The 115,343-nt window shown below is 33.4% G+C and carries 91 protein-coding genes; 36 read left to right on the top strand and 55 right to left on the bottom strand.

The features are described from left to right. Positions 1-141: 141 nt before the first annotated feature. Positions 142-636: a hypothetical protein gene (locus tag ABEB18_RS14650; protein ID WP_348800062.1), complete on the bottom strand. Its 495-nt coding sequence runs from the start codon at positions 634-636 to the stop codon at positions 142-144. A gap of 275 nt (positions 637-911) precedes the next feature. Between ABEB18_RS14650 and ABEB18_RS14645 the strand changes: the two genes are divergently transcribed. Beyond that, complete coding sequence (locus tag ABEB18_RS14645; RefSeq protein WP_348800061.1) at positions 912-1,268, top strand: hypothetical protein; 357 nt, start codon at positions 912-914, stop codon at positions 1,266-1,268. 522 nt (positions 1,269-1,790) lie between these two features. Here the strand turns inward: ABEB18_RS14645 and ABEB18_RS14640 are convergent. From ABEB18_RS14640 to ABEB18_RS14625, 4 genes are read right to left on the bottom strand one after another with little or no spacing between them, the layout of a single operon-like run. After that, the gene (locus ABEB18_RS14640; RefSeq protein WP_348800060.1) at positions 1,791-2,444 is read right to left on the bottom strand and encodes an SEC-C domain-containing protein; all 654 of its coding nucleotides are present in this window, start codon (positions 2,442-2,444) and stop codon (positions 1,791-1,793) included. Then, the gene (locus ABEB18_RS14635; RefSeq protein ID WP_348800059.1) at positions 2,437-3,372 is read right to left on the bottom strand and encodes a cyclic GMP-AMP synthase DncV-like nucleotidyltransferase; all 936 of its coding nucleotides are present in this window, start codon (positions 3,370-3,372) and stop codon (positions 2,437-2,439) included. The genes ABEB18_RS14640 and ABEB18_RS14635 overlap by 8 nt, the downstream gene beginning before the upstream one ends. 4 nt (positions 3,373-3,376) lie before the next feature. Continuing rightward, positions 3,377-4,393: a CBASS cGAMP-activated phospholipase gene (locus tag ABEB18_RS14630; protein WP_348800058.1), complete on the bottom strand. Its 1,017-nt coding sequence runs from the start codon at positions 4,391-4,393 to the stop codon at positions 3,377-3,379. 7 nt (positions 4,394-4,400) lie between these two features. Continuing rightward, positions 4,401-4,673: a hypothetical protein gene (locus ABEB18_RS14625; RefSeq protein ID WP_348800057.1), complete on the bottom strand. Its 273-nt coding sequence runs from the start codon at positions 4,671-4,673 to the stop codon at positions 4,401-4,403. Positions 4,674-4,980: 307 nt separating this feature from the next. Between ABEB18_RS14625 and ABEB18_RS14620 the strand changes: the two genes are divergently transcribed. Then, positions 4,981-6,435: a sigma 54-interacting transcriptional regulator gene (locus ABEB18_RS14620; RefSeq protein WP_348800056.1), complete on the top strand. Its 1,455-nt coding sequence runs from the start codon at positions 4,981-4,983 to the stop codon at positions 6,433-6,435. A 117-nt stretch (positions 6,436-6,552) separates the two neighbouring features. On the opposite strand, the gene brxL is transcribed toward ABEB18_RS14620, so the two are convergent. From brxL to ABEB18_RS14545, 15 genes are all read right to left on the bottom strand, one after another. Next, the gene (gene brxL, locus ABEB18_RS14615) at positions 6,553-8,565 is read right to left on the bottom strand and encodes a BREX system Lon protease-like protein BrxL (RefSeq protein ID WP_348800055.1); all 2,013 of its coding nucleotides are present in this window, start codon (positions 8,563-8,565) and stop codon (positions 6,553-6,555) included. A gap of 11 nt (positions 8,566-8,576) precedes the next feature. After that, positions 8,577-11,129, bottom strand: a complete 2,553-nt coding sequence (pglZ, locus tag ABEB18_RS14610) for a BREX-1 system phosphatase PglZ type A (RefSeq protein ID WP_348800054.1) — start codon at positions 11,127-11,129, stop codon at positions 8,577-8,579. 9 nt (positions 11,130-11,138) lie between these two features. Then, positions 11,139-12,431 (bottom strand): type II toxin-antitoxin system HipA family toxin, encoded by a 1,293-nt coding sequence (locus tag ABEB18_RS14605; protein ID WP_348800053.1) that lies wholly within the window; start codon positions 12,429-12,431, stop codon positions 11,139-11,141. Next, positions 12,431-12,778 (bottom strand): helix-turn-helix domain-containing protein, encoded by a 348-nt coding sequence (locus tag ABEB18_RS14600; RefSeq protein WP_348800052.1) that lies wholly within the window; start codon positions 12,776-12,778, stop codon positions 12,431-12,433. Before ABEB18_RS14600 ends, ABEB18_RS14605 begins: the two co-directional genes overlap by 1 nt. A gap of 84 nt (positions 12,779-12,862) precedes the next feature. Beyond that, a complete protein-coding gene (locus ABEB18_RS14595) occupies positions 12,863-15,886 on the bottom strand; it encodes a cold-shock protein (RefSeq protein ID WP_348800051.1) in 3,024 nt (1,007 codons plus the stop codon). Between the two features lie 20 nt (positions 15,887-15,906). Then, the gene (locus tag ABEB18_RS14590; protein WP_348800050.1) at positions 15,907-16,371 is read right to left on the bottom strand and encodes a hypothetical protein; all 465 of its coding nucleotides are present in this window, start codon (positions 16,369-16,371) and stop codon (positions 15,907-15,909) included. Positions 16,372-16,389: 18 nt separating this feature from the next. Beyond that, a complete protein-coding gene (locus ABEB18_RS14585) occupies positions 16,390-18,285 on the bottom strand; it encodes a DUF262 domain-containing protein (protein WP_348800049.1) in 1,896 nt (631 codons plus the stop codon). 15 nt (positions 18,286-18,300) lie between these two features. After that, positions 18,301-21,870 carry a BREX-1 system adenine-specific DNA-methyltransferase PglX gene (gene pglX / locus ABEB18_RS14580; RefSeq protein WP_348800048.1) on the bottom strand — a complete coding sequence of 1,190 codons (3,570 nt, stop codon included), beginning with the start codon at positions 21,868-21,870 and terminating at the stop codon, positions 18,301-18,303. Between the two features lie 67 nt (positions 21,871-21,937). Then, positions 21,938-25,450 (bottom strand): BREX system P-loop protein BrxC, encoded by a 3,513-nt coding sequence (gene brxC / locus ABEB18_RS14575; RefSeq protein ID WP_348800046.1) that lies wholly within the window; start codon positions 25,448-25,450, stop codon positions 21,938-21,940. Between the two features lie 4 nt (positions 25,451-25,454). Then, positions 25,455-26,030 carry a BREX protein BrxB domain-containing protein gene (locus ABEB18_RS14570; protein WP_348800045.1) on the bottom strand — a complete coding sequence of 192 codons (576 nt, stop codon included), beginning with the start codon at positions 26,028-26,030 and terminating at the stop codon, positions 25,455-25,457. A gap of 32 nt (positions 26,031-26,062) precedes the next feature. Continuing rightward, on the bottom strand, positions 26,063-26,677 hold the full coding sequence (locus tag ABEB18_RS14565; RefSeq protein WP_348800044.1) for a BrxA family protein: 615 nt from the start codon (positions 26,675-26,677) through the stop codon (positions 26,063-26,065). Then, positions 26,678-26,881 (bottom strand): helix-turn-helix transcriptional regulator, encoded by a 204-nt coding sequence (locus ABEB18_RS14560; protein WP_348800043.1) that lies wholly within the window; start codon positions 26,879-26,881, stop codon positions 26,678-26,680. A gap of 77 nt (positions 26,882-26,958) precedes the next feature. Further along, positions 26,959-27,138: a hypothetical protein gene (locus ABEB18_RS14555; protein ID WP_438861450.1), complete on the bottom strand. Its 180-nt coding sequence runs from the start codon at positions 27,136-27,138 to the stop codon at positions 26,959-26,961. A 150-nt stretch (positions 27,139-27,288) separates the two neighbouring features. Next, on the bottom strand, positions 27,289-27,546 hold the full coding sequence (locus ABEB18_RS14550; RefSeq protein WP_348800042.1) for a hypothetical protein: 258 nt from the start codon (positions 27,544-27,546) through the stop codon (positions 27,289-27,291). Between the two features lie 105 nt (positions 27,547-27,651). After that, positions 27,652-28,041 (bottom strand): helix-turn-helix domain-containing protein, encoded by a 390-nt coding sequence (locus ABEB18_RS14545; protein ID WP_086455540.1) that lies wholly within the window; start codon positions 28,039-28,041, stop codon positions 27,652-27,654. Between the two features lie 171 nt (positions 28,042-28,212). Here ABEB18_RS14545 and ABEB18_RS14540 point away from each other — a divergent pair, with 171 nt between their 5' ends. The 4 genes from ABEB18_RS14540 (at position 28,213) to ABEB18_RS14525 (ending at position 30,730) form a co-directional block, all read left to right on the top strand. Next, on the top strand, positions 28,213-29,088 hold the full coding sequence (locus ABEB18_RS14540) for a hypothetical protein (RefSeq protein WP_348800041.1): 876 nt from the start codon (positions 28,213-28,215) through the stop codon (positions 29,086-29,088). A 3-nt stretch (positions 29,089-29,091) separates the two neighbouring features. Next, positions 29,092-29,637, top strand: a complete 546-nt coding sequence (locus tag ABEB18_RS14535; RefSeq protein ID WP_348800040.1) for a hypothetical protein — start codon at positions 29,092-29,094, stop codon at positions 29,635-29,637. Between the two features lie 69 nt (positions 29,638-29,706). Then, positions 29,707-30,333 (top strand): hypothetical protein, encoded by a 627-nt coding sequence (locus ABEB18_RS14530; protein WP_348800039.1) that lies wholly within the window; start codon positions 29,707-29,709, stop codon positions 30,331-30,333. A gap of 55 nt (positions 30,334-30,388) precedes the next feature. Next, complete coding sequence (locus tag ABEB18_RS14525; RefSeq protein ID WP_348800038.1) at positions 30,389-30,730, top strand: hypothetical protein; 342 nt, start codon at positions 30,389-30,391, stop codon at positions 30,728-30,730. A gap of 788 nt (positions 30,731-31,518) precedes the next feature. On the opposite strand, the gene ABEB18_RS14520 is transcribed toward ABEB18_RS14525, so the two are convergent. Next, the gene (locus ABEB18_RS14520) at positions 31,519-31,836 is read right to left on the bottom strand and encodes a DUF6922 domain-containing protein (RefSeq protein WP_348800037.1); all 318 of its coding nucleotides are present in this window, start codon (positions 31,834-31,836) and stop codon (positions 31,519-31,521) included. 798 nt (positions 31,837-32,634) lie between these two features. Here ABEB18_RS14520 and ABEB18_RS14515 point away from each other — a divergent pair. Beyond that, positions 32,635-34,995 carry a type I restriction endonuclease gene (locus ABEB18_RS14515; protein WP_348800036.1) on the top strand — a complete coding sequence of 787 codons (2,361 nt, stop codon included), beginning with the start codon at positions 32,635-32,637 and terminating at the stop codon, positions 34,993-34,995. 149 nt (positions 34,996-35,144) lie between these two features. On the opposite strand, the gene ABEB18_RS14510 is transcribed toward ABEB18_RS14515, so the two are convergent. From ABEB18_RS14510 to ABEB18_RS14500, 3 genes are read right to left on the bottom strand one after another with little or no spacing between them, the layout of a single operon-like run. Beyond that, positions 35,145-36,554, bottom strand: a complete 1,410-nt coding sequence (locus ABEB18_RS14510; RefSeq protein WP_348800035.1) for an ion channel — start codon at positions 36,552-36,554, stop codon at positions 35,145-35,147. 9 nt (positions 36,555-36,563) lie between these two features. Beyond that, positions 36,564-37,175: a hypothetical protein gene (locus ABEB18_RS14505; protein ID WP_348800034.1), complete on the bottom strand. Its 612-nt coding sequence runs from the start codon at positions 37,173-37,175 to the stop codon at positions 36,564-36,566. 49 nt (positions 37,176-37,224) lie between these two features. After that, the gene (locus ABEB18_RS14500) at positions 37,225-37,491 is read right to left on the bottom strand and encodes a nucleotidyl transferase AbiEii/AbiGii toxin family protein (RefSeq protein ID WP_348800033.1); all 267 of its coding nucleotides are present in this window, start codon (positions 37,489-37,491) and stop codon (positions 37,225-37,227) included. Positions 37,492-37,708: 217 nt separating this feature from the next. On the opposite strand from ABEB18_RS14500, the gene mobA reads away from it, so the two are divergent. The 17 genes from mobA (at position 37,709) to ABEB18_RS14415 (ending at position 61,567) form a co-directional block, all read left to right on the top strand. Continuing rightward, a complete protein-coding gene (gene mobA, locus ABEB18_RS14495; RefSeq protein ID WP_348800032.1) occupies positions 37,709-38,140 on the top strand; it encodes a conjugal transfer protein MobA in 432 nt (143 codons plus the stop codon). Continuing rightward, the gene (gene mobB / locus ABEB18_RS14490; protein ID WP_348800031.1) at positions 38,137-39,426 is read left to right on the top strand and encodes a conjugal transfer protein MobB; all 1,290 of its coding nucleotides are present in this window, start codon (positions 38,137-38,139) and stop codon (positions 39,424-39,426) included. Before mobA ends, mobB begins: the two co-directional genes overlap by 4 nt. A gap of 859 nt (positions 39,427-40,285) precedes the next feature. Next, on the top strand, positions 40,286-41,533 hold the full coding sequence (locus ABEB18_RS14485; protein ID WP_348800030.1) for a site-specific integrase: 1,248 nt from the start codon (positions 40,286-40,288) through the stop codon (positions 41,531-41,533). 439 nt (positions 41,534-41,972) lie between these two features. Beyond that, positions 41,973-44,711: a substrate-binding domain-containing protein gene (locus ABEB18_RS14480; protein WP_348800029.1), complete on the top strand. Its 2,739-nt coding sequence runs from the start codon at positions 41,973-41,975 to the stop codon at positions 44,709-44,711. A gap of 230 nt (positions 44,712-44,941) precedes the next feature. Beyond that, positions 44,942-46,300 carry a sugar porter family MFS transporter gene (locus ABEB18_RS14475; protein ID WP_348800028.1) on the top strand — a complete coding sequence of 453 codons (1,359 nt, stop codon included), beginning with the start codon at positions 44,942-44,944 and terminating at the stop codon, positions 46,298-46,300. Next, positions 46,263-47,870, top strand: a complete 1,608-nt coding sequence (locus tag ABEB18_RS14470) for a glycoside hydrolase family 32 protein (RefSeq protein ID WP_348800027.1) — start codon at positions 46,263-46,265, stop codon at positions 47,868-47,870. Before ABEB18_RS14475 ends, ABEB18_RS14470 begins: the two co-directional genes overlap by 38 nt. A gap of 17 nt (positions 47,871-47,887) precedes the next feature. Next, positions 47,888-50,992, top strand: coding sequence for a SusC/RagA family TonB-linked outer membrane protein (locus ABEB18_RS14465; protein ID WP_348800026.1), 3,105 nt, complete (start codon positions 47,888-47,890; stop codon positions 50,990-50,992). Positions 50,993-51,005: 13 nt separating this feature from the next. Continuing rightward, on the top strand, positions 51,006-52,697 hold the full coding sequence (locus ABEB18_RS14460; RefSeq protein ID WP_348800025.1) for a RagB/SusD family nutrient uptake outer membrane protein: 1,692 nt from the start codon (positions 51,006-51,008) through the stop codon (positions 52,695-52,697). Between the two features lie 20 nt (positions 52,698-52,717). Continuing rightward, complete coding sequence (locus ABEB18_RS14455) at positions 52,718-54,115, top strand: DUF4960 domain-containing protein (protein ID WP_348800024.1); 1,398 nt, start codon at positions 52,718-52,720, stop codon at positions 54,113-54,115. Positions 54,116-54,136: 21 nt separating this feature from the next. After that, positions 54,137-55,693, top strand: coding sequence for a family 43 glycosylhydrolase (locus ABEB18_RS14450; RefSeq protein WP_348800023.1), 1,557 nt, complete (start codon positions 54,137-54,139; stop codon positions 55,691-55,693). 115 nt (positions 55,694-55,808) lie between these two features. Beyond that, the gene (locus tag ABEB18_RS14445) at positions 55,809-56,720 is read left to right on the top strand and encodes a carbohydrate kinase family protein (RefSeq protein ID WP_348800022.1); all 912 of its coding nucleotides are present in this window, start codon (positions 55,809-55,811) and stop codon (positions 56,718-56,720) included. Positions 56,721-57,183: 463 nt separating this feature from the next. Next, positions 57,184-58,020 (top strand): RteC domain-containing protein, encoded by an 837-nt coding sequence (locus ABEB18_RS14440; RefSeq protein ID WP_348800021.1) that lies wholly within the window; start codon positions 57,184-57,186, stop codon positions 58,018-58,020. Positions 58,021-58,282: 262 nt separating this feature from the next. After that, positions 58,283-58,585, top strand: coding sequence for a helix-turn-helix domain-containing protein (locus ABEB18_RS14435; protein WP_348800020.1), 303 nt, complete (start codon positions 58,283-58,285; stop codon positions 58,583-58,585). A gap of 45 nt (positions 58,586-58,630) precedes the next feature. After that, the gene (locus ABEB18_RS14430; protein ID WP_348800019.1) at positions 58,631-59,428 is read left to right on the top strand and encodes a transcriptional regulator; all 798 of its coding nucleotides are present in this window, start codon (positions 58,631-58,633) and stop codon (positions 59,426-59,428) included. 106 nt (positions 59,429-59,534) lie between these two features. After that, the gene (locus ABEB18_RS14425; RefSeq protein WP_348800018.1) at positions 59,535-59,669 is read left to right on the top strand and encodes a hypothetical protein; all 135 of its coding nucleotides are present in this window, start codon (positions 59,535-59,537) and stop codon (positions 59,667-59,669) included. Next, positions 59,653-60,309 (top strand): ATPase, encoded by a 657-nt coding sequence (locus ABEB18_RS14420; RefSeq protein WP_348800017.1) that lies wholly within the window; start codon positions 59,653-59,655, stop codon positions 60,307-60,309. Before ABEB18_RS14425 ends, ABEB18_RS14420 begins: the two co-directional genes overlap by 17 nt. Positions 60,310-60,469: 160 nt before the next feature. Next, positions 60,470-61,567 (top strand): Fic family protein, encoded by a 1,098-nt coding sequence (locus ABEB18_RS14415; RefSeq protein WP_348800016.1) that lies wholly within the window; start codon positions 60,470-60,472, stop codon positions 61,565-61,567. 52 nt (positions 61,568-61,619) lie between these two features. On the opposite strand, the gene ABEB18_RS14410 is transcribed toward ABEB18_RS14415, so the two are convergent. From ABEB18_RS14410 to susR, 8 genes are all read right to left on the bottom strand, one after another. Then, positions 61,620-63,056, bottom strand: coding sequence for an MFS transporter (locus ABEB18_RS14410; protein ID WP_348800015.1), 1,437 nt, complete (start codon positions 63,054-63,056; stop codon positions 61,620-61,622). Positions 63,057-63,146: 90 nt separating this feature from the next. Next, positions 63,147-65,672 (bottom strand): glycoside hydrolase family 31 protein, encoded by a 2,526-nt coding sequence (locus ABEB18_RS14405; RefSeq protein WP_348800014.1) that lies wholly within the window; start codon positions 65,670-65,672, stop codon positions 63,147-63,149. A gap of 24 nt (positions 65,673-65,696) precedes the next feature. Continuing rightward, the gene (locus tag ABEB18_RS14400) at positions 65,697-67,808 is read right to left on the bottom strand and encodes a glycoside hydrolase family 97 protein (protein WP_348800013.1); all 2,112 of its coding nucleotides are present in this window, start codon (positions 67,806-67,808) and stop codon (positions 65,697-65,699) included. 56 nt (positions 67,809-67,864) lie between these two features. After that, positions 67,865-69,619, bottom strand: a complete 1,755-nt coding sequence (locus ABEB18_RS14395) for an endo-dextranase (RefSeq protein WP_348800012.1) — start codon at positions 69,617-69,619, stop codon at positions 67,865-67,867. Positions 69,620-69,789: 170 nt separating this feature from the next. After that, positions 69,790-71,244 carry a SusE domain-containing protein gene (locus ABEB18_RS14390; RefSeq protein ID WP_348800011.1) on the bottom strand — a complete coding sequence of 485 codons (1,455 nt, stop codon included), beginning with the start codon at positions 71,242-71,244 and terminating at the stop codon, positions 69,790-69,792. 11 nt (positions 71,245-71,255) lie between these two features. Continuing rightward, a complete protein-coding gene (locus ABEB18_RS14385; RefSeq protein ID WP_348800010.1) occupies positions 71,256-72,737 on the bottom strand; it encodes a RagB/SusD family nutrient uptake outer membrane protein in 1,482 nt (493 codons plus the stop codon). Positions 72,738-72,749: 12 nt separating this feature from the next. Next, on the bottom strand, positions 72,750-75,773 hold the full coding sequence (locus tag ABEB18_RS14380; protein ID WP_348800009.1) for a SusC/RagA family TonB-linked outer membrane protein: 3,024 nt from the start codon (positions 75,771-75,773) through the stop codon (positions 72,750-72,752). Between the two features lie 219 nt (positions 75,774-75,992). Next, positions 75,993-77,675 carry a SusR family glycan utilization regulator gene (gene susR / locus ABEB18_RS14375; protein WP_348800008.1) on the bottom strand — a complete coding sequence of 561 codons (1,683 nt, stop codon included), beginning with the start codon at positions 77,673-77,675 and terminating at the stop codon, positions 75,993-75,995. Between the two features lie 487 nt (positions 77,676-78,162). Between susR and ABEB18_RS14370 the strand changes: the two genes are divergently transcribed. Further along, positions 78,163-78,870 carry a porin family protein gene (locus tag ABEB18_RS14370; protein ID WP_348800007.1) on the top strand — a complete coding sequence of 236 codons (708 nt, stop codon included), beginning with the start codon at positions 78,163-78,165 and terminating at the stop codon, positions 78,868-78,870. Here the strand turns inward: ABEB18_RS14370 and ABEB18_RS14365 are convergent. From ABEB18_RS14365 to ABEB18_RS14350, 4 genes are all read right to left on the bottom strand, one after another. Next, positions 78,865-79,470, bottom strand: coding sequence for a hypothetical protein (locus ABEB18_RS14365; protein ID WP_348800006.1), 606 nt, complete (start codon positions 79,468-79,470; stop codon positions 78,865-78,867). The two genes, ABEB18_RS14370 and ABEB18_RS14365, sit on opposite strands and share 6 nt — an antisense overlap. 44 nt (positions 79,471-79,514) lie before the next feature. Then, positions 79,515-80,978 (bottom strand): RNA polymerase factor sigma-54, encoded by a 1,464-nt coding sequence (gene rpoN, locus ABEB18_RS14360; RefSeq protein WP_348800005.1) that lies wholly within the window; start codon positions 80,976-80,978, stop codon positions 79,515-79,517. An 86-nt stretch (positions 80,979-81,064) separates the two neighbouring features. Continuing rightward, positions 81,065-82,498, bottom strand: coding sequence for an asparagine--tRNA ligase (asnS, locus tag ABEB18_RS14355; RefSeq protein WP_348800004.1), 1,434 nt, complete (start codon positions 82,496-82,498; stop codon positions 81,065-81,067). Positions 82,499-82,850: 352 nt separating this feature from the next. Beyond that, positions 82,851-85,250, bottom strand: a complete 2,400-nt coding sequence (locus ABEB18_RS14350; RefSeq protein WP_348800003.1) for an efflux RND transporter permease subunit — start codon at positions 85,248-85,250, stop codon at positions 82,851-82,853. Between the two features lie 197 nt (positions 85,251-85,447). Between ABEB18_RS14350 and ABEB18_RS14345 the strand changes: the two genes are divergently transcribed. Next, complete coding sequence (locus tag ABEB18_RS14345) at positions 85,448-87,718, top strand: cation:proton antiporter domain-containing protein (protein WP_348800002.1); 2,271 nt, start codon at positions 85,448-85,450, stop codon at positions 87,716-87,718. Positions 87,719-87,750: 32 nt separating this feature from the next. Here ABEB18_RS14345 and ABEB18_RS14340 read toward each other — a convergent pair whose 3' ends face one another. From ABEB18_RS14340 to pyrH, 3 genes are all read right to left on the bottom strand, one after another. After that, positions 87,751-89,007, bottom strand: a complete 1,257-nt coding sequence (locus ABEB18_RS14340) for a BamA/TamA family outer membrane protein (RefSeq protein WP_348800001.1) — start codon at positions 89,005-89,007, stop codon at positions 87,751-87,753. Between the two features lie 107 nt (positions 89,008-89,114). After that, positions 89,115-89,678, bottom strand: a complete 564-nt coding sequence (gene frr / locus ABEB18_RS14335; RefSeq protein WP_348800000.1) for a ribosome recycling factor — start codon at positions 89,676-89,678, stop codon at positions 89,115-89,117. Positions 89,679-89,735: 57 nt separating this feature from the next. Beyond that, positions 89,736-90,443: a UMP kinase gene (gene pyrH / locus ABEB18_RS14330; protein ID WP_348799999.1), complete on the bottom strand. Its 708-nt coding sequence runs from the start codon at positions 90,441-90,443 to the stop codon at positions 89,736-89,738. 458 nt (positions 90,444-90,901) lie between these two features. Between pyrH and ABEB18_RS14325 the strand changes: the two genes are divergently transcribed. Next, positions 90,902-91,534: a thioredoxin family protein gene (locus ABEB18_RS14325; RefSeq protein WP_348799998.1), complete on the top strand. Its 633-nt coding sequence runs from the start codon at positions 90,902-90,904 to the stop codon at positions 91,532-91,534. 311 nt (positions 91,535-91,845) lie between these two features. On the opposite strand, the gene truB is transcribed toward ABEB18_RS14325, so the two are convergent. The 4 genes from truB to ABEB18_RS14305 form a co-directional block, all read right to left on the bottom strand. Then, positions 91,846-92,547, bottom strand: coding sequence for a tRNA pseudouridine(55) synthase TruB (truB, locus tag ABEB18_RS14320; RefSeq protein ID WP_348799997.1), 702 nt, complete (start codon positions 92,545-92,547; stop codon positions 91,846-91,848). A gap of 2 nt (positions 92,548-92,549) precedes the next feature. After that, positions 92,550-93,359, bottom strand: a complete 810-nt coding sequence (locus tag ABEB18_RS14315; RefSeq protein WP_348799996.1) for an undecaprenyl-diphosphate phosphatase — start codon at positions 93,357-93,359, stop codon at positions 92,550-92,552. 71 nt (positions 93,360-93,430) lie between these two features. Further along, a complete protein-coding gene (locus ABEB18_RS14310) occupies positions 93,431-93,673 on the bottom strand; it encodes a DUF3098 domain-containing protein (protein WP_348799995.1) in 243 nt (80 codons plus the stop codon). Positions 93,674-93,729: 56 nt separating this feature from the next. Then, a complete protein-coding gene (locus tag ABEB18_RS14305) occupies positions 93,730-94,605 on the bottom strand; it encodes a cell division protein FtsX (RefSeq protein WP_348799994.1) in 876 nt (291 codons plus the stop codon). A gap of 386 nt (positions 94,606-94,991) precedes the next feature. Here ABEB18_RS14305 and ABEB18_RS14300 point away from each other — a divergent pair, with 386 nt between their 5' ends. Beyond that, entirely contained in the window at positions 94,992-95,390 is a 399-nt protein-coding gene (locus tag ABEB18_RS14300; protein WP_348799993.1) for a cupin domain-containing protein, read from the top strand. A gap of 346 nt (positions 95,391-95,736) precedes the next feature. Here the strand turns inward: ABEB18_RS14300 and ABEB18_RS14295 are convergent, their stop codons facing one another. From ABEB18_RS14295 to ABEB18_RS14260, 8 genes are all read right to left on the bottom strand, one after another. Next, positions 95,737-96,612: an ABC transporter ATP-binding protein gene (locus ABEB18_RS14295; protein ID WP_348799992.1), complete on the bottom strand. Its 876-nt coding sequence runs from the start codon at positions 96,610-96,612 to the stop codon at positions 95,737-95,739. Beyond that, positions 96,609-97,286 (bottom strand): molybdate ABC transporter permease subunit, encoded by a 678-nt coding sequence (modB, locus tag ABEB18_RS14290; protein WP_348799991.1) that lies wholly within the window; start codon positions 97,284-97,286, stop codon positions 96,609-96,611. Before modB ends, ABEB18_RS14295 begins: the two co-directional genes overlap by 4 nt. Next, entirely contained in the window at positions 97,279-97,680 is a 402-nt protein-coding gene (locus ABEB18_RS14285; protein ID WP_348799990.1) for a TOBE domain-containing protein, read from the bottom strand. The genes modB and ABEB18_RS14285 overlap by 8 nt, the downstream gene beginning before the upstream one ends. Before the next feature lie 145 nt (positions 97,681-97,825). Next, on the bottom strand, positions 97,826-98,584 hold the full coding sequence (gene modA, locus ABEB18_RS14280; RefSeq protein ID WP_348799989.1) for a molybdate ABC transporter substrate-binding protein: 759 nt from the start codon (positions 98,582-98,584) through the stop codon (positions 97,826-97,828). 9 nt (positions 98,585-98,593) lie between these two features. Further along, entirely contained in the window at positions 98,594-99,970 is a 1,377-nt protein-coding gene (locus ABEB18_RS14275; protein WP_348799988.1) for an alginate export family protein, read from the bottom strand. A 113-nt stretch (positions 99,971-100,083) separates the two neighbouring features. Continuing rightward, positions 100,084-100,677, bottom strand: coding sequence for a molybdopterin-dependent oxidoreductase (locus tag ABEB18_RS14270; protein ID WP_348799987.1), 594 nt, complete (start codon positions 100,675-100,677; stop codon positions 100,084-100,086). A 14-nt stretch (positions 100,678-100,691) separates the two neighbouring features. Next, positions 100,692-102,689 carry a TonB-dependent receptor plug domain-containing protein gene (locus ABEB18_RS14265; protein WP_348799986.1) on the bottom strand — a complete coding sequence of 666 codons (1,998 nt, stop codon included), beginning with the start codon at positions 102,687-102,689 and terminating at the stop codon, positions 100,692-100,694. Between the two features lie 125 nt (positions 102,690-102,814). Then, the gene (locus tag ABEB18_RS14260) at positions 102,815-103,162 is read right to left on the bottom strand and encodes a winged helix-turn-helix domain-containing protein (RefSeq protein WP_348799985.1); all 348 of its coding nucleotides are present in this window, start codon (positions 103,160-103,162) and stop codon (positions 102,815-102,817) included. A gap of 198 nt (positions 103,163-103,360) precedes the next feature. On the opposite strand from ABEB18_RS14260, the gene ABEB18_RS14255 reads away from it, so the two are divergent. The 5 genes from ABEB18_RS14255 (at position 103,361) to ABEB18_RS14235 (ending at position 109,300) form a co-directional block, all read left to right on the top strand. After that, entirely contained in the window at positions 103,361-103,687 is a 327-nt protein-coding gene (locus ABEB18_RS14255; protein ID WP_348799984.1) for an ArsR/SmtB family transcription factor, read from the top strand. Between the two features lie 57 nt (positions 103,688-103,744). Next, on the top strand, positions 103,745-104,215 hold the full coding sequence (locus ABEB18_RS14250) for a DUF6428 family protein (RefSeq protein WP_348799983.1): 471 nt from the start codon (positions 103,745-103,747) through the stop codon (positions 104,213-104,215). A 132-nt stretch (positions 104,216-104,347) separates the two neighbouring features. Then, entirely contained in the window at positions 104,348-104,764 is a 417-nt protein-coding gene (locus tag ABEB18_RS14245; RefSeq protein WP_348799982.1) for an arsenate reductase ArsC, read from the top strand. 441 nt (positions 104,765-105,205) lie between these two features. After that, entirely contained in the window at positions 105,206-108,280 is a 3,075-nt protein-coding gene (locus ABEB18_RS14240) for a leucine--tRNA ligase (RefSeq protein WP_348799981.1), read from the top strand. A gap of 339 nt (positions 108,281-108,619) precedes the next feature. After that, entirely contained in the window at positions 108,620-109,300 is a 681-nt protein-coding gene (locus ABEB18_RS14235; RefSeq protein WP_348799980.1) for a zinc metallopeptidase, read from the top strand. Positions 109,301-109,403: 103 nt separating this feature from the next. Here the strand turns inward: ABEB18_RS14235 and ABEB18_RS14230 are convergent, their stop codons facing one another. The 3 genes from ABEB18_RS14230 to ABEB18_RS14220 all read right to left on the bottom strand — a co-directional run bounded on the left by ABEB18_RS14230 (position 109,404) and on the right by ABEB18_RS14220 (position 111,340). Next, complete coding sequence (locus ABEB18_RS14230) at positions 109,404-109,760, bottom strand: hypothetical protein (RefSeq protein ID WP_348799979.1); 357 nt, start codon at positions 109,758-109,760, stop codon at positions 109,404-109,406. Positions 109,761-109,906: 146 nt separating this feature from the next. Continuing rightward, positions 109,907-110,656: a uroporphyrinogen-III synthase gene (locus ABEB18_RS14225; protein ID WP_348799978.1), complete on the bottom strand. Its 750-nt coding sequence runs from the start codon at positions 110,654-110,656 to the stop codon at positions 109,907-109,909. 12 nt (positions 110,657-110,668) lie between these two features. Beyond that, on the bottom strand, positions 110,669-111,340 hold the full coding sequence (locus ABEB18_RS14220; protein WP_348799977.1) for a DUF4271 domain-containing protein: 672 nt from the start codon (positions 111,338-111,340) through the stop codon (positions 110,669-110,671). A 102-nt stretch (positions 111,341-111,442) separates the two neighbouring features. Between ABEB18_RS14220 and ABEB18_RS14215 the strand changes: the two genes are divergently transcribed. Genes ABEB18_RS14215 through ABEB18_RS14205 form a run of 3 tightly spaced genes read left to right on the top strand, consistent with a single transcriptional unit; the run spans position 111,443 to position 114,091 of the window. Further along, positions 111,443-112,168, top strand: a complete 726-nt coding sequence (locus tag ABEB18_RS14215) for a polyprenol monophosphomannose synthase (RefSeq protein WP_348800064.1) — start codon at positions 111,443-111,445, stop codon at positions 112,166-112,168. A gap of 11 nt (positions 112,169-112,179) precedes the next feature. Further along, positions 112,180-113,520: a dihydroorotase gene (locus ABEB18_RS14210; RefSeq protein WP_348799976.1), complete on the top strand. Its 1,341-nt coding sequence runs from the start codon at positions 112,180-112,182 to the stop codon at positions 113,518-113,520. Positions 113,521-113,530: 10 nt separating this feature from the next. Continuing rightward, positions 113,531-114,091 carry a DUF4296 domain-containing protein gene (locus tag ABEB18_RS14205; RefSeq protein WP_348799975.1) on the top strand — a complete coding sequence of 187 codons (561 nt, stop codon included), beginning with the start codon at positions 113,531-113,533 and terminating at the stop codon, positions 114,089-114,091. Here ABEB18_RS14205 and ABEB18_RS14200 read toward each other — a convergent pair. Next, on the bottom strand, positions 114,086-115,075 hold the full coding sequence (locus ABEB18_RS14200; protein ID WP_348799974.1) for an NAD-dependent epimerase/dehydratase family protein: 990 nt from the start codon (positions 115,073-115,075) through the stop codon (positions 114,086-114,088). The two genes, ABEB18_RS14205 and ABEB18_RS14200, sit on opposite strands and share 6 nt — an antisense overlap. Between the last annotated feature and the right edge of the window lie 268 nt (positions 115,076-115,343).

The following is a 115,343-nucleotide window of genomic DNA, read 5'->3' as shown; positions in this document are numbered from 1 at the left end:
AAAACTTATAACCGCAATTTCAAATGAAAAACTGAACAATTAAGTTATGAACGAGATAATATCTTACAATTGTTTCATATATAGATTGTTAATGCGATTATTCTAACTGTGCTTAAGTCTATTTTCAACTTGTCGTTTTAGTTAGTTTAAATTTTTTGCTGTCTCTCTGAATAATCGAGCATCTTTTTTTAATTGCTTGAACCAGTAGTCAACTGAAGCATTTAAATGCTGGTCGTGTGATAGAAGTATTTCATTATACAGAGTAGCAATACAATGACTGGAATCTAACACAATACCACCAGAAGGAATTTTATCGGCAGTGAATCCTTTTTCAAGGTCTTTAATGATTATGTAGTTGCTCACACGTGTAAAAGTTGTTTGAGTATAAAATCTGTCTATTAAAGATTTTAAAATAGATTTACAATCAGATATTGTTTGATTTTTTTGTGCAAACCTTTCTGCAAGTTCCTTGTCTAATGGTTTAATAGATAAACTTTTGTCAAGTTCTAAATAACTTTTATTTGACCATTCTTTGACTATTTTTGGAAAGTCAATTATAATTGCTGCCAAATCTTCCCAGTAAACAAATACTTGGTCGACTGCGAAAGAAAGTTCTTCAAGGGAAATATCCTTCAATAAGCATTTCTTTGTTTTTTTGAAGTGTAGCTATAGCATTTTGGGGAACTTTATAGCTCTTTTATTCATATTCTATTTGTTGTTTTTTTAATTCCTCAGTAGGTAATTCTGTTAAACCCTCAAAATAATCAATGTGAGTATATTTTTTGGTTTTAATTGCATCTATTCTTTTTTTCAATTTCTTCCTTTAGATTTTCCAATATTTGAGAATGAATTATTTGAGTTGCAAGTTTAGGTGCAATCACACCGATAAACCTTTACTGCAATCATAGTCTTTGAGTGCAGCCAATTGTCCTAGTAAAGCGATGTATATTCTTGAAGAATTTGCTTTTAGAAAATTCAACCTTTCCGTTTCAATTGTTGCATTCAAAGTAGCTAGTTCCAAATCCAATATCACTTGGATGTATCAAGTCGTGCAAAAAGAAACAGGATTATTAACATCACATTCAACTACAAAGGTATTGGAGCCATATTATATAGGCCCTCAAATTTTATTAATAGTTGAAAAAGGGGCTGTTGAAATAAAAATATTTGGAGAAGATTCCTCACTCCAATTCCTCACTTTTTTATTTTGGTCTATTTTTTTTACTAAAATCACATCAATAAAAAAAACTCAAACAATTGATATTTAAGGGTTTGTTTTTTTGTAGCCTCGCCCGAACAAATGTCGATTTTTTTGCTGAGGATTTAGAAAGGTTATTGAACATTCCTATCAATAGAAATGCATCGTGAGCCTTATTTCTTAGGGGCAGTTACGCTTCACTTGAACAGTAAGTGAAGGCAAACAGGGAAAAAACGACAGACAAGAAACGTGAATTGGAGGAAATGCGACAACTATTAAATGAGGTATTAGAAAAGGTTTAAAGATGAAATAAATAAAGATACCTACAACAGGTGGTATTCTATCTATATCGATCATATACTGATCCTTAAAGTAACGATAGAAAGATTCAGTACCAATTAAGGAAGAGCTTTTGAGATTTTGGACAGCAAGCTGGGTTTGACGAGTGACATCAGGCATGTATATAATCGGATACTCAATTTGAAATTTCTATTGTGTAATCTGGGATTAAATAATTAAGTGAAATAGAGTAGATATAGAGATTGTCAATATTGGAGTTAATTTTTTGTCTAGTGTGAATCGTAGTGGTCTGTTAGATGCTGTGAAGTTTTTTTAAGTATGAGATAATTCCTAACAACCTCTCTTGACCAATGCTTTTTAGAACTTCATATGCTTCTTTATGACAATGCCTGTACTTTTTATCACTTCCACAAAAACATTTTGAGGTACGTGATGGCTTACTGTTTTTATAAATATACACAAGTATAGAATAGACTTTCATTAAATCATTAACATGTAAAATATCATATAGAGATTCTAAGATTCCCATCGAGCCATGGGATCTTTCATTGAGAAAATAACCCTCTTTCTCTCTAAAACTCTGATTATGCAAATAAGGAAGAACTTGATTTTGGATGAAACTGGTAAGCGTAATTCCTTTTGCACAGTAAACGTACTCTTCAATGGGTGTACAGATACAAAAATGACCATCCCCATAAATATGCCAATCAATATTGTGCGGTAATCGTTGGTTTGTTTCATATACTAAAGGAAAACTATTTGAGTAGTCGTTCGGGCATTCTATTCTTATAGAATATTCATCATACATCACATCATTCTCATCTAAAAGAATGAGATTACCAGCGAGGTATGGAAGAGAATCCTCCCGAATACGTAATCGTAAATCGGGAAAATTACTGATAGCTTCAAGTGCTTCTTTAGCGAATTTATCGTATGACTTATTCATAACAAAATGGATATGAAGTTGCTGCACCCGCTGCTGCTGCACTATAAGAGAGATTTTCTTCTTTATCCTCACCGATAGGGAATCTATCACCTAAATTTTTACGCCATAGTTTGCTGGCTTCTTTTTGATTAGTATTACGAATTGCAGAGTCTGCATCCGCTATGAATTTATCCAGTGCCTCTAAAAACTTTTCTTTGTTTGCATAGTTTTCCAGTAAATTATCATTCGGTACAGCAGGGACTATACATTTAAAATCTTTACTCAGCTCTTTTTTGATTTCCTTAAGAATATCACGTGTTGTAATATCATCACGCTCATTTAAAACAATTAATTCTTTAGCATTAGTAGCTAAGATAGTCAGAGCTAAACCACTAGGCATTTTAAAACTTTGATTGTCAGCCCATCCTTTAAGATATTTGACGTTTCGTAATAATCGGCCATCTTTATCCTTTTTGGAAACAAACCAAGTTACTACTGCCTTAGGATCGCTATCTTCAAAACCTATCCCATTGACTGCTATCTGGTATTCTTTGCCATCCTCTTTACAATAGACTGGATGGTCTATTTCATAATCATTTGAAAAAATAGTGCGGATGCATTTTTTGCGATTCTCGGCAGCAACATTAGTATAACCATCTACAGCTTGTCTAACCCAATCTTTAAGGGTTGATGCAGTTACATCTGGCGCACGAAAGAAATATATACCATCATCTAAATCACAGATATCTTCCGTTGTGCGGATGCCGTTTTTCATCTTATAAGATCCTTGTATATAGAAATATGGTACATACTCGGGATGATTTGCTTTAAACCATTCCCTAATTCTTTTTCGAAGACCTTCTTTCGAATTTTTCATTTTCTCGTTCTTTTTCGAACCTATGGATATATTACCATGATAATCCTGAAATAAATTGTGACAGTTTGCCATTTTGTTATTGTTTTAAAAAAGTTAAAATTTCTGTTAATCTATTTTTTGCTAATTCCTCCCCAATAGACTTCATTCTATCTATCTGTTTCTTTTTGGAGGAGTTTAATTCTATGTTGTCACCTTTCATATCATACTGGATACGTAAATGACTGAATGTATTCCCTATTTTGCTCAGAGCGCGTTGCAAGAAGAGAAGATATTGTTCAGTGATCTGCGCTTGTGTGTCTAATACCAAATCGACTAACTTGGGGCTCGGAAATAACCAATCAAATACGTTCTTTGGACGCCACGAGCGTTTTATTATTTGTTTTCCTTGGCCTGTACCTAGTGATAAGATCGCTATGTCTCCGATAGAGATATCAAGTTTATCAGTCGCTTCGAAGACGCCAATCAATGCAGGATTATTAGCGAATATCCCGCCGTCGATCATATTGATATTAGTTCCTTCTCCAAACTCGTTCTTAAATGAAAAGGTGTGGGGCGGAAAATACACCGGCGCAGACGCACTCGACATCGCTACATGATATGCCGGGAGTTTATAGTCTCTTCTGTATTCTGGATGATGTTTGGTTTTGAAAACATTAATAGCACCATCATTTCCATTAAATGCAGGTATGCATACCTTATTTTTAAGATCGTTCATCAGAGGATCTCTGCCACCGTTTGCTTCTGCATATACCTCTCTTAGCTTTTTCAGTAATTGCTTATTACTATAGATTGCATTAAAGAATGCTCTACTTTTGCGAGGTAGAAAACGAAAGATAAATCTCGGAAAGATAATTTTTGCATTATCTTCATAGAAATTGGCTAACTCCTTAGCAGGAATACCCAATGCAAGACCTATTGCAAGGATTGCTCCTGTAGATGTCCCACAAATAAGATCGAAATGTTCATGTAGTGGTTTGTCTGGTTCTTCCTTTTGTAATTCTTCCTCTAACTCGGCCAGGACTTTGGCAGGGATAAGACCTCTTATCCCTCCTCCGTCAATAGAGAGTATTTTGAATTTTTTATTTTTCTCCATATAACTGTTATTTTAATGGTGTTCCATAAATAGCTGCCCAATCTGGGCCAAATTGACTCGATATGCATCTTTCAAGCGAGATGCTTAAGATTGAGCATATCCTTTTGGCATCATCTCTTGCTTCTGCCGCCGTCTTTGTCTGATGTAAAAGAGTTGTGTTTGGTAAGTGTACGTCAAATCCTTTTTGATCTTTGAAAACCTGTTTGTAACCCAATTCAAACATCTTTTCTTTGAATTCCCGATGTTTGGAAGGAATGTCGTAAGTGATTATTATTGCCATATTCTAAAAAATTTACTGTTTAAAAATGGAATTATCTTTCTAGAAAACTCCGAGAATTTATTTGGACTTTTTTACTGTTTCCTTTACAGTTGTTTTTGGATGCTTATCCGCGTAACTTTTTGTCACGAACTTCCCTGTCCCTGCATCTCTATATGTTGCCATTTTCTTTGTCATTTTTTATACACCTCCTTTCTAATTTAATTACTCCCCATAGAGCTAATTTCATGCCATGTGAAATTTTAGCGATTTTAGCTTGTTTTTGTTAATAATTATTTCAATATTTGATTTATAATTATCAAAAAATGATATGAAAACATTAATTTCATGGATTGCCACCATGCATGATTTTACCAGAAACCCGTCGAAAAACCAGATTAATGGAATCAATGAAAATGGCCCTACTTTTAATTTTCACAAAGATTTCTTTGACCATGACAGACATATTATTTTGTCGTCGGAGAAAGGAGATAATCCTGATCTATATGTGGAAAAACTAAGGACTGTTTTAAGCGTAAAATATCCTGGTCGAACTATTGAGACTCGATATTTGGACGTTACAGATGTAATTGATATCCCTCAAATAAAAACCAAAGTAGAAAGCTTATTACTTAGGGAATGCAAAGACGATGACATAAATATATTTTATTCTCCTGGCACCTCTGCAATGCAAATTTCATGGTACTTGATTCATGCGTCAGGTTTGTTAAACACTAGATTATTTCAAGTTCGTCCCCAAAATCATTCTAAAACTGGGAAAGCTGAATTGTTACAAATGCAGATTTTAAAATCCACTATTCCTAGTGGAAGTGTGATAAAAGAAGAGAGTGTCGTAAAACATAAGGAAGAATATTTAATTACAGATACATTAAAAACAATTTACGACAGAGCTGAAATGATTGCTAAAGCTGATCAAGTAACAACTTTAATTTATGGAGAAAGCGGCACGGGGAAAGAACATTTAGCGAATTTTATACATCAAAATTCAGTAAGAAACGACAAGTCGTTTATCGCCATAAATTGTTCTGCATTTACCGATGAGTTACTTGAATCAAGATTATTTGGTCACATGAAAGGGTCTTTTACAGGTGCAGTTGCAGACCATAGAGGGTTACTCGAAGAAGCTCAAGGCGGAACTATCTTCTTAGATGAGATAGGTGATATTTCCCCTTATATGCAACAATTACTATTGCGTGTTATCCAAGAAAAAAAAATTCTTAAAATAGGAGACACGAAGGAAAAAAAAATTAATGTTAGAATAATTGCCGCTACAAATAAGGATCTCCCTATTCTCTGTGGGCAAGGAACATTTCGCTGGGATTTATTTTATCGTCTTGCTGTGACAGAGCTAACTTTACCACCTTTACGGGATAGAGGTATGAATGAAAAAAAATTATTAGTTGATTTTTTCATAGAGTCTAAAAGGAAGTTATTTAAAAGATCAAAAAAATTACGTTTGGAAAAAGATGTAAAACAATTTATATTAAACTATCCATTTCCAGGGAATGTTCGTGAAATGGAAAACTTAATTGAAAATCTTTATGTTTTTAATAATGATATTGTTTTACACGATTCCTTACCAGCAAGACTGCTAAATCCTACCGATGAATTTAAGTTAGATTTAAAAACGGCAGAAAAATTACATATCATAAAGGTTCTTAAAATAGCAAAAAACAAGCAGCAAGCATCAAAGTTATTAGGCTGTGTAATAAATACGTTAGAGAAGAAAATAAAGGATTATGAAATAAAAATTGATGATTTTTGAGTTTAGGAAGTATCCCATAAAGTGTGTAAGAAAAAAAGTATTAGAGTATGCGTAGACCTTAATACTTTTTTAATGTTTTTACATATTTTACTAGATTTAATTTAAAAAGTTTATTAATTAAAGTTTTAAATACGTCATCTCACACGATTTACATTTTCTTTTGGTTTGATCTAGGTCAGCAACGTTAAAGCGACCTTCGATTTTTTCAAATATGTCTAATCCTCTGCCTAATGTTATTTTCCAACCATTGTTTGCAGCTATAAAGCGATCATGGTGATTTTCCATTCTGTAGGTTAAATTTATACCAAGATCAGTTACACTTTCTTGGAGTTCCTCGAAATAGCTTATGGAATCACTTAAATGGGTTTCATCATTCCATGAAACAATTTCAAGATTGACTTCATCTTCTAATGCTTTATTGTTTCCTAACATCATGCAGAATTCTAATAAATTTTTAAACTGATAAGGCATCCTTATATAAGGATCTTGAATAGTAATATTTTGTGCCCCTTTTAAATAATCTCCAAATAATTTTTTATAAGAAATTCCAGTTTGATTGTCTTTCAAAATCGTTTGATGTGGTTTTAAATCTAATGTCGATTTGGTAGTTGAACTAATATCTGTTTCCTCTGAATCAGAATCCTCTTTGACTTGAACAGCAGCTTTATAATTTAAATTCTCTAAAGTTTCAGGATATACATCTTTTCCTGATTTTTTAATAGTGTATTTGAATTCGACTGGTTCTGATTTAAATGTTTCATCAATAATGTACAATTGATCTTTAACTCTCTTTCTTCCTTCGACACAAAAGTCTAGTAGCTCAAGTAATTCTTCGTCAGCCACCACTTGGTTTGGATATAGTAATTTAACCATTCCGGAAACTGATTTTCTAATAGCTGTTTTATCTCTGGTTGTTAAAGAACCGTCTAAAGTGATTTTATCATCGAGTACAGAAGAGAAATCAAACTTTCTTAATTCTCGTAATAATTCTGCCAAATAATCCACAATAAAACCATATTCTTTAGAAAATACAGATGATTTTAAAATACGAACTTCCCAACCAGGAATATACATATGCATCCTATCCAAGAATGCTCCTTTAATATATCCGTCAGGGATGGATTCAAATAGATGGGAGTTCTTTAGCATGTATGGTACATTGTGTTTTGTATTACCAACAAAAGCCATCGATGCTGTAGCTTGATAAGTTTCTTTTCCTCTATTAAAACTTTGATTTGCCATGTAGTTTTGCATGATCTTGACTAAATCACCATCAGTACGTTTACCTCCCTTTTCTTGCTCAAATTCATCCAAAGCCACAACATCCCAATATCCAACTAACCCAATTTTGTCACCATTGTTACTTACAAAGAGTCTAGCTTTAGAAACATCACCACCAGAAACTAAAACACCATGTGGGGATAGTTCAGAAAATATATGCGATTTACCAGTTCCTTTGGGGCCTAGTTCTATAAAATTATAGTTGTTTTCTACATGTGGAATTAAGCGAGATAATTGAATAAATTTATCTCGTTTGTTAAACGATTCCGGATTTAAACCGATGCTATGCATCAATAAATCTAGCCATTCCTCTGAAGTAAATTCCTTACGTAAATCGATATATTCGTTTAAATTTACATTTGAGACCTGAATAGGTTTTAGATCAGCAATTATCCATCTCATGTTAATGTCATCTTCATGAGAATAAGCTAGAGTTACGATAGACCAAACACCACCACCACTTAATAATTTTGGATTATCAATTACCATTTTATCTGATATAGGCACTTTACGTAATCCCAAATTAGCAAAGTCAGCTTCATATATATTAGCTGATTTATCATTTAAAGTAACATTGATTTTATCAATTATCTTATAACTACCTGAATTTCGAATTTTTGCTTTTACAATTTCTGCATCAGAACGGTGGACGTAATTATCCCGAATGACATTTCTAACTTTTTCGATTCCAGATTGAATAATCTCTTCATCATCAATGGCACAATTTTGGCCTAATAAATATTCCAACACATATACAGGTACTGGATTGTTACCTTTTACCAATGCTGTTAGGTCTTTACGGACTACTTTCCCTTCGAAATGTTTTATTATTTTTTCTTTTAATTCCATAGTTATTCTAATTAGAAATCCATTCCCATTAAGGTGCTAATTGTAATCAAGTCGTTTAATACTATTGGATTGAGTTTGTTTTTGTCTTTAGTGTCGAACGCTTTTAAATAACAAAATGCTGCTTTAGAACCGATTGTGTTCAATGTTAAAATGATTTCAAACACCCTTTCTTTTGGGTTGTTTGAGGTAGCATTACAGCTTAATTCAATTTCATTGGAAAGCAATTCCCCTTTATCATTGTATAGACCTATGGTGACCTCAAGACTTTTTAATTCATTAGACACCGGTTCGTTTTGAAGTACCGAAATTCTAATATTTCCTGTGATAATTTTATTGACGTTATCTATTCTTCTGAAAGAAACTGTTTCCGTAGTTTCCTTTTTTTGTTTGTAATATTTTATTACCGGTGTTATTAATTCTTGAATACTGGCACCACCATGCACAAACTGAACTCCAATATTTCCTTGTCTACGATATCTGTTAATAGCTCTTGGAATAGCAATTTTCAAATCGGTATCAATGTTTGTTGTGTTTTTCATATCCAACACATATCCATCAGGTTTGCCTTCAAAACTATCACTAATTACAAAACGAGAATTGTCTTTGATGTATCCATTTGCTTTTGGCAACTTTTCTCTGTCATTTTCTTTTAATTCATTGTAGTTGAATAAAAATCCGTGATCTGCAGTCACTAAAACATGAGAAATATTCCAACCGTATATTTTTTGGATCAGTCTTTTTATTTGTTCAACTACTTTTGAAGTTTCTTCAAATGTTTCTTGTTCTGTTCTTTTTTTATCACCTATGGCATCCATCCAATCGTGGTAGATGTAGACTAACTTGTTTTTGATAAAAAACTTTCTACCAGTATCTCTATCAAATTTTATAATTTCTGCATAATCTATAGTAACACTATCTGGAACCGCTTCCTGTAAAATGGCTTGTCGATACTGGCTGTTTGTTGGTTTGCCATTGATTTTATATACTAAATCCTGTTCCCCTTTTTCGACAGTAATTCCTTTATTAGGGAGTAAGTTTGACATTCCTAAATTTGTATAGGAAGGAATTGAAGCTAAACAGGGCTGAATAGTTAAGTTGTTTTTACTGTCTGCTAATAAATCATTGTACAATTCGTAACCCAGTTCGTAACGAAATGCATCCGAAATAATTATTGCCATTTTATAATCAACATCACCTAAATTATCTTGGTAGAAATTGAATTGTTTATTGCAATCAATTTGATGGAAGTTAAATTTATTTTCTTCCAATACTTTTTGCCATTCGCTATTAAAGTCTATTAGAAATCTATCGTATTTATTGTTAAGTGTTTCAAAAATGGGCAATACTATTTTTTCGTACTCTTCTAAATGGTCTCTTATTTTGTCAAAAGCTACCACTGCTTTACGGTAATTGAAATCTACTTTATGTAACTCTGTCGTGTATTCTTTTATGTAATCCTCTGATGTATTAAAGCGGAACGATTTATAGCTTTCAAGGATACCATACATCGAAGCTGTAAAGTATAGGAACTCTATTTGATCCTTGGTAAATTCTGAAATTGTTTCCTCATTTCTCCAGCGAATACATTCCTCTTTTGTTTTCAATGCTTGAGAAATCACTTCACTGTATAATGTTTTTATTACGGTGTCCATCATTTCTTCAGAATAATAACCATATTCTATTTCGGTGCCATACCATTTTAATATAGCAATAGTATTTATTTTGCTGCCTAGTGTATTAAATAGTTGCTCAATTGCTTTGTTAGTAATTTGATTATTCTGCCATGCTTCAAAAAATTTCAGTAATTTATAATTGTCGGCTGTGCGTTTTATTTTTAATGAATTATAAGTGTCCGAAGCCATAACTTTAGTAGCATTGCCTACTAACACATTATATTTTAATTTTGTTATCCAGTTGCTTGCCGCTTCTATGGACAGCATTTCTTCTTTAGTGTCCAATAAACTATTGAACCAGTTGATTAACACACTCTCTAATTCTAATTCTTTAAGGTTCCCATTTATTTTATTGAACTTGTTTTCGTCTAAAGCTAATGTCAACCATTTGTTCATGCAGTTGAATTTGTCTTCTACCACATTAAATTCCAATGAAATGGAGATTAATCCTTTTTTTAAAGTATCCTCGCTAAAATTTTCCGGATCTAGTATTCGAGCCAATTTTTTTTTATTAGCTTTTATTTTTAGGAGTTTGAAATATTTATTTATTAGATTTGAATGTTGTTCTTGTAACCTGAATTCTGTTATAAACTCCGAAACCTCATCTAGTTTTAATTCGATGTTGGCGGACAATAAATCTAGTAAAGGATATTTTTTTACTTTTTCACCTTCAGGTTTTGCAAAAGGATGGTAGAGAAATACCTTTAAGTTACTCCATTCCATTTCCAATTTATATTTTAGATCAAAATAATTTTGATTTACTTCAATTACTTTTATCCCTTCTTTTTCAATAGCTGTCAATTCCTCTCTTTTCGATCCATCAGCATCGAAGTAGAATAGTTTATTTTTATCACTTTTTGCAAGTGTCTGAATTACTTTGTCTGCAAACATTGGTGTTAGTTATAAAATTAGATGTGATTTACTAATTTGTTCCATAAAGTCATTTTTTACTTTGGCTTCTTCTGCGAATGTTGCCCATTTCCTGACTACATCATTAGTTTGTTGTATAATTTGGTTCGCTTTTTTAATGTTCATCGATTTTGCCAGAATTAATAAATCATCTTTTGTGATGTCTTTTCTTTTTCCATTAATACTTAAATTGTGCTGGCTTACCCAAGTACTTTCTGGGCGATAGGCAAAGCAAACATCATAAGCAGGAGTCAATTCCCAATTTTCATTTTGTTTTAATATGAAGGCAAAATTTTTGGTATGATCATCACAATTTCTAGCAATTACATTAAAGACCATTCTTCTAAAAAGCTGTTCCGCTTGCGGATAAGGTAATTTTAACAACCGCATGGTTTGAAATAATTGTTCGTAGCTAAAACTTGTTATTTGATTAAAGTCATAATGTTGCATCGCGCACAGTGTTTGGATATGGTGTTTGGTATCGCCATCTTGTCTATCAAAACGTTTGGTCATAAAATGCGCTCTACCATTTTCTTCCATCAATCGACATTCCATCATTTCTATTTCACAAGCTTTTGCCATTAGGTAATACCCCATTTCAATTCTGCCATAACCTGTGCTTTCTCCAAATTGAATATCACTTACCGTATCTAGTTTAATTAGCCAATGTTCAAATCCTTTTGGCGCATTGGTTTGTCCAGATTTTACTTGTCCAGTTTTTTCATTGTATGCAATAATTGCTTTAGGACGAGCTCCACCCGCTGAAGTTCCAATTTTAAGAATGTCGAGCATGGCTTGCTGCTCGTCTTTGTTTAAATTGGTTTCAAATCCTTCTCGTTTTTGAAGCATTTTTTGCGAGATATTTACCAAGCTATCTACTTCGATATCAAATGCTCTTTTATTGACTTTGAATTGTGAAGGTTCAAATTCAAGTGCGCCCATACCTCGTGTTCCAATGAAGCATAACATTTCAACAGGATTCATACTGTTTTCCGGACGACCATTTTGTGCTAACCAATTGTTGATTAATTGGTTTCCATAGTCATCAGGAAGTACATCTGCTAATAAACCAGGTAATCCTTTGAATGTTTTTATGTCTTTCAGTTCCGGAAATGAGAAGATTCTTCGACTGCTCCCTGTCAACGGCATTTTCAACGGTGCCAAATCCCAATTTTTTGTTATGAATTTAGAGTCATATTCAACACTTGCTATTCGGGTTTCTACATTCCAGGCTACAGCACCCACTGTTTCATTCCATATTTTTATAAAAGCAGTTGTAATCATTACCAGTCTGATTTTTTTGAATTATCAGTATCATTATTTCTAGCACGTTGTCTTTTTTGTTGGTCCATTTTTGCTAGTTCAATTGGGCTTACTTGCTCTTGAATTTTGAAAACGTCCATTATATAAAGTAAATCCAACACTCTTATTACCTGTAAAAGAGTAGGTACTGTAATTGTTTCCCCTTTTTCGAGTAGACCTAATGTTGATCGGCTTATGTTTGCTGCATTAGCTACCTCTTCTTGAGTTTTATTTTGTGCTAATCTATGGTGTTTTACAAATGCTCCAATGGTTTGTGCCAGTGCAAAATCACTCGATGCAACCCAGTCAATGTATTGTTTATCATCCATAAAGTGTCTTATTTTGGTTTAACGACTGATATATCATACAAATTTAGTTATTTATATTTAAATAATTGCTATTACAGATTTAAATTATTTTCTCTCACCAGTCCTAAAGTCATATATTTCATTTTTTTCGAGATGCCCCATTATGTTATCTACCTGAAATTTCAGTTTTTGATGTCTTGGGTTACTTGGATTAAAAGCCGCATTTGTTAGAAGATTTTGATATCTCATATCAATTTTATCCTGTGAGCAGCAATTATCACACTTATCACAGATATACCAACCATTAGGGCATGCTTTTGATATTCTAGTGTCAATTATATTAAGACATCTCCAGTTAAGACAATGTGTTAAGTAGACTATTTTATGATACTCATCGCAATTAGAATCTGTGCAGTGAAATGTATTTACTCTGTAAAAAGCAAATTCAGAAGTCTTTGCATCACGCATTAATTTATTGCATGAATTGCATTTTAATTTTTCCAATAATCTGTTAACCCTATTTATGACAGCAACAAATCGATAATATAGATCATTATCAAACTCAATTTTTAAAATTTTGATGAAGTCCCTTAAAGTATATCTTTTCCATTGGAATGGGTTGTAATCTTTTTGACACGGACTATAGCATTTACTATTGCAACACCAATAAAAATTAGTTTTTAAGTCTTCGTCAAATTGGGATTTTGTCGCATCGCAAAATGTTAGACCATCAGGTACTCCATAATTTTCAGTATGAAAAACATTTCTTTTTTTAGTCCATTTGAAATTATAATAAACTCCATTAATACAAATTGATTTATTTTCTCTATTTAGAGAGTAATTTTTTCCCTCAATATTTATCAAATTATCATTAACTGAAAATTCATGACCGTTAATATTAATAAACCATTCTTCTTTTTCATTCGCATTATAACTATATGCTTTCCATGTCCTTCCCCCGCATTCATCTAATAATTCATCAATTTTTATAAGCTCATCTACATTCTCATTCAGTCGTTGACTTACCAATTCAAATATGGTTTTGTCATTAATGAATTGATTATTTACTTTTAAGGTAATCGCCACATACATCGCTATCCTCACATCAAGGCTCAAGGATGGATTATTTGCCAAATTTTGGAATTGTATGAACAATTCTGCAGTAATCAGCTTTTTATTTAAGTGAATAGATGAAAATATTTTTTGTAAAATTTTAAATTGATTATCGTTTGGGCATTCCTTTAAATAATCAATTGCCAGATCAAGTTCAATCTCATTAATTGAATCATTAAACCATAAACTAACTTTCTTTGGATTTGAAACTAAGTCCTGTAAGTAATAAAAGAACTCATTTTTTTCCTTAGTGTTATCATCAAAATACACATGGAATTTTATTAGCTCTTTAAAATAGTCATCATCATCAGGATTAAGAAATTTGGGTATAAAACTTTTTACAATCTTGACATTTTTTGTTTGATCATGTCCTTCTAAATTATGTTTTAAAACATCTAAAACACTTATTTTAAGGTTATAATCGGTCTTGCTGCTTATTTCATTAATGCTCTTTATTTTATCTTCTTGGCTAAATGTATATATCCCATTTACTTCTGTTTGGCTAGGCTCATGGTATTTATAAGCGACATTGATTTCATTTATTATTTTGACAAGTTGCAGTATTTCATTTAAATCCTCTATATGGGTTAAATATTCAATAAAATTATCTTTTGAAAAATTGATTGAAAAATTGCCTCGTTCATTTGTATAACCATAGTAATTATTTTTATGAAAGTAGGAATCGTAGAACCAAATTGCCACTCTATATTTTAGTGCTAATTTATCTTCGACTTGTTGTATTTGGAAGCCGGGTGTTTCTAGCGTTAATAAAAATAAATCGCAAAATGACCTTAATGAATTATCAAAATTTAACTTATTATATTGGGCTAAAAAATATTCGTTGTGAAATTCTGATGGTGCGTTTATGAAATCGTTACGGGTTAGCTTATCTAAGTGTTTATAAATAAAATCATTTGAAGGTGTAAAATATTTGAATTCTTGCCAATACCTCAAAAGGATTACATCGTCTAAATTCTCATTGATTATTTCTATGGCTTGCCTTTTTTGATTTCCAATCGAATTCCTTTTCAAGAGGCTCAAAAAGCTATTGAAGTAATCACTGTCATTTAATTTTCCCTTATCCTTTAAAAAGATGTCAATATTTTTCATGAACAACGACTCGATAAGTTCATTGTAAAGATTTGTATCTAATAACACATATATGCATGATTTAATATCTGAATATTCACTTTCAATTACTTCAATATAATCTTCTATTTTCTTTGAAATAATGCTAAAACAAATATCCTCTCTCTTATGCGCTTTTAATATTTTTTCGAGCAAATTGCGATCAATACTTTTATAATTATCCAAGAAAATGGCATCTGGAAAATCATACTCTTTTGAGTATTTATTGTGTAATAATGTATTACTCTGAATTATTGGATGATGTTCGCATTGTCTCCAAATGTCAAATAAATATTTTTCCTCTATATGGGAAAGATAATGTTTGAAAATTTCGATTATAACCTCACTAGATTCTAGACTGGAAACTTCGTTAGTGCCATTATCTGCATTTACACTTTTAAATTTCAGTTTGTTGATTATATTTCTTGTGATTTGAAACCTTTTTTTAATTGTTTCTATTGAATCAAAATTATATTCATCAAAATCATTGATAAAAAAAACCTTAACAATTTCGGGGTCTTTATGACGTAGCAACTGAAAGATTGCATAATCAAAAATACTAATATCTCTATATTCTTTACGTATGTATTCATTTCCCCATCGGCTTTTCCCTTTTAAGGTCAATTCTAAATTTACTTTAGGGTCATTCTCCTTTAATGACATTATGTATTTAAAATGCTCGTAGGTTTCCGGCTCTGAAACATTGAGTGCTTTTTTCCCTTTTTTGTCTTCTCCAATGTCAAAAAAAACAGCTTTTGCTTTTAGTATTTTTTCCGGTTTATTTATTAATTGACTAGAATGAATAAAGACTTCATTACCATCAACCGTTCCGATTACTCCAAATCCTTTGTCATTATTAAACCATTTTATAAGTCCTAAACTCTGCATATTGAAATTTTTAGATCATATTAAAAAGAATTGTTCAATGAAGGTAAAACTTCGTTTTGCCTGTAAAAATTGTACAGTAGTAACGCTTCCAGATAAGAAGGAGGTGTTTGATTATTAGTATATAGAATGTGAAATGTTAATGATTCTAGATTATTGTTTCGCATGAAACTGAACAGATAATCATTTGTAAGGACATCACGACCATTTACTTTCCCTCTCGTAGCTACCAAACGATTTTCAATAGAATGAGACCCTATTTGTCCATTTGTTTTCATTTTACCTGCCATTCCTATATAAATAATTTCAGCTGTTTGGGAATTCACCCAAATATAGACACCATAAGAATTAGCTTGTATTTGTTGCCGAATTAACTGATTGTATAAATTTCTTCCATTTGGTTGTAGAAACAACTGATGAGGCACCTTAAAAGCTGTATTGTTATCAATATAATCATTGGCAATCTGCATTATTTCAGGTATGGTCATATCTTATTGACTAAAATATTATTCACTATAAATTTCAGATTCTTGCTCTTCTATACTAGCTTCTAGTATTTCCACCATTTTTATATTCAAAATAGTATGAATTTGCTCCACTAAGATTGTTTTTCTTTTTTGATAAAAGTCTTCAAAATTTAAGATATCGAGTTCTGTATCCTTTGGGATGTAATTGTCTAAACAAAATTTAGAAATATCGGCAACATTTTTCTTTCCCGTGCCATCTGAACCATGCAACCAGTCTATAAATGGTTTAGCATTTTTAGATTCATTTTGTCTTCCTTCCATTAATTGAAGATTCGGCATGGTGTCTTTAATTTGTTGCCAAGACCACCATTTCTCCTGAGGTATTAGAGCATCTTTTAATTTTGCATCTGAAAATCTTGAATCTGGATGGATGTGGTCTTGATGAAAGTATATTTCATTATATCTCAAGTTAGGGTATAACAGAGATAGTACAAAAAATGCATTTGCCCCTTTCTTATATTGCATAAATTCTTCAATATCCTCAGAAGTAATTTTTAATGATTTACTTGCAGGTAATTTTAGTTCCATAAATTCATCAATAGGAAAATTCACATTCTTTAATACGAACGTTTTACTTCCTTCTTTTACTTCTGCCCTTAAAGCATTTCTAAAACTTGCAATTACTTGATCTCCTTGACCCCCGTATACATTTTTCAAAGAGGAGTGTAATAAATATTTTCGCATCCCTAGCTTGCTACTTTCGTTATTATTTCCGCCTTTCATGTGATGATAGGCAATAATTATTATTGCATTTTGAGAAGTTAGTACACTACCATTAAAACCATAAGAAGCTATTAAATCAACTGTTTTAATAAGTGCCGATTTAATATACTCCCAATTGTCTTTTATTAGTTGAACATTCTCTGATTTAAATGAATTTACTTTAAATAATACTGGCAAATCAGATAATACCAAACAGCAACGCATTAGGAAATCATTATTGAACCAAAATCCATCTCCTTTAGCATTTAGTTCTTTTAAAAACGCTTCTATTTCATCTCTACCATCTTCCCAAGTAGCTACAATAGTCGAAAAAAGTAAATCTGTTTTAGATAAAATAGTTCCACCACTATTTACACGAATGAAAATTTGAAGAATGTCATCTAGGTCATCTTTAGTTACCTTAAAATAATTTATTAAAGGTTCTACGGTTCTTTTGTGTAAATCTCTCAATGCTTTTTTGACAAATTTCTTCTGTTCATTGAAAGCTTTTATTTGATTTTCATCTGTTAGTATTTCCAGTATTTTGTCAAATTCATTATCAATATCCGCATCCTCGTTCCATCTGAGAACAGTTCCGATTTTAAACCAGCAACAATATTCTGTTTTATGTTCTTCATTTTTACGCTCTACTTGTTTGGCATCTTCTTGGGTCAAAAATCTAAACTCAAAAGATTGTTCTCTTTCTATATCGATAATTTTACCATCAGTGCTGTCTTTTTCCTGATAGGGTAGTGAAAGTAGGTTTAGGTATAAAAACGTTTCAGGATAGGCATAATCTTGTAAAGATTTGTGATATCTCAATCTTTCGCGGTGTGAACCTTGTAATCCTAAATAAAGAGAACTTAATCTTTGTTGCCCATCTAAAACACCAATAATTTCCTGATGAAGGAAATTACTATTTTTTCTAACATTGTTTGGAGTTCTTTCATCATAATTTTTCAAAAAATTATAAAAAACATACTCATAAGCTTTTGTAGCTTTCAATTCCCAAAAAAGAAATGAACCTATTGGATAGTTACGCATTAGCGAATCGAATAAATGTTCAATTTTCCATCTTGGCCAGACAAATTTTCTTTGTATCGCCGGAAGATAAGCTTTCTCAAACTCTATGTCATGAACTATTTCTTTTATACTTTTACTATGATAACTCATTATTTTTTGTCTTTTTTAAATCTTAGCAACTGCTCCTTCAAACTTCTCATAATTAACACTCACACCATCATCCAAATCAAAGACGATTTCTTGTAATGCCAATGTTTTTAAAATTTCGTTGTAATCTCTGCATTCCAGTTCCCAAGCGCGGAGTTTGTCCAGACGTTTGAGTTCGTTTTTACTCAAGTTGGTTTCGTTGGCTATAGCTTTTGCAATTTCTTGTTTGATCCATTCTTGGTGTGGATGCAAGTAGTTTCGTTGTATTTTGCTTACGGTATATTTGTCCATTCGATGCATGTACACCAGTACTTTGAAAGCTGCAGTGTTGGGTTTGCTTGGGTTAGAACTGAACAACCAATAAATAGGTTTCTTTTTGTAACGGCTGGTATGGTCTTTCCAGAATTGTTCGTTGAGGTATTTGTCTAAATCTACACCCAAACACTCGTTGATGAAGTTGAGGTTTTCGGTTAAGGTTGTTTCGCCCCAAAGATCATGAATTAGGTTTTTGATGCGTACCAAAGCATCGTCTGGGAAAGCACCTTCGCTACCCATAATTGGAATGATAGCATCCTCATCAATGGTTAGTGGTAAATTATTAATTGATAATAAGCTTTCTCCTTGTGAGGGAATAACATAGTCTTGCAGTTCTTCTTCTGTCGGATTGGGATGCGCGATGTGTAAACCAGGTTGATCTAAACGATAACGCCCCATAAAAATCCCAATGCAATAACTGATGAACTGATTAATAACCTGATCTTTTTTTATAGGAAGTAAGACTGCATTTTTACCTTTAGATCGAAATGTAGTTTCCAATTTTTCTAACTCTTTGCCATTTAGTTCTTCTTGCAAAATGGTAATGTCTTTTAAAGCAACCTCGGGTGTTAGCTCTTCCTGCAAACCATAAATATCTATAAAAATGCGGTTGAGTTCTTCCTCATTTTCATGCAATTGAAAGAAGTTATTGGTTACATGGTCTCGCCATTTGTGATAGGCATTTTTTAGTGAAGTACTTTCATTAAGTAATGGGGATTTTTCAAAATCCCATGAAGTTTCAGACCTTGAATAATCCCATTTTGACAATTTAATATTTTCTAATCCAATATTTTCAATTTGAATATTATAAATGGAATTTGGTAATTTTTCAATATCACTTTTTGTAATATTTAGTGTTGGATTTATAAGATTAATTAGATTGTCTGATAGTTTTGAATTCAAAAACGCGAGCAAAATAACATTTATCTCTGAAAAAACAACGGGACCACCATTTCCGTATAAAACTCCTTGTGGTACAATCCTAAATGAAGATTTATAAGATGAAATCATTGTCCAAGTAACTCCACTTTTAAAGTAATATTCTGAATCTCTTAATCGATGATCATGACATTGTTCTTTTATTTCCTTGGCTTCATTACAAAGATTTATAACATTTTCAAAATTACCATACCATTTCCGAAATCCGCCACCACGTGTTAATGGATACCATTTTTTATCAATATTTTTTATGTCTTCGTAGGAAGTAGCTTTAGAAGAAAAGAGATTATTATTAATCTCAAACCAAAACTTTATAAATATGTTATCTTTTCCTGTTCTTACGCCCGGGCTTGAGAACGAGTTATTGCCAATACTATCGTTTTCAAATAAAGAAATTATTTTTCCGCTCACCCAGTAAGCAATCGGGCTACCAGGAATTTTTTCAAAGTTTTCTTGAACAATATTTGGATAGCTATTTTTTCTATTTAAAAAATTTGTTTCTTTTTCAATATTGTTTCTGTAATCCACTAATCTAAAATAATTGGCAGATTTTATTCCTGTACCATTTTCTAAAACAAAAGCTGTCGATTGTACAACTTCACCGCTCAATTCTTCAAAAGTTCTTGGTCCGAGATGCAACATATTTAAAATGCCATAATTGTCAATAATGTGTTCCCGCAATTTTTCATAAGATGATAAAAACATCCAGGAATGTTGGTTTATCATCCCCATTAATCCGTTAGAAACATTAAAAGACAAACAAACTTCCATGAATACTGCAAACAAATCTGATTTGGATAAAGGGTATTTACTATTTACATAATTTTTCAATTCTGAATTCATATTACTTTGGACCATATAGGGCGGATTGGCAACCACTGCCGTATAGTTTTTAGTCACTACCAATACCACTTCTAGAAAAGGCCTCAGATTGTTCCATAAATCCTGTTGTAGGAGGTCTAAAGTTCCTGCTAGAGCTTGGGTATTCCAGTCGTTTAAACGTGTGGTTATAAAAGTATGTGCTTCTTGTGAAAGTTCTATTTTTAAGGCAGCACCAATATTTTTTCCTTGGTTTAATAGTGTTAAAGCTTCCTTAAGTTCAATTACATAAGTGGCACCTTGTGGTGTTAAGAAACTTTGTAATTCCTGGAGTTGAAAATGGTGGGTTTCTGGAAAGCTATAAATGTGTGGTAATAGTAATGGATTGTTATCTGAAGCTTTTAGCACTTCGGGGTAAAATTCTGCAGCTTTTAACAAAACAGCAAAACGCGCCAGTTGCATGGCACGATCGTCGATGTCTAAACCAAAAAGATTGTTTTGTAAAATGCTTATTACGGCATTCTTGGCCGTGTATCCTTGTTCGCGATACATTTTGAACAAGAGTTCAAAACCAGTTACCAAGATGTGTCCGCTTCCTGATGCAGGGTCAATGAGGGTTAAGTCTTCTAAATGGTTGATGAGATTGCTTTTTTCTTCGCAATGACTGTCCACCAAATATTTCATATCCAGTTTTAGGGATGAAGTTTTGTCAAAGTCGAGATAAATTTTACCAACGGTATTTTCTACCATGTATTTTACAATCCATTTAGGTGTAAAGATTTGTGTTGCTGCCGGAATGTCTTCGGGTCTGGCTTTTATGTTGGCTTTGAAACCTTTGAAAACATCGTTTTTTTTGTCTGATATGTAGAATTGGTATAACCAACCTATGAGTTCTACTTCTTTGTATTCGGTATTAGTAATTACGTCACTGTTTAGCAAATCGATAATGCCGTTGCGTTGCAAAAGGTTGTTGGGTAACAGGATTTCGGTATAGTCATCAATACGGCCGAAAACATCGTGCAAAAGTATGTTGTTATTGCACAAACGAGTCAAGAGTAAACCAAGTGCTTGTTCTTCCTGATCATCAACCAAATACTGTTGCAGCAGGTCGATGTATTTTTGTTGCTTTAGTTGGTGTTGGCCACGCTTGGCATTTTGAACTATTTGTGGTGTTTTAAGTTCGGCAGTATAGGTTAATGTTGGTTGAATGTACCCTCTTTTTTCTAAAATATTTATTGCCATTAAACGATTGAACCAGGTATAAGCAGCTTCTTCAATGGTGTCTTGGACTGCTTGATTGTTGGTGAGTTTGGTTTTTAGTTTTTGCCATTTTGGAGGAACGCTTTCATCATTGAAAACGTTTCCACGAAACAGGTATCCACCAGTTGTAATTTCTACTGTTTCTGTATTGTTTCCGTTGGCGTCAAAACCCCAATATAAAAGGCGTTGTTTAACGCCTTCCATTAAAATTAATCTTGCTTGTTTGGCAAACGATTTTATGTTGTTGGTATTCAATGTTTAAATTTTTAATAGTTAGAAAAAACAACCCCGCCCTTTGGGCATCCCTCCAGCGGAGGAGAATTTAATTCAGGAATATTTTTTGATTTTTGGCTAGTTTCACCATCAGTTTTTCTCTTAATTTAGTAATGTATTCTTCCAATTGTTCGGCTGTTTCAATTGTGGTTGGCGGCATTTCGTTGGCTACATTGATAGTCACACTTTGCTGGTATTCTTTGCCTGATTTTTTGGCTTCTGCTTTGGCTTTAAAATCTTCTAGAATTTTAATGTTCTCGGTTCTAAAATCATTAATTTTTACATTATAGACTTCTAGTTGGTTGTAGTTTTTCTCTTTTTCAATTCTATTTATAAAAATTGGATCTGTCGTTAGATTGGCTTCCGTTATGCCTAATTTATTTTTATGTTCTTCAATTTCCTTAAATACTTGTTCGTATAGTTGCACAGTTTCTGAACGTAAGTCTTTAATCTTATTTTGCAGTGCATCATGAATTTCTTTGTATGCCTTTTTCATTTGAGGCAATCTGTCCCAAGGTTCTTTGTCGTTCTGTATGTATTCTGTAACTGATTCTGCCCTAACTTGTTCTGTATCATCAAGCGCAGTGAAATTGCTTTTATTGTCACTGATGAATTCTTTTATTTGCAGATACGATCTTAAGTTATGCTCAATAAACTCTACTACATACATGTATTGATCCCTATCGATTTTCAAAGCAGTTTTATTTTGCTTTACTAATTCCAAAACTTGTTCCTGGTCGCGTGCTGCATATAATTCTGTTAATCCTTTGTGAAATTTTTTAAGATGTATTCCAAATGTATATACCTCATATTCATCTTTTAATTTGTTAACTTCTAAAAGTTTGGCTGCTACTTTTAGTTTTAACTGATTGATTGCTTCTTTTAAATCAGAAGAGTTTGCAATGATATTCTCTGCAAATATTTCGTGGTTTATGGTATGAATGAACTCGTTTATTTCGTCTTGCGAATGTGCTTTTTGGTTTAAAATTAGAATAGAATCGCGTTCCCGATTGTTTAGTCCTTTATCTACAAATTGTGTAAAATCGATGCTGTCATTTTTCCACTCGAAACGTTTTACTCCTTTTTGACCAATTTTTAACAGAATATCTAATGTTGCAATATCTTTCCAGCCGTAAGGTGCTTTTTCGAAGTTCTTCACTACATCGCCTACATTAGGATTTTCACCCATGAGGTTCATTTTATTTACTACTTCTTCTTCGGCAGGATCTAAACCAGTATTGGCTTTGATCTGTTTGGATTTGGCATTATTGACTAAATCTGCATTGGATTTGGCATAAGCATTACTCAGAGGATGTTTTTTATAGGTTTCCTCTAAATGTTTTTTGATAATATCCTCTAAACGACTTGTTGTATTGGCACCGCTCAATTGTTCGGCTGCTATAATTTGTTGGTTGGAGACTATGCTCGTGTTCAAAAACTTTTGCTCGAAACGTAATTTTATTTCGTTTAATAGAATTAAATTATTAATTCTAAAATTGTTTAATGTTTCAACTCTAGTTCCTGTGGCATTAGCCGAATTATTAACTATAAATTTTTGAGTACGGACGTAATCCTTAACCTTCTCTTTTAAATCTTTATCAACGTTGAACCAATCACCAATCGCAATGACCAAGTCTTGAGCGGGACTGCTGTATGCCAGTTGCTGAATATCACTAATATCAAAAACAGAAAATTTGATTTTAAAATCTCCATTTCTGATGATTTCTTTATCATCAATACTTATTGCTGCTTTAAAATTTCTGTTTCCGAAAAAGTTGATGTCTGGTTTTGGTTTCAGTACTTTATCAATAATATCTTTGTAGAAATAATCCAGTCTGTCTTCACTATTAATTGAGGTTGTTTTGATTAATTGTGCTACATCAATTTCATCATCTTTAAGAAAACGGTATTTTCCTTCGCTTACTTGTATGATGTTTTTTTCTACTAATAATTCTAAGATAGCAGTGACTTGTTTTTGAACTTCTAGTTTTGGTGTATCTACCGCATTCATTAATAGTAAGGCTAAATTTTCGACTGTAGCCGGAAAGTTAACTCTATGGCTTTCTCCTAAATTAGAAATCATAAAAAGTGTATTGACTACTCTTCTCGCAAATTCCGTTTCTTTAACTTCTTTTATATTATAGGCTCTGTCCAGTATGCTACGAGCAATGAATGTAAGGTTTTTATCGAACTGATCATTAAAGAACAAATCGAAAGGAACAAAATAACCTACTTGTTCATCTTTGCATTTTTCAGCAGTGTAGTGTGTAATTCCTAGAATAGAACGTTCCGTATTTTTCACTCCCTGACCTACATAACCCACATTACTGAAACTTTCAAATACATCAGAAATTAATCGGAATTGGTACGGAACAAAAGGATAAGTTAGAGTAAAATCATTTATGTTTTGGAAATTTTCATACAGGTCATGATTGAACACAAATTGGTTGTCAATAGCTCCTTTATTTTTTTTATAGTATTCCGAAAGTGTTCCAATACCATCAGCTTTTTTTTCTAAAACCCTTTTCTTGGTAATGTAGGTTGCGTCTTGACTTTCTAGAGAAATAATGGTTTCAAAACGACCTAAAATTTTACCAAAATCACCCGTTTTAGTGTCAGTGGTATCAATCAAATTAGATAAATCCTGTTGGGCTGTACATACCACCCAGATTTTGGTTCCAATTTTAGTTCCAATTTCTTCAACAATAGTTTGCAGATTGAGTAAAAGGGCTGTATTAGAACCAATGTACTGTGAGACTTCATCTAATAAAAATATCAGTCTATAATTTTTGGGTTTGTTTTTTAGAAAATCTTGAAATTCTTCTATTAAAAATTCAATTGTATAGTCTTGGTCTTTATCTTTTATAGCATTTTTTAAAGAATCTACATCGAATTCAGAATTACAAGTGCATGCAATTTCCAATACTTTATTTAATGAAGATTTTACAAATCGCTGAATATTGATGCCTGCCCAATCTTCATTAAATTCTTTCTTTATTTTTTGTTTAAATTCCTCAAAGCTTCCTTTGTTTTCTAATAGCTTTTCTAAATAAAGTGCAAGTGCTATGTTAGAACTATTGAAGCCTCTAAATGAATTCAATTGATTTAAGAGTACTCTTGTAATACGATCTTTGGCATCTTTATTCCCGGAAACCGCGTCAATATTAAACATGATTTCTTCGATTTCAAAAGCATCCAGTTTTTTTTGAAGCAAAGCCAAAAGATTAGGATTTGGTTCTTCTAAAGCTCCAATATCTTTAACGGCTTCTTTGAATTTTACAAAAGCTTTTTCTCTGTATTTTTTATTCAGGCAATAGAATAAGTATTTGATAAAATGTGATTTTCCACTACCATAATATCCGCTAATCCAAACACCTGTTTTTCCTTCTTTTTTGTTAGCTATAACATCTAAAAATTTATAAACGTTTTTAGTAATGCCTGGTGTGAATACATATTCTTCAATCTCCTGATCAGTGAAATATTCTTCCATTTCACTAACCACTACGGCAGGATTAATTGGTCTGGTAATTTCTTTATCGTAAAGTTCTTTAATTGCTATCATAGTACTATTCTGTTGCTATATATTTGTTCAAATGGTTGGCTCTGTAAAGGTTATCATCGTTCAACAATCCAAACATATTGTAATTATTGTTCTCGTAATTACCGGGATAGAAAATAATTACTTTGAATTCTTTGATTAGTCGTTCCGTATTTTTTAAAAAATCAGAGACTCTCAAATAGGGATAAGCGGTACCAAATCCATGTAAAATGAGATACACTTTTTTATCGTTTTTTACCGCAAAATGTGCTTTCACTTTATTTTCAAAATTTGTATAAAAATTCCCGTCATTAATTTCTTCTAAAATCCAATCTAAAGCATCGTCTGGATCTTCTTTTTCTTTTTCTGTAATTAAATCGAAAAGCGTTCTGCCAGAGAATTCTTCAGTTTTTAAAAAGTTAATCATTTCCTCGTACATATTTATAACTAGACATTCTAAATAATTGTTTGGACGTTTTAACTTTTCAATCAAAAAGGCAATTTCTTTTCGCATTTCATATTCAGCTTCCGGATTATAAGTATAAATATATGCGGGAAAGAATAAATTTCCAGTTCTGGGCTCTTGAAAGCCACGGTCTGACATTAGGTTATATAATTTATTGCTGTCTAATATCATTATATTTCTTGTTTTTCAATGTCATTTAATAATAACACGTCCATGTACCAATGGTCACCAACTTTATTACATTCACTAATAACTGAATTTCTGATTTGAATTTTTTGAATTTTATTTTTATTTACCATTCCTAAATCCACAAGCATTTTTATAACCACCTGTCCGCATTTGGAAATCGATTTTTCTGTGATTTTTTCTAATTCAGGATGAAAGTCCATTTTTCGATATAGGAAGTTTTTAAAATCGGAAACTTCCAGTTCATAATCTAGGTTTTGCCATTTGTTTAAAACAATTTCCAACATGAAATGCTTAATTATGGGGTAGCATTTGCAGATACCATAGAACAATATTAGATTTTTACTGTTTATATCTGAAACTGAAAATTGATTTATTAAATTCTCATTATTTAAAGCAAGTAGCCTTTTTTCGATTTCATTCTTCAATCTTTTTTTTGAACTTTCAGCATTTACAGGAATTACGTTGAAATCAATGGTTTCATTCCCCTCTAGGAAATTGTCAATATTATTAATTGCTGATATAAACGCTTCCGTTTCTCTTGTAAGAAGAGCGCCAGCAGTAAATGCGGTACTATATTTAATTTTTACGTCTACCATTTAGTTTACCACACTATTATTATCAACCAAAAGTTCTTTTGCTTCTATTTCTAAAAGTAATGCTATTTTGTATAATTGTTCAATACTGGGTTGCCTTCTATTCTGAACATAGGAATTAACCATATTATAGCTTTTGCCTAAATTTTCAGCTAACCAAGTCTGTGTCAGTCCTTTTTTCTCTAATTCCAATTTAATTCTATTCATTTGAAAAAGTTTAAGGTTTAAAAGTAAAATTTTATATTGTATATAACAAAATATGAGATAGTATTTTGGGGTAAACTTTATCTTTTGTCAATTGAATTAGAATTAAAAGTTATCAAATTATACATACTGCGCATACGTGAACGAACCCGATACCCATAAGCGTTTTCCAATTCGGATGCCGATAAATTTGTGGTAATGTGAGTTACTGAATTGTTTTCGACAAACTGCTCGTAGCGACTGATTAGAATTTCGTCCATTACATTGCAATCGTTCCCGAAATGCTTGATTTTCTGTTCGACTCCTAAATCCTCGAAGCAATAGCCCGTTAAACGAAGTTGTTGATTTGATTTTTCAATGTATTGCTGTAAAGCTTCAAAATTTTGGAAATAATAGTAATCAAAAACTATTTAATTCTTTGTGCTAACGAGAGTAATAGTATCGGTGAGATTATGGTTTGAAATGTAATCCAAAACAAAGTGTTCCGCCTCTTTTTTATTCTCGGGGGAGGTAGAAAATGAATTAAGGTAAAAGTCTTCATTTTCATCAGCAATGTGAATGATTTCAGTGTACTTCTTAGCAATTAATGCGCCTTTTAATTTCAATACTTTAAGCTCGTCACCGTTGTCAATTTCCTTTCTCACACGGAGTTTAATAGTCTTGTCCATTTTGTTGGTTTTTTATTATTGTTGCACCATAAAAAAAATATCTGAAACAAAAAAGAGACCCCGTCTAGAGTCTCAATTTTGGAATTAATTCGCCTTCTGTAAAGGTTATTTTTCTTTTAATAATTTTTCCAAATACTCGACTTTATCTTTTTCAGCCTGAACTAATCTTTCGTAAAGTTCTACAACTTTTTCAAGAGGATTAAAAGTAAGATGACTACAAGAATTTAATATGTGCCCTTTATTGTCGTAATAATTATTGAAATAATTAATCACAGCATCTTCCGAAAAATTTTTAATTGCTTCAGGTGTTACACCAAGAGCTTTTGCAACTTCCATAAGTTTTTCTTCATCTATCGTTTCGCTATTCTCCATAGCAGATATCGCCTGTTGGTTTGTTCCCAAAGCCTGCGCCAATGCTTCTTGCTTCATGTCTCTAAGTTCACGAATACGGCTGATTTTTCGCCCTATATGATTTGGTTTTGTCAATGTGCTCATAGTTCAAAGATAATAATGTAGGAATAAAAAAATAAGCAATCCGTAAAAAACATATTTGGTACTGTATTATACAGACCAAAATGATTCGGTACAGTACTCATTCTGATTTACTTGCATGTACTAAACAAAAATACAATTTTTCAAATAATTATTAACTAAAAATTTAAAATTATGAATGCAATTGAATTTTCACAGCAAAAAGAATTGAAGGAAGTAATTACAGGCCACATTGGAACATCTGCTATTTATTGTTTTGGCAGGTATGCAACAGCTTATAGTTCCAGCAGGATGCTTTATCCTGAAAAAGGGGTACAAAAAGAACATAGTCATTTATACCTCTTAGTTTTTGTACATGAAACCAAAGAGAATGCAGGCAGTGATATAAGTGATAAGATAAACGCAACGACTCAGGGTTCTTTGACCGCTACTGTTCTTATACACCACGTACAGAGTCTTAAAGACCTCTGCCAAGACCAGCAGTTTTTCTTTTGGCAGATCATGCAGAACGCAGAGTTGTTATTTCAGGATATTAACAAGCCTCCTTATTTAAATATTAGCGAAACTCCAAAAAGAAATTTAAAATCCACATCGCATTATGTAGCATGGAGGAAGAATAATATTGCTACAATCTGGGGCTGGGTATATAACGATGATGATGCTTCCAGTTCGGATGAAGTAAAAATGTCCGCACTTCATCAAATAGTGGAGCAAATCTGTTTGTCTTTGATCCGTGTCTTTATAGGCTACACTCCTAATCATTTTGCATTGGAGTATTTATTTAATCTCTGCGAATACTTTACGACCATAACTGCAGATTTCTTTCCCCGCCAAACCAAGGAAGACAAATCCATATTCAAACTTCTTAAGCAACAGCCCAACACGTTGCGTTTTAGTAAGGCTAACGATGTTGATTATTTATATTATCAGGTAGTGGAAGAGAGATGCAAAAATTTTAAAAACCAAGCGGAAATTTTGATACAAAATGAAATGAACCGACAAAATGAAGTGGAAAATGAACCCGAGAAAACCGATAAAGAACCTGTATAAATTATGAAAAAGAATAGAATATCTTTTGAATCTATTTTTTGGGCAGGTCATGAGATTAAAAGTTCTTCTCAAGTGCTGGAGGCTTTTTTTGACTTTGCCCATCTTGATTGCTATAAAGAGATACTGTGTGAAGCATTTTTATATGTTCATAAAAAGAAAGTGTATAAAAAAGATTATCCTGGACAGGTAATTGTTTTCTATACTGCTCTGCGCTCTTTTCTTAAAGTCTGTTTTCTTTTGCAGTACAAAAACAAAAAATGGAAAGTGAAAGACTCATCTGACTGTAAGTCAAAACTTCATTTGGGTTCCTTGACAATGGAAGAGTATGAGAATCCTTTCCTTGTATTTAAAAAAGCATTTGCCGAGAAAACCATTGATGAATTCGAATTCTTCCTATTTGAAGTTATACACCTGTCACTGTCTCGATGCACCGAAGAATTTGATTATGACTTGATCACACCCTACATCTATTTAATCAAAATGCTGGATGCAAGCCAGCTTATACGTGATATAGGGATTGAAAAGGTCAAAAATAATGTACAGCCTTAAGATAACATATCCGTCAACGGAATATAATATCTGCACAGTCTCAACTGTAATAACAATAAATTTTTTAATATGAAAAATAATAAAAACGTTAAGAAAGAAAAAACACTTGTAAAATCAGTAGATCAGGCAAAGATAGCATTGCATATGCTCCTGCAGAATTCAAAAAAGAATCTCGAAAGCGGGATTTCAGAGCTTCTCGATAAATTGAAAAATCCAAAGCTCGATTTATTACTTGACAGATATCCTGACCTTTTGCAAGAATACGATTTGGAAGAATTACTTTCAGGTGATCTTGAAATCGTTGATGCGGAGACACAGGATGTAAAGACAGCAGGACTGCTGTCGTGCCTGCAATTACTGATACATTTTTGTTATGAACTAAAAGAAAATCCAAATCCAAATGATAAACGTTTTGACAGTCTCAGGTATATTTTAAAATCGATTACCTGCTCCCAGTTCATACACGAACTGCTCTTTGTTGTTATAACAGTGGTCGGAGCCGACTACTACCAAAAATTTCAGCAGAGAATTAAAAACTTAAATTTTGATTCAGAAAGTGCAATAGAACTGGAAAGCGATCCTGAATTGCATGAACATATTGACTTGATGACATGGTTTGCGCTGGTGAGGCTATTTTTAGAATCGGTTTATACTTATTTCAATAGTCCTGATAAAAATCTTAAAAACACGACATGATGAAAACTTCAAACAGTCCGCTAGATAAATTATTAATCGATTTAAAATAAAGATTATGGAAAAAGATAAAATCAAATTAAACGAGTTCATAGAGAACCCAGAGCATTATTTTGTACTGCTAAAACCAGCATTAGAAACAAGAAATGATATACACATTATTGAAATAAATGTGGAAGGATATAGAGACCTGTTTTGTATGATAATGGATTTACTTAAAACAGCAAAATTTGCTTTAGACGGAATTGAAGTCAGTATTGAAAATACAAAAAATACTGAAAGATATGTTGGAAGTCTTTTAAGAATAATAGAAATGCTGATTCCATTGGAAGAAGCGGAATTACTGGATATGGTTTACCTAAAACATTTAAATGAAAAAAATAAGAGTGATTCCAATTAACCTGTTTTCAATTGTAATTTTAATAAAACGGCGACTTTGGAGACGTTTTCCAGCCCCCTGCAAGGGCAAGTTGTTTTGAGATGCTGAATTCATTTCAAGCATCTCAAAACACAACTTGCTATTTTCCTGCGAAAATATTATTGATAATGGTTTTTAATTGAAAGGGCTTGATGCCCTTTTTTTGTTTTTTCGGTAATTTAAAAAGTGATTCACCCTCAAACACACATAAGCTTACAAATAGTTTCGAGGATGATAATAAGTTCCTTTTGTTTAAGGTTGTTAAAAACAACTTACCAATACACGCAGTATCGTTTGTTTTTGCAGTTTGTTAGCTATTGAATTGTGTAAAGTATCTGTAAAACTATAAAAGCAGTAAGGCTGTTTTTACATACATATGCTTTTACATGAATACGCTTTTACATGCAAATGCTTTTATTTGAATATGCTTTTACATGCAAATGCTTTTACGCATAGGCAAGAATACATATTTGAACACAGGTACATATTTGTATGTAAATATTTAAGCTTTCAAATATTGCTGTATGTGCATATTTAAAGCCATAAATTTAAATTCAAAAGAAAACAGAAAAACCGTAAAAAAGAAAAAGAAAGCAATTTAAAAGGGCTGGCAGTAAACTTAGCAAAAGGAAACGGAATAAGTCCCGTAAGGGTGGCTGGTGAGGAACGAGCAAGACATTATGCCGTAGTCTTTTGCTAAGTTTAATGCCTGGCCTAACTTCGTTTTCTTTTTATTTATTTGTTCGTAAGAATGGCTTATAGTCTAAAAACTAGATCCAGTGGTAGGGTTTATCCTTACGGTTAAGATAGCAGTACATCTCTTCCTTTTTAAGTTCAGGAAAAAATTTTAAAGCCTTGTCAATGGCATAATTAGGAAGAAAATAAATTTCGTCACGAATCGCTTTTACCACCTTTTCAAGGCCGTAGAAACGAACAATTTCGTTGATTTCTTCCTGTCCTCCACGCTCTACGATACGGGCAATAATAGTTTTATAGGCTCTCTCAAAGTCCATTGCATCTATGTCGAAATCCCAAAAAAATACTGGGTTTAGATTTGGGATTGCCTTATTTTTTTTAACTCGTGCCATGTAGTAAATATACGATTTTTTATCTTTTTATTCAAACGCTTAGCGTCTAAATCCACGTCCTTTATTGGGTGGAGGAATTTGATTTTTTGATTCAGAAAATAAAAGGGAAGGATTGAAAACTGCTTTTTTTAGTCGCTGAGTCATTTTGTTCCAATTGGTTTCTTTTCCTTTGATGAGTTTAACTTTTTCAATTTAATTAATTATTTCCCAAGTAGCTTGACAACAGCCCATAATAAAAAAGTTGTTTGATGGGCTTCATCTTATGATGAGGCAAGTTGATGTTTTGTTTAGGCGTATACAGCTGGCGTTTCATCATGTAGACATTGGCCTATCATGACCTGTGTTTGTACGGTCTTTGGGATTTAAACACTTTCGATCAGATCAGAATGCCTTTCAGTCACGAAATTGTTATTGATCGCAAATCACTTAATAATAAGATGATGATGATATGAGTATAAAGCCTCTACGTAAACTTGATAATGTCTGATATAGCGTAATTAACTGCTGAGTAAGATGTGTATTCAAAATATCATTTAGCATTATATAGAGAGATTGTTGAATAATAGGAGCTGGGCATATTAATATTAAAGAAAGAAGATAATAAAAAAGAAAAAGATAAACTTACTTAAGAATATTACATTTGTGTAAATCTATATATGTGTAAATCTATATATGTGTAAATAATAGTGAAAAAAAATAATTATGATCAAAACTTATAATATGATCCACCAGTTTAATTTAATGAAATAATTTAAATTCTTTAGAGGAGTCCTTAATTTTATATTACATTGTATCTATATGAATGAGTCTGAATTTCAAAATCGAGTAAACGAAATACTAAGTAAATTATTACCTACATTTAGTAAAGCTGAGATAAGATGTCAAAGAAACTTTTCAATTAAGTTTGGACATCACAATGTAATTGTTGATGGTAAGGAGCCTACAAAGTACTCTAAGAGAAGTATATATGATTTACTTATTTATATTAACGAAGAGCCTATTATTTTACTGGAATTAAAAAAGCCCGGCTTGGCGTTAACTAATGAAGATATTAAACAAGGAATATCATATGCCAGATTAACTGAGAAAATAACCCCCATTACTATTGTAACTAACGGTAGTGATCATATAATTTATGATACTATTAAAAATGAACCTTTTAGTGTTTCGCAAATTGACCGACGTTTTTTGGATCTGGTTAAAACTAATCTATCCATAGCAGCGGATGAAATGCGTAATAGTATAGAAACTATAATCCAAAATGACCAAGGAGTTTTATTTGAAATAATTAATAGTATATCTGCAAACTCTTTTGATAAATTGACAGGCACGGTAAATCAATTTGATAAGCCAATCATTAATTCATTTTGCGTACCAAGGTCAGTACTTTCTGATCTCACTCTAAAGGTTGAGACTGATAAATTCATTTTGTTGACTGGCGATGCATTCGTTGGCAAAACTACACTTATTTATCAATTCTTCAAATCAGAAAAAGAAAAAGGTAATGCAACATTGTATATAGACTGTCAAGATATTTTTTATTCCTTGTTTAGAAAATTATCTCATTTCCTTTCAGGCTCTCTTAGCTATCCAATTGATGATACTAAAGTTCGTGAGTGGTTACTTTCAAGTTTTCACACGCAAGGCACGAAAAAGATAAATGTAATTTTTGATAGTTTAAGAATTGAGGGAGATCCCGACATCTCACGTCATATTATCGAGCTAAAAGATATCTTTCAATTTAGTGAACAAAGAATTATTCTCTGCACTGACACATCTAATTATCGATATTTAGTTAAACATCCTGACAGAAATTCACTTACATTAATTGGAAAGGAATTTAGTCGTCAAAAAGTTTCAAATTTTACAACTGATGAGTACTTTAAAGCAAATGATTTTTTACAAGAAAAATATAGTTTAGGAATTTTGAGAGGTGGAGTTTATGCACGTGAATTTAGAACTCCCCGAATATGGCGATTAATAATTAGTGATGCTTTAAAAGAAAAACTTTCCGAAGGAGCCATGGGTTATATTGACAGTATTCCTAGTATTGCTTTTCTTGATTTATTTACGAACAGTATTCAATTTGATTATCAAACAGTAATTGATTTTAGAAAATTCACTCAAGTCTTTGTTGAAAGTATTGCAACACTCAAAGACAAACCGGAATTGAGGTTAATGGCTTATAATTTAGGAATTGTAGAAGAATCCTTTGCAGATCAATTTTTAGATGAAAAACTTATAAAAAGATTACTTAACGCAGGATTCATTGAAAAAAGACCTGTAGGAGACTATAAATGGGTTTATGTTCCAAAGCTTCCAGAGCTGATTGCAGGTTATAGCATTGAATATTTGAAAGAAAAATTTATACCATTATTTAAAAGTAGTTTAGATGTAGCATATAGCACTTTTCTTGAAACATGTGAATATTTTCCATATGGGGAAATGGTTGCAGCGAGAGTCTTATTTGATATTGGTAATTCTGAGAATGAAATGGTATTTTCCCAAATTATTAACAAGTTAATAAATGACGAACCGACGGTTGAAGAAACGGATAGTGAGAAAATGCTTGGGATGTATTACGAAGGTATTGGAGATATAACAATTAAAAGCGGAGAAGGAATTCAGGATAAATTTTTTGGTAATGCATTTCCGTTTTTAGTACTTGCCCATTTAACATATATGAATTTTGGAGACTATTCCGATGATCCACACTTAATAAGATTTCAAGTGATTGGGAAATTAGGAAATAGTAAAATTGTACAGAGGCGAGCTGATCACATCTTCTTTCATTCTGGTATTGTAATGCTTGAATCCGAAGAGCTTGGTGCTTTTGTTGATACCAAAATTGGTATTGTTGAACCTATTGTTCTTTCGATGAAAGCGAATCTTATGCATTATCCCGAACATTTTGAGAAATTATTCAAAGCTGCAAAAATTAATAAACTATTTCCGTTGCTACATCGAATGTATATTGCTGCAATTAATTCTTATGAATTTAGTAACAGTAAAGTAGATAATATTTGTGACGAAATAATAAAGGAATATGAGAATGATTTATTATACAGGATGTTTGCCTACGCAGATTTAGGGTTTGACGTTTCAAGAGCTGAATTTAGAAGGCTTTATAAAAGATATAGGAAGTTTGCGAAAAAGTAATTCTGTTAAATTTTTTAAGGTAAAAAAAATAAATATTGCGTGAGTTTTATTTTACTTCAAATTAATAATTAATTAATCGGAATTATTATTGCATCCCAACTGTCAATATTGATGGTTTGCTAATTTTGCACATATAGAAAAACAGAGTGTTAATACTTCGATTTATTAGCATAGCCCGCAATAAATAAGCCAAAAATAAAAACTCCGCATAAAGCCTCTGAAACCATGAAAATTTTATAATAGCCATCTTGAAATGGTGCAAAGTCACCAAAACCCAGTGTACTGAACATAATAATGGAAAGATAGATAGAATTATACAAATCATGATTTATGGTGGCTATTCCGCTAAAAAAATAAAAAACGGCGTAAAATGTTAAAATTATGAAAGAAGAAATCAAGGTGCGGAAAGGTCGCTCTCCGAACCCCCAAATAATACATGAAAAGGAGTCAGATGCTATTGCCCCAGCTTTTTTTATATTCTCAACAATCAATGGCTTGGAGTAGTCAAATCCCATTTTATATAGAAGCCTAATCGGTCGTTTGTATTCTATGCTGTTTTTATTATACTTTAATTCATATATTCTTTCATTAAAATAGGCTTCACCCGCTTCTTTTCTGTGTCCATTATTTTGATAGAGAACTCGCAGCCTCTTATAGTTATGCATTATATTTTCATATGTTAGTGCAGCGCCTGAATACCAATTTTTCTTAGGAGGTACATAGACTAGATTATCCGTTTCAACACGATTGAATGAAAAAGAATGCATTGGACAATCATCGATCACGAAATTTAACAGCGTTGAATTTTCTATGTCAGCGTGAAACAAGCTACACTTAAGGAATGTAGTGTCGCTAAAACGTGAATTTTTTATCTGTAATTTTTCAAAATGACACCCATAGAAATTAGTGAAATTAACTGTACTATTTTCAAAAATTACATTTCTGCAGCTGGAAAAGAAAATATTTGTTTCGGTGCTAAAATGATGATGGCCTTTGACGTGGAGAAAATCCAAATCAGCAAAATCTAAATTTACATGGGCCGTTAAACCCCATCCTTTGATTTTTGTTCCGCCCAGTTTTAAAACAGGGATGCCGGGTGCAACAAATGTATTTGATGCTGCTGGAGAATCTGGCGCGTTAGTTAAGACAAATCTAAAAGTATCATGGCTGCTGTATTTGCTTTCAATGATATTTTCTTTTCCTAGTTTATTTTTAGCCCATCTTAAGTAAGGTATAAAACGGTATTCAACTGCTGTATCACTTTCTGATTTAGTAAGAAGCCTTTTATTATGAGCTTCATTTTCTATTGGGACAAAGAAATAATGATCAAATCCCTGTTCGGTAGATTTTACCAGTATAGTTTCTGTATCCCAATAAAAAAAACCACCTGGTTTATCTGTTTTTAATATGAAATCAACCGTAAAATTAAATTCTATCAGCCATTCGTCAAAGTGAGGAAGAGTTTTTTGAAAACAGTTAAAAAGTTTAAGCAGATCGTTTTCTCTTCTCCACTGATTAAAATCATCAATGCTTAATTTCCATAATTCTTTAGGTTTCATATTTCAAATTTAACTGTGATGGGTATTTTTGAAGATTTCTATTAATTTCTGGCCAAGTAATGTTTTTACAAGTGTCAGTATAATTGGCGAAGACCCGCTTTGAGTAATTGAGGTCGCATTTTTGGAAATCTCCGCCAATCCGCTTCTTAATAATCGGTCTAATATTTTTTGATCATCTGGTTCTTTCAGAAAATCATATAAGTCGGCAGAATGGCTTATGTCAATAGCATTTCCTAATCGTATGAAATCATCAAAGAGTAATGTGCCTTCTATATATGATGAAAAACATTTAGCTAAAAAGTAAGGCTTGTTCAAATCACTGAATCTATCTAATAAAAGAATTACGGCTTCTCCCGTTTTCTTTTTTACAGAATCACTTAGCTGTATTTTTTTTTGCATAATGGTTTTTTCCAAAGAAGTCAGCTCTGAATATTCAAGTAAAAATCTTTCAATCTTTTTTAAAAATATTCTGTCGCTGATCGATTTTACGGTAAATCCTATCTTAACTGCTGTTCCAATAATTGGAAATTCTTTAATAACCTCATTCTCGGTAAAAAAATCAATACCATACTCTAAAATATCAGCAGACCCATCTATAAGATTCGAATTAATTTCATCCATGCCATTCTTTTAATCAGATTGAGTTGCTAAAATAGCTAATATTTTTATATCATTTTCTTATTCCTATATCCAAAAGCATGGTGTTTTCATGAATCTGCCTGATCTTTATCGAATGCTGATTTCCTAAATGGGTAAGTATGGCTTGCTCGTCAAAATCTTTCGTGGTGAACAGATCCAAATCGATACTTAATCTATGGCCAATCATTAGACTGAGAGCTGTTCCTCCTACAAGGTTAAAATCTTTCAATTTTTCATCTTTCATGAGTCTTTGAAGAAGTTCCCACATCTCCTTGGTGACTGTTTCTTTGTAGAGCATAATTTCACGTTTTTCATGAAAATAATTCCCAAAGCGGAGCACTCTTACATACTGTCCTGTCGTGGCTTTATTTGACGGAGGTTGTCCTTAAAACGAAAATCCACATGCGGAAATAATAAGCCAAATGCTTCCACATCCACCAATATTTAGATGTCATTACTAATAATAAAATATTATTGGTTTTAAAATTCTTTAGACTAAACCAGTAGTAATAGTTATGGAAAGCAACGGCAAAACCACCCCGCATAAAGGAGGCAGGCATCCCAAGAAAGATCCCGCCGTTCACCGCTATTCCATAAGCCTTACGGCTGATGAAAATGCCCGTTTCCTTTCCCTCTATGAAGCTTCACGCATGGATGTAAAGGCGCATTTTATTACCGCATGTATTTTCCAAAAAGGAATTACGACTGTAACGGTTGACAAGGCAGCCATGGATTATTATATGCGCCTCACCACTTTATTCGGCCAGTTCAGGGCTGTAGGAAATAATTATAACCAGGTGGTAAAAATACTGTACCGCAATTTTTCCGAAAAGAAAGCCTCGGCGTATCTCTATAAACTGGAAAAACAGACTGCTGAAATGGCGGTGTTATGCCAAAAGATTATTCAGCTAACGGAGGAGTTTGAAGCAAAACACCTGAAAAAATGATAGCTAAAATAGGAAGAGGAAACAACCTGTATGGCGCATTGGCATACAATCAGCTTAAAGTGGAAAAAGATAATGGACAGGTTTTGTATACCAATAAGATAATTCAAACCCCAGATGGCAGTTATACCGTCAGCCAACTGTTGCGATCTTTTGAACCGTACCTGCTGGCCAATCGAAAGACTGAAAAACCAATATTGCATATATCGCTGAATCCTGATCCGAAGGATAAAGTAAGTGATGAACAGTTTGAAGAGCTGGCGCAAAAGTATATGCAGAAAATGGGTTACGCTGAACAGCCTTTTGTGGTATTCAAGCATACCGACATTGATCGTACCCACATCCATATCGTATCGGTTTGCGTGGATGAAGAGGGAAGAAAAATATCGGACAAATTTGAAAAAAGGCGTTCGATGGATGTTTGTCGTGAACTGGAAAAAGAATATTGCCTGATATCGGCTATTGAGAAAAAGCAAAATCCCCAAAATCAAATATTCATACCTGTTGATTATAAAACTGGGGATATAAAGAGTCAGATGGCTTCGGTAATCCGTCATTTGCCAAAGTATTATAAATTTGAGGGTTTCGGCACCTACAATGCCCTGCTTTCCCTTTTCAATATTACAGCCGAAGAAGTCAAGGGCGAATATAACGGAATCTCAAAACAAGGACTGGTATATTTTGCATTAAATGAAAAGGGAGAAAAAGGAAGTAATCCCTTTAAGGCTTCGCTATTCGGTAAACAGGCAGGATATGTTCAGCTTCAACAACACTATGCCCAGTCCAAAGAATTGTTGAAAAATGAGCCTTCCAAAGCTTTGCTTAAGACAACCATTGAGATGTCCTTTCAGGAGGCATCGGATGAAAGGGAATTCAAAAAACGGTTGTTGGAACGAGGAATTAATACCGTTGTAAGACGAAATGGCGAAGGGAGAGTTTATGGAATAACCTTTGTTGACCATAGTTCGAAATCCGTGTGGAATGGTTCGCAATTAGGCAAAAACCTTTCGGCTAACGTATTCAATGACTGGTGGAATAATGGAAATAAAATGGAGCAGTCTGTACAGGGAGATCTTGCTTCCAAGAACAATGCCACTATAAATGAAGAGATCAAACAACCACACAATCTGTTTGACTTTTTGGTTAAGGAAGAGATGTCTTACAGCCACAAAGAAGACAATCTTATTGAAGTATTTGGAGGATTATTGCCCAATGCAAAAGCAGATGACTATGATGAAGAATTATTTGCCGACCAAATGAAAAAGAAAGCCAGACGCAAAAAAAGATAGTACATACTATCAATTTAATCGCCGGCCTTTTTGGTGATTCACGACAGAGGAGTGATTCATCAAATTGGCTGTACCGTTTTTAAAAAAATGAAGGCTTTCCCGACTAAATAGGAGGGAGTGCCTTTGTTTTTTATAACTGTTTCCAATTATTTCTTTGAGACTAAGACAGCCAAAACGCTTCTTAGGAGAATTTGATAGTATGTATTTTTTTTGGGATTGGTTAATCTCCCAAAGGGGTGTGTTTGACACAAGTATCTGCTTAAATTAAAAGGTAAATCGTAGCATTGCAATTCAAGTAATCCAGATGAGGGAATAGGGGAAAAGTGATCGAAAAAAGGAATTTAATTTGATAGAAACTAACAATCTTTTATTATATTTGAAGAATATTAAGTTGAATTTTGTTCTTTAAAAGAAAGGTTGTTTTCTTGTAGAAAGCACTTTAAGATACTGAGGAGTGTTTTTGGATATTAAAATGATTTTGTGGCACATTCGTGGCACACGAAGTTTAAAATTTCAGAAAATATTATTAACACGGGGTTTTTTGGCAATGGTTCGAATCCCTTTCTCTCTGCTGATTTAAATTTCAAAAGGTATCAAAACCTCGAAAATCATAGTGTTTTCGAGGTTTTTTCTTTTAGTAGCCTTTCAAAATATTCATTCTTTATCAAACGAAAAGGTTCAAAATCGAGACCCTAATATTTTACAAAAATTGGGTCTCGCTAAATAGAAGAGTAATAGTAGTTAGTTGTCATTCTCATATGGTGATGATGTACTAATTCAATTACTTATACAAAATTTGAACATCTTGTTTACTGGCAAGCCTTGCAATAAATTGATGTATCATTTAAAGGTTACCAAAATGAAAGAAAAAATAACTTTGCATTTCTATGCGAAATCTACCAAGGCCAATACTAGAGGATTATTGCCAATTTATGTTAGGCTAACAGTAGAAGGTAAAAGATTCGAATACAGCACCAAAAAATTCATTGACTCTTCCAAATGGTCAAATGAATTAAGCAAAATGAAAGGTAATTCAGAAGAAGCCCGTTCAATAAATAGTTTACTTGATTATACTAGGAACCGAATTAATGAAATACAGTTTGAGCTTCTAAAAGAGTCAAAATCCATCAATATCGATGAGTTCAAAAACAAACTGTTGGGTGTCAAGGAGCGGGAACGACTCCTCATCCCAATTTTCGAAGAACACAACCGAAAGCTCAAAGAGTTGATAGGATTGGAATACGCAGCCGGAACCTATGAAAGGTATGTCACTTCATTGAAACACACCAAAGATTTCCTTTTCTGGAAATACAGTTCAACCGACATAGCAATTGAAAAAATTGACCATGCTTTCATTACGGAATACGAATTCTATTTGCGCAGCGAACGTAAATGCGCCAACAATACAGCCGTTAAATACATCAAGAATTTTCATAAGATAATCAATCAATGTTTGGCCAATGGATGGCTTGATAAGGATCCGTTTGCCAATTACAAATCCAAAGTCAAAGAAGTTATTCGTGAATTTCTTGATGAAAAGGAAATAGAAGAAATTATAAATAAGGATTTCGGTATTGAACGATTGGAGATAGTACGAGATATTTTTATTTTTAGCTGTTTCACCGGTTTGGCCTATATCGATGTGCAACAGTTGTCCCAGGACAATATTGCAATAGGAATAGATGGCGATAAATGGATTTTCAAAAATCGACAAAAAACGGACACCACTTCCAAAATCCCTTTGTTGCCGATGGCAATGACAATCATCAAGAAATATGAAAATCATCCGTTATGCGTCAATCAAAACAAACTGCTTCCTATTTTAAGCAATCAGCGAATGAACTCTTATCTAAAAGAAATTGCAACACTTTGTAAAATTAAAAAGGATTTGACTTTTCACATTGCCAGACATACCTTTGCCACAACAATTACCTTAACAAATGGCGTTCCTATCGAAACCGTGAGTAAAATGTTAGGGCATACTAACCTGAAAACCACTCAGCATTACGCCAAAATTTTAGATAAAAAAATAAGTGAAGACATGATATTATTGAAAAATAAGTTGTCCTCAAAGAACAAAAGTGTTGAATCTGTTAAGACCCTTTAAACTTGGCTAGTCTTCAAAAGGAATATAGGATTAATAGAAATATAATTTCGATTTTTGATTGCTTGTTAGTCATCAAAAACTGCATATTCACTTTCTGAAGATCATTATTCGCATTTGCAATTTTTATCGTTTTTTGATTTTTTGAATTGAATGAAAGTTGTTGCCTAGATACAGATTACAATCCTTGAAAAATACGGCACTTGATTTTGTACTTGAATTATTCTCAATGCAATAATCATAAAAAAAAATGAAAAATTATTGATTACATATTATTTATTGCTGGTTTGTTTTCATGAAATAAAAGTTTAATTTTACTTTCTAAATCATGTACTCCCTTCTTAACTTGTCATCACATAATAATCCTTCCTAATTATTTGACAGGTTGTTCCAAAGAAGGTATTTTGAGAACTCATTTTTATTTACATAAACTCGCAATTTCATGTATCAATTTGTAAAATATATTTTGATGTGTTTTTTAGCATCAGTAAGTTTAGTTTCCTGCAAACAGGAACAAGGGAACAAAATTAAAGTTGGTTTTTCACAAGCAATGACTACTGATGACTGGCGAAAGCAAATGAACAGCTCCTTAAAAATTGAAGCTTCATTGAGGCCGGAAGTTGATTTGACTATTGCAGACGCCAATAATAATGTAGAAAAACAAATAGAAGATATTGAGAGATTTATCTCCAAAAGAGTAGATGTTATCATTATTTCTCCAATTCAATCAAAACCTTTAACAGCAGTAGTAGAAAAATCAATTAAAGCAGGGATTCCTGTACTTGTGGTAGATCGAAAAATAGAAGGAGAGAATTACACTGCTTATTTAGGAGCCGATAATATTGAAATTGGGAGGATTGCTGCCCGTTACATTATTTCACACAGTAAAGGCTCTGCTAAAATTATTGAAGTTGTCGGTGCCAGTGGTTCATCGCCAGCCTACGAAAGAAGTCTTGGTTTTAATCAAATTATCAATGAGAATAAGCGATTTAAGGTTGTAAGCACTATTCAGGGAGATTGGGAAAAAGAATCGGTTAAAGCGCCCTTGCAGAAAATTCTTTTACAAAATTCTGATGTTGAATATATTTTTGCACACAACGACCGTATGGCTTTAAGTGCTTGGGAAACAGCAAAAACATTAGGTCTGGAAAAGAAAATAAAATTTATTGGAGTTGATGGTCTGAATACTGTAAATGGCGGAATTGAACTAGTAAAAAGCGGGGTTCTTGACGGCACAATTTTATATCCGACCGGTGGAAATGAAGCTTTAAAATTAGCTTTAAAAATATATAACAAAGAGTCCTTAGCCAAGAATAGTATTCTAAATACCATTGTAATTGATCAGAATAATGCTGAAATCATAGAAAGTCAAATGGATAAGGTTGATCAGCAGCAATTGGTTATTGAATCGCAGCAAGGAGCAATTAACGTTCAGGAGAAAGAATATGCCTCTCAGAATAATCTGGTTCGCTTGCTGAGTTTTTTTCTTGTTATTATTTTGAGTTTGACTTTTTACAGTATCTATTCTACGATTTCTATATCCAGAAAGAAAAAGCAATTGGAAAAAATCAATCAAACAGTAATTGATCAAAACAATGAAATTCAAGAAATGGCAAAAATTGCTGCCAATAGCAATGAAGCTAAAATGAATTTTTTCACGGGACTTTCACATGAATTCAAAACACCTATAACTTTGATCATGAGTTATGTGGAATCATTAATTGAAAATGAGAAAATTAAAGGAACCTCCCTTATTGATGAAGTGAAATTAATCCATAAAAATTCGAACCGATTGTTGCGATTAATTAATCAATTATTGGATTTTAGAAAAATTGAAGAACAAAAATTCACGTTAAGGGCTTCAAATACTAAAATTTATGATTTTACAAGTGATGTAATGACAAATTTTAGAGGAGAAGCTGCACGCAGAAATATTGATTTTCAGTTTATTTGTAAAAACAAGAGCCTTGAGTTGTTTATAGATAGAGGTTTGATGGATAAAGTTTATTTTAATTTGCTTTCAAATGCTTTTAAATTTACTCCAGATAATGGAAAAATAACTATTTCAATTGTAGAAAATCAAGATAATACGGTTAAAATTAGTTTTAAGGATTCTGGAATTGGAATTCCTGAAAATGAATTATCTAAGGTTTTTAAGCCTTTTTTTAAGGCTTCTAATAATAGTAAAAACAGTTCTGGAATTGGACTGTATTTATCAAAAGAGTTTGTGCTTTTGCATAGAGGAACCATTGAACTAAAATCAAAACAAGGCAGTGAGTTTGTGATTACTTTGTTAAAAGGCAGCAAACATTTACAATCTTCGGAAATCATAAACAAAACGGAGAATCTAAACTTAACCCCTAATTTAATAATTGATGTTTTAGATATAGAATCTGATTTTAAAGAAGAAAGTATTATTTCGGATTCTGAAAGACACTCTCTTTTACTTATAGAAGATAATTTAGATTTAGTTGCATTTTTAAAAGGCAAATTGTCTAGTGAATATGTGATTTATACCTCCGATGGAAGTGATGCTGTTGAAAAAGCAATGGAAATTATTCCGGACATAATTATTTGTGACATTAATTTGGTAGGAAATGATGGCTATGCAATTACCAAAGTATTAAAAAAGGATTTGCGTTCATCACATATTCCGATTATTATTTTAACGGCACAAAGTAATAAGGAATCAGTTTTAAAAGGACTGCAAAGTGGTGTCGATCAGTATTTGACTAAACCTTTCAGTTTGTCAATACTGAAGCAATCTATTTCAAGTTTGCTCTTCAATCGTGAAAAATTACGTTATTACTACACAAATAATATTTATCGTATTGAACCTGAATCTAAATTTGGAAACCAAGAGCAATCCTTCATTACAAAAATGAATGATATTATTAAGGCGAATGTTGAGAATCCTAAATTTTCAGTAGAAGATTTAGCAGATAAAGTTGGTGTTTCCAGAGTTCAGTTATACCGAAAGGTAAAAGCAATTATCGGAATTAACATAAGTGATCATATCAATAATGTTAAATTGGAAAAAGCGGCAGAACTTTTGAAGTCAAATGAGATGAATATTTCAGAGATCGCATACTCCCTTGGATTCTCTTCCCCAAATTATTTTTCTACAGCTTTTAAGAATAAATTTGGAATTTCTCCTAAAGAATACAAAACGTTGAATTAGTTTCGTTTTAAAATAGTTACATTTTTGGTATCATTTTCGAACCTGATGTAACACAATTGAAACTACAAGGTTTTCGTAAATATTTTTTATATCTCGTAAAGGCTTGTAAATAAAGGGGTTGTTTTGTAAATACCAAATCATCAGTAATTGTAGAAATAAATTGTAACATCATTAAAAATAAGTTGTTTTTTTTGAGGATATCTTAGCAACAAGTTTTTAATACATGTACAATGAATAAGATATTGATTTGGTCTGTTACTGCTGCACTGGCAGGTTTTCTATTCGGTTTTGATACCGTAGTTATTTCTGGAGCTGATAAACAACTTCAGGATCTTTGGCATTCATCTGATGCTTTTCATGGTTCTGTTGTTATGGCAATGGCGTTATGGGGAACGGTAGTTGGCGCTATTTTCGGGGGAATACCAACTAATATAATAGGTCGCAAAAAGACTTTATTTTGGATTGGTATTTTATATTTCGTGTCGGCAATAGGCGCTGCTTTCGCCAACGATCCATTTGTTTTTGCCGCTTTTAGATTTATTGGAGGTTTAGGGGTTGGTGCTTCTACCATAGCCGCACCCGCTTATGTATCAGAAATTGCTCCTGCTGATAAACGTGGTCGATTAGTAGCTTTGTATCAGTTTAATATTGTGCTGGGAATTCTAATTGCCTTTATTTCCAATTACTTTTTAAAAGATATTGGAGAAAATGCCTGGCGTTGGATGGTGGGGGTTCAGGCTTTTCCATCTGTTATTTATATTCTTTTCATACTTACAATTCCGGAAAGCCCAAGATGGTTGTTGGCAAAAGGGCGTGATGAAGAAGCGCGTAAAGTACTGTTCTTGGTTGATCCGTCTGCAAACATCAAAGACATCATGGATGATTCAAGTGATAATGGTGCTGCCAAGCATGAGAATATTTTCATGAAAAAGTACCGTTTCCCGTTGCTATTGGCTTTTTTAATTGCCTTTTTTAATCAGTTTTCAGGAATCAATGCTTTTTTATATTATGCGCCAAGAATTTTTGAAGAGGCCGGTCTTGGTCAAAATACAGCTTTATTAAGCAGTATTGGCATCGGAATTACGAATCTTATATTTACTTTGATAGGTGTTACATTAATTGACAAATTAGGAAGAAAGTTGTTAATGTACATTGGATCCATTGGATATATTATTTCGTTAGGTCTGGTATCGGCTTCTTTTTATTATAACTGGGGAGGTTTATCAGTTCCTATTTTTCTTTTCTTATTTATTGCATCGCATGCAATTGGTCAGGGTGCGGTTATCTGGGTTTTTATCTCTGAGATTTTCCCCAATCACATTCGAGCTTCAGGACAAGCATTTGGAAGTTCTGTACACTGGGTTTTGGCAGCCATTATTCCGTCTTTAATCCCGATGTTATTTTCTGAAATTGGCCCCGAAGTAGTATTCCTGATTTTCACTTTGATGATGGTGTTGCAGTTGTTATTCGTAATTTTTATGATGCCGGAAACCAAAGGAATTTCTCTTGAAGCATTAAGCGAAACTTTAACCAAAAAAAATATCAAAAAAAATGAAATTAACGAAACACCTACCGCTCACATTTTATAGTGCAGTTTTACTTTTAATAGGTTGCGGTAAGCCATTTACCGTAGTTGCGCAAACAACTGCAGTTTCTTCACCGGTATCTGATGAAGAAAAAATGTACCGTCCCAATTTTCATTTTACACCGAAAAAAGGGTGGATGAATGATCCTAACGGAATGTTTTATGCCGATGGAATTTATCATTTGTTTTATCAATATTATCCTGATGGAAATAAATGGGGGCCAATGCATTGGGGACACGCTATTAGTAAAGATATGATCAGATGGGAAGAACAGCCCATTGCGATTTATCCGGATAAAGACAAATATATTTTTTCGGGAAGCGCTGTTGTCGATATCAATAACACATCAGGGTTAGGAAAAGGAAAAGTGGCTCCAATTGTTGCCATTTACACCCTGCATGATATGACCAAAGAAAAGGAAGGAAAAATTGATGTTGAGCAGCAGGATATTGCTTATTCGAACGACAACGGTTTTACATGGCAGAAATTTGAGGAAGGAAATCCTGTCGTGAAAAACCCTGGAATTCGTGATTTCCGCGATCCAAAAGTATCTTGGGATGAAACACACAAACAATGGATTATGGTTTTGGCCGCTCAGGACCGAGCGCAATTCTATAAGTCAACAAATCTTAAAAACTGGGAATATCTATCTGAATTTGGAAAAGAAATTGGTGCTCATGGAGGGGTTTGGGAATGTCCGGATTTCTTTCAGATAAAAGTAGAAGGTACAAAGGAAACCAAATGGGTTTTACTTCAAAATTTAAATCCCGGAGGACCAAATGGAGGTTCAGGAGTACAATATTTTGTGGGCGATTTTGATGGAAAAACGTTTACACTGGATCCTAATTTTACCAAAAGAGTAAATCAAGAGAAAGCTGTTTGGGTAGACTACGGAAGGGATAATTATGCAGGAGTAACCTGGAATAATATTCCAAGTGCAGATGGAAGAAGGCTGTTTATTGGTTGGATGTCAAATTGGGATTATGCACAGCAGGTTCCGACAACTACATGGAGAAGCAGTACAACAATTCCGCGCGAACTTAAACTGATTAAAAAAGGAAACGATTATAGTTTGATTAGCAGTCCGGTGAAAGAAATCAATAAATATGTTTCCAAAGCAATTAAAGGCAAAAATATAAAGGCTAAAGGAAAAGTTGTAATTAGTGAATCCAAAAAAATAGATTTAACTCAGGCTATTTTGAGTTTTAATTTAAAAAACTTAAAAAAAGACACTTATGGTTTTACACTTTCAAACACACTTGGCGAATCATTGACCTTTGGTTTAAACACTGCTGAAAATCATTTATTTGTTGATCGTTCAAAAGCCGGTAAAATTGATTTTTCTGAAAAATTTGCTTCAGCGATAAGTAAAGCACCGTTGGATGGATCTCAAAAGGAAGCGGCCTTTAAAATTATTTTAGATAAAACATCAATTGAAATATTTTATAACAATGGTGAAAAAGTAATGACAGAAATCTTTTTCCTAAATAAGCCATTTACCTCAATTTCTGCTTTTTCAAACGAAGGAATGGAAATTTCTAATCTCGTAATTAACCAATTAAATATTAACTAAAAACAAAACCACTAACCATGAAAAGTAAATTTATTTATTTTCTATTTTTCTTCTTTCCGGTGCTGATGATGACGGCGCAGGAAAGCGGAATTAAAGGAACTGTAACTTCGTCAGATGACGGATTGCCGTTGCCCGGCGCTACTGTAACAATTTCAGGGACAAATAACAGCACGTCTACCGATTTTGATGGAAAATTTTCCTTGCAGGACGCTACTCCTGATGCAACACTTGTTGTTTCTTTCGTAGGCTATGCCACGCAAACGATTTCACTTAAAGGTCAAAAAAGCATCAATATAGTTTTAAAAGTTGGCAACAATCAATTGAATGAAATTGTAGTAACCGGTTATTCCAAACAAAAGAAAGCGGATATTACCGGATCGGTTGCCATTGTGAACGTAAAAGACATCATGAAACAACCAGAACCCAATCCAATTAAGGCTTTGCAGGGAAGAGTTGCCGGAGTAAGAGTATCCTCAGACGGTTCGCCTAGCGGAGGAAATACAAAAGTGGTAATTCGTGGTGTGGGAACCTTAAACAACACAGATCCACTTTACGTAATTGACGGGATGCCAACGAAATCAGGAATGCATGAATTGAATCCAAATGACATCGAGTCAATCCAGATTTTGAAAGATGCTGCTTCGGCCAGTATTTACGGTTCCAGAGCTTCAAATGGGGTGATTATTATTACTACCAAAAAAGGAAAAGAAGGTAAAATGAGAATCAATTTCAGTACTTATACTTCACTTTCCGATTACTCCAGAAAATTGAGCGTGATGAATGCCAACCAATTTGGGCAGGCGCTTTGGCAGGCCAATATCAATGACGGTTTAGATCCGAATAACAATCACTTGAGTTATCAGTTTGATTGGTCGGTAAATAATAACAAACCACAATTGAACAAAGTTTTAGTACCGGAATATTTGGATGCGGAACGAACCATGAAAGCATCCAATACAGATTGGTATGATGCGATTTCGCAAACCGGAGTTGCCAATTCTTATGATTTATCGGTTTCTAATGCTTCGGATAAAGGGAGTTATCTTTTTTCAGCTGGCTATTATGGAAATGAAGGTGTAGTAAAAACTACCGAATTTAAAAGACTTTCTGCCAGAATGAATAGTTCATATAAATTTTTTGACGGCAAATTAGTTATTGGAGAGAACTTCACATTTAACCGTACCAATGAAGTTACTGATCCTGGCGTTCTGGATCCTGCACTTCGCGCATTGCCAATTATTCCGGTGCATACCGTTGATGGAATAGGATGGGGAGGACCAGTTGGAGGAATGAATGACAGACAAAATCCGGTTCGACTTTTAGAATACAATAAAGATAATCCCTATAATTATTTGCGACTTTTTGGGAATATGTATGCTGACGCCGAAGTAATAAAAAATCTTCATATAAAAACCAGTTTTGGGATTGACCACGGGTTTTACAAAAAACGTACTTTACAAAGAAGCTACAAATCGGGTTACTTACAAAATGACCAGACATCTGTAACAATTGACCAGTCTGTAAGCGATAAGTGGAATTGGACAAATACGGCTATTTACAGTTTAAAATTTGGAAAGAGTAATTTGAATTTGATGGCCGGAACCGAAATATATAAGGACATTTTTGATACTACCACTTTGCGTAAAAATGACTTCTTGATCGAAACTCCAGATTATATGTATCCGGATGCAGGAACAGGAGAATCCTTTACAAGCGGGACTTCTACTTTGTATTCGTTGCTTTCTTATTTTGGAAAAGCGGATTATGATTTTGATAATCGCTATTTGCTTTCCGCTACAATTCGTCGTGATGGTTCTTCTCGTTTTGGTAAAAACAATCAATTCGGAACGTTCCCATCAGTTTCGGCAGGGTGGAGAATAAGTAATGAAAAATTCATCCAAGATAATGCTCCGGTTATTTCTGATTTGAAATTAAGAGCAGGTTGGGGACAAACAGGTAATCAAGAAATTAGCAATACGGCTATTTACTCACTTTATTTGGCAAGTTATGCTGGAGGAAGTCCAACATGGGCAACTTCTTTTGGTACCGCTTATGATATTGCAGGGAATGGAAACGGATTACTTCCTTCCGGATTTATTGCCACTCAGTCAGGAAACGATGATTTGAAATGGGAAACAACTACGCAAACTAATATTGGTTTGGATTTTGGATTATTCAAACAAAAATTAAGCGGTTCGATAGATTATTATATCAAAAAAACAGAAGATATTTTGGTATTGCCTCCTTATTTGGGTGTAATTGGTGAAGGAGGAAACCGTTGGGTGAATGGTGCTTCGATGGAAAATAAAGGATGGGAGCTTACTTTGGGTTACCGCGATGAGACTTCATTTGGTTTGAAATACGACATTTCCGGAAATATTTCGGCAAACAAAAACAAGATGACCAAGTTGCCGGATGAAGTGAAAAACAATTATGGAGGAGACGGGTTGAACGATAATATTTTAGGACGTCCTATCAATTCAATGTATGGTTATGTGGCAGATGGATTATTTAGAAGTCAGGATGAAGTGGATAACTCGGCTATTCAAGATGGAAAAGGTCTTGGAAGAATTCGTTACAAAGATTTAAACGGAGACGGTGCTATTACCGACAAAGACCGTACTTGGATTGGTAATCCAAATCCTGGATTGTTATATGGGATTAATTTAAACTTAGCTTATAAAAATTTCGATTTTACAACTTTCTGGGAAGGGGCTTCGGATGTTGATGTTATCAACTATACCAAGTATCAAACTGATTTCTGGAGTGTTGACGATGTTGGTTCAAATAAAGGAACACGACTGTTAAACGCTTGGTCAGTTGATAATCCAAATTCAACTATTCCAGCTTTAACAACCGTAGATAGAAATGCAGAATCAAGATTTTCAACTTATTATGTTGAAAACGGTAATTATTTAAAACTTAGAGTTTTACAACTTGGATATACCCTACCAAAAGACGTATTGAAAAAAATGAGTATTGAAACCTTCAGACTATATCTAAGCGGACAAAATTTACTGATTATTGACTCTAAAGGATTCACAGGTGTTGATCCTGAAAATGCAGGATTTGGATATCCGCAGCCAACGACATTTACAGTAGGTCTTAATTTTACTTTATAACAAATTATTGAAAATGAAAAAAGCAATATACATAGCAGGGTTTTTAGTGATGGGTTTATTCACTTCCTGTTCCGATTTTTTAGAAAATGAGCCCCGAGGAGTATTATCAGAAAAAGATATTGTAACGCCTCAATCGATAGAAGGATTTATGAATGCGGCTTACGCACAATTGGGGAATGACCATTATGATTCTCCTTACAGTTTATGGCCATTTGGGAATGTTCGTTCAGATGATGCTTACAAAGGAGGAAGTGGAACCAATGATATTCAGGATTTTCATTTTTTTGAAGTATCGAATAATATCCGAACAGATTTCGGCGAATTGGATTCTTTTTGGTACATCAGTTATGTTGGGGTTTCCCGAGCAAATAAAGCTTTGAAAGCCTTAGAGCAAATTTCAGAATCGGATTATCCGTTGAAGAAAACCCGCATGGCTGAGATGCGTTTTCTAAGAGGGCATTTTTATTTTATGTTGAAGATTATGTTTAGAAATGTGCCTTACATTACAGAGGACATACCAGTAGAAGATTATAAAACTATTTCAAATCAAGCGCTTTCAAATGAAGCACTTTGGGATAAAATTGCTGAAGATTTTCAGGCAGCAGCCAATGATTTACCGGAAACGCAACCGCAGGTTGGGCGCGCCACTCAAAAAGCAGCTTATGCCTATTTAGCAAAAACACGTTTGTATCAGGCTTATACACAGGATGAGTCGTTTGCTGTCACAGGAATAGATCCAAAACATTTACAGGAAGTAATTGCGGCAACAGATAAAGTAGTCGGAAAAGCGACTTTAGAGCCTGATTTTGCTAATAATTTTTTACCTGGAACTTATGAGAATGGTCCGGAATCGATTTTCTCAATTCAGTTTTCTGATAATGATGGAACGCTATATGGAAGATTAAACTTTTCGGATGTCCTTTCGACACCTCAAGGTTTAGGATGTTGTGATTTTCATAAACCAAGCCAAAACTTAGTAAATGCATTTAAAACAGGTGCAAATGGTTTACCTGAATTTGATACATACAACGACCAGGACTTTGATTATAAAAATATAGATGCTACTACCGTCGATCCAAGATTGTATCATACTGTTGCTATGCCAGGCTTACCTTATAAATATGATCCTGAATTTTTATATGTCGAAGCATGGGTAAGATCTCCAGGTACTTATGGATATTATGCTTCTTTAAAAGAAAATGTTGCTCCAAATTGTTCTTGTGTGGTAAATATTGATCCGTTTTATGGAAATTCAAAAAACAGAATACAGATCCGTTATGCAGATGTGATTTTGATGCGTGCCGAAGCGTTGATTGAACTTGGAAGACAGTCGGAAGCTTTACCATTAATCAATCAAATTAGAGAGCGAGCTGCACAAAGTACAGGAAGATTACCATACGTAAACAACTTTAAGATCAATACATATGTTGACGGAAGCAATTGTAACTGGACACAGGAATTTGCCCGTAAAGCTTTGCGTTGGGAACGTCGTTTAGAATTGGCTATGGAAGGAAGCCGCTTTTTTGACCTTGTTCGTTGGGGTGTTACCGATCAGGTAATGAATGATTTTTATGCTAAAGAAAAAACTAAACGCACCTATTATCAAGATGCCTTTTTTGATGCGCATAAAGAAGAATATTGCCCAATTCCATTGAAACAAATCAATTTCAGTCAGGGATTGTACAAACAAAATAGAGGTTATTAATTATTTTGAAAATCAATAATATGAGAAAATATATAAATAAGTATTGGATAAAAATAGCTGTAGTTTTGGCAATTATTTTTATGGTTACTGCCTGTGAAGACGGTTTTGAAAAAGGAGGTTTTGATGTGAGTTCGCCATCAAATGTAGTTTCTTTTAAACTAAACGGTGTTAGCGGAACTATTGATCAGGCTACAGGGAAAATTAATATTGAAATGCCTTATGGATCTGATATCACGGCCATTAAACCTGAAGTAGTTTTAGAAGTGGGAGCAACTTCAAATCTTGATTTGAGTACACCAATCAATTTTACAGATCCGGTAAAATTTAGAGTAATTAATGGAAACCTGTATAAAGATTATACGGTAACGACAGTAGTATTGAGCCCAATTAAGAGTTTTACCATTAATGGAGTTTCGGCAACAATAAACGATGTTACTAAAACTATTACCATGACTTTACCTGAAGGGACTAATTTAAAAGAACTACAGCCAATAATTGAATTAACTACAGGAGTTTCTATTTCGCCAGCATCAGGGACCATAATTGATTTTACTAATCCGGTGGTTTTTGCAGTAATTTTCAATGGCGAAAGTGTTGATTATACGGCTACTGTGGATGTACCCAGTTCAGATTTAGTAGTAGCATTTTTAGGAACTGCAGCAACAAGATCTGGAATTACCAATATGGATGAAGTGACTGCGTCAAACTGGCTGTTTGAGAATTTTCCGGGTGCGAAGTACATTTCATTTGATAATATTTTAAGTGGTGCCGATTTAAGCAAAGTTGATGTGATTTGGTGGCATTTTGATTCAGCTACAAATTTGCCTTCTGTAGCTTATAATCCAACTGTTACCGATGCTTTGAAAAATTTCAGAACAAATGGAGGGAATTTACTTTTAACTTCTTTTGCTTCGCAATATGTAGATGCTTTAGGGATTGTTCCGTCCGGAAAAGGGCCAAATAATGTTTTTGGAGATTTTCCTCCAAACGGATTTGTAGATGGAAATTCCTGGGGAATGTCATTTAAAGGTCATGAAAATCATCCTATATTTCAAGGATTAATCACTTTTGAAGTAGGGAAAGCCAATTTACTTCAAAGTGGAACTTTCAGATTGAATCATACTGCATGGTGGTTTTTGCCGGAATGGGGAGGGTATATTAATGGAGAAGGATGGAGAAACCAAACCGGAGGAACCAACTTGGCGAGTGAATCTTGGGATGATAACCTTGATGGTAGAGTTACAATAGCTGAGTTCCCAAATTCAGCAACGGATAAAAATGTAGTCGTGATTTCAATGGGAGCTTACGATTGGTATAATGAAACAAATAGTAGTGGTGTACCGAGTCAGGCTAATGAATTTATTACAAACATCAAGGCTTTAACTAAAAACAGTATCAAATATTTAGCTGGAAAATAATTCAATTTGAATTCGATTAAAATGAAATATAAAAATATAATAACGATTGTTTCTGTTTTCCTTTCACTTGTTTCGTGCAGTCAGGAGGAAACTTATATTGGAGGTTCTATTTCAGGAGGAGAGTCTGAAATAACAAGTATTTATCCTGTACCGCCTTCACAATGGATGGGAGGGAACGAACCGTATTACAGTGCAGGATATACGGGAGATGTTATGCCTTTTTTCGACAACGGAAAATTTCATATATACTTTCTCCATGATGCTCAGAACAAACCCGCCGGAAAAGGATTCCATGATATTCATGAATACTTAAGCACCGATTTGGCTCATTTTACCTATCAAGGACAGATGATACCTTACGGAAAAACAACAGATCCTGATTTTGCCATTGGCACAGGATCAGTTGTAAAAGTGGGAAGTGTTTACTATTTCTATTATACGGGACACAATGAGACACCAGAATTTGTCCATACGAATGCCAGAGAAAGTGTATTGTGTGCTACTAGTTCTGATTTGAAAAATTGGTCTAAAGTTTCTTCTTTTAAACTAACTGCACCAGCTGGATATTATAGTTATGATTTTAGGGATCCGCATGTGTTTTATAACGATGAATTAAAGAAATATTCGATGTTAGTAAGCACACAAACGGAACCTGGAAGAAAAGCGGTTCTACTGCATTTTACTAGTACTGATCTAGCTTCAGGGAAGTGGGATGTTCAATCTCCTATTTATACGACAACTCCTGAAGAAAATTATTTGATGATGGAATGTGCAGATATTTTTAAAATGGGTAATTATTGGTATTTGTTTTTCTCCGAAAATTGGAGCAATGCAAAAGGAACTCATTACCGAATGTCAACATCGATTAATGGGCCTTGGATCAAACCAGAAAAGGATATGATTGACGGTGAATATTTTTATGCCGGGAAAACAGCTACTGACGGAAGCAAAAGATATGTTTTCGGATGGAACGCCAGAAAGACTCCAGAAAATGATTTAGGAAATAAAGATTGGGCAGGAAATATGGTTATTCATCAGTTAATGCAAAATTCTGATGGAACTTTAGGAACTCAAGCACTGCAATCAGTACAAGATTTGTTTTCTAAAAAGACTGTTGGTGCAGAAGTAGATGCAACGTCTGGAAATGCAAATGCAAACAATGGAACTTATACTTTGTCAGGCTCAACAGAAAAAGCAATGATAACGTTTAAAACTATTGGTAAAAAAGCAAAAATAAAAGCCGAAGTTACATTAGGAAAAGCAAATGGAACAGCTGGATTTGTTTTTCATACCAATGATTCCGGTAGTTATTATAAAATTATTTTTGATATTGCTCAAAATAAAATTGTTGGATATAATTCAGCTTCTCAGGAAACTACAAGAATTCCTTTCCAGTTTCAAACGAATACAAAGTATGATGTTGAAATAATTACTGAAGGAAGTGTAGTTGTACTTTACATTAATGGGAAAACAGCTTTAACAAACCGTATTTATGGTAGAGACAAAAATAAATGGGGATTGTTGTCTGAAGGACAAGATGCAGTGATTACAAATCTTCAGATTACACAACCCGAATAATATCAAAGGGATTTATCGTAATTCCATTGATTATTTGTGTACAAAGTGATATTAGATTAAGAAGTTATAGGGTAAGACCATGCACTTACCCTATAACTCATTAGAATAAAAAAAAATGAGTAAAAAAAATAATTTTAAAGCGGTTTGCTTTGGAGAAGTATTATGGGATGTGTTTCCATCTCATAAAAAAATTGGAGGAGCTCCTTTGAATGTTGCATTACGCATAAATTCTTTTGGGGTAGATACAACTATGATAAGTCGAATTGGTAAAGATGAAGATGGAAATGATATACTGTCATTTTTACAAAGCCAAAATCTCAGTTCAGATTCAATTCAAGTTGGAGAGGATTATAAAACGGGAGTTGTTAATGTAATGATCAATGAAAAAGGGAATGCTTCATATGATATCATGTATCCTTCTTCATGGGATAAAATAGACCTGTCGAAAGAGACACTTCAGAAAGTTTCGGAATCTGATGTGTTTATTTTTGGAAGCTTAATCTGCAGGGATGAGGTTTCCAGATCAACATTGTATACTTTACTGGATAAAGCCAAGTATAAAGTCATGGATGCCAATCTAAGAGCACCATATTATACAACTGAGATACTTGTTGAATTGATGAATAAGGCAGATTTTATTAAGCTTAATGATGAAGAATTATGGGAAATAAGTAAAAAAATAGGGTCTCCGTATAATTCTTTTGAACAGAATATCAAATTCATAGCTGAAAAAACAAATACGAAACAAATCTGCGTTACTAAGGGAGCATTCGGAGCTGTTTTGTACTATAATGATAAATTTTATTATAATAGTGGCTATTTTATTAAAGTAGTTGATACGGTTGGTGCTGGGGATTCTTTTTTAGCTTCATTAATAGTAAGATTATTAAGAGGGAAGTCACCTCAAAAGTCATTGAACTACGCTTGTGCAATTGGAGCATTGGTGGCTGGGGAAGAAGGAGCAAATCCGAAGATTTCTGAAAAGGTAATTAGTGATTACATGAAAATTGAGAAAAAAGAAAAATAATAATAATAATTCATGATTCTAGTAATGCGTTTTGTTTAATTTTTTGAATTACTCCAAGGGTTTTATTATTAGTTAGGATTTTATTTATTTCTTCGAATTTCCCCTTAGCATTATAATTTAATAATGTTTTTTGATAGTGATAAAAAGCCTGTAAATCTTATGATTTACAGGCTTTTTATTTATGTATCAGTGCAGTCCTGGAATAAGTTGACTTTTTCAACATTTATTACGTAATCATAAAAACAGTTGACGGTTAAAACGTATACAAAAATCTTAGATAAAAAGATAAGTGAGGCCATGATTATTCTACAAGCAAATTCGGTCAAAACAAACTAAATCAACCTAAAAACATTCTATAATTGCAGTTATTTTATTACAAATTAGTTTGTTTTTGTTTTAAATAGACGTAAGAAATTACAGTTAAATGTTTTTATTTTGTAGGATTAATTATTTAGTATTTGAAATGAAAGTATTGCAGCAAGTATTGCAGGATGAGTTTTTGCAGAAAACGAATGAAATAACTAATCTGAATACGAACCGAATAAGCTGTTGCAAAGTATATATATTATGGGCAGAAGCTAAAATCGCCGAATTACATGATAAGTTAAAAGACTATGACTTCGAAACCGAACAAGAGGAAATCAATTTCTTCAAGAAAATAAAGCCTTTTGTCATTTCAAAACTCATATTTGAAAAAGAAGTTTTGCGTATTGAAACCGACAAACCACATGGAAAATTACAAAAGCGGAAATATTTTGAACAGGAGTTGGCAAAAATTTCCAATTATAGACAAAAGGATTTCAAATTTTATCAATACTATCGTTCGGATAATAAAGAATCTGATAAAATATATTTCACAAGGGCAAGTAAAAAGAACATATTTGAAACAGAATGCTTTTTGTTAAGTTCAGATCCTAAACTTTCCACTTGTTATGATTACAAAGTTGCTAAAATTTTAGCCTTTGATGAGCTAGTTAATTATCTTGAAAATCAAATTATTTCTTTAAAAAAAAGGAATAAGCTGCAAAAGGAAGATATAAAATCCAAAATGAATTGGTCCGGTACCAAAATTGATTTGATTGAATTAATCTATGCTTTATATTTTCAAAAGGTTATTAATAACGGAAACATCGAACTTAAGGAAATTGCTAAAGAATTAGGAAGTCTGTTCAATATTGAACTCAATGAAAATATTTATCGTTTTTTTACTGACATAAAAAACAGAAAACAATCCAAAACAAAGTTTATAAATACGCTATCAGACAATTTTAATGTAAAAATATTAGAAGAGGATTTTTAGAGATTTTAATTGATTTTAGTTGTTTTATAGTAAATAGAATCACAAGTTGGACACCTTGTGAAAATACCTAAAAATGGCCAAAAATCACCCAAAACAGGGAAGTCCTAAAAACGGGTTTTTGGGGATGCAGAAAAAAAACACCCTTGTAAATGCTAAGTTTTAGCGTATTTTGACATAAAAAAACACCCAACTTGGGTTCACCTTGTGAATTTTTTCAAACCAATTGAAAGTAATTTGTTTTGTAATCATAACAACTCAAATCATGGATCTAAATGCTAGAAAACTATTCCCGGAAGTAGACAATTTAGAATTGTTAAACTACCAGTTAATCACCAAAAAAGATTTGTTGAATTTCAGCAAGCTTCTCTTTGAAGCACTTAAGGATGCGGCTAATGTCAAAGCAGAAACTCCGCAATGGCTCAAATCGTCAGAAGTCCGTAAACTGCTCAAAATCTCACCCGGTACTTTGCAAACCCTTCGCATCAACGGTACACTCCAATACAATCGGATAGGAGGTATCTTATATTACAAATACGATGATATTAAGAAACTGTTGGAAAAATAAATGAGACATCTTAAGTCTTAATTCTATAATCTTAATACTTGAATTATGAATTACATCAAACACCTTACCGGATTCTTCAATAAGTCTAATCAGGATAATTCCATCAGCCCAACTCATATTAGTTTGTATCTGGCCTTATTTCAAAGATGGAACCTCAACCGCTTTAAAAATCCAATCATTATTTCGAGAGAAGAAATGATGACGACTGCAAAAATTAAATCAAAGGCTACCTATCATAAATGTATGAAGGAATTGCACGATAGAAATTACATAATCTACAAACCATCTTTTAATCCCTATGAGGGGACAGAAGTCATTTTACCCGACTTGTCCAATAGTTGTTCTGCTGATGATTATAATGCTAGTTTAAATTTTGAACGAAGTAAACCAAAATATGAACCTGCAAAAAAACTAACGAGTTCAAATAATGAACAAAGCAAACCAAAAAATGAATTGCCCACGGCTATTGAGCCTAGTGAAAATAAGGGGAGTTCAAATATTGAACAAAATAAGTCTAAAAAAGATGAGGTTAAAAATCAAACGGGTTCGGAATCAAATACCAGTTCAGATTTTGACTTAACCACACCAAAAAATGAACTTTTAACCCCTAAAAACGATAAAAATACCTTAACCAGTTCAAAATTTGAACGAAGCGAACCAGTAAATGAACTTCCAAAGCCTCTAACCAGACTAAAAAATGAACGAACCAAACTAAAAAACAGTCAGCTTGATGAACAGGTTAATATATATAATAATAAAACATTAGAAAACAATAATAAAACTATATACACCCGGGAAAAAAAAAGAAGAAAGCAAATCAGATTTTATAGCTCCCACTATTGAATTAGTCAAAGAGTTTTTTCAGGAAAAAAAAGTAAGCAGCATTGAAGCCGAAAAATATTTCAATTATTACAGCAGCAATGGATGGAAAGTAGGAGGGAAAACCCAAATGAAAGATTGGAAGGCAGCTGCCCGAAACTGGATATTAAACCTGGACAAATTCAATCCAAAAAAAGAAAGCAATAATTTGAATCCAAAAAACCTCAACGTTTCAAATTCCAAAGACTATGCAGAACCACTTTAACCTTCAGGACACTTTTGAAATAAAAAATAATACTAAAATCTACGACCCTAAAAAATGTTTTCTATTTTTAGAACAGCAAGGTAAAAAACGTTATAATTCCAATTTTAAAATCGACACCAATGACATTCCGATTATTTACAAACTATTGATTTATGCCATACAGGACGAGAAAAGTGCTTTTAAGTTAGGAATCGACCTCAATAAAGGAATAATGCTTTCGGGACCAATTGGCTGCGGCAAGACCTCGCTAATGCATTTGATAAGACCCTTTATGTACGCTAAAAACGACTATAAAATCATTGCTACTCGGCATATCTCATTTGAATTTGCTAAATCGGGTTATGATTCTCTGGCGCAATACACTCTGAAATCAATTCAACAAAACCGATTGTCAGGCTATTGTTTTGACGACCTTGGAGCCGAACAACAAATTAAACACTTTGGAAATGATTGTAATGTTATAGCCGAGATTCTAACGAGCCGCTACGAGCATTTTGTTGAGAACAATGCTATAACACACATCACGACAAATCTTTCTGCATCCGAAATAGAGAGGGTTTACGGGAATCGGGTTAGATCAAGATTGCGGCAAATGTTTAATCTAATAGCTTTTGAGAAGGAGGCAAGGGATAAACGATGAGGTTGAACATTCATAATCCCCTCTAATACATCTATAAAGTACCCAATAATTAAACGAGGGCAAATTTTACCTACAACAGTAAAACGAGAGTAATTTTTTTATATATTTACACTTGAATATGAGACAAAGGCAAATAACGCCCTTGTTCAAAAACAGTACGATGGACACCAAAACGATATATAATCCAGAAATACCATATAACAGTTTACCGCTATTACCGCCACAAGTGGAAATAGAGAATACGCTCATATTAAAAAAAACAATTAGTGCCAGTAGAGCCTTATCAGAGCTTAAAGGTGCCATAACTAATTTGCCCAATCCAACGCTTTTTATTGATACCATCAATTTACAGGAAGCACAAGCGAGTTCGGCAATCGAAAATATTATTACTACCCAGGACGAATTATTCAAAGCCTCAATTACGGAAAAGAAAAATGAAAATCCAGCCACCAAAGAAGTAATGCATTATAAAAATGCTTTGTGGTATGGGGTAGAGCAAATTGAAAAAAGACCAATTCTAACAACTAATTTGTTCATTGCCCTAGTGCAAATTATTAAAGAAAACCAATCAGCTATTCGCAATGCACCGGGTACACAATTAAAAAACCCGCTAACAAATACGGTAGTCTATACGCCTCCGGAGGGAGAAAATGTCATTAGGGAACAACTAAAAAATTTAGAGGACTTCATCCATGCCGAAGATACCATAGACCCATTGGTAAAAATGGCAATCATACATTATCAGTTCGAAGCCATTCACCCCTTCTTTGATGGAAATGGACGTACTGGAAGGATCATCTTGTTGTTGTACCTCAAACTAACAGGCTTATTAGATTTGCCAGCATTGTTTTTAAGTAATTATATCATGCAACACAAGGCAGAGTATTATACCAATTTAAAAAAAGTAACCGAAGAGGGTAATTGGCAGGATTGGATTATGTACATGCTCGATATGGTAGAGCAAACCGCTTTAAAAGGCAGAAACCAAATTACTGAAATAGAAAATTTGATGAATACAATGTCGGCAGAAATACAGCAAAAATTGCCAAAAATATATTCTAAAGATTTAATGGAAGAACTATTTCGATTACCTTACACTAAAAGAAACCAATTAGAAAAAGCAGGTCTGGGAAATCTAAAAACAGTAGGGAATTACCTCAAAGAATTAGAAAATCAAGGCTTTTTAAAAAGCGAACAACTAGGCAAAGAAAAACTATACCTCAATTTCAGATTACTGGAAGTTTTGAGAGGGAAATAAAAAAAAACAGGCTTTTTAAAGCCTGTTTTTTTAGTATAATTAAGAAGGTTTCTTAATGTCCTCCACCAATTTTTTGATCAAAATTAATACCTTGATGTCTTAAAATGCCGCTTACTTTCCAGGCATAAAATACCAAATAAGAAAAGCATAAAACACCAACAATATAGCTGTTTTGAATACCAATATTTTCAGACACAAAACCTTGGAGCCAACTGATGATACCACCACCACAAATCATCATAATAAGAAAACTACTTCCTTGACTAGTGTGTTTTCCTAATCCACTTACTGCTAAGGTAAAAATACAAGGCCATAGGGTACTACAAAATAAACCAACGCTCGTGAAGGCATATACACTTACAATTCCGGTGGTTCCCATTCCAGTTAGTAGAGCGACAATTCCTAAACTAGAGAAAATAAGCAACATTCGGGCAGGATTTCCCTTGCTGGTTATATCGGCGGCAATTAATACGAGAATAATTAATCCATAAATGTAGAAAGGAGTTAAATCATGATTGGCAATTGCATTTACAAATAAAAAAACAACAAATGCTAAATAGGGGGCAACAAACCGCAGAATCTTTTGAATACTAATAACATCACTAAAAACTTCTACAGCTCCCGTCCAACGGCCAATCATTAAACTAGCCCAATACAACGAAATGTAAGGGGCGATAGCTCCTATTTCAAATCCCAATTCGTTCTCCATATAAGAAGGTAAATTGCTGGCTGTAGATACCTCAACACCAACATATAAAAAAATGGCAAGCATCCCTAAGAGTAGTTGTGGGTAATATAAAGCCGAATTTTTAGAAGAAGCAGTATCAGCTGGAGATTCTTCAATTGTTTCAGGATGTTCAGGCAAGGAAGAGAATTTCAACAATAACGCAACAGCTAAAAAGGCTAACCCAAGTACTAAATAAGGGATTTTAACACTTTCTACACTCAATTCAGTATTTCCAGACGCAGAAGAACCAAAAATGGCAAAACTTACTATTAGGGGGCCAATGGTAGTTCCAAAATTGTTGATCCCGCCCGCAAGGGTCAATCGTTGAGAACCTGTTTTTATAGGTCCTAAAGCAATAGCTAAAGGATTGGCAACGGTTTGTTGCAATGAAAAACCTAAACCTACAATAAATAAACCGACTAACATTAGTGGATAGGATCCAGTATTAGCCGCTGGATAAAACAACAACGTTCCTAATGCAGATATGATTAGGCCTAGTGCCAACCCGTTTTTATAGCCAATTTTATTCACTAAATCTTGTTTCAGTAATAAAGAAAATCCCATATAAAGTAAAGAACCTACGGTATAGGAAATATAAAAAGCAATCGATACAAATTGGCTTTGACCTTGGGTTAAATCAAAGGCTTTTTTAAATACGGGAATTAAAATGTCATTGCTGGCTGCAACAAATCCCCAAAAGAAGAAGACAATTACTAAAGGTATAAATTGCCCCCATTGGGTTTGTGTGTTTTTTGAAGTCATTATTTATTTGATCAGTATTTTGTTTAATATTATCAAGGAATTATCCTAAAGTGGGATAAGTTTTTGAATTTAATATGTAATGAAATTTCTTTATTTTGAAGAATTAATTGCTATCTGATAATCAAGGCCAGTATCGGGTAATTTTATATAAACTATACCTTGTTTTTCATCCCAACTATAAGATAGTTTTTCAAAATCCGTAAGGCCCTTTTCATTTAGTATTTCTGTTTTCTCTTTTTTAATTTTTGAAGTATTTATTAATACGCTTTTAGGTCTACTATTCGCGTGTAATTTTACAATGTAATTTCTGGAAGCTGCTGGTTTATAGCCTTTATCCTCTCTTGCATTTATATGTATTGCAAAGCCTGATGAATTGGCTAGGGCAGTAATTTTTGTTTTACAAAAAACATCTTTTTCATAATCCCTGCTTTCTCCATCATCTTCATATAAAACAAAGGAAGATTCTTTACCAATTTTATCAGGATAAACATCAAAACTAACAGGGTAATTAGGTTTTTCATGTATATATTGCATCACTGGCATACTAGGTATAATAGCCCCTTTTTTCACAAACAAGGGTATCACATCTAAGGGAGCCTCAACCGTGATCCATTGTTTCCCTTTATAGACAGTCTTACCATCATTATAATTAATCCATTCTCCCTCTGGTAAATAGAGTTTTTTGGTGACAGCTCCTTTTTCAACTACTGGTGCGACCAATAATTCACGACCAAATAAAAACTGACCATTCAAATCAAACGTTTCACTATCATTAGGATATTCAAGAAACAAAGCTCGCATTAAAGGCATACCAGTATCATGTGCTTCCCGGGCATAAGTATAGATGTACGGAAACATTTTATACTTTAATTCGATGGCTGTTCGGGTGATATTCTCAGCTTCAGTGCCGAAAACCCAAGGTTCAACAGCATTACCACCTTCATGATGTGCACGACTCAGAGGATTAAAAATACCAAATTGCATCCAGCGAACATATAATTCTGACATCGCATCATAATCTTTGATATCGCCACAATAACCTGATATATCAGAAGTCCAAAACGGAATGATACCCATCCCGGCAGAAAGTCCCACAGGAATCTGATTAGCAAATTGATTCCATCCTTCAAGTACATTATTACCATTTCCTGAATCTCCAGACCAGCCAAACGTATATCGTTGTAAACCTGCATAAGCAGCTCTTGTCATTTGAAATACTCGCTTATTAGGATTATGCTTGTAAAATTGTTCGGTTACAACTTTATCCCATGTAAAGCCATAAACATTATGAATTTCATCATGCATCCCTAAATTATGTTTCATATTAAGTCGGTCAGTAGCGTCTTCATTACTCCAGGCTGGTTCGCCCATATCAGTCCAAAATCCGCGTACACCATCATTTAATGGTTTTTGCTGATAATTCCCCCACCAGTCAGCTACTTCGGGCTTAGTAAAATCAACTACCCCGCAATTCCCGCCCCAAGGCCATGGCATATCATAACTCTTACCTGTACGGGCATCAATGGCAAAATACCCCTTAGAATCAGCTTCGTTCCATTGTTTTTTATTGGCTTGAGAAATAACCGGATCTTGAGAAACAATCATTTTAAAACCCTGATTGCTTAATTCTTTTACCATTTGTTTGGGATTTTGATAATTACTTTTTTTCCAATCAAAATCCTGAAGTCCTTCAACCCAACCTATATCTTGGTAAATAATATCACAGGGTATTTTTCTTTTTCTAAATTCGGCTGCAATTTCTTTGGCTTGATTCTCTTGTGTATAATTCCCTCTGCATTGCGAAAATCCTAAAGCCCATTTTGGAGGCATGATAGGTTTTCCTGTTAGGTCTATATAATTTTTTATAATTTGTTTGAAATCATTCCCATATATGAAGTAGTAAATCATTTCACCTGAAACAGCTTCGAAAGAATAATAATCGTTTGATTCACTACCAAATTTAAACTCGGTCTTATAAGTATTATCAAAGAAAATCCCATAATGATTGGAGCTCATAAAAAAGGGAATACTTTTATAAAGAGGATCTTCGTTTACACCATAGCAAGGCTGATCACTATTCCACATTTTGTAACTTTTGCCACGTCTGTTTAGTGTTCCCGCTTTTTCTCCAAGACCAAAGAATTGCTCATCTGATTTTAGTGTTTTGTAACTTGCAATATGTTTGTTGTTTTTTACATATCCCTTTTCTGCATAATCTCCAAACAACAACTTTTGATATTTATCAAATACCTGCAATTTAAATGGGCTTTTATTAACTCTTATCCTTAATTGTTCCGTAAAAATTTCATAGGCTGAGGTTTCTTCATTTACGTTTACATTGCCAGACCAACCTAGATCTTCATTAATAACAGCAAATGATTCATTGGTGCGTTTAAAATTTCCATCGACTGAAATCCATATTTTTAATACTTGTCCGCTACAAAATTGCAAAAGTACTTTAGCATTGTTTTCACAATTAAAAATTACTTTATTATTGATTGTTTTATAAGAAATACAATTACCAAGAGTTTGATTTATAGTTCCTGAATTTTGTGCACCAAGTGGAATCTGAATCAATAAAAGTATTAGAATCAAATAAATTGATTTTTTGTTCATAATTCAAGCTGTTTTTAATAAGTGTTAGTTTTTTATTTCAACAAGACTAATAGCATATCCTCCACCAGGAGCAGAAAATTGACTCAACTTAGTTTTATTGGTCACTTTCATTTTACGAATGGTATAAGCCTGTGGATTGGTTTGATAATGTGCATCTTTAGCATCAGCATAAATAGTAGCTGTGTATTTTTTGCCTTTTTCTAGGAAGCTGAAATCAATGTTTGAAGTACGTGGTGTTTCTCCATTTACATTTCCTAAAAACCAATTATTAGTTCCTTTGGCTTTTCTTGCTACTGTAATATATTGCCCCGGTTCAGCTTCCAGATATTTGCTGTCATTCCAATCTATGGCAACATCCTTAATAAATTGGAAGGCATCTGCAAAACGTTCATAATTTTCAGGAAAATCTGCCGCCATCTGCAATGGACTGTACATGGTAACATAAAGTGCCAACTGGTTTGCAATGGTAGCGTTTACATGCGAACCATTTGTAACATCCATTTGAAAAATTCCCGGAGTGTAATCCATCGGGCCACCAATTAATCTTGTAAAAGGCAATATGGTAACGTGATTTGGATGATTTCGCTCACCTCCAAAAGCCTGATATTCGGTGCCACGAGCAGCTTCGTTTCCGATAAGATTCGGATAAGTACGTGCAATTCCTGTTGGACGCACTGCTTCGTGTGCATTTACCATAATTTGATAATCTGCTGCTTTTTCGATGGCATATTGATAATGATTATTCGTCCATTGACTGTAATGCGTTTCACCAATTGGAAGTATATTGCCAACATATCCGCTTTTTACGGCATCATATCCATATTGTTTCATCAACTTGTAAGCATCATCCATGTGGCGTTCATAATTGCGTATAGATCCCGAAGTTTCGTGGTGCATAATGAGTTTTACTCCTTTAGAATGCGCATATTCATTCAATCCTTTTAAGTCAAAATCAGGATATGGTGTAACGAAATCAAAAACATAATCTTTAGCATGACCAAACCAATCTTCCCAACCAGTATTCCAGCCTTCTACCAATACGGCATCAAATCCATTTTTTGCTGCAAAATCGATATATCTTTTAACATTTGCATTATTGGCTCCATGTTTCCCGTTAGGTTTCGCTTTTGCAAAATCAGTAACGCCTAATTGTACCGCAGGGAATTCATCAGTATAAGACCAGCTGCTTTTTCCTGAAATCATTTCCCACCAAACACCCACATATTTTGTCGGTTTAATCCATGAAGTTTCTTTGATTTTACTTGGTTCGTTCAGATTATAAGTCATTTTTGATGCTAAAATAGTACGTGCATCATCGCTTACAATAATAGTTCTCCAAGGCGTATTACAAGGCGCTTGCATTTTACCTTTATCTCCATGTGAATCAGGAGTTAACCAGGATTCAAAAACAAAGTTTTTGTCATTCAAATTAAGGTGCATACAAGAATAATTGATTAAGGCTGCTTCATGCAGGTTGATATACAATCCATCGGCACTTTTCATCATTAAAGAAGTTTGCACACCGGTTGGAGAGAACGAAGTTTGCGAAACATTTCCTGTTGTGTATGCTTTTTCCATTAAGCCTTTTATTTCGGAAAGTTTTGAAGTGGTATAATTGTATTCCTGAGTGTCATAATCTCCAGGAATCCAATAAGCAGTATGATCTCCTGCCATTGCAAATTGTGTACGCTCTTCTTTTATAGTAAAATAGACTAGGTTTTTTTGTTGAGGAAATTCATATCGAAATCCAAGACCGTCATCAAACAAACGGAAACGAATGATCATTTGTCTGTCAGTTCCTTTTTGATTCAAAGTCACTGCCAGTTCATTATAGTGATTACGAATAGCAGCAACTTCTCCCCAAACAGGTTTCCATGTTTCATCAAAAGTAGATGTTTTAGTATCAATAACTGTAAAATCATTGAGTAAAGATTTCGAATCATCTTTAAGATAAAAACCTAACTTACTTGGTTTTATAACTACTTTATTTATATAATTCAAACTATAACTTGGTGTACCATCACTTTGCAAGGAAAATTCCATTTGCAATTTGTTATTGGGTGATTGTAATTTTTGTGCAATAGCTGTGTTAAAGAATGACACAGCTATTAAGGTGATTAAAAAAGACTTTTTCATTTTGTATTGATGATTGATTTAGAATAATAGAAGGAGTCTACTATTTGTTTGGATTATTAATATTCAACTACTATCATTCCCCAATATTGGATAAAAGGAACCTTGAAAACAAGGTTACTTCCTACCTGAGAGAAAGTAAGTTCTTTTGAAGCCCCACCATCTAAATCAGGTGAAGCATACCATACTTTAGAAACAGGATTTGTGTTAGCTAAGTTTAACGTAAAATTTTTCTTTGCTTGAGGTACGGTTTGTTCCCCATTGGTATCACGCCAATTTAAATTTGAAGTATTCGAAAAATTAATCAAATGGAGAATTTGTTTGTTTGCTAAAGATTTTCCAATTACTGAAACAGTAGAGGCTGCCGGAGGCCAATTTTTTAAATTAAGCTGACCATCCCCTGAATTTACTACTGGAGAATTAAAAGTTCCACCTTCTCTTAAAATATTCTCATAAGCAACCATAAAGTCGTAATATTTTAGAAGACGACTTTTTAATTCGCCACTCATTTGCAGATTATTATTTGGGAAATATTCTTTTGCCAACATGTGCTCTCCTAATTCCAAATGCGATCCTCCAAAAGCAAAGATTACAGCATCAGTAAATAATACCCCGGGAGTATTAAAAAATCCTGCTGAATTTGCTTTATCATAATTCATATAAGCCGCTAATACAGTATTAACCTGATCATTAGATAGGGAATTATTATACTTAATAATATCAGCCAAACTCTTATAAGTATTGTTTGGATCCCAGACTTCAGTATAAGCAATATCTACACCTGAATCCAAAATATTAGATTGACCATATTGATTAACAGCATTTAAAACCATTTTTTTGTTAGGAAACTTGGCTTTTAAATTTTGAAGAAATGGAGTAAAGGTTTGATTAATTTGAACTGTATTTCCATTATAATCATATACCGTACCTCTGTCACCCAATTGATCTAAATGCCAACCATCAAAATTTAAATTGTTGTAAACCAAAGTAGTTTTATCAAAAATATAATTCTGCCAGTTTGTATTTCCCGGATTTGTAACATAGATATCACTTAACCAACCTGGTAAAGGATGCTTGTTTACATTAGTATGGCTGTTGTTGTTATAAATAAGCCATTCAGGAGAAACTCCGTCAGTGGCATAATCATTCCAGGTACCATACAAAAGATTGTAAAACATGGAAGCAATATTTTTGTCATGCCCTTTGTCAATATACGCTTTAACGGTATTGAACGAAATGTTTCTGTTGGCAATGTCAACCCATGAAGTAGCAGGAACATTTCCATTCATTTTCAATGGAGCATGATGCTTGTTTAACCAATCGTAATACTGAATAGCATTGATGTGAAAATCCTTTAAAAAATCCAAATGGTTATTAATTTGTGCATCGGAAACATTTCCAAAATCACTCAGGAAACCATATCTAGGGAATTTTGTCCAATCAGAAGAAACATCAACTGCTATCGTTCCTGCAATAGTTTCTACATTATCGTTGGATTTATATATTTCAATCATGTAACCTTTATAATCAGTTGCCGGAGGTGTCCAGGTCCATGTTTTACCACTCATTGGTTCCTCCTTGATTACGGTATTTAAGTGTTTGTATCTTGCAGTAAAACCTGACAATGTTTTGTCGGAAGTAAAAGTAACAATCTCACCGGGAGCATATTTTGCTTTGTCGGTTTTTAATACCACTTCTGCAACCAGTTGATTTTCTTCAGGAATATAATTGAATGTATCTTCAGGTTTCGTACAGTGTAAAAAAAGCAATGCAATTAGCACTAAAAGACAATTATTTATTTTTATTAGTTTCATATATGTAAAATTTATTTATCAGAGGTCATATATGTTATCGCCTTCTATTTATTGGTGTTTGTTTGCAACAAACTCACTGTTAATGGCGATTTCATAAAAGAGAATTTAGAATTAAAACAACAGTGTCATTAAAACAATGACACTGTTGCAAGAGACAAATCAATCTCTATCTAATTAATTGTTATAAGCTGTGTATCTAAGTTTATGGAAATTGTATGTATTCCGGCTGTCTGCACTTTCCATTTATTGTCTGGACCATTATTACAACCATTATTAATAATATAACTACCATCTGATATAGACTGGTTAGCTGTTGCTGCATTAATCCAATCTCCATCGCACCAATCTCCTTTGAATTTCGAAATTTTAAATTCTCCCACATTTAATTGACCTGTAAATGTATAAACACCGTTTGAATAGGTCATAGGAGAAGGAGTACTCATATTCCATCCATTAGGTCCTCCATCACCAATGATGTATAAATTTATTTTTTGAATACTAATGGTATTATTGGCTGTGTTTAAAGTAATTTTATATCTACCAGCTTCCGAGGAAGAAACTGTCCATTTATTATCCGGATTACAACCTGAATTTTGTTCTACATCTGTCAAAGTTAAAGCCTGACCATCCGTTAAAGGACGATACCATTCTCCACACCAGTTCCCAGTTGAACCAGCTAGAATTTTAAAACTTCCAGCACTTAAATGCGCTTCATAAGTAAAGATGAATGGATTGGAACTACTTTGTGTAAAAGCCTGTGGCGAATCTATATTCCAACCGCTAGGAGATGCATCGCCAACAATGTAAATATTAGAAAATGGCGGAGCACTTACTGCTTCAATAGAAATAGCTAAGTCAAATAAATTTACCGTTACTTTATATTGCCCTCCTTGGGTAATTTCCCATTTCAAATCATCACCACTTCCAGCTATATTATGTACTATTTTAGTCGCATCTGTAGCGTCACGTGTATAAAAATCCTGACACCAGCAGCCATCTCTGCTTACCGGTAATTTAAACGATCCTGTGCTTAAAGAACCTTGGTAAACAAACACTCCAGGATTAGATGTTGAAGGAGTCATTTCAATAGCATTAGCAATATCCCAACCGTTTGGTGAAGCATCTCCGACCAAAAATAATGTCTCCGAAACAGGTTGATAAGCGGTCAAATAAAAAGGAACTACCGAAACTTGTGGCTCTTCTTCTAAGCCGGCAACCGTTGCAATAATTTTAGCTTCAAAATTCTGAGACACTCCTGGTGTAAGTCCAAAAGTATTTAGCAAAATAAAGTTCAAATTCTTAACCGTCAGTGACTGTGAAAAAACATTGACACCTAAATCATATTCCACTGCATTCGCAAAGTTATTCTCTGCTTTATCAATTTGTAATTTATAACTAATGGAAGCACTAGTTCCTTTATTGGTTCCCGTAGTCCAATTAAAAGTCAATTTATCATTCTGTTTGGACTCCTGAAGTACTAAATCCGAGTGGGAAACCGTCAGTTTTAATTCGTTGTTATACTCAAATATGGGGTCAGACAAGGTATCTTCACAAGATGTATTTAATAATGCCATCAGTAAGGCACTAAGTACATAAACTGTTTTTATAAAAATATTCTTTTTCATACTACTATGTTTTAATATCCAGGGTTCTGGGTTAAATTCGGATTTCTGTCTCTTTCTATCTGAGGAATTGGAAATAATAAATGTTTCTGAGTCGCATTTGTTTTTCCTATCGAATGCAGAAAATCAAGCCCATACTGTCCATTGTTTACACGTATTAAATCAAACCATCTTTGTCCTTCAAAAGCCAATTCTATTCTTCTTTCGTGCAAAACAATTTCTCTAAACTGCTCTTTGCTTAAACCAGAAGCAACATTTGGAAGTCCAGCACGGTTTCTAACTTTATTCAATGGAATTTCAGCTTGCGCAGTTTGCCCCAATTCATTTAACGCCTCCGCTTTCATTAAAAGAATACTTGAAAAACGTAATATTGGGAAATTCATAGGACTATTATCATAGGAAGCGGAAACACTCAATGGAATCAAAAACTTTCTCACATTGTAACCAGTAGCTGAATAGGAAGCCTGATAGGACTTCCCATCAAATTGAGGCGCTCCGTCGTACAGAACTGTTATGTCTTTTCGTTTATCGCCTGTTTCATAATTATCGAAGAACTCTTGTGTTGGTTGATTCCATCCATATCCACCACCTACAAAATTTGCTCCTCTTGGCCCCATAAATGGACTCGTCCACGAAGCTTGATTTTCATTACTCCAAAAACTATAACCTCCATCACTAGCATATTGCACTTCAAAAAGAGACTCGACAGAGTTTTCTGTATTAGGGTTAAAATTGTCAACATAGTTAAGATTTAACCTAAACCCAAGGCTTTCTACCTTAGCTGTAAGATCTACTACTTTTTGCCAATTGTTCCCAAGTGTAAGATAAACTTCAGCTAATTCACCTAATGCAGCTCCTTTATTGGCTCTACCAATGTCACTGCCAGAATACTCACTTTTATTAGGTAACAATGCAGCAGCGTTTTCTAAATCAGAAATAATTTGTTGATAAACCAAATCTTTGGAAACCCTAGAAGGGTATAAATCTGTATCAGAACTTCCTGGCTCAGTAATCAAGGGCACATCACCAAAATATCGCACCAAAATAAAGTAGTAATGAGCTCTTAAGAAATAAGCTTCCCCCATTGACCGGTTTTTTATATTTTCATCAATCGCTAAATTCGGAGCTACCTTTAAAACAGTATTTGCCATCAAAATTCCCGGCCATGGGCCTCTCCAAATATCCAAGACACCTTGATTGTCAGTTGTAGTGGTAAAATTTGCCATATCTTGTGTTTCAATACCATCAGATCCTCCTCCTGCTCCTACAATGCTGTTTCCTGCCATGATATCAGAGGTCCACATTCGCATATTGTATAACTTAGGCCATTGTAAAGGTTGATATGCACCATTTACAATCGTGATTAATTCCGTCGCATTTGTCGGATAATTGGATGTATTAATTGTATCCAAAGGAACTTTGTCTAAAAAATCATTCGAACATTGTGTGCATGCAATAATTGCTGCTACAAAAGCTATTTTCTTTATAAATTTCATTTTTCTTTATTTTTAAAATCCAACATTTAAACCAAGAGAAACTGTTCTTGTTAAAGGATAAACATTATTATCTATTCCATTAGTTGAAACCTCTGGATCAAAACCTGTATACTTTGTAAATGTGTATAAATTTTGTCCTGACAAATACACTTTTACATTATCGAAAACTTTTTTACCAGCTGGGTCTAAAGGAATTTTATAGGAAAGTGTTATGTTTTTAACTCTCAGGTAAGATCCATCTTCAATATATCTGGATGAAGCTCTGTTATTATTATTTGGATCACCATAAACAGCTCTTGGCATGCTGTCACTGGTTCCAGGAGCGGTCCACCTGTCTAAAACAGCCGTAGATTGGTTCGTGGTAATTGACATTGCTTCGGTGTAAAGCCTGTTGGCATTAAAAAGGTCGTTTCCATAAACCCCTTGCAAATACAATACAAAACTAAAATTGCCGTAGTTTACAGTATTGTTTAGAGATCCTGAGAAATCAGGATTTGGATTTCCAATAAAAGTTCTGTCCGAATCGTTAATTAAACCATCATTATTTAAATCTTTAAATCGAATATCCCCGGGAGAAGTACTATTACTTGATGAAGATCCTGGAACTTGTATGGCATGATCATCAATTTCCTTTTGATTTTGAAAAATCCCGTCTTGTACATAGCCATAAAATACATTAACTGGATATCCTTCTTGAATTCTGGATACATTGTAGTTCAATCCTAGACCTCCAGTGATCAATGGAACATCACCATTCAAATCAATTACTTTGTTTCTATTTACTGAGAAAACAAAATCAGAGGTCCATGAAAATTTTTCTTTTAGTATATTTTTGGTATTGATTACCAGTTCAATTCCTTTATTTTGAATTTTACCGGCATTGATGTACGGAACATAAATATCTGAATAACCAGAAGTTACCGGTACAGTTTGAGGAACCAACATATCATTGGTGTTTTTAATATAGGCGTCGAAAGTCACATTGATTCTGTCATCAAAAAAATTTGCATCCACTCCAGCATTGAATTGTTCCTGCGATTCCCACTTTACATTTGAATTTGGTAAAACTGTTGGTATAGCTGCGCTTACATATGAATTATTGAAATTATACAAGTACGTATTGTAATTTGAAGAAAACGAATAATTCCCTATCTCCTGATTTCCAGTAATTCCATACCCTAGTCTTAACTTCAAATCATTTATAACTTTTGATTTGAAAAAACTCTCATTTGAAATTCTCCATGCTAGTGAACCTGACGGGAAAGTTCCGTATTTATTTCCTTCACCAAATCTCGAAGAACCATCACGTCTAACAGTACCCGTTACGTAATATTTGTTTTTATAATCAAAATTGGCTCTGGCAAAAAAGGAGAATATTGACCATTCTGAACCGCTTCCGTGTAAAGTTGCTTGGTCAATTCCATTATTTAAAGTTTGTGTGTTCTCACTAGGAAAATTCTGAATGGATCCACTGATGTATTCAAATTTATTCTCTTGTGCACTTGTTCCTACCACAGCTGTCAAATTCATATCATTAGTAAAACTTTTTTGATAGGTCAACGTATTGTCCCAAAGCAAAGTAATGGACTGATTTGATGATTCAGATAAATAAGCATTTTGACTAACTTTGTTATCCCACGCATAAGAAGGAACCCAAGTTCTGTTTTTCCAAAAATTTGCTTCACCTCCTAACAAAGTTTTAAACTTAAAATCTTTAAGGAAAGTAAGTTCTCCAAATAAATTCCCTTGAAAATTATACCCTCTGGTAGAATTGTCAACAATAGTTGCTTTTCCGATAGGGTTATCTAAATCACCGGAATAAAGAGGTTGCCCGATTGGACCTGAAAAGTCACCATCTTCTCTGTATATCGGTTGTGTCGGTAACGAAAGTAATGCAGTTTGAATATTAAAATCACCCTGATTTTTCACATCATGATTTAATTTTATACTGTTTCCAAATTTCAAATTATTCGAAATTTTAGTATCACTGTTGAACTGCAAAATGTATCTTTTATAACCGGTATTTAGAATCACCCCTTTCTGGTCAAATAGGTTTAAAGAAGTATACGTTTTGGTCTTTTCATTTCCTGCTGAATAGGCTAATGTATAGTCTCTTTGAAATCCCGCATTAAAAAAAGCATCTACCCAGTCTGTTCCTTTGCCTAAAGCAACAGGGTTTTGAAAATCTGGATTTGGGGCTAAACCTGCATTATTTAATATATCATTATGCAAGCTTGCAAACTGTGATGCATCCAAAACATGAAGCATATCGGTAGCCTCCGAAATTCCGGTTGATACATTAAAAGTTAAATTTGATTTTCCAACAACTCCTCTCTTTGTCGTAATAATTACAACACCATTAGCACCTCTTGCGCCGTAGATGGCTGTTGAAGATGCGTCTTTAAGAACTTGTAAGCTCTCCACATCATTCATATTAACTTGGTTCAAACCTCCAGTCAAAGGCATTCCATCCACAACAATTAAAGGATCATTATTACCTATGGTACCTGTTCCTCTAATCCTAAATGTTGGATTACTTCCTGGCTGTCCGCTAGTAATTACCTGAACTCCTGCAGCGCGTCCTTGGATCGCTTCACCAATATTTGCTACCGGTTGTTTACTTAAATCAGCTAATTTTACTGTAGATATAGAACCTGTTAAATCTTTTGACTTCACTTGTCCATACCCAATTACAACCACATTATTTAGAGAATTTAACTCCTGTACTAATTTTACTTCTAAAAAATCTTCACCATTTGCTTTTACTTCAATCGTTTTGTATCCGAGGTAAGAAACTACAATGATTGGGTTTTTCTCAGACAGTAAAAAATTAAATTTACCATCAAAATCCGTACTCATACTTTGGTTTGAATTCTTTACTAAAACTGTAGCACCAGGAAGAGGTTTGTTAGATTCATCTAGAACCTTCCCGATTAATTTGGTTTTAGTTTCTTGTGCAATCCCGATAAAAGGAATAACAAGAAAAACTAATAATAACAGGTCGATTTTGGACCTATTAAATAATTTAATTTTCATAATACATTAATTTTGAGTTTAGTTAAAATAGCATTTGATTGGGTTAATATTGAACACAACCGATACAAAAATGCATAAATAACCTGCAGCGAATACTGCTCAAAAAAAGTGTATAGAAAAAATTAGTTAATTTTAAGTTAACAAAGTAATTAAGTACATGATAAACAACATTTTAAACACAAACAATCCATAAAGACCATATAGAAAAAAGTGTGTTTTTTATAATCTTAAAGTGGTATTTTTGAGTAATTTTTGGTCAAAATCATCCTTGTTTATTACTGAATTATTGCGGATTTTTGTTTTATATGCATAAATCGAATTTACAGAATACCCTAAAATCTGCGCTATAATTTCATTTTGTGTAATTCCTAATCGAATTAAAGCGTAGATTCGTAATTCTTTCGTAAGAATTTGTTCCTCTTTCAGTCTGATTTTATTTTCATCTTTCATCAATGAATTGAATTCATTAATAAAATTGGGAAAAAGATTTATGAATGCAGTATCAAAGTTTTCTAATAATTTCTCTTTTTCACGTTTTAAATTATAATTGGAAATATGCTGTTTTACTTTCTCATAATTTTGTTCATCAATATGTTTTTTTATATTCATTATCGAAGAATTAAATTTTTCGAAAATAGCATCATATTGCGTAAAAAATAAACCTAAATATTCTTCTTTAATTTTATTGGCTTCCAGTAATTGTTTATTAGTTTGTTTAATTTCAATGTTACGTGATTTAATTTTTTCATTAACACTCACTAATAGTTTATTACTGTTTTTCAAGTTTTTATGTGCTTCTAGAATAATCTTTTTCGCTTTCTTTAATTTTCTAAATTGATAATAGAAAATAATTCCAAAACTAATAGCTAAGACTAAAAAAGAACTAGTAATGAGATATTGCCAATAAATTCGTTGTTTTTCTTTCTCTACAATTTTAAGAATTTCTTGTTCTACAAGGGGTAATATTGCGCCAACCTGTATTTTTCGTTGTTGGGCGCCGTAAAAGGAAGCGTCTTCGTTTGCTTTTTTGATTAAAATTGAGGCTTTATTCAAATCTCCTTTTTTAAATAAAAGTTCAGAAAGTTTAATAATTGCCAATGATTCTTTTGTAGCGGTTTTAATATCTGAAATTACGGCGTCTGTAAAATGTGTAATTGCTATGTCATTTTCTCCTAATTGTTGGTGTAATTCACCAAGCATATAATGAACTAAAGCTTGATCATGAGGTTGATTGTTTTTTTTTAAAAGAGCATTAAAATCTGAAAGGGATTCATGTAATTTACCATCTTTGGATTTATTAAATGCTTTTAAAAAATAATGAAAAAAAGAACCGTCTTCTGTTAGTAAAAGTGCTCTTTCCCGATATATATGTGCTAAATCTAAATATTGCTTATTAAAATAAGGAGTATTGCTGTATTCTGCCATGTCGCCGTAACAACGTCCTAATATGCCATAATAAAAAGCATCGTAATTGGAATTTTTTTCGTCTATTTTCGAGGGTTCCAGAAAATCCAATGCTTCTTTATACATTCCTGATGACACACAAATATCAGCCAGATTCATATTGGCATTAGCTATAAAGGATTTATTATTTAATTGGTATGCCAAATTTTTAGCCTGAATTCCATAATAAAATGCTGAATCACGTTGAAAAACTTTATAGCGATAAAACATTTCAGTATTCAAATGATAAAGTGATAATAGGTCAATTTTTTTAGTTTTTTTTAAAATTGTTCGAATGCTGTCAATTTCAGCTTTTCTTTCTTTATCATATTTTGATGAATTCTCGATGATATGGATTAATGAATTTAACTTGCTTTCTTGGGCTGATAATGAAGTATAAGTTAAAAATATAATCTTGATTAAAATGTTTAGCTGTTTTGATGGGAATAATTTTGTCATTTCCAATATGAATTAAAATCAATTAAGTAGCATTGTTCTTTTTCTCTAAAAAGAAGAAGATGAGTTGTAATATGCGTGCGTTCTAAGTAAACTCGAAATGTAAATATATGTATTATTATAGCATAATTATTTTAAAATTTAGATGGTATATGTTTGTCTTGACCTGAAAAAACCTGTCTGCATTTGAAGTGAATTATCAAATACAGGCAGGTTAATTAGTTATGAATTAGATTTTCTATTCTAACTCATTTTTTACTTAATTAAAAGTTTTTTTACAATATCAAATAATTCGGTGCACTCATTTTGATAGGGCTTGATAGCCCAGTGTGGATACGGCTTCCGAAAGATGAACAAATCCCTTTCTCTCTGCCAGAAAAATAAAAAAGCTCAATCTTAATAGGTTGAGCTTTTTTTATGATATTTGTAACAGCAATATTTAAAAGTTTTGATACTTTTTTATTTTGGTCTTATTTTAACTCTCACACCAATGATGCGAATCTTTCTTAGTTGTTTTCTTTTTTTGTCGATTTTTAATGGATTTTCTCAGGAAACAACTTTTGCTATAGATACTTTAGTGATTAAACATGATAGCCTTTATCGTGAGGATCAGTTTTATGCCCAGCTTAATTACAATTCAATTATAAAAAAGCCAGAGGATGTAGAGCAAGATAAAATTTCATTTGGTTTTGGGGCAGGTTTTTTGAGAGATTTTCCTTTAAATAAAAAAAGAACTTTTGCTATCGCTCCTGGTATTGGTTTTACTTTCAATAATTACATTCAAAATATGGCAATAACTGGAACAAATAAGTCTCCAGTTTATAGTGTAATACCTTCCGATCAGAATTATAACAAAAACAGATTTGAACAATTAAGAGTTGAATTTCCAGTTGAATTAAGATGGCGTAATTCGACACCTGAGACTTTTCAGTTTTTTAGATTGTATGGAGGTTTTAAGGTAAGTTATTTGTTGTATGATAAATCGGTATTTGATGATAGAGCTCAAAAAATAGTTATAAAAGGGAATAAAGATTTTGAAGAATTTTTATATGGAGCTTATGTTTCCATCGGTTATAGTGCTTTTAATTTACAAGTAGCCTATAATTTTAATTCCCTTTTTAAACAATCAGCGCAAATAGACGGAGTCTCTATTGATATGAATACACTAAGTTTGGGTGTTATTTTCTATATTTTATAACCACAAGAAAAGAAACAGTATTTGAGGGACACTACCTACAAACACACCAATAATTAATTCATTGGGAGTATGCGCTTGCATAATCAATCGTGATGAGGCCAAAAAACCATTCATTAGCAGAAAAAAGGGAACAAGGTATATGTTTCCGGTTTGCATATGAATATTCATTCCAAAAACAAAAACAGTTAGAGCTGAAAGTGCTAGCATGTGTAAGCTAGTTTTAAATTTAATATAGAGCAGCCCCAAAGCGATTAAGGTGCTAAATAAAGCACCTATGAAAAAAAAATGCAATTCGGGATAGTGTTCTAATGGAATGCTTTTGCGGAGTAATAGGATGATTATAAAACTTTGAAAGATTAGCGGAATTTTACGCTGTTCTAAATTGGCTATCATTATAGAATCTACTTTGCCAGTAAAACGTAGTAGATAATACAAAATCATCGGAATCATTATCGTAATAATGGCAATTTGCCAAAAAAAAGGAACGATTTGTTTGAAGTCATAATCGGTACTGTGAAACCAAAAATATAAAAAACAGGCTTGTACTGGTGTGAAAAGCGGATGAAAGATATATGAAAATAGGACAAGTATTTTTTTCAATGTAAAAGGAGTTTGAAGAAAGTAAAAAAACCAAATTTATAAAATTACAATTTTTTTCTCATGCGAGCCACAGGAATTTCCAGTTGTTCTCTATATTTGGCTATCGTTCTTCGGGCAATAGGGTATCCTTTTTCTTTGAGTATTTCGGCCAAAAGATCATCTGGGAGTGGATTTTTTTTGTCCTCTTCTTCGATGGTGTTTTGTAATATCCTTTTGATTTCGAGTGTGGAAACTTCTTCTCCTTGGTCGTTTTTCATTGCTTCCGAAAAGAATTCTTTTATCAACTTGGTGCCATAAGGGGTTTCGACATATTTGCTGTTGGCGACTCTAGAAACAGTAGAAATATCCAGGCCAATCATATCGGCAATGTCTTTTAGAATCATTGGCCGTAATCGGGTTTCGTCACCGTCGAGCAAATACTCTTTTTGATAATGCATAATGGCATTCATGGTTACAAACAAAGTATCTTGGCGTTGTTTGATAGCATCGATAAACCATTTGGCCGAATCCAATTTTTGTTTGATAAACTGAATAGCATCTTTCTGCGAACTGGATTTGTCTTTCGATTCTTTGTAGGTTTGCATCATTTCCTGATAATCTTTGGAAACGTGCAAAGAAGGAGCATTTCGACCATTTAAGGTAAGTTCTAGTTCGCCATCCACAATTCGAATGGTGAAGTCAGGAACTATGTTTTCGGTAATTTTTGAATTTCCCGAAAATGAACCACCTGGTTTAGGATTAAGACGCTCTATTTCGTGAATAGCATTTTTAAGTTGCTCGTTTGAAATGCTGAGTTTTTGAATCAATTTGTCATAATGCTTTCTCACAAAGGCATCAAAATGTTGTTCGATGATGATAGTGGCATTTTCTATAGATTCTGTTGGAGTTTTATGTTTGAGTTGCAACAACAAACATTCTTGCAAGTCACGAGCTCCCACGCCAGTAGGCTCTAATTCATGAATGACGTGTAAGATAGATTCAACCTCTTTTTCGGTGGTGTAAATTCCTTGAGTAAAGGCCATATCATCTACTAAGTCGGTGATACTTCTTCGGATATATCCTGTGTCATCAATACTTCCAACCAAAAATTCGGCAATATCACGCTCTTCATCACTTAGGATAAAAGTATTCAATTGATTGATGAGGTCTTGGTGAAAACTGATTGCTGCTGCAAATGGGGTTTCTTTGTTTTCCTCGTCGTCGCTATAATTGTTGGTTTGTGTTTTGTAATCTGGAGTGTCGTCATCACTCAAATATTCGTCTATGTTGATGTCTTCAGCTTCAATTCTGTCAGCTTCAGAATCTTCATAATCGTCATATTCTTCGGTGTCGTATTCGTCTTTTTCGTATTCCTCCTCTTTACCAGATTCTAGAGCAGGATTTTCATTCATTTCTTCTAATAATCGCTGTTCAAATGCTTGCGTAGGTAACTGAATTAGCTTCATCAACTGAATTTGTTGTGGAGATAATTTCTGTGATATTTTTAAATTTAAAAATTGCTTTAGCATTTGTTTTTTTGTTTAAATGGTTTAAATATTTAAGGTTTAAAGTTGTTGTATTGCTTTTAAACAACTTTAAACAATTTTAAACTTTTTTAAAATTCAGCATTTTGCGGAGTTCTTGGAAAAGGAATTACATCACGAATGTTTGTCATTCCAGTTACAAAAAGCACTAATCTTTCGAATCCTAGTCCGAAACCGGAGTGAACTGCCGATCCAAATTTTCTAGTGTCTAAATACCACCATAATTCTTCTTCATCTATTCCTAAGGCTTTCATTTTTTCGACCAAAACATCATATCGTTCTTCTCTTTGCGAGCCTCCTACAATTTCTCCAATTCCAGGGAAAAGGATATCCATTGCACGAACGGTTTTGCCATCTTCATTTAAACGCATATAAAACGCTTTGATATTGGCTGGATAATCAAATAAAATTACAGGCGATTTAAAGTGTTTTTCAACCAAATAGCGTTCGTGTTCAGATTGTAAATCGGCTCCCCATTCGTTGATAATGTATTGAAATTTTTTCTTTTTGTTTGGAGTACAATCTCTTAAAATATCAATAGCTTCTGTATAAGATACTCTTTTGAAATTGTTGTCTAAAACGAAATTTAATTTTTCTAACAAACTCATTTCGCTTCTTTCAGCTTGTGGTTTTGATTTTTCTTCTTCTAATAAACGACTTTCTAAGAATTTTAAATCATCGGCACAATTGTCTAAAGCGTATTTTATCACATACTGAATAAAATCTTCAGCAAGATCCATGTTGTCATCCAAGTTATTGAAAGCAACTTCTGGCTCAATCATCCAAAATTCGGCCAAGTGACGAGATGTATTAGAGTTCTCAGCTCTAAAGGTTGGTCCAAAAGTGTAAATTTGTCCCAAAGCCATGGCAAAAGTTTCGCCTTCTAATTGTCCCGAAACGGTCAAGTTAGTATGTTTTCCAAAGAAATCTTTTTTGTAATCAATATTACCTTCTTCGTTTTTAGGCAAATTGTTTAGTGGTAGAGAGGTTACTTGAAACATTTCGCCTGCACCTTCGGCATCGGCTCCTGTGATGATTGGAGTATTTACATACACAAACCCTTTTTGCTGAAAATAGTGATGTACTGCAAATGATAAAACTGAACGTACACGCATAATAGCACCAAAAGCGTTTGTGCGCACACGCAAATGAGCATTCTCACGCAAGAACTCCAAAGAGTGTTTTTTGGGTTGCATTGGGAATTTCTCGGCATCAGAATCACCAAGGATTTCAAGTTTGTTTACTTGGATTTCATATTTCTGTCCAGCTCCTTTGCTTTCGACCAAAGTCCCAGTTACCGAAATGGCTGCGCCAGTAGTAATTCTTTTTAAGGTTTCGTCTGGAGTATTTTCAAAATTGACAACGCACTGAATGTTATTGATAGTCGAACCATCATTTAGGGCAATAAACTGATTATTTCTAAAAGTTCTAACCCATCCTTTTGCATTTACTTCGTGAAGTGTCGAGTTGCTGTTTAATAAGTCTTTAACTTTCGTGTGTTTCATTTTAATTTTAGGATTTTAAATTTTTTTGAATTGGGGTAGGAAAAACAATCTGTAATTCATCTGCAAATATAATTCTTTTGTTTTAAATGAAAAGTTAACTAATTGAGTTATGCGTTGCAAAATTGATGGTTTTAGGAGCAATTTCCCGCTATTCGTTGCAATCTTTTTATTCCGATCAAAAATCGGAATAAAAAGGATTTTCACTGCTATCGGGGCTAGGCTTTAGTACTTTTTTCATCTTTTAAGATATATGATTTCCTTGAGAGCATTGTTTTTTTTCATAATAATTTGTCTCAAAATATAAATCCCATCTGGTTTTAGATGGGATTTATATGTGTTGTTCTAATTGTAATTAGTTGTCTTCTGTTTCATCAGGATTTTCTAAAACATGAATTTTGGGTTCGATAAATTCTTGTTGGTTGGCCAATGATTTGTTTAGGGTTAGAACCAAACAAGGTAATAACATTAAATTAGATAACATTCCGAAAGCAAGTGTAATTGCAATCAATCCTCCAAGAGCTACAGTTCCTCCAAAATCGGATAACATAAATACAGAAAATCCTGCAAATAAAACTACCGAGGTATAAAACATACTAACCCCTGCTTCTTCCAATGTAGCATAAACGGATTTTTTTATTTTCCAGTTGTTGCGATTGAGTTCCTGACGGTATTGTGCCAAAAAGTGTATGGTGTCATCTACCGAAATACCAAATGCAATACTGAAAACCAATATAGTAGATGGTTTAAGCGGTATGCCAAAATAACCCATTAATCCTGCAGTAATCATTAGAGGTAATATATTTGGTATTAATGATACTACCACCATTTTGAAAGAGCGGAACATGAAAACCATTAACAATGCTATTAGAAAAACGGCAAACAAAAGCGAACTTACCAAATTGTTCAATAAATATTGGGTTCCTTTTTCAAATACCAAAGCTTTTCCAGTCATAACCACTTTATAGCGGTCTTGAGGGAAAATGGTGTTAATTTTTTTCCAAAGTTTATCTTCAATTTTTCCCATATTTCCAGTACCAATATCTTTCATAAAAGTAGTGATGCGGGCAACTTGTCCCGTACTGTCCACGTAGCTTTTCATGATGTTTTCGTTGGTGTTCTTGGTTCCATTTTTAGCATAACTCAAAATGAAAGCCTGTTCTTGGGATGTTGGTAATTCGTAATAATCAGGATTACCGTTGTAGTAGGCTTGTTTGGAGTATTTAACTAAGTTTAAAATCGAAATGGGTTTAGATAATTCTGGTATTTCCTCGATTGCTTTCTGAAGCTCGTCCATTTTTTTCATGGTAGAAAGCTTCATAACTCCTTTTTTTCGTTGGGTGTCTATCGTGATTTCCAATGGCATTACCCCATTAAATTCATTTTCAAAAAAGACAATATCTTTAAAAAAACCTGTATTTTGAGGCATATCTTCAATCAAACTACCAGAAGTTTTGATAGTCATAGCTCCAAAACAGCTAATTATAAATAGAATAATGGCGACAGTATATACATAACGACGGTTGTATCTAACTGTTTTTTCTATCCAAGTCATGAATTTCTGGGTGTAATTACGGCTCAAATGTTCCAAATGTTGCTCTTTAGGAACAGGTTGATAGCTGTAATAAATTGGAATTATAATCAGACATAAAAAGAAAAGAGCAACGATACTTATAGACGAAATGATACCAAACTCTTTTAGTAGCTCACTATTGGTGATGATAAAAGTGGCAAAACCAGCAGCAGTTGTTAGATTAGTCATCAGGGTAGCGGTTCCTACTTTGGTGATGACACGTTGCAATGCCTTGGCTTTATTTCCGTGTGCTTTGTATTCTTGTTGATATTTGTTGGTTAGAAAGATACAGTTTGGAATTCCGATTACAATCACTAATGATGGTACTATAGCTGTTAAGACTGTAATTTCGTAATTGAATAAACCAAGTAACCCAAATGTCCACATTACTCCGATAATTACAATTATCATCGAAATTAAAGTTGCTCTATAGGAACGGAAAAAGAAAAAGAATATTAATGAAGTGATGAACAAAGAAGCACCAATAAATAGACTGATTTCATCGGTGATACTTTTGGCATTGAGCGTTCGAATATACGGCATCCCTGAAACGCGCAAATCAACACCAGTTTCTTTTTCGAAAGCTTCAATTTTTGGGATAAAATTTTGAAGGATAAAATCTTTACGAGCAACCGTATTTACGATTTTTTTATCCATGTATATTGCTGATCGTATCGTACCTTGTTGGTTGAAAAGTAACCCTTCATAAAAAGGCATTTTCGTAAACAAATCATCTTTAATTTCATTAAGATATTTAGGATTTTTGGTCTTGATTTGATCTACAAAAGGAGCTAATTCAAAGCTTTCTGTAGCTTCATTTTTTTGTATTTTTTTTAAATCACTAACCGATACAACCAAATCGATTTCTTTTTGTGATTTCAAATCGGTCATTAATTTATTCCAAGCTGTAAAAACTTTCGGTGTAAAAAAAGCTTTGTCTTTTATACCTACAACAATTAAATTTCCTTCTTCTCCAAATTCTTTCAAAAAAGTGTTGTATTCCGTGTTGACAATGTTATCATCCGGAAGCAGATTGGCTTCGGTAAATGTAAATCGGATATTTTTCCATTGCAAACACAAAAAAAATGTTGTAAGCGAAATAAGTCCAAGTATTGTGATTCTGTTTTTAAGTACAATTCGGGCTATAAATTCCCAAAAACCCACTTTTAATATCTTTTTCATACGAGTTTTAAAATGGTTGCAAATGTAGTGAAAACAGTTTTATTTCTTGAGAGGTTCTTTGTATTTATGAATGTTAAGGTTGCTTTAAAAATGTGTTTGTTTTTATTTACAATAAGATAATTTGTGCGTTATAAATTATATATTTGAAATTCTCATTTTAGCGCCTTGAAATAAGTAAAATAGTTAATGCTATAAGTATGAAAAAATACAAGAATACATTGTTTTATTTTGGAGTGACAGGAGGGTTTACAGCATTGATCTATTGGATAGTACGTGAAGGTAAAAATCTTGAAGGAAATAAAGTAGGGATCAATACTGGTGCAAATAGTGATTCTTGGAGCGAATTTCTAACTTCAATGGTTCACAATGTTCAAGAGCCTTTGGCTATTTTGTTGGCACAAATTATAATGATTATTCTGGTAGCTCGCCTTTTTGGTTGGGTTTTCAAAAAGATTGGTCAGCCTACAGTTATTGGTGAAATCATTGCAGGAATTGCTCTAGGGCCATCTTTATTAGGGATGTATTTTCCCGATTTTTTTCAGGCTCTGTTTCCGGAAAATTCTTTAGAAAATTTAAAATTTTTAAGTCAAATCGGACTTATACTTTTTATGTTTGTTATTGGTATGGAGCTCGATATCAAGGTGCTAAAAAACAGGGCCAAAGAAGCTATTGTAATCAGCCATGCGAGTATAGTGATTCCGTTTGCATTAGGAATTGGTTTGGCTTATTTGGTATATAATCGTTTCGCTCCAGAGGGGACTAACTTTCTTTCGTTTAGCTTATTTATGGGAATTGCAATGAGTATAACTGCTTTTCCAGTTTTGGCGAGAATCGTTCAGGAAAGGGGGATGCACAAAACAAAGTTGGGTGCCATAGTTATTACTTGTGCTGCTGCCGATGATATTACTGCTTGGTGTTTGCTAGCTGTTGTTATTGCCATTGTAAAAGCAGGAACTTTCGAGAGTTCGATGTATATCATTTCATTAGCAGCTATTTATGTCCTACTAATGATTTACTTGGTAAAACCGTTCTTAAAAAGGATAGGGGAGTTGTACGGTTCTAAAGATAGTTTAAGTAAACCTGTGGTGGCAATCTTCTTTTTGATATTGATAATATCTTCTTATGCTACTGAATTAATTGGAATTCACGCGCTTTTTGGAGCTTTTATGACGGGGGCAATCATGCCAGATGTGCCAAAGTTTAGAACCGTTTTCATTGCTAAAGTTGAAGATGTTTCGGTTATTTTGTTGCTTCCATTGTTTTTTGTTTTTACAGGATTGCGTACCGAAATTGGATTGATAAACGAGCCGTACCTATGGAAAGTTACTGGATTAATTATACTGGTTGCGGTAGTAGGTAAGTTTTTTGGTAGTGCATTGGCCGCAAAATTTGTTGGACAAAGTTGGAGAAACAGCCTTACTATTGGTGCCTTGATGAATACTAGAGGTTTGATGGAATTGGTGGTTTTGAATATCGGATTGGCTCTGGGAGTTCTAACTACTGAAGTTTTTACGATGATGGTTATCATGGCGTTAGTGACCACTTTTATGACTGGTCCCGCCCTAGATCTTATCAATTTTATATTTAAAACCAGTGATAGCACCGAGAATGAAGAGGAAATAGACCAAAGTAAATACAGAGTTTTGATTTCTTTTGGCAATAATGAAAAAGGGAAGTCTTTGCTTCGGTTGGCCCATAGTTTGGTCAAAAAACAAAAAGAATCTACAAGTATAACAGCATTGCATTTGTCATTAAGTGACGAGATGCATTCTTTTAATATGGAAGATAAAGAGAAAAGTAGCTTTAATCCAATTATGAAAGAGGCAGCTACTTTAGACCAAGAGATTAGTACTGTTTTTAAACCAACACTCGATGTCGAAAATGAGATTGTAGATATTGCCAATCAAGGGGATTATGATTTGTTGTTAGTTGGTCTGGGGAAATCTATTTTTGAGGGAACAATTCTAGGAAAAGTAATTGGTTTTACCACTCGAATTATCAACCCAGAGCGATTACTGGACAAATTTACTGGTAAAGAAGGACTGTTTGTCAATTCTCCTTTTGAAGAGAGAACACGACAAATAGTTTCCCGAGTTAAGTTACCAATAGGAGTATTAATCGACAAGGATTTAAAAGAAGTAAACAAAGTTTTTGTTCCAATTTACAAAGCCGAAGATTCCTTTTTGATTGATTATGCCCAAAAACTAATTTATAATAATAATACAATTGTTGCCTTTTTGGATATGAATGGACATATGGAATCTAATTTTGTTATAGAAAGTGCCATTGGTTCTCTGAAACAAAAATTCCCTAAGAATGTAATTTTAAATAATGAATCGATCTTGTACAATGAATTTTTGGCAATGCAAGATTTAATGATTGTGAGTTTGGACAGTTGGATAGATTTATTGAGTGAAAGCCCGGAATGGTTAAGTGCAGTGCCTTCGGTGTTGATTATTAAGTCTTAACGGTGATTTTTCCATTAAATATATTGCCAATTTTAAAAACTTTCCCCAGTATTTATATAGAAACTTTGGGTATGATGTCCCCAAGCATAGGACGCCATGACATTGGTTTTGGTTGCTTTGTCTATTAATAATCGCAATCCGAAACCTATAGCAGGTTGAATGTAATTTAAAATCTCAATATTTCGATCCCGATCACTTGTAGTCGTAAAGCTGGTAAAAACAGTACCGCTCAGTAATTGATTACAGGTTATAGGGAATCGATATTCTGTTTCAAAATAACACAAGTCTTGTCCGCGTAGTAAACCTTGTGTGTATCCTTTGCCGGATCGACTCTGCTGATCCCATCCTATTGAAGGTAAATTTAAATAGGGTAGAGTCCCTTTTGTCAAAAATTGTCCATAAGCCCAAAAAGCCAAAACGTGTTGCATATTAGTTTTGCTCAACGGGATATAATATTTGAGTTCGGTAAACAATATCGAGGTTTCAGGGCCATTTTGGTGTACTTTTAAATTACTTCTATAATTTACATTGGCAAACCATCCGTGGTTTGGATTTACAATGTTGTCTCTAGAATCGTATATCAAATTGGCACTAATTCCTTTTATAAAATATTTTTCTGTGCTAAAACCATGTTTAGTGTTGTATTGATAGTGTTGGGTGAGTTGGTTGTTTGAAACATCTAGATTTTGATCCTTAATATTTGAATACCCATCAAGATGAATACCGCCACCTATAAATAAATTATCGGCCACCAATATAGAGCCTGTTTGATGTAATTTGAAATAGTTGTATTTCATAGGTTCAGCTATAGATTCGATAGTGAAATTGGGTTCTCCCTTTGGAAGAATATCCGATCCTAAGCCGTAGTTTTTTTGTGAAAATTTATAATAACGCCAATCACCGCCCAAATAGAGTTTGTTGTGATGCAATATTAAATTGTTTTTTAAGTCTATTAAAACTTGATTTTTTGTAGTATATGTAGCCATCAAATAGGCTGTCGAGTATTTGTCGTCTGGTTTTTTGTCCTTAAACGTGTATTGGCCAATACCTCCGTAAATAAAGCCATTGGCAGGTTGTACCGAAAGTACTGGCAATACTAATAAAAAATCATTTTTTAGAGGTTTTACCACAAATACTGAATCTTTCTTTTTGAAGAATTCCGGAAGCGATTTAATGGGGCAACTACTTAACGAGTCATTGTCTGTTTGCGCAAATGAGTTTTGACAGTACAACAGTAGCAATGATATTGCTAAAGAAAATACGTTTTTGAAAATAATTTTACGGCTCACTTACAATTTATTATGATTCTTTTTGGGATAAAGAAACAACATTTTAAAAAAAAATCTGTCTCATTTTATAAAAACAAGACAGATTTAATGAATATTTCATAAAAGGATTACACCTTCATTATCTCGGCATCTTTTAGCACTAGAAGTTCGTCAATTTTTTTAATATACGAGTTGGTAAGATTTTGAACCTCTTCTTCTGCACTTTTACAAATGTCCTCAGAAGTGCCTTCTTTTTCTAGTTTTTTGATATCTGTATTAGCTTCTTTTCTTGCATTTCGAATTCCAATTTTGGCATCTTCTGCTTCGGATTTTGCTTGTTTGGCAAGTTCACGTCTCCTGTCTTCAGTAAGAGGTGGTACACTAATGATTATCATGTCGCCATTGTTCATAGGGTTAAATCCTAAATTAGCAATCATAATCGCTTTTTCAATAGGATGTAACATGCTTTTTTCAAATGGTTGCAATGTGATGGTTCTAGCGTCTGGAGTACTTATTTTAGATACTTGAGACAAAGGTGATGCCGATCCATAGTAATCTACAAAAACACTACCTAACATTGCTGGAGAAGCTTTTCCTGCTCTAATATTCAAGAATGCTTTTTCTAAATGCTCAATAGAACCTGTCATAGATTCTTCTGTGCTTTCTAATATGAACTCAATTTCTTCTGTCATAATTATATGATTTGTATTTTTTAGAATGTGGTTGCTTGCTGCGCCTAAACCAAAAAACTATATGTTTACTACCGTTCCTATGTTTTCTCCGTTACAGATTTTTAATAGATTTCCGTTTTTGTTCATATCAAAAACTACTATTGGTAATTTGTTTTCTTGACTTAATGTGAATGCTGTGGTATCCATTACATTCAATCCTTTTTTTAGGACATCATCAAAAGAAATAAAGTCAAATTTAACTGCTGATGGATTTTTTTCAGGATCACAATCATAAACTCCATCAACTCGAGTTCCTTTTAATATTACATCAGCATTGATTTCTATTCCTCGTAATACAGCTGCTGTATCTGTTGTAAAATAGGGGTTTCCTGTTCCTGCTCCAAAAATTACAATTCTTCCTTTTTCTAAATGACGATCAGCTCTTCTTTTGATATAAGGCTCTGCAATAGATTCCATTTTTAAGGCAGTCTGTAAACGGGTTTTCATTCCTTTGTCTTCAAGAGCTCCTTGTAATGCCATACCGTTTATAACAGTTGCGAGCATTCCCATATAGTCACCTTGTACTCTGTCCATTCCTTTGCTTGCCCCAGCTACACCTCTAAAAATGTTTCCTCCTCCAATTACGATAGCGATTTCTACTCCTTTGTCATGAATTTGTTTGATTTCATCGGCATATTCGGCCAATCGTTTTGGGTCTATACCGTATTGTAATTCACCCATTAAAGCTTCACCGCTTAATTTTAGAAGGATTCTTTTGTATTTCATTAGTCAGTTTGTTTTTAAGGTCACCTTTCGTTTGTTGAAAGTAAATTACGCAACCATTGTTTTGATGTTGCGAAATTTGTGCAAATATATACATATTCTGTTTTTTTTTGAAAAAAGAACATCTTAAATATTCAAAATAAGTTTGATTGCCTTTTTTCATGCAATTTATTTTAAAGGGCATGAGTATTCTGTTTAGAAAGTGGCAAAGCAAAAATATACCCAGTTTGCATTTCAATCAAAAAAAACTTTGCTTACCCCAAGAGGGCTTTAAAAAGTATAAGTGTCTTTTAGCTGATTTTCAATGATTTTTATCACTTTTTTTGTCTTATTATGGTTTTAAATTTGTTTCAAATAATAACAGATGGGATGTTGGTATTGATTTTTTCTAAGAAAAGGTTATTAAAATCAAAGAAATTAATAATTCAGTGCGAATCTCTAAAACTTAAATTTAATACAATATGAAAAGTTCTATAGCAACGGCTTTATTTAATAGTTTTTCTTATGAAGAATACAAAGATTTGATAACTCAATTATTGTCTGAGGGGAAATCTACAGGCGCTATTCAGTCCGAAAATTTATTGCATTATTCTACTTTAAATCAAAGTAGGCTAAAGAGGTTAGACAAAACAATTGTCATTTCCCCAGAATGTAGTTTGGTTTTAAATGGATTAGAGAAAGAATATATTTGGGTGGTTATTAGTGAAGGATGGTGTGGAGATGCAGCTCAAATTTTGCCCATCATTAATAAAATGGCAAATGAATCCGAAAAGATAAAACTAAGAATTATTTTGCGAGATGCCAATGAGGATGTTATGAATGATTTTTTGACCAATGGAGCCAAGTCTATTCCTAAATTATTGATTGTTGATAAAGAGACAGGCAAAGTTGTCGATCATTGGGGGCCTAGACCCAAAGGAGCTGTTGATTTAATCCAACAATATCGAGAACAGTTTGGGGTAATTGATGATGAAGCCAAAGCGCAATTGCAGTTATGGTATTTACATGATAAAGGGTTGTCTGTGCAAGATGAAATTACCACCAAAATGTGTGATTTGGAGGAATGTTTTTCGAAGAGAAACCTGTGTTTATAATTTAATTTATTTTTCACATATGCCTTTAAAAAAAATATGTAACTTAGTGATTTGTAACTAGATCTACTATTTTTTGATTTGCTTTTTTTTAGGTGTCTTAAAGGATTGTTTAACAATTAAAAAACAGCGCTATGAAAAAATTATTTGAAAAATTTTATGATTATGTATCGAATTTGATTTTTGGAAACGAAAGTGCAGTTCATTATTAAAAAACTGGTGATTATCAGTTGTAAAAGCCTAAAATAAGACTTTTTTCTACAGCAAAACACATTGTAAATATTCAGGATATTTGTAATGTGTTTTTTTGTTGGTTATTCCTGAGGACTAATGCTTTGTTCGAAATCATTTACATTGACGGCATCGATTACACTGTAGTTGCCAATTTTGGTTCTCCTTAAAACCGTCAAATGGGCTCCAGAATGTAATGCGAGTCCAAAATCATAAGCTAGTGAACGGATGTATGTTCCTTTACTGCAAACTACTCTGAAGTCAATTTCTGGTAGCGCAATTCGGGTAATTTCAAATTCGTGTATTGTGGTCTTTCTGGATGCAATTTCAACTTCTTCACCTGCTCGAGCATGCTCGTAAAGTCGTTTTCCATCTTTTTTGATGGCTGAAAAAACAGGTGGCTTTTGATCAATTTCTCCTAAAAATTGTTTTACAGTCTCATGAATTAGAGTTTCGTCAATGTGCGAAGTATCAAAAGTTTGATTAATTTCGGTTTCCAAATCGTAAGAAGGAGTAGTGGCTCCAATAAAAAAAGTACCAGTGTATTCTTTGGCTTGTCCCTGTAGCTCTGAAATTTTTTTGGTAAATTTTCCAGTACAGATTAATAACAAGCCAGAGGCCAATGGATCTAAAGTTCCTGCATGACCAATTTTGAACTTTTTTGGAAGACCAACTTTATTAATTAGAATGTATTTTAGTTTATTTACTGCTTGAAAAGAAGTAAAATGTAAAGGTTTGTCAATTAATAGAACTTGACCGTTTAAGAAATCTTCGGGTGTTTTCAAAACTATTTATTTAAAGAAAAATACACTAACAAAAGTATTCCAGCAACAATTCTGTAATATCCCCAAGGTTTAAAACCATATTTTTTAATGATTTCAATAAATGATTTGATGGCAATAATTGCAACTACAAATGCAATAACGTTCCCTATCAAAAATAATTTAAGGTTTTCTGAAGATTGGGTTAGTAATTCGTAGCCTTTTAGTTGAGAAACTTCATAGGTTTTTAAAAGTAAAGAATAGGTAGTAACAGCCAACATGGTAGGAACTGCTAAGAAAAATGAAAATTCAGCTGCTGTTTTTCTGTCTAAACCTTGTTGCATTCCTCCTATTATAGAGGCAGCAGATCTGCTTGTGCCTGGCATCATTGCTAAACATTGCCAAAATCCTATAGTTACAGCTTTTTTTATAGTTATGTTTTCTTCCGAAAGAATTGTTGGATTTTTGAATTGTTTGTCAATAAAAAGTAAAACGATTCCACCTAGAATTAAAACAATGGCAATTGGAATAGGATTTCCCAGAATGGCCTCAATTTTATCATCAAATAGCTTTCCTAAAACTAATGCAGGAACAACTGCACAAGCTAGTTTGATATAAAAATTGATTTTACTGAAGTCGAAAAACTTCTTCCAATATAAAACTACCACAGCCAAAATTGCTCCAAACTGGATAGAAACTTGAAATAGTTTTACAAAATCATCTTCCTGTATGCCATAAAAAGAACTTGTAAAGATCATGTGGGCAGTAGAAGAAACAGGTAAATATTCCGTTAACCCTTCTACAATGGCAATTATAATGGCTTGTAGTGTATTCATTTGTTTTGTGATCAGTTTTTAGTAATCAGTTGGAGTTAAAATTCTGCAAACTAACAACTGCTTACTGATTACTATTTTTTCGGGTTTTTAAGAATGGCATAAATCGTGATTCCAAAACCTATCAAAACAGTTGTAGGAGCCAAACGGATTCTTCTAAAATTAAAAATTTCTTCATTGAAAACATTTGGGTCTTCGCTTCCGCCACCAGACATTAGGATAAATCCAAGGGTAATAACAGCAATCCCAATAAATAAAAATTTATAGTTTGCTTTATCGAAAAGAAATTCGTGTTTTGTTTCTTCGTTTTTTTTCATTTTGTCATTGTATTTTTAAATCTAAAATTTGCAATCTAACATCTGCAATCTAAAAATTAATAAAGATCGTCGGTTCTTAAATTTAAGAAACGTTGTGTTGCAAAATAAGTACTCAACCAAGTTATCAAAACACCAACTCCAAATACGCCGAGCAATACTGTGACAATAACTAATTTGTCTTCTAAAATTCCTAAACTTGGGAAATTATTTTCTAGATAAATAAGTACACCAATCAAAGCTAAGATGGCAAGACCTGCTCCAATCATTCCTAGTTTTATGCTTCGCATCACAAAAGGTTTTCTGATAAATGATTTTGTAGCACCCACCATTTGCATGGTTTTGATAATGAATCGGTTGGAGTAAATGGATAAACGCAACGAACTGTTAATTAGCAAAACAGCAATAACAGTCAAAAAGCCACTTACAATTAATATCCACATACTGACTTTGTTGATGTTGTCATTTACTAAATTGATTAATTGTTTGTCATAAACAATATCCGAAATCATTTCGTTTTTTCTCAAGCGAGTTTCTATTTTGTTAATGCTATCGCGCTCTACAAATCTTGCTTTTAGATGAATGTCATAAGAATTCTGTAATGGATTTTCGCCCAAAAAAGTCATGAAGTCTTCGCCAATAATGTCTGAGTGTTGTTTGGCAGCAGCTTCTTTGGAAACGTAAGTGTAGGTTTTTGCAAATTTTGCAGTTTTAATTTCGCTTTCAAATGCTTTCATAATACTGTCGTTGGCTTCGTTTTTAAAAAAAACGGTCATTGCAATTTCTTCTTTGAAATCATCAGCTAGTTTTCTGGAATTTATTATAAAAAATCCCAGTATTCCCAAAAGGAATAATACCAAGAAAATACTTAATACTACCGAGAAATAAGAGGATAGTAATCTGCGTTTTTGAAATTTTTCAAAAGATGAAGCCATAGTGTATCGTAATTATGGGGTAAAAATAATAAACATATTCTTTAATTTGAAGTGAATAACAATCAAAGTTTTGATTTTACTCATTTTTTTGTCTTTAAAGTTGTGTTCAATATTTTTTTAAAAGCAGAATGAATTGACATTTTCAGCTGTTATTGTTTCGTTTTTGTTACGTTATTCTGTAGAGACGGGTTTGAAACCCGTTTCTACGAAAAGGTTTATATGTTTCTTGCAACGTAGCGGGGCGAACCAGTTTGAACTGCCAGTAAAAAAATAGAAAAGACAAACTGTTCTAAAAACAAGTAAAATTTGGATTTAAATGTTTAACTTTAAAGTGATTAGTATTTTGGTTTCAGTAGCCTTAAATTGTTAACTTAAAATGAATTCACATGGAAGATAAATCAAATGATGCGACACCACTGCGTCCAGAAGGGGAACGTTTTTTAAACTCTGCCTTGGTGGAAATGAATTTAAATGATTTTGTTAATCAAATTAAAAATGAAAGCACTTGGGCTAATAGAGACCGAAATTCGATTACAATTTTCAAGTCCGAAACCATGAGAATTGTTTTGATTGGTTTACACGAAAAAGCCGAAATGAAAGAGCATAAGGCAAATGGTGTAATCAGTGTTCAAGTTTTGGATGGTAAAATAGAATTTGCAACAGATGCACAAACAATGATTTTGGAAAATAACCAAATGATTGCATTGCAGGAAAATATTACCCATAGGGTAAAAGCTCTTACTGAAAGTGTTTTTCTCTTAACACTTGCTATGAATAATAAATAAGTTTTAATGATTGTTATATAATCTCGTACATAATGCCTGTCTTTACTTTTTGGGCGCGGAGTGTAATTATAAGCGTTCGAAACCTGAATTTATAATCGAGGACTTTAGTTTTGGACAAGAAATGGCTTTAGCCAAATAAAAACGTTTGATTTTTTGGGCTAAAGCCAATTTACCTTTTAATTTAACTAACTTGCTAAAGCTAGAGGCTATTAAATTTTTATGTTTTGAATATTTATGGCAGGACTCACTCGCTAGTTGATGCTATTAACAGTCTTTAGTATCCTAAAAATATAAAATGATAGGTAAAGCAATTTGTGTTAATTGCTGTAATTCGTGTCTTTTTAATTCACTTCAACCTACTCAAAATCGGATTAAAAGCCTTCGAGGAAACTGCGATTTTTTCGCCAATAGAAAACTGTTCGATTTCTTCTTCCATAGCAATGACTTTAACAATGTTGGTGCCAATTAAAACCGAAACAATGTAAATGAAGGTTTCTTTTTCGATTTTTAAAATCTCACCCACAAATTGGAATTTTCCACTATTGGAATGACTCGAAAAAATTTCGGATGGTGTGCCTTGTTTTGCAATCGAACCATTTTCGATAACCAATACCCGATTTGAAAGCTTGTAAATTTCGGCTATATCGTGACTGACCAAAATTGTAGTCAAATCGTATTTTTGATGTGCTTTCAAAAGATAGTCCTGTAACTTCAAACGCATTTCGGTATCTATGGCCGATAACGGTTCATCTAAAAGTAAAATATCGGGTTGCCGAACGAGTGCTCTTGCTAACGCTACTCGCTGTTGTTGTCCGCCCGATAATTGATTGGGTTTTTGATGTTGTAAGGAAACGAGTTCTATGGTTTCGAGTAATTCGTCAACGATGCTTTTGTTTTTTCCTTTTTCTAATGCAAAAACCAAATTTTCCCGAACTGTCATATTCGGGAACAACGCATAATCCTGAAAAACATAACCTATTTTTCGCTTTTGAGGAGGCAATATTATTTTGGATTCGGAATCCAACCAAACTTCATTTTTTACCGAAATAAATCCTTCGTCAGGATTAGTCAAACCAGAAAGAATTTGCAATGTGGTGGTTTTTCCCGAACCCGAAGAGCCGTACAACGTTACAAACTCTTTTTCCTGAATTTGAAAATCAAGATTTAAAATCATTTCACCCGAAGCGGAATGTAGTTTTTTACGAATGTTGATGTGTATCATGGCAAAGGACTGATTTTGCTAAAACGATGATTAATACTGTAAATACTCAATAAAACCACAAAAGAGAAAATTAGAAGAATAGCCGAATACACATTGGCCGTATCATAATTCATCGAAGTTACTTCGTCAAAAACGGCTATAGATACTACTTTGGTTTCACTCGGAATACTTCCGCCAACCATCAAGACCACACCAAATTCACCAATCGTATGGGCAAAACTCAATACAACTCCGGTGATAAGAGCGGTTTTCATATTGGGAAGTAGTACCTGAAATACGGTTTGTAGTTTGCTTTTTCCCAAAGTATAGGAAGCTGCAATGATATTTTTGGGAACCGATTTAAATCCGCTTTGTAGTGGCTGTACCATAAAAGGCAAACTGTACAAAACTGATGAAACAACCAATCCGGTGAAAGTAAACACCAGTCGGATGTCGAAATAGTGCTCAAGAAATTTTCCGAATGCATTTTCGGGACTAAAGGCAATCAACAAATAAAAACCCAGGACAGAAGGTGGCAAAACGAGTGGCAAACTTACGATGGCCTCAATAAATACTTTCGATTTCATTTGGCTATACGACAACCAATAGGCCAATGGTAATCCGACAATCAGTAAAATTATTGTGGTGGTCAAAGCCAATTTTAGTGTGAGGAATATCGGTTCAAAATCAATCATGGGACAAACTTATTTCGTTGGTTTTTATCATTGCCGTAATTGCTTCATTCTCCTGAATCTGGAGTTGATCAAAGGCATTTCGGGTGATGACAGAAGTAATTTTATGGTCATCAAAACTTAAAACTATTTTGCATAATAATTTCCCTTTTTCAAACGAATGAACCCGACAGTCAATTTTGTTTTGAAGGCTTATAGTTCCATTAAAATCTTTTACCAAGATAACTTCGGTTTCCTTAAAAAGCACTTTTATATTGTTTCCTTTTTTAAGATAGTTTGAAGTTTCGGGCGTATCAATTACGATAGAAGTAATTACAGTGTTTTGCACTTTTATTTTAACCAAAGACAAAGAGCCATCGGTATTTATTTCGGTAATATTTCCTAAAAGTGAGTTCATTTATTTTTGTCCTAAAGAAAGGTGACAGTTAAATAATTAAATTTTAATAAATCAATTTTATTTGTAAACTAGTCCTAATTAATAAATAGTAATAGTTGTTACGCAGAGATACCTCTGTGTGACTTTGCGTAATACAATCTGTGTTCTATTTCTGAGAATATCCGAAATGCGTCAAAATCTGTATTGCTTTTTCAGACGAAATATAATCATAAAATCGTTTGGTAGCCGAATTTCCTTTGCCGTGTTTCAAAATCACGCAACCTTGTTCTAATGGTTTGTGGCTTTCTTGTGGAATGACATAATATTTGCCACGTTCTTTTTTCATAGCAGGCGACATGGCATCAGACAAAGCAATAATTCCAATATCGGCTGCGCCAAAAGCAACAAATTGAGCCGTTTGCGAAATGTTTTCTCCAAAAACTAATTTGTTTTTCACTGCGTCATACAATCTAAAATGTTTCAAACTTTCGATGGCTTTAGCCCCATAAGGAGCTGTTTTAGGATTTCCAACTGCAATTTTTTTAACTTTTGAATCAATTAAAGCATTCATTTTGGCTTTGGTAGGATCTGTTTTTTTACTCCAAAGTGCCAATCTCCCAATGGCATATATTTTTATAGCCGAAACTGCAAATCCTTCTTTTTTCAATTGATTGGGATAATTTACATCGGCTGAAAAAAACAAATCGAAAGGAGCTCCATTTGAAATTTGTTCGTAAAATTTGCCCGAAGCACCGTAAGTGATCTGAATTACATCATTTGGGTATTTTATTTTATACTCTTTTTGTATCGAGTCCATTGCTGTTTTTAGATTTGCAGCTACTACAACCGTCGCTTTTTCTTGACTAAAATTTACATTGGTCAAAAACAAAAACAATAAAAGCGAAAGAATTTTTATCTTTTTCATAATATCCAATTATTTTTTCGAACTAAATAATTCAGGGTTAAAAGTAATCATTATATAACTCCAAAGCGGGGTTTTATTACTATCACCGCCTTTTAAATCTTCCATACTTTTTTGAGCAAACATATAAGAGAACCCAAAATCGATGGTCGAAAAACTATTGTATTTGTATCGAAGCGACAAGTCGTTTTCGTAACCTAGATACGATTTGATGTTGTTTCCCTGCTTATCGAAAACTTTGTTTTGCAAGTAAAACAGATGAAAATCAGAACGGAAGCATAATTTTTTGTTTGCATTGTAATAGACAAACAAATATGGATTCACTAAGCCACCATTTAGCACATCTTTTGGGAATGTTGTAAAATAATCCATGTTTCCCATAAATTTCCAAGCCACACCATATAACGGAACAAACGATTTTGAAGTCGTACTTGGATGTGCTGCATTGTCTCCACTCATATACTCTGCTCCCAATCGAGTCGTCCATTTTTTGAATTTGTATTGAATCTCGGGTTGGAAATAATAAGCCGAAATGTCAGCCCCCGATTGTAATTGACCGTATTGGTAATAGCCAGCAAATGTTAAGTAGAAATTGTTTTTTTTAAATTCCAATCTCCCTCCCGATGTACCTCTAGTGTATAGCGTTTGCGAGTTGGTTTTACTCTCAAAACTATCTGCCGAATTGATGGTTGTAATTGTAAAATCATCATTGATTTTGGCTTTAAGATAATGCAAGTTTAGCAGTTTGTAATTGTTGAAAGTGGTTGGCGAATACGAAGTTTCGAATATTCGTTCTGAAGATTGATTAAAAGCCGTTAGCAATTCCGTTTCGATAGTGTTGTTTTTGTAAATAAGATTCAATCCGTCATGCGCTCGCCCAGTTTGACTCCAATTGGCTGCCGAGAACAATCTTCCGTTGTCGAGTTCTACTTTTTGGCGCCCCATTTTTACTACGAAATTTTCAAAAGGATTTATTTCTACAAAAGCTTCATACACATTTAAGGAGCCTGTGGTCGAAGCTTGTCCGTATTGTCCCCAGACTCTAATGTCTTGTATTGACGTGTGAAATTTAAACCAAGGTTGTTCGTAACTGATGTTCAATCTGCTGCGTTGCGACGCAAAAAATGCCGCTTTGGTAGTGTCGTTTGGTAATTGTCTGTAACCATCTCGGTATTCTCCTCGAGGTCTGAATTCTAATCCAACTGTGAATATTTTGTTTTCAGAATTTACTTTTTTAGTAAAATTTTCTGTTACAGCTAATGAGTCGGCTTCTCGTTGTGTGATGATTTTTTTTTCAACCAAAAGCTGCATTAAATTGTCATTGGTTTGCCCCCAATTTTGTTGAAAAGAGAAAAGAAATAGTAGAAATAAAATGATTTTTTGTTTCATAAATTTTCAGATAAGGATTTACCCTTACAGTTTGTTTTGCTTGTAATTTTGATGACTAAATTAAAGATTTTTATCTCATAAAGCCGTTGGGTGAAATTATTAATTGTATCGGATTACTTTACTTTATATACCTCTATACTTTTTAACCAATACACATGTCGAGGTCCAGTTTTGATGTCGTTTGTACAAATGAGAATCATTTCCCCTTTTTCGACAGGTTTTCCATTTTCTTCGAAAATTACATAAGCGTTTTCGCCTGTGGGATTGTTAAATAATTCTGCCCAAGAAAAAGTTGCTTTGTAATTGTCCGAAGCTCTTGCAACGATATAAAAATTTCGGTCTTTGTGCCCATTTTGTTTGATTTTGGCTTTCTCTAAAATATCTTTGAGCAAAACACCTTTACAAGTTTTGTTGTCTTTTTTTACTTGTCCCGTTTGGCAAACGACTTTGAAATCCGTGATAGTAGCAACTTTCATTTTTTGTAATGAATCTACGGTGAGTTGCAACGGGTATTTGACATCGCCTTTTATTTCTATCTGATGATTTATCATTTTCAGACTGTCGGCCTTGGTCATGGGCTGACTGCAATTTTCGGTCTCTGTATGTTTTTTTTCGACTGTCGAAATTGTGTTTTCTTTTTGAGTTTTGTTGCACATACTGCTAGTGATGGCAACAAAAAGTACTAAGATGTAATGTTGAATTTTCATAGTATTTAGATTTGTTAATTAAAGAATCGTAGATTGACAAAAAAGTTTCTTCCTTCCTCAGGATACCCCTCAACAAGGCTGTAATTTCTATCGGCAATATTGTTTATTCCGGCATCGATGCGTAGATGTTTCAAAATTTTACTAGAGATAAATGCATTCAGCAAAGTGTAATCCAGCACTTCGGTTCCATAACTTGTGCTGAATCTCGAAGAGTTGAATTCGGTTTGAGCAATGATATTCAATAAAGTACAAGGTTTATATTCTATGGTTCCGATGGCTTTGTTCTTTGGAATGTCGGTAAATACAACCGTTGGGTTGGAGATATTTTTTCTTTCGATAAAAGTATAATTGGCACTGATAATTAATTTCTGAATAGGAGAATAAGACAGTTGTGCTTCTATACCTTTGTATTCGGCTTCGCCAAAATTTTGCATTTGCGATTTTCCAGGTTGTACATTGCTTACACTTAAAATAGCATCTTCTAGGGAACTAAAGAAAACTGCGGTTTGAAAAGTAAATTTATTGGATAATGAGAGACTGTAATTCAATTCATAATTGATGGCCGTTTCTGGTTTCAAATCCGGATTGGGAATTGCCGTTCCCATACGGTAGGAATAGCGGTCTTTGATGGTGGCAAATCTTGTTTTTTTAGCAACTGTTGCACCCAGTTTTTGCGTTTCGGTCAGTTGGTAGAACATTCCAAGTTGAAGATTGACCGCTTCACTTTTTCCTGCATCTGGATAATCCGAAATTACTTTTGTTGTACTGTTATAGTCTTGAGCTTTTTTATTCTCTCTTGAATTATAGCTAATTCCTGGAATCACAGTGAATTTTGAAGTTACAGTATAAACATCTTCTACACCAATTGTAATGGTTTGGTCATCGAATTCGCGAACAGGTTCTCCTGAATTGTTTTCTCGGTGTATGTCTTCTTTAAATTGTGCTGCGAATTTTAGATTGTTTTTTGGAATAAAAAGCGTTTCATATTCCAAATTCCCACCATAGGTGTAATCATCATAGAAACTTTGAAAAGCATATGGTTTTGTGATGGGGGTGTAGGTTGCATCATCATAACTGATTAATAGGTTCTTGAATTGGTCATAATACAATCGGGTTTTAAAACTGTTTTTATCATTCAGATAGGTATTCGAAATGAAATAAATACTTTCCTTATCCCAGTTTGGCCATTGCCAATAACGTGGTTTTGTTAGCAAAGAATTTTGAGTATCAGTTCCTGCATATACAGGATTTCCTTTTTCGCCTTGTTGGTTGATGTATCCTAAGGTATACTCATTTTTTGCATTGGGAGTCCATCCAATTTTGGCACTTATTTTTTGGTCGGTTCGATAGGAATTGTCTCTTTCTTCTCCATCTTCATTTTTCATCGGAATAAAATCTTTTGACATTTCATACGATTTTCTGTCCAAATACGAGAAACCAGCCTGAGCATAAAATTTTCCCAAGTTGGAACCTATGTTGATATTACTTTTCATTCCATCGGTATCAATTAATCCAATAGAGCCATCAATATCAATTTTTTGAGAAGGTTTTCTGGAAACCAAATTAATGGCTCCTCCCAATGAGTTTGGCCCATAAAGTATGGATGAGAATCCTTTTGAAACGTCGATAGCAGCTAAATCTGAAGTAGTAAAACGAGCCAAATCAACATAACCATCATAGGGAACATAAACTGGAATTCCATCCATATAAACTGGCACTTGTCTTAAATCAAATCCACGAACCGAAACCATCGATTCATTTCTGGGACCAGATGCTGTTAAGGTCACTCCGGATAACAAATTCAAACTTCGGGAAGCATCCAATCTGTTTTGTTTTTCCATTGTTTTTGAAGTTATTCGGTTGAGAGTATCTTTATGAGTATTGTTGGTGATCACTACTTCCCCGAGTGTAAAAACTTTGTCGGTTTTTAAGGAATCAATTTGAGAGGAATTGTTTTGTTGACTAAAGCCAATCAGGGGGAAAATGAGAAAAGAGATAATTTTTAATTTCATAAGATTTGATTAAAATTCAGTATGTTTTAAAATGAATACTGATGATTGAAAAAATATTTAATAGTTTTGTTTGAGTCAATGATTTTTCAGTATGCTTTAAAATGAATAGCGATTGATAAATTTTTTTAAAATTTTAGTTCTTTGATTTCTTTTTGGGCAAAATCCTGAATGCGTTTTTCAATTTCATAAAAAGTCTGAATGGCTTTTTCACCAGCTTCGGTGAGTCTTGCTCCGCCACCGCCTTTTCCGCCGAGTAGTTTTTCGACCAAAGGGCTTTCGGCACGGCTGTTAATTTCTTCAACCATTTGCCACGCCTGACGATAGGCCATTTTCATTTCTTTGGCGGCATTGGTAATTGAGCCTGTTTTTTGAATATTTTCTAACAACCAAATTTTACCGATGCCCAAAAATGGTCCTTCGGCTTCTTCTATCCAAAGTCTTATTTTTAGTGAATATTTTTTAGTTTCAGTCATTGGTGTGTTTTTAAAAACATATTGCAAACATACGTATTTTTACTTAAGTAGGTTTGTTTTCGTTAAAATTTTTGTTTGTTTTTTTGGTAGGTATTGTGTTAACAAGTGAATTTGGAATTTGATTTTTTTAAAAAAGTGAAAGAAGAGTCAATTTTATAAAAATACTTATCGTAATATTGCAATATAAAAATATAGATATTGGGAGCTACAAAAACAGAACATTTTACTGACCAACAAAATCAAATTGCAACAATTGCTAAGGCATTGGGTCATCCAGCAAGAGTTGCTATTTTAGAGTATTTACTAAAAGTAAACGAATGTATTTGTGGTGATATTGTAAGCGAACTTCCGCTTGCCCAACCTACAGTTTCGCAACATTTGAAAGAATTAAAAAATGCTGCAATTATTAAGGGAAATATCGAAGGGAATACTATTTGTTATTGTATTGATGAAAAAACAATAGCTATTTTGGATAGTTATTTTTCTAATATAGTTAAGACAATCTCTTCAACAAAATGTTGTTAGGCATTTTTTTGAAGCAATATATCGTAATATTGCAATAAAACAATTAATCAAAAAGTAATGAAATTATCAGAAGTAAAAGAAATTTTACCAACATTAGAAAATGTTTCTTTTCAATTAGAAAATGGAACTTTTGTGCCTGAACATTTTCACGTAACTGAAGTAGGAATGATAACCAAAAATTTTATCGATTGCGGAGGAGTAATCCGAAATGAAAAGGTTGTGAATTTTCAGCTTTGGAATGCTAACGATTATGAACACCGATTGAAACCAAATAAATTACTCAATATCATAAAACTATCGGAGGAAAAATTGGGTATTGAAGACTTTGAGATTGAAGTGGAATATCAAAGTGATACCATCGGTAAATATGATTTGGGTTTTAACGGGAAAAATTTTGTTTTGAAAAGCAAAACGACAGCTTGTTTGGCTCAAGATAATTGTGGTATTCCGGAGGCAAAAAAGAAAGTGAATCTGTCAGAACTAAACCAAAATAAATCTTGTTGTACACCTAATACTGGTTGTTGCTAGAGATGAAAAAAAAATTAATAAAATATAAGAAACCAATTATTATCACCACAGCAGTTGTTGTATTGCAAATTATTTTTGGGTTTGACCCAAAGTTTTGCATCATCAACATCATTTGGCTATTTGTTTAAAATTATGAAGAAAAATATTTTAGTGCTTTGCACAGGAAATAGTTGTAGAAGTCAGATTGCAGAAGGGTATTTGAGCTATTTTGCAGGAAATAAAGCCAAAATTTATAGTGCTGGAATTGAAACTCACGGAGTGAATCCGAAAGCCATTGCAATAATGAAAGAAGATGGAATTGATATTTCAAACCATACTTCTAACCATATTGATGAGTATGAAAATGTTGACTTCGATTATGTGATTACGGTTTGTGACAATGCCAAAGAGCGTTGCCCATACTTTCCGTCAAAAGCACAAAAATTCCACTACAATTTTCCTGACCCAGCAAAAGCGACAGGTACAGATGAGGAAATTCAAAATCAATTCAGACAAGTGAGGCAATTAATCAAAGATTATTGCAAAATATTAGTTGATGAAAATTTATAAAAAAAATCTGTGTAAATCTGCCGAATCTGCGTGAAAAAAATGCCCCGCAGATTCGGCAGATTTTCGCAGATGAAAAAGAAATGTTTTAATTAATATTTGTAAAATTTGAAAAGACCTTGCAGGAATATTGACTTTTAAAAGTCAAAGGATTATTTGTGTCCTAATGCAAAATCTGTTTAATTAGGGCAGTCCGCGTGAGGGATGGAAATGGAGCTCTCCCGATTTTTCATCGGGAAGCGGGAACGTACAGCCCGACCCGTAGGGGCACGCCCAAGAAATCATTAAAAAACTGACCAATAAAATATTTTCAAAGCCCATACAATAAATGTAAATTTGCGCCTTAAAACTTAGAAACTTAGTTACTCAGTAGCTTAGCAACTCAATAAAGATAACTTGAGCGAGCGAAAGCATGACTCCTTAAAAATAAAATATAAACAAGGAATGAAATACAATCCGAACGAAATAGAAGCCAAATGGCAAAAATACTGGGCAGAAAATCAAACTTTTGCTGCAAAAAACAACTCTGAAAAGCCTAAACATTATGTTCTTGACATGTTTCCTTATCCATCAGGAGCAGGATTACACGTAGGGCATCCGCTGGGTTATATTGCTTCAGATGTGTATTCTCGTTTCAAAAGACATCAAGGATTTAACGTTTTGCATCCAATGGGTTATGACAGTTTTGGTTTGCCAGCAGAACAATATGCAATTCAGACTGGTCAACGTCCAGAAGATACTACACGTGTAAATATCGACGGTGGAGTTGATAAAGAAGGAAAACAAATTGCAGGTTACAGAAAACAATTGGACAAAATTGGATTCTCATTTGATTGGGATCGTGAAGTACGTACTTCAAATCCAAATTATTACAAACACACGCAATGGATTTTCATTCAATTATTCAATTCTTGGTACAATAAAAATTCAGATAAAGCAGAAGATATATCGACTTTGGTTTCCGTTTTCGAAAAAGAAGGAAATGCAAATGTAAATGCCGTTTGCGATGATAATATCGTAGATTTTTCGGCAACAGAATGGAATGCTTTTTCAGCAGACGAACAAGAAAAAATCTTGTTGCAATACAGATTGACTTATTTGGCAGAAACCGAAGTAAACTGGTGCCCGGGCTTAGGAACGGTTTTGGCCAATGACGAAATTGTAAACGGAGTTTCAGAACGTGGAGGATTTCCTGTTATAAGAAAAAAAATGACACAATGGAGTATGCGAATTTCTGCTTATGCAGAGCGTTTGCTTCAAGGTTTGAATGATATCGATTGGAGTGAGTCTATCAAAGAATCGCAAAGAAACTGGATTGGGAAGAGTGTTGGTGCTATGGTTACTTTTAAAGTGAAAAATCACGATGAAGTAATTGATGTGTTTACTACGAGACCTGATACTATTTTTGGAGTAACTTTTATGACTTTGGCGCCAGAACATGATTTGGTGGCTCAAATCACTACTCCAGAACAAAAAGAAGCGGTTGAAGCTTATATCGAAAAAACGGCAAAACGCTCTGAGCGTGAGCGTATGGCCGATGTAAAAACCATTTCTGGAGTTTTCACTGGAGCTTATGCTGAACATCCGTTTACCAAAGAACCAATTCCGGTTTGGATTGGCGATTACGTTTTGGCGGGTTACGGAACTGGCGCTGTAATGGCAGTACCTTGCGGAGATGAAAGAGATTATGCTTTTGCTAATTTCTTCAAAGGTCATCCCGAGGCTTCGGGAGGAATGCCTGAAATCAAAAATATTTTTGCGAATGTTGATATTTCAGAAGCCGCTTACGGTTCAAAAGACAATGTAGAAATCGCTAATTCTGATTTCTTAAACGGATTAGATTATAAAAAAGGAACTCAAAAAGTAATCGAAAAATTAGAAGAAATCGGTCAGGGAAAAGGTAAAACGAACTACCGTTTGCGTGATGCTGTTTTCTCTCGTCAGCGATATTGGGGAGAGCCATTTCCAGTATATTATGTGAATGGTTTACCAAAAATGATTGATACGCAGCACTTGCCGATTATTTTGCCAGAAGTAGAAAAATATTTACCAACAGAAGACGGTCTTCCGCCATTAGGAAACGCAGCCGTTTGGGCTTGGGACAGTGTAAATAACAAAGTTGTCAGTTCGAGCGCAGTCGAGAACCAAACTATTTTTCCTTTAGAATTGAACACCATGCCAGGTTGGGCGGGAAGTTCTTGGTATTGGATGCGTTATATGGATGCACACAATGAAAATGAATTTGCGAGCCAAGAAGCTTTAAAATATTGGGAAAATGTAGATTTATACATTGGCGGAAGCGAACACGCAACAGGTCACTTGTTGTATTCTCGTTTTTGGAATAAATTCCTAAAAGATAAAGGTTTTGCACCAACCGAAGAACCATTCAAAAAACTGATCAATCAGGGAATGATTTTGGGGACTAGTGCTTTTGTTTATAAAGTAATTCCTCAGTATAAAATCTCTCAAAGTGAAGAGCAGAATGAGGAAATTCATATTGTTGAGTTGTTCAAACCATTATTTGTTCCGTATAGTTATTATAAAGAAATTCAAGAAAAACTAGATAAAACATCTAATGTCTTTTTGATTAATGAAAATGATTTGATTTATGGAGAAAAGCATTTTGAAATTATAGAAAAAATGTCATTAGAGAATGAAAAAATATTTAACGGTGAAGCTCCAGATTTTTTTCTTCAAAAAATTCACGCTGATGTGAATTTTGTAAACGCTTCAGATGAATTAGACGTAGAAAAATTCAAAGCTTGGCGTGAAGATTATGCCGATGCCGAATTCATTTTAGACGATAATGGTAAATACATTGTAGGTCGCGAAGTCGAAAAAATGTCAAAATCGAAATATAATGTTGTAACGCCAGATGATATTTGTGCTGAATATGGTGCTGATACATTACGTTTATACGAAATGTTTTTAGGGCCATTAGAGCAGGCAAAACCTTGGAACACGGCAGGTATTTCAGGAGTATTTGGTTTCCTTAAAAAACTATGGAGATTGTATTTTGATGACAATGGTTTAATCGTAAACAACGACGAACCAACCAAAGACAACTTGAAATCTTTACACAAGACCATCAAAAAAGTAGCAGAAGATATCGAGAATTTCTCTTTCAATACTTCGGTTTCGCAATTTATGATTTGTGTGAATGAGTTGTCTTCTCAAAACTGTCATTCACGTGCAATTTTAGAGCCGTTGGCAATTGTAATTTCGCCTTATGCACCACATATTGCAGAAGAATTGTGGAATGCTTTAGGTCATGAAGATTCGATAGCGACAGTTGCTTTTCCTCAATTCGAAGAAAAGCATTTGGTAGAATCAGAGAAAGAATATCCAGTTTCTTTCAATGGAAAAATGCGTTTCACTATCAAATTACCTTTGGATTTAACCAAGGAACAAATCGAGGAAATCGTAATGAAAGACGAAAGAACACAAAAACAATTAGATGGAAGAACGCCAAATAAAGTGATTATTGTTCCTGGGAAGATTATCAATTTGGTAGGGTAATTTCAATTTCAAAAAGCAATGTCAATTTCAATCGTTAATGATTAAATTGAATAATATAAATCCAAATTTCAATCTTGTATTGGAGTTTGGATTTTTTTTTGCGCATAGTTTGTCATTCCGTAGGAGTCTTTTGTGATAGGCTTAATTGTGTTTTGTGATTCCTAGGGAATGACAAAATCGTGATTAGTTTTTGATTGAAATTCTCGTTCTGTTGTAATTTATATTGATTTCTTTTATTGCTATTTAATGATTTTTTAACAGCTGTCAAGTTGTCATTTTTGTAATTTGGTTCAGAGTTTGTTGTTTATATTTGAAAATTTAAATCAAAAAAATAAAAATATGGGAAGTGGTTATTTAATTCTTGCTGGGGCAATTATGCTCTTCAGTTGGTTGGTAAGTTCGAGGCTGAAAAGTAAATTCGAACATTATTCGAAATTACAATTGCAAAACGGAATGTCAGGTGCGGAGATTGCCGAAAAAATGTTGGCAGATAACGGTATTTATGACGTTCGTGTGATTTCGACTCCAGGTCAATTGACGGATCATTATAATCCAACAAATAAAACTGTAAATTTAAGTGAAGCTGTTTACAACCAACGAAATGCTGCGGCAGCGGCAGTAGCAGCACACGAATGTGGTCATGCGGTGCAACATGCTGTTGGATATCAATGGTTAAAGATGCGTTCACAATTGGTGCCAATTGTCAATGTGGCTTCTAGTTTTATGCAATGGATATTATTGGCCGGAATTCTGATGATTAAAACTTTTCCTTCTCTATTATTGATAGGAATCGTGATTTTTGCTGCCACAACTTTGTTTTCAATTGTGACGTTGCCAGTAGAATATGATGCGAGTAATCGAGCTTTGGCTTGGTTAAAAAATAAAAATATGCTTAATCAGGCTGAGTATGCTGGAGCCGAAGATTCCTTGAAATGGGCGGCTAGAACCTATGTGGTTGCCGCAATTGGATCTATAGCTACGCTGTTGTATTATATTTCTATTTATAATAATAGGAGGTAATTAGAATCGCAGAAATAATTCGTAAAAAAACCTGAAAATTTAAAAACTTTCAGGTTTTTTTTATGGCTGTTAGATACCTTTTTCTTGCCGAATGTGAATTTCTTTATTCGGGCATATTTTGCGCTTGCCAATTGGCTAAAATTGCCATTTCGGATTCGGTTAAGGCTGGTTTTTTGTTTACAGGAGGCATAAATTTGCGATTGTTTTTTGGAAGATTGATTCGTCTTAGTATTGCATCAATGTTTTCTTTTACATGAGTATAGTTGTCCAGTGGTTCTTTTTTTCCTTTTGGAGGAATGTGGCAAGGCGAACAACTTCTGGTAATTATGGGTTCTACGTCGGTTTTGTAGCTTATTTTTGTGACTTCGACATAATCGGGTTTTGTTTTTTGAGAAGAACCACAAGTAATAGTCAGTATCGATGTGATGAGTAGTAATGAGATTTGCTGGATTTTTTTCATGGCCTTGTTAGTTTAGAAGTTTTATCTCTAAGGTACTAAAATAAAGTTGATTTTTGGGGAGATACTTATAATGCAAAAAATCCAAATTTCTAATCGTTTAGAAATTTGGATTTTGTTGTAAGATAGAATTTAAAATTCTATATTGTTTATTTTGCTTTGTTAGCCTCTACAATGTATTTTTCAAGAGCCATCGTCATTGATGGAGTACCAGGAGTTGGAGCCATAATATCAACACGTAAACCGTGATCTAAGGCTTCTTTTTGAGTGGTACTTCCAAAAACAGCTATACGAGTATTGTTTTGTTCAAAATCAGGGAAGTTTTTGTATAATGATTTAATTCCTGTTGGACTGAAGAAAGCCAAAACATCATAATACACATCGGCCAAATCAGATAAATCGCTCATTACTGTTTTGTAAAAAGTAGCTGGAGTCCAATCTACTTTCAATGCGTTTAAAGTTACAGGTATGTCTGCATTTAATTGATCAGAAGCTGGTAATAAAAATTTCTCGTCTTTGTATTTTTTAATTAGAGGAGATAAATCAGCAAAATCTTTTGGGCCAACATAAATTTTACGTTTTCTATATACTACATATTTTTGTAGATAAAAAGCAATTGCTTCAGATTGACAGAAATATTTTAAACCTTCAGGTACTTTGTAGCGCATTTCTTCGGCCACTCTGAAAAAATGATCAACACCGTTTTTACTTGTTAATATGATAGCAGTATAGTTGTTAAGATCTATTTTTTGAAGTCTTATTTCCTTTGCGCTTACTCCTTCTACGTGAATAAAAGGTCTGAAATCAATTTTTACTTTGTGCTTTTGTTGTAGCTCAAAGTATGGAGAATTTTCCACTTTAGGTTCTGGTTGGGACACCAAAATTGTTTTCACTTTCATAATTTATATTTTCTAAACGCTATCTTTTGTAAACCAATAATACATAAAATAATAGGGTGCTATTTCGAGAGTGCAAAGATATAAAATAAAATAAAACATCTTGCTGAAAATTTCTTTTCTGTAATTTTTTATGGAATACACATAAAGTAATACGTTGAGAACGACTATGCTATAAAAAATAATGAGAGGAATGTTTTTTAAAACTGGATTATAGTAGTATAAAATGATATCTACTGGAAGAATTAGTAAGCCAATGTAGGTTCGGTAAGTAACTTTTTGTAAATTAAATTGTTCAATTGCTTCTTCTATTTTAAAAGTTGTTGCAATGATTTTTTCAATCAAAAATTTGGATAAAACAAAATAGATTATAAAGGTGAATATTCGGATAAATAATACCCAGTCATTTTTTGAGCCATAGCCAAAAGTACTGAGCAAAATTTGAGCGAAAAATGAAAAAGAAATCATCTGTACAAAGAACAATGAAATAGAAAACATTCCCATTAAGTGGCTGTTGTCTCGATATATCCTGGTGTATTTGTCAGAGAAAATCAATTTCGAAAAATCTTCAAAACGATTTTCATAAATAGATTTTGTTATGGCGATAATACCAATAGCCATAATAAAAAGGATAGCTACCCAATCAGTGGTGTCCGTTATTCTAGGATGGAGTACGTGTTCGGTCATAATTAGAGCAAAATTAGTAATTTTTATTACATTATTTATTATAATTTTATAATAATGAAATGGCATAAAAAGGTTACTTTTGCATCGAAATTACTCGAAAATATGAACAATTGTATTGTTATAATTCCAACCTATAACGAAATTGAAAACATAGAAAGCATTATTAGAGCCGTGCTCTCACAACACAAAGTCTTTCATGTTCTAATTATTGATGATAACTCCCCAGATCGAACAGCAGATAAGGTAGTGATGTTGCAAAATGAATTTGCTGGGAAATTGTTTTTAGAAAAAAGAAATAAGAAAGCAGGTTTGGGAACAGCATATGTTCATGGCTTTAAATGGGCATTGAAAAATGATTATGATTTTATTTTTGAAATGGATGCTGATTTTTCTCATAACCCAAATGATTTAGAAAAACTATACAATGCTTGCCATTTTGGTGATGCCGATTTGGCTATTGGTTCTCGTTATGTAACGGGTGTGAATGTGGTTAATTGGCCCTTGAGTCGAGTATTGATGTCTTATTTTGCATCTGTTTATGTCCGAATGATTACTGGTATGAAAATACACGACGCAACAGCAGGTTTTGTTTGTTATAAAAAAGCAGTGCTGGAGTCGATAAATTTAGATAAGATTCGATTTGTGGGGTATGCATTTCAAATAGAAATGAAATACCGTACTTATTGTAAGAAATTTAACATTTCTGAAGTGCCGATTATTTTTACAGATAGAACTAAGGGGCAGTCTAAAATGAGTAAAACAATCATAGTCGAAGCGGTGTTTGGAGTTGTTTTATTACGTCTAAAAAAAATATTTAATAGTTTGTAAAAGGAAATACTATGAATAGATATTTAATTAAAAATGCTAAAATAGTTAATGAAGGGGTTATTTTTGAAGGAGATGTTCTAGTTGAAAATGATCTTATTGTTGAAGTTGCAGATAGTATTAGTTTGAAAACTTCAGATTGTATGATTATTGATGCAGAAGGGAATTATCTTTTGCCAGGTGTTATCGACGATCAGGTGCATTTTAGAGAGCCAGGTCTTACTCATAAAGGAGATATAGAATCGGAATCTAGAGCGGCGGTTGCAGGAGGGATTACCTCGTATATAGAGCAGCCTAATACAGTGCCCAATGCAGTTACTCAAGAAATTTTAGAAGAAAAATATCAAATAGCTGCCGAGAAGTCTTATGCTAACTATTCGTTTATGATGGGGGCAACCAATGATAATTTAGATGAAGTATTGCTTACCAATCCAAAGAATGTAGCTGGTATCAAAATATTTCTTGGTTCTTCTACCGGAAATATGTTGGTCGATAATGAGGCTGTTTTAGAAAAAATATTTTCTTGTACCTCTATGTTAATCGCAGTTCATTGTGAAGACGAACAGACGATTAAAAATAATTTAGCAAAATTTAAAGAAGAATACGGCGAAGATATACCTGTAACGGCTCATCACCTTATTCGTAGTGAAGAAGCTTGTTATTTGTCATCTTCAAGAGCAATAACTTTGGCCAAAAAAACGGGAGCAAGATTACACGTTTTTCACCTTTCTACCGCCAAAGAAATGGAATTGCTGACCAATAAAATTCCATTAGAAGAAAAAAAGATTACAGCCGAGGTTTGCGTGCATCATTTGTGGTTCACCAATGAAGATTATGAAACCAAAGGAAATTTTATCAAGTGGAATCCTGCCGTAAAAACAGATAACGATAGAAAAGCATTGTGGGAAGCCCTTAATGATGGGCGTATTGATGTAATTGCTACCGATCATGCACCTCATACTCTCGAAGAAAAGAAACAGAAATATTTGCAAGCACCTTCAGGAGGTCCACTTGTTCAACATTCACTTGTGGCGATGTTTGAAGCACATCATCAGGGGAAAATAAGTGTTGAGAAAATCGTTGAAAAAATGTGTCACAATCCAGCTAAAATTTTTAAAATTGAAAAAAGAGGTTTTGTTAAGGAAGGCTATTTTGCCGATTTGGTGATTGTGAATCCGGGGTTGCCTTGGAGCGTCAAAAAAGAAAACATTCTTTCAAAATGTGGTTGGTCTCCATTTGAAAAATACACTTTCAAATCTAGAGTTACCCATACATTTGTAAATGGTAAATTGGTGTATTCTGGATTCAAAGTAAAAGATATTCGTGCTGGTCAAAGAATGTTATTTGATAGATAAAGTGATGTTGATGAAAAAATGTATTCCTCTTTTAGTTTTAGTCACTTTGTTTTTTAGTTGTAAAAAAGACTTAGTTGAAAAACCAGATAATCTTATCGATAAAAATGTGATGATTGATATTTTTTATGATTTATCGCTTTTGGATGCTTTAAGGTATCAGGATCCAAAATCGCTTACCGATAATGGGATCAATCCAAAGACGTATGTTTTTAAGAAATATAAAATCGATAGCTTACAATTTGCTAAAAGTAATGCTTATTATGCGGCTGATTACAGAGAGTACAAGAACATGTTTGACAAGGTAAATAATCGACTGAAAAAAGAAAAGGAAGCAGTCGATTTGATTAATAAAAAGGTTGAGAAAAAAGAAGCAGCAATCAAAAAAGCAAAAGGAAAGAGGATTCAGGATTCAATCAAAAAACTCCAAAAAGAAAAGACGCTAAAGCAAAAAAAAGCAGCCGATTCTGTTTCAAAACTTAAGAAAGAAAAAGAATTAAAGGCCAAAGCAAAAGAGGATTCTATTTCAAAACTCAAAAAAGAAAATGAATTGAAAGTCAAAAAAAGGTTATAGTGCAGTAATCTTATTTATATAATCAAAAACGTCTGTGAATGTAAAATTCAAGGCGTTTTTTGTTTTTTCATTAGAATATAAATTGGTTGAATAAGATGATTTTGCTGATGCTTTACTCATGAATCTTTTTTTGCCCAAAACGGTAGAAGCAAGCCAATCCAATTTAGAAAACGTAAGCATCAGTAAAGGACTAGCGTGGTATTTTGGTCTTTTGACCTTTAATGCATCGGCTATACAAAACAGTAAGTCTTTAAAAACAATATTTTGACTAATTAGTGTAAAACGTTCCCCATGAATATTACTGTTCATTAATTGATAAATTAGGGTTACAACATCTTCCACAGCTACAAAACCTGTAGATCCGTTAGTGTAAAAAGGGAGGCCTTTTTTTACTTTTGCAAAAATAGCACCGCTACCTTGGTCCCAAAAGCCAGGGCCAAGAATTACACCAGGATTTACAATTACCACTTGAAGACCTTCTTGTTGCCCGCGCCATATTTCCATTTCGGCTCCGTATTTAGAAATGGCATAATCACTATGTGGTTTTTCGGGATTCCATTCGGTTTCTTCGGTAATAATCGATTCGTGTTCGTGTAAATCGCCTAGAGCCGCTATAGAGCTAACATGGCAAAGTTTTTTAATGTTTTTGTCTAAACAAAAGTTGACAATATTGGCTGTTCCTTCGATGTTGGTTTTGCGAATTACATTCTCATCTTTGGGATCAAAAGAGATTTTTGCTGCACAATGATATACTTGCTCAATGTCTTGAAAGACATTTTCCAAGGAAGGAATATCAATGATGTCGGCTTGTGACCATTGTATTGAATCAAAAAGGGTATCCTTTTTGTATAATGAAAAAAGTGCTTTGGTTTTCTGAATGTTATTTTGGTTTCTATAAAGAGCACGAACCTTTTCTCCTTTTTCTGTAAGGTGAATTAAAAGATGTGCGCCAACTAAACCAGTTCCTCCTGTTACTAATACCATATTTACAAATGTAATAAGTTTAAAGTTCTAAGTTTCTAAGTTTCTAAGTTTTTTATTTTAAGGTTAAAATTTAGTAGGTAGATTTTTATTGGATCAATTCGTAACTCATAATTCGTAATTCGTAATTCGTAATTCATAATTCGTAATTCATAATTCGTAATTCATAATTCGTAATTCATAATTCGTAATTCATAATTCGTAATTCATAATTCGTAATTCATAATTCGTAATTCATAATTCGTAATTCATAATTCGTAATTCATAATTC

The sequence above is a fragment of the Flavobacterium adhaerens genome, assembly GCF_040045115.1.
Taxonomy (GTDB): Bacteria; Bacteroidota; Bacteroidia; order Flavobacteriales; family Flavobacteriaceae; genus Flavobacterium; species Flavobacterium adhaerens.
The sequence above is the reverse complement of the archived record's forward strand: the minus strand, read 5'-3'. Positions and strand labels throughout refer to the sequence as shown.

Bases quoted from the DNA above. Each gene is read 5' to 3' on its own strand.
- ABEB18_RS14640 (WP_348800060.1), bottom strand. From the start codon at position 2,444: ATGAATAAGTCATACGATAAATTCGCTAAAGAAGCACTTGAAGCTATC.
- ABEB18_RS14635 (WP_348800059.1), bottom strand. From the start codon at position 3,372: ATGGCAAACTGTCACAATTTATTTCAGGATTATCATGGTAATATATCC.
- ABEB18_RS14630 (WP_348800058.1), bottom strand. From the start codon at position 4,393: ATGGAGAAAAATAAAAAATTCAAAATACTCTCTATTGACGGAGGAGGG.
- ABEB18_RS14625 (WP_348800057.1), bottom strand. From the start codon at position 4,673: ATGGCAATAATAATCACTTACGACATTCCTTCCAAACATCGGGAATTC.
- ABEB18_RS14620 (WP_348800056.1), top strand. From the start codon at position 4,981: ATGAAAACATTAATTTCATGGATTGCCACCATGCATGATTTTACCAGA.
- brxL (WP_348800055.1), bottom strand. From the start codon at position 8,565: ATGGAATTAAAAGAAAAAATAATAAAACATTTCGAAGGGAAAGTAGTC.
- pglZ (WP_348800054.1), bottom strand. From the start codon at position 11,129: ATGTTTGCAGACAAAGTAATTCAGACACTTGCAAAAAGTGATAAAAAT.
- ABEB18_RS14605 (WP_348800053.1), bottom strand. From the start codon at position 12,431: ATGATTACAACTGCTTTTATAAAAATATGGAATGAAACAGTGGGTGCT.
- ABEB18_RS14600 (WP_348800052.1), bottom strand. From the start codon at position 12,778: ATGGATGATAAACAATACATTGACTGGGTTGCATCGAGTGATTTTGCA.
- ABEB18_RS14595 (WP_348800051.1), bottom strand. From the start codon at position 15,886: ATGCAGAGTTTAGGACTTATAAAATGGTTTAATAATGACAAAGGATTT.
- ABEB18_RS14590 (WP_348800050.1), bottom strand. From the start codon at position 16,371: ATGACCATACCTGAAATAATGCAGATTGCCAATGATTATATTGATAAC.
- ABEB18_RS14585 (WP_348800049.1), bottom strand. From the start codon at position 18,285: ATGAGTTATCATAGTAAAAGTATAAAAGAAATAGTTCATGACATAGAG.
- brxC (WP_348800046.1), bottom strand. From the start codon at position 25,450: ATGATAGCAATTAAAGAACTTTACGATAAAGAAATTACCAGACCAATT.
- ABEB18_RS14570 (WP_348800045.1), bottom strand. From the start codon at position 26,030: ATGTCAGACCGTGGCTTTCAAGAGCCCAGAACTGGAAATTTATTCTTT.
- ABEB18_RS14565 (WP_348800044.1), bottom strand. From the start codon at position 26,677: ATGGTAGACGTAAAAATTAAATATAGTACCGCATTTACTGCTGGCGCT.
- ABEB18_RS14560 (WP_348800043.1), bottom strand. From the start codon at position 26,881: ATGAATAGAATTAAATTGGAATTAGAGAAAAAAGGACTGACACAGACT.
- ABEB18_RS14555 (WP_438861450.1), bottom strand. From the start codon at position 27,138: ATGGACGAAATTCTAATCAGTCGCTACGAGCAGTTTGTCGAAAACAAT.
- ABEB18_RS14550 (WP_348800042.1), bottom strand. From the start codon at position 27,546: ATGGACAAGACTATTAAACTCCGTGTGAGAAAGGAAATTGACAACGGT.
- ABEB18_RS14545 (WP_086455540.1), bottom strand. From the start codon at position 28,041: ATGAGCACATTGACAAAACCAAATCATATAGGGCGAAAAATCAGCCGT.
- ABEB18_RS14540 (WP_348800041.1), top strand. From the start codon at position 28,213: ATGAATGCAATTGAATTTTCACAGCAAAAAGAATTGAAGGAAGTAATT.
- ABEB18_RS14535 (WP_348800040.1), top strand. From the start codon at position 29,092: ATGAAAAAGAATAGAATATCTTTTGAATCTATTTTTTGGGCAGGTCAT.
- ABEB18_RS14530 (WP_348800039.1), top strand. From the start codon at position 29,707: ATGAAAAATAATAAAAACGTTAAGAAAGAAAAAACACTTGTAAAATCA.
- ABEB18_RS14525 (WP_348800038.1), top strand. From the start codon at position 30,389: ATGGAAAAAGATAAAATCAAATTAAACGAGTTCATAGAGAACCCAGAG.
- ABEB18_RS14520 (WP_348800037.1), bottom strand. From the start codon at position 31,836: ATGGCACGAGTTAAAAAAAATAAGGCAATCCCAAATCTAAACCCAGTA.
- ABEB18_RS14515 (WP_348800036.1), top strand. From the start codon at position 32,635: ATGAATGAGTCTGAATTTCAAAATCGAGTAAACGAAATACTAAGTAAA.
- ABEB18_RS14510 (WP_348800035.1), bottom strand. From the start codon at position 36,554: ATGAAACCTAAAGAATTATGGAAATTAAGCATTGATGATTTTAATCAG.
- ABEB18_RS14505 (WP_348800034.1), bottom strand. From the start codon at position 37,175: ATGGATGAAATTAATTCGAATCTTATAGATGGGTCTGCTGATATTTTA.
- ABEB18_RS14500 (WP_348800033.1), bottom strand. From the start codon at position 37,491: ATGCTCTACAAAGAAACAGTCACCAAGGAGATGTGGGAACTTCTTCAA.
- mobA (WP_348800032.1), top strand. From the start codon at position 37,709: ATGGAAAGCAACGGCAAAACCACCCCGCATAAAGGAGGCAGGCATCCC.
- mobB (WP_348800031.1), top strand. From the start codon at position 38,137: ATGATAGCTAAAATAGGAAGAGGAAACAACCTGTATGGCGCATTGGCA.
- ABEB18_RS14485 (WP_348800030.1), top strand. From the start codon at position 40,286: ATGAAAGAAAAAATAACTTTGCATTTCTATGCGAAATCTACCAAGGCC.
- ABEB18_RS14480 (WP_348800029.1), top strand. From the start codon at position 41,973: ATGTATCAATTTGTAAAATATATTTTGATGTGTTTTTTAGCATCAGTA.
- ABEB18_RS14475 (WP_348800028.1), top strand. From the start codon at position 44,942: ATGAATAAGATATTGATTTGGTCTGTTACTGCTGCACTGGCAGGTTTT.
- ABEB18_RS14470 (WP_348800027.1), top strand. From the start codon at position 46,263: ATGAAATTAACGAAACACCTACCGCTCACATTTTATAGTGCAGTTTTA.
- ABEB18_RS14465 (WP_348800026.1), top strand. From the start codon at position 47,888: ATGAAAAGTAAATTTATTTATTTTCTATTTTTCTTCTTTCCGGTGCTG.
- ABEB18_RS14460 (WP_348800025.1), top strand. From the start codon at position 51,006: ATGAAAAAAGCAATATACATAGCAGGGTTTTTAGTGATGGGTTTATTC.
- ABEB18_RS14455 (WP_348800024.1), top strand. From the start codon at position 52,718: ATGAGAAAATATATAAATAAGTATTGGATAAAAATAGCTGTAGTTTTG.
- ABEB18_RS14450 (WP_348800023.1), top strand. From the start codon at position 54,137: ATGAAATATAAAAATATAATAACGATTGTTTCTGTTTTCCTTTCACTT.
- ABEB18_RS14445 (WP_348800022.1), top strand. From the start codon at position 55,809: ATGAGTAAAAAAAATAATTTTAAAGCGGTTTGCTTTGGAGAAGTATTA.
- ABEB18_RS14440 (WP_348800021.1), top strand. From the start codon at position 57,184: ATGAAAGTATTGCAGCAAGTATTGCAGGATGAGTTTTTGCAGAAAACG.
- ABEB18_RS14435 (WP_348800020.1), top strand. From the start codon at position 58,283: ATGGATCTAAATGCTAGAAAACTATTCCCGGAAGTAGACAATTTAGAA.
- ABEB18_RS14430 (WP_348800019.1), top strand. From the start codon at position 58,631: ATGAATTACATCAAACACCTTACCGGATTCTTCAATAAGTCTAATCAG.
- ABEB18_RS14425 (WP_348800018.1), top strand. From the start codon at position 59,535: ATGAAAGATTGGAAGGCAGCTGCCCGAAACTGGATATTAAACCTGGAC.
- ABEB18_RS14420 (WP_348800017.1), top strand. From the start codon at position 59,653: ATGCAGAACCACTTTAACCTTCAGGACACTTTTGAAATAAAAAATAAT.
- ABEB18_RS14415 (WP_348800016.1), top strand. From the start codon at position 60,470: ATGGACACCAAAACGATATATAATCCAGAAATACCATATAACAGTTTA.
- ABEB18_RS14410 (WP_348800015.1), bottom strand. From the start codon at position 63,056: ATGACTTCAAAAAACACACAAACCCAATGGGGGCAATTTATACCTTTA.
- ABEB18_RS14405 (WP_348800014.1), bottom strand. From the start codon at position 65,672: ATGAACAAAAAATCAATTTATTTGATTCTAATACTTTTATTGATTCAG.
- ABEB18_RS14400 (WP_348800013.1), bottom strand. From the start codon at position 67,808: ATGAAAAAGTCTTTTTTAATCACCTTAATAGCTGTGTCATTCTTTAAC.
- ABEB18_RS14395 (WP_348800012.1), bottom strand. From the start codon at position 69,619: ATGAAACTAATAAAAATAAATAATTGTCTTTTAGTGCTAATTGCATTG.
- ABEB18_RS14390 (WP_348800011.1), bottom strand. From the start codon at position 71,244: ATGAAAAAGAATATTTTTATAAAAACAGTTTATGTACTTAGTGCCTTA.
- ABEB18_RS14385 (WP_348800010.1), bottom strand. From the start codon at position 72,737: ATGAAATTTATAAAGAAAATAGCTTTTGTAGCAGCAATTATTGCATGC.
- ABEB18_RS14380 (WP_348800009.1), bottom strand. From the start codon at position 75,773: ATGAAAATTAAATTATTTAATAGGTCCAAAATCGACCTGTTATTATTA.
- susR (WP_348800008.1), bottom strand. From the start codon at position 77,675: ATGACAAAATTATTCCCATCAAAACAGCTAAACATTTTAATCAAGATT.
- ABEB18_RS14370 (WP_348800007.1), top strand. From the start codon at position 78,163: ATGATGCGAATCTTTCTTAGTTGTTTTCTTTTTTTGTCGATTTTTAAT.
- rpoN (WP_348800005.1), bottom strand. From the start codon at position 80,978: ATGCTAAAGCAATTTTTAAATTTAAAAATATCACAGAAATTATCTCCA.
- asnS (WP_348800004.1), bottom strand. From the start codon at position 82,498: ATGAAACACACGAAAGTTAAAGACTTATTAAACAGCAACTCGACACTT.
- ABEB18_RS14350 (WP_348800003.1), bottom strand. From the start codon at position 85,250: ATGAAAAAGATATTAAAAGTGGGTTTTTGGGAATTTATAGCCCGAATT.
- ABEB18_RS14345 (WP_348800002.1), top strand. From the start codon at position 85,448: ATGAAAAAATACAAGAATACATTGTTTTATTTTGGAGTGACAGGAGGG.
- frr (WP_348800000.1), bottom strand. From the start codon at position 89,678: ATGACAGAAGAAATTGAGTTCATATTAGAAAGCACAGAAGAATCTATG.
- pyrH (WP_348799999.1), bottom strand. From the start codon at position 90,443: ATGAAATACAAAAGAATCCTTCTAAAATTAAGCGGTGAAGCTTTAATG.
- ABEB18_RS14325 (WP_348799998.1), top strand. From the start codon at position 90,902: ATGAAAAGTTCTATAGCAACGGCTTTATTTAATAGTTTTTCTTATGAA.
- ABEB18_RS14315 (WP_348799996.1), bottom strand. From the start codon at position 93,359: ATGAATACACTACAAGCCATTATAATTGCCATTGTAGAAGGGTTAACG.
- ABEB18_RS14310 (WP_348799995.1), bottom strand. From the start codon at position 93,673: ATGAAAAAAAACGAAGAAACAAAACACGAATTTCTTTTCGATAAAGCA.
- ABEB18_RS14305 (WP_348799994.1), bottom strand. From the start codon at position 94,605: ATGGCTTCATCTTTTGAAAAATTTCAAAAACGCAGATTACTATCCTCT.
- ABEB18_RS14300 (WP_348799993.1), top strand. From the start codon at position 94,992: ATGGAAGATAAATCAAATGATGCGACACCACTGCGTCCAGAAGGGGAA.
- ABEB18_RS14295 (WP_348799992.1), bottom strand. From the start codon at position 96,612: ATGATACACATCAACATTCGTAAAAAACTACATTCCGCTTCGGGTGAA.
- modB (WP_348799991.1), bottom strand. From the start codon at position 97,286: ATGATTGATTTTGAACCGATATTCCTCACACTAAAATTGGCTTTGACC.
- ABEB18_RS14285 (WP_348799990.1), bottom strand. From the start codon at position 97,680: ATGAACTCACTTTTAGGAAATATTACCGAAATAAATACCGATGGCTCT.
- modA (WP_348799989.1), bottom strand. From the start codon at position 98,584: ATGAAAAAGATAAAAATTCTTTCGCTTTTATTGTTTTTGTTTTTGACC.
- ABEB18_RS14275 (WP_348799988.1), bottom strand. From the start codon at position 99,970: ATGAAACAAAAAATCATTTTATTTCTACTATTTCTTTTCTCTTTTCAA.
- ABEB18_RS14270 (WP_348799987.1), bottom strand. From the start codon at position 100,677: ATGAAAATTCAACATTACATCTTAGTACTTTTTGTTGCCATCACTAGC.
- ABEB18_RS14265 (WP_348799986.1), bottom strand. From the start codon at position 102,689: ATGAAATTAAAAATTATCTCTTTTCTCATTTTCCCCCTGATTGGCTTT.
- ABEB18_RS14260 (WP_348799985.1), bottom strand. From the start codon at position 103,162: ATGACTGAAACTAAAAAATATTCACTAAAAATAAGACTTTGGATAGAA.
- ABEB18_RS14250 (WP_348799983.1), top strand. From the start codon at position 103,745: ATGAAATTATCAGAAGTAAAAGAAATTTTACCAACATTAGAAAATGTT.
- ABEB18_RS14245 (WP_348799982.1), top strand. From the start codon at position 104,348: ATGAAGAAAAATATTTTAGTGCTTTGCACAGGAAATAGTTGTAGAAGT.
- ABEB18_RS14240 (WP_348799981.1), top strand. From the start codon at position 105,206: ATGAAATACAATCCGAACGAAATAGAAGCCAAATGGCAAAAATACTGG.
- ABEB18_RS14235 (WP_348799980.1), top strand. From the start codon at position 108,620: ATGGGAAGTGGTTATTTAATTCTTGCTGGGGCAATTATGCTCTTCAGT.
- ABEB18_RS14230 (WP_348799979.1), bottom strand. From the start codon at position 109,760: ATGAAAAAAATCCAGCAAATCTCATTACTACTCATCACATCGATACTG.
- ABEB18_RS14225 (WP_348799978.1), bottom strand. From the start codon at position 110,656: ATGAAAGTGAAAACAATTTTGGTGTCCCAACCAGAACCTAAAGTGGAA.
- ABEB18_RS14220 (WP_348799977.1), bottom strand. From the start codon at position 111,340: ATGACCGAACACGTACTCCATCCTAGAATAACGGACACCACTGATTGG.
- ABEB18_RS14215 (WP_348800064.1), top strand. From the start codon at position 111,443: ATGAACAATTGTATTGTTATAATTCCAACCTATAACGAAATTGAAAAC.
- ABEB18_RS14210 (WP_348799976.1), top strand. From the start codon at position 112,180: ATGAATAGATATTTAATTAAAAATGCTAAAATAGTTAATGAAGGGGTT.
- ABEB18_RS14205 (WP_348799975.1), top strand. From the start codon at position 113,531: ATGAAAAAATGTATTCCTCTTTTAGTTTTAGTCACTTTGTTTTTTAGT.
- ABEB18_RS14200 (WP_348799974.1), bottom strand. From the start codon at position 115,075: ATGGTATTAGTAACAGGAGGAACTGGTTTAGTTGGCGCACATCTTTTA.